This window comes from Streptosporangium sp. NPDC000396 (assembly GCF_042898655.1).
GTDB lineage: Bacteria > Actinomycetota > Actinomycetes > Streptosporangiales > Streptosporangiaceae > Streptosporangium.
Window position 1 is genome coordinate 129,925 of sequence record NZ_JBIAZA010000005.1, and the last position, 114,299, is coordinate 244,223.

Sequence of the window (114,299 nt, forward strand, 5' to 3'; positions counted from 1 at the left end):
ACCGGCGCGCCGAAGCTCGCCGCCGTCCAGTTCCTCGAGCGGGAGGAACGGACGGCACGACGCTGGTACGGCGGCGCCACGGGTCGGATCGGCCTCGACGGGACCCTCGACACGACGCTCACCCTGCGAACGATCCAGATCAGGGATGGCGTGGCTGTCGTGCGGGCGGGCGCCACCCTTCTGCATGAGTCCGACCCCTCCCTCGAAGAAGCCGAGACCGAGTTGAAGGCGATGGCCCTGTTGCGCGCGCTCGAGGAGCAGCGCCGAGAAAAGACGGGTGAGCCCGAGCGCAAGACGCGGGAGGACGAGCCCGTGCGGGTGCTGATGGTGGATCACGAGGACTCCTTCGTCCACTGCCTGGCCGACTACTTCCGGCAGGTCGGAGCCGTGGTCACGACATTCAGGGCACCGGCTCATCTGGCCGTGATCGAAACCGAACGGCCCGATCTCCTGGTGCTCTCTCCCGGCCCGGGCCGTCCCTCCGACTTCGGCCTCGGCGACACCCTGCGTCTGGCGGAAGGGCTAGGGATCCCGGTCTTCGGCGTCTGCCTCGGTCTGCAGGGCATGGTCGAGCACTTCGGCGGGCGGCTCGGCGTGCTGGACCGGCCCGTTCACGGCCGGTCTTCGCGGATCAGCGTGGTGAACCCGGACAGCGCACTGCTCGCTGGCCTGCCCGGCTCCTTTGACGTGGGCCGTTACCACTCGCTCTACGCCGAAGCACGGCACGTGCCCGACGTCTTGACGGTCAGCGCGACCACCGACGACGGCATCGCGATGGTGGTGGAGCACATCTCGCTGCCGTTCGCCGCCGTGCAGTTCCACCCTGAGTCCCTCATGACGGCTGGCGGCTCGCTGGGCAGACGGCTCATCGAGAACGTGATCGGCACCTTTGTCCGCCGCCCCGCCATGCTCGGCCCCGGGGGGACGCGGTGACAGCGCTTCCAGCGGGCAGATTGATAACCGATAGCCAGCAATTGCTAAGCTATGACCATGATTCCACCGTCGTTCGGCCGGCAGGAACGGATCAGCGCGGCGCTTCGCCAGATCAGCAAGGGGCTTGCGGAGCTCGCCGACGCGATCTCCGCCGATCCCGAGGAGATTCCCGAGAGCGAGCGTTACCGGGCACTCATCGCCGAATGGCACGACCGCGGCCTGGACCGGAACGAAGCGAGCGTGCTTTTCCGTAAGCACGGATTCGCACCTCAGGCGGCAGGCGGCTGGGTGCGCGGCGACTGGCTCGAGATCCGCGAGGACGGCCGCCGGTATCTCACCCCCCGATCACTCCAATGGCTCGGCGAACAGGAGGCAGGAGATGAGCAAGTCAATCGGAACTGAACCGTTCACCGTCAGACTTGAGGTACGCAGCTACGAACTCGACCCGCAGCTCCATGTGAACGGAGCGGTGTACCAGCAGTACGCGGACCATTCCAGATTCGCCTGCGTTCAGGCGGCCGGGGTGTCGGTCGAGCAGCTCATCGGCAGCGGGCTGGGGCCGGTCAACCTGGAGACCATTATCAAGTACCACCACGAACTCAGAGGCGGCGACCTTGTGGACGTCTCATGTACATGGGTATGGGGGGAAGGCAAGACCTACCGGGTAGAGCACGTACTCAGCCTTCCCGACGGGACGGTGGCAGCCGAAGTGAGCCATGTGAGCGGGCTTCTCGACCTCAACGCCAGGCGGCTGGTCGCCGACCCCGCGGCGCAGTGGCGCAAGAGGGCAGAGAAGCCCGAGCTTCTCTGCCTCAGCTGATTCTCACGACGTCCTGGCCATCAGGGTCAGGACGTCGTACCGTACCACCGCGACGCCGTCCTGGTTCTTGACCTCAACGTCCCAGCGAACCTCACCAGAGGCCGTCTTTGGCCGCGGCGTGATCTCCTTGACGGTCATCTCCACCGTCAGCTCGTCTCCCGGCCGGACCGGTGCGAGGAAGCGAAGATTCTCCAGTCCGTAGTTCGCCAGGACCGGGCCCGGCTCCGGCGTGACGAACAGGCCGGCCGCCAGCGAGACCACCAGGTAACCATGCGCGATGATCCCGCGGAACATCGGGTTCTCCCGGGCCGCCTCCTCATCGGTGTGCAGGTAGTAGTGGTCACCGGTCAGCTCCGCGAAACCGGCGATGTCCTCCCGGGTGACCCTTCGGGGGCCGGCGGTCAGCGAGTCGCCCGGACGCAGCTCGTCCAGGCCCCGGCGGAGGGGATGGGTGCCCGTCACGACCCGGTCCGCACCGCGGATCCAGATTCCCGTCGCCCGCGCGACGGTCTGCGGGCGGGCCCGGACGGTGGTGGTCCTGAGATGCCGCCTGATGTTCTTCAGGTAATCGGAGTCGTCCTGCTCCTGGAGTGATCCCGACGCTTGAGGGAAGACCACGGCTTCGGCGAAGGGCGCAGCCACCCGCGTGAGGTCACGGGCCGAACCCTCGTCCTCCGTGAAGATCTCGCACCGGAACCAGGGCGGGCCAGTCTCCAGAGCGCGGATCAGCTCGTCCCGCGAACGGTACGAGACGACGGCGGTCACCGGCCCGACGACCGCAGGCCGGCCACGACTTGCCGCAAGGACGAGCACGGGCGACATGAACGCCCCCTTCTCGGCCGCTTCGAGCGATCCGAGAACGAGACGGCCCTGCCGGAGGAACTCGCGGGCCCCGCACAGCGCCCGATCGCGCCGTTCCACATCCATGAGGGGTCCCATCCGCACGTCTGGGTCGCGCGGATCGCCGACGACGACCTCGCCCAGTTCCGCGGCGATCTCTTCCGCCAAGGCCTCCACGAGACTCAGCGGAACGAGCACTCGGCCCACCGCCGATGGAGCCTGCCCTGCCCGCGCCGTCATGGCGGCGACCAGGTGACCGATCAACCACTGAAAGCGGTCGGTGCCCGGCTCCAGATCAGCGCCGAGCACCGCGGAGGAGCTCACGGCCGGGCCGGCCGAACTGACCACGTCGTGGGCTCCGAGGCCTCCAGTCAGGACGGACGTCCCGCAGTAGATCTGCAACGAGCCTTCGGGAAGGCCGAACCGGAGTGCCTTTTCGACGACGGCCTCCATGAGCAGCGCCGTATGGGCCGCGGGCTGGAGCAGCGTCGGCATCCCCGCCAGAAAGGCAGCGCCGAACCCGTCAAGGAACGACCGCAGCGGCGAACGCCAGTCTCCGAACTGCACCGCCACGCCCGTACCGGTCACCGCCAGTCGCATGGCCGCCGCAGACCCGTCCCTGGCCAGGTACTCCGCGGTGCCCTCAAGGCATTCGTTCGCCGCGGGGAAATCACGAACGCCCAGGTCAGCATATCTGCGCAGGGCTCCGAGTCCGGCTCGCAGCTCAAGGTCCGTCTCCCGCGGTGTCACACCGTTGATCGCCGCAAGCGAGGCCAGCTCCTCGCCATGGCCCCGCAGGTCCCGGGCAAGCTCCTTGAGGAGCGCCGCCCTGCTGTGAAAATCCAGGTCCCGAAGGGACGAGACACCGACTCGCCTTCCGTATGCCAGAGCAGCATCCGAGTCGAGTCCTCCCCCTGGAACCTGGAACGCCGGTTCTCCGGTCGAGGCATCGCGCACGATCACACCCAGTTCGGAAGGGGTGTGCCAGCTACCGCTGAGATGGCTCCTGACGGTCCTCAACGACTTCATTGACGGCGGAACTCCGCGTAGAGCGCCGGCACCGTCGCCTCATCCCTGGTGCCGGGGAGCCAGACGCTCATCGTCGACTCCTCGAACGCCAGCGTTTCCCAGCCTTCCGCGAAGGCCGAGCGCAGGTGTTCCGGCGTCAGGCGGGGAAGATCTTCCAGCGCCCGGCCGGGGATGCCGAGTTCGACGAACCGGCTCGTCATGAAGCGCGTCGCCTCGGCACTCAGCTCCAGCATGAAGACCGTCGCGCCGGGACGGCACGCGCGATGCAGCGCCCGGGCGTACTCCTGCTGCCGGGACACGGGGCAGACGTCGAACAGGCCGCAGTCGACCACGGAATCGTAGCGATCATCATGGCCGACCAGGGCCAGCGCGTCTCCCAACTCGAACCGCGGGGACAACCCTGCGGCTGCGGCCTTCCTGCCGGCGGCCTCGATCGCGACCGCCGAGATGTCCACCCCGGTCACCGCATGCCCGTGCTGTGCCAGGAAGATCGAGTGCTCGCCCGTGCCGCAACCGGCGTCGAGGACATCCCCCTTGAACCGGCCGGATCGTTCGAGTGCGACGAAGACCGGCTGCGGGCGCTCGATATCCCAAGGAGCATGTTCGCCGAGGGGGGTCTTTCCCGCGTAGATAGCATCGTAGAAGACCATGTTCAGACTCCATCCATTATTCGCTTCTCGCCATGCACGTTTCTGAAGGAGGAAGGTGTCGTGCCGAAGACCTTCTTGAACGTCCGCTGAAAATGGCCGACGTCCTGGTAGCCGACCCGCGTGCCGACGTCCGCCACGGGCAGGTCCGTCTCCGCGAGCAGCGCGCGAGCCTTCTCCAATCGCAGGTCGGTGACGAAGTCGATGTAGGTCGACCCGGTGTGTTTCTTGAAGGTCCTGGAGAAATGGAATCGACTCATGTGCGCCGCCCTGGCGGCCTCGTCCAGCGACAGAGCACAATCGGTGTAGTTCTCCCTTATGTAGGTCGTGGCGGCATCGATTCCCGCGGACGCCGGGTCTTCGACATCCTCACCGCAGGCCGCTCCGGCCTCTCCCCCGCCCGCATCGAGCTTCGCGGCGAACCATGACAGATCACTCGTGAAGCGCTGCATCCGCTTCTGCACCGCTCCGGAGAGCAGTTCCTCCTCGGCGACGACCAGGGCCTGCGGAATGACCAGGGCCTCGAGCCCCGCCATCACGAGCCGAAGCTGGTCCACCGCGCGCGTCCCTCGGGTCTCGTCGATTGCGATGATCCCGACTGGCGTTCTGGAAAGGCATCCGGCCCCGAGCCGCTCAAGTGCCAAATGGATGGCGGCCGACCAGGTGTTGTTCCGCACGGACGCGATCAACACGACCGAACTCGCGGAGCGCGCCTGACTCTGCAACTCCACCTGCCCGGATCCACCCCGCTGCTCCAGCGAATGCCATTGCCGGTCCTTTAGCCCGGCCGCTGCGGCCGCACGCTTCAACGAAGGCAATACCTGAGCCACCCGCGGGCACTTCGCCGGATCGTCACTGATCGTGAGGACGCTGAGATCCGCACCCCTGACTGCAGTCTCAGCCACGTCCACCCCTTCTCTCTGAAACCCTTCACGACGAATCACACCCGAGCCCCGATGCAGGGACGCTGCGGGCCGATTGCAAGCCCGCTGCGAGGGCATATCCGATTCCATAGCCGTCGCGGCGTGGAACAGTGAGCTTCCCCTCGTAACGTAGGGACATCGCCTTAAGGGGGCGGTGGCCGAGGACGAGCGGGCCAAACTGGCCCGGCTGCGTAAGGAGAACGCTGAACTGCAGATGCGGTGTGATGTGCTCAAGCGCGGTCTGGCCCTCTGGGTGCAGGACTCCACACCAGAGGTCTGGGCGCACCTGGCCGTTCACCGCTGCTTGACCGACGACGGAGGCCTCGACCCGGACCGGATCTCCTTTGCGGCTTTCCTGATGATCCTTCACGCGTCCAGAGCTGACGCGAGTCATCACTTCCGTCGACAACGGTGACCACCGCCCCGGGCGGAGCGCCGCGGTGTGTGGCTTCGTCCCAATGCAGGGGCCGACTGCGCGTTCCAGCCGGGAATCTCCGTTCCGGCATCAGCAGGTATTCGCAGCGGTCAGGGGGGCGGCCGGAGACTGGAAACGGCCGCGCAGAAGATCCTAGGGGCGGACATCCGGGGAGTTGTTCGCAAGAGGTGACGGGCTCTGCCTTGGTTCGGGCTCGCGTGTCAGTCGATCAGGGATCGCCATTCGCGGACCCGGCGGGCCTCGACCGGGCCGGACCATGACGCCCGCACCGCGCTGCCCACGTGGAAGGCCCGCACGCCGTACTCCAGCAGCGCTGGGACGTGGCGGGGCTTGAGCCCGCCGCCTGCCATGATCAGCGGGCCGTCGCCGGCTTCGCACCGCGTCTTGAGCACCTGCAGGCCGTCCGCCACGCCACCGGGCGCACCCGAGGTGAGCACGGTGGCGAGGTTGGGAAGCAGCCGGATGGCTCGCCAGCCGGCCTGGGGGTCGGCCGCGTGGTCGACCGCCCGGTGGAAGGTCCAGGGCAGCGGGGCGACGGCGTGGATGAGTGCCTCGGTGGCGGCGAGGTCGACGACCCCGGCGGAGTCGAGGAAGCCGAACACGAACCCGGCCGCGCCCGCCTCGGAGAGAGCCTTGGCGTCACGCCGGAGTCTCTCCAGCGATTCGGGCGTGGCCAGGAACGAGGCCTCACCGCGCAACATCACCATCTGCGGCAGCGCGCACTCCTTGGAGATCGCCGCGACCGTCTCCACTGCCGGGGTGAGCCCGTCTGACGCCATGTCGACGACGATCTCCAGGCGGTCGGCGCCGCCTTCCTCCGCCGCGACGGCGTCGCGCACATCGAGAGCTATCACCTCAAGCAAGGATCCGGTCATGGAGTGAGGCTATCGGATGACTTTGTCCTGGGATCGCCGTGGTTCAGACATGCTCCGCCACGAAGGATTCGCGGCGGTCCGTCCGTGGTTCGCGGCGGTCCGCGAACGGCAGCGGGGTGCCGAAGGCACCGCCGCGCAGACCTCCGGCTCGTTGGAACAGCGCCCCCGAGGCGCGGTGCGGCAGGTCGACCGTGCGGAGGTGGGCGAAGCGCTGGCCCCGATAGTAGTCCTGCAGCCTTGCGTTGTCCTTGGAGCAGTCGAGCCGGAGCCATCGCCTGCCCGTCGCCAGAACGCGCAGGCCCGCCCAGTCGAGCAGCGCCTCTCCCAGGCCGCGACCGGAGTGGCTGCGGGCCACGGACAGCTTGTGGACGTAGAGCGCCGATCCCGGGTCGTCCTCGGAGGACCAGAACTCGGGGTCGGCGTGGCCGTCCAGGGCGACGGTGGCCACCGGCTCCTCCCCGTCGTCCAGCAAATACATGGCGCCCTCCTCGATCAGCGGGACGATGCGCTCGGCCGGGAAACCTCCGGCAGGCCATTGGCGCACGCCTCTGGCGTTCAGCCAGTCGGCGGTCCTGGCGAGGAGCGCGAGCACGCCCGGGAGGTCCTCGACGGTGGCCCTCCGCAGGGCGAGCAGGTGTGTGGAGGTGGGGTCGATGGTGTTGGAGTGCATGGTTCATCCCTTCGTTGCACCGGGTACATGAGTTGACACGCAGAGTGGTCGCTCGATGGCGCACGGCATCCATGCCCGGCTAGGCGGATCACCTAGGGGTCTGAGGCGTGCTTTGAGAAAGGGCCGTGCCTACCCGCCCGGCGGACGCGGCCCGATGCTCGCCCGCGGCGCGGACGGAACTGGAGCCACCCCGCCAGGGTGGTCACGGAGACGTCAACGGCCTTCCAGCTCGTATCTGATCAGGTGCTTGTCGGCGGGGAGCACCGACACCGCGACGCGTACCGGAGTGTCGTCCTCGTCGTATCCGACCCGGACGTAGACGATGACCGGCGTGCCCAGCTGGAGCTGGAGCCGGTCGACCTCCGAGCTGGTGGGCATCCGAGCCCAGATGTCGTCCACCATCCGGACCTGGGCATGGCCGAGTTCCTCCAGCACCTTGTTGGCACCCCGCGTGATGTCGCCGGGGCGGGCTATCTCGGAGCCGGAGACCAGCGCCAGCGGGAAGTAGGAGTCATTGGTGTTGTACGGCTGGCCGTCCACGAACCGCAGCCGGCGACGGACCACGGCGAGCTCGTCGTCGGCCAGTTCCAGCCTGCTGGCGATCTCCTCGGCCGGTTGCACGATCGAGACCTCGATGTTCTGGCTGGGCTGGCGTCCCTCCCGGGAGACCGCCCAGGCGAAGGCCTCTCTGGCCTCACCGGGCGAGGGCTGGGGCTGGAACTCCCGCTGGGGGTGGATGAGCAGCGGACGGCGCTCCCTGACCACCGTGCCCCTGCGCGGGGTGCGGGTGATCAGGCCCTCGTTGACCAGCTCACCGAGGGCGAGCCGTACGGTGTTGCGGCTCACCTGGTGCGCCAGCATGAGCTCCGCTTCGGTCGGCAGCTGATCCCCCGGTGCGAGCGCACCGGAGTAGATGGTCCTCCGAAGCTCGGAGGCCACCAACTGATACAGCGTTGACCGTGCCATTTAGTCCCCTTTGTGCCAACAAAACTAGACGATCTGGTTCTAGCGGGGAACAGCCCCTTGACCCAACCTCCCTTGACCCGCATTATCCAATCGTTGGTACAAATCCACCGAAAGGTCGGTAGGGGGAGGTGAAGACCGGTGCCGTCGGTCCGCACGGGCACGCCGTACCCGCCCTGGCGCGATCCCCGCGAGACAACACGTTTACTGCGCTACGCGTTGCATCGTCAGGGATTCACCCACACCTACCAGAGCAATGGGGATGAGATGTCCGCGACTTCGGTACTGACCGATTTGACCGTGTGGTGCGAAAACGGCCTCTTCGTCTGGAATGAGGAGGACCGCGAAGCCTCCCACCCGGCCGGCGATCCGGCCGGAGCGGCACGTCTCATCTCGCGGCATTACCGAAAGACCGATGTCCGGTGACGATCCCCATGGGGGGAGGACGGGGCCCCAGACCCACACCTCTCCCGCCACCGACTCCGCGCGCGATCAGACGGTGACGAGGACCTCAACCCTCGCCGGGGTCCTCGCCCGCCGCGCCGGGGCGGAACGCGTCCTGGCGGGTCCCCCACGCCCGCCAGGACGCGTTCCCGTCATTCCGCGCCACATCCCGGCATACGCCGTCGCCTTCACCCCGGCAGGCGGCTGATCGGCGGCCCGCCACCCCGCCCGCCGCCGGGCGGCGCCACCACCTCGCACGACAGGCTCCGCGGTTACAATCCGCAATCGTCGGACCATACGCCTGGAGTCTTCGCTGACTCTCCGTAATCATTGGCGCATGGTCGCCATCCCTTCGGAAACGGTGAGGTCCGATCCCTCCCGAGCCGCTCGCGCCACGGAGAGCGCGGAGAGGCCGCGGACCGAACTCACCGCCCCCGGCGTTCGCACCGATGTTCACGCGGGGTACGGCGCTGCCCCGGGGCCGGTCCTGGAGTAGGCGCCGTGACCAGGCTGGACGAGCAGTGCGTGAGCCCGCACGTGGGAATGGCACAGCATGGTCACCTGCGGCTTGACTGGCGAAAGCCGTACCGGACGCCGGAGCGGGTGCGGCCGGTGGCGTGGACGTGTGCCTGCCGGGCCACGGTGTACGAACTGTGCCAGGGCGGCGGCCGGGCGTTCCTGCGACGGACCGTTCAACTCGACGGCGGCCACCTGGTGAACGAGACGCCACGGTGGCCGATCAACGAGGCCCGGGTGATCTGGATGGCCCTGCTGGCCGGAAGGGCCCGCTAGAGAGGGCCCGGCGTCATTCCCGTGGCCGCCAGTTGATCAGGGAGAGGTCCTCGTCCACGGTGGAGAAGACGGCCTCGACGGGCTGTCCGGCGACCGGCGGATCCTCCGCGCACCAGTTGCCGTACATCACGCAGCCGGGGGCGTCCGCCAGCCGTACCATCACCACGACGTACGGCTCGCTCGTCCCGGCGAGGAAGGGCTGGTGGCTGACGATCCAGCTCTCGACGTGGCCGGTGGGGCTGACCGGCTCCCAGTGCCACCGATCGGTTCTGCAGCGGTGGCAGTAGACCCGGGCCGGGAATCGCAGCGTGCCGCAGGAGTCGCACCGCTGGACCACGAACTCGTGCCCGGCGACCCGCTTCCACCACTCGGCCGAGTCGCGATCGACGACGGGGCGCATGCTCATCCCTTCCGGAGGACGAGGGCGGAGGTGGCGGGCAGGACGTATCCGGGCTGGGCGGTGGACAGGGCCACCTCCGCGCCGTCCACCTGCCTGTCGCCGGCATCGCCCCGCAGCTGCGAGACGGCCTCGGCGATGTGGTTGATGCCGTGCACGTATCCCTCCGAAAGGAACCCCCCGTGCGTGTTGACCGGCAGCTCACCGCCGGGCGCGGTGGCACCGGAGGCGACGTACGGCCCGCCCTCGCCCTTGGCGCAGAACCCGTAGTCCTCCAGTTGCACGATCACCGAGTACGTGAAGCAGTCGTAGATCTCCGCCACGTCTATCTCGGCGGGGCCGACGCCCGCCTGGCGGTACAGGCGCGGGGCCAGCTCGGCCGCGCTGGTCACCGTGGTGTCCGGCCGTCCGCCGGACAGGAAGGAGTCGCCACCGCCCCAGGCCGCCGCGGAGATCAACACCGGCGGCCGCCGCAGGTCCCTGGCCCTGTCCGCGGTGGTGACGACGAGCGCGCAGGCGCCGTCGGTCTCCAGGCAGCAGTCGAGCAGCCGGAACGGCTCGGCGATCCATCTGCTGCCCAGATAGTCGTCGAGGGTGATCGGCGTGCGCATGAGCGCGCGGGGGTTCTTCACCGCGCTGGCCCGCTGAGTGACGGCGAGCTGCCCGAAGTGCTCGGGCCGCGTGCCGTACTTCGCCATGTGGGCGCGGGCGAACATCGCATACTGCTGCGGGGGCGCGAAGTATCCGTACGGCGCCTGGTACTGCACCTCCGGGCTGACCGGCAGCCCCCGGCCCGTCCCGCCCATCCGGAACTCCGAGCGCGCGTTGATCGCCCGGTAGCAGACGACCGTCTCGGCCACCCCGGCCGCGACCGCGAGCGCGGCCTGCCCGACCACCGCGTGGGAGACGCTGCCGCCGCCGAACTGGTCCAGGTGCCAGGTCGGCTGGTGGATGCCGAGCGCGGGGCCGACCACCGAGGGAGCGGCGGAGTCGCCGACCCGGTGGGTGGCGATGCCGTCCACGTCGTCGGCCGTCAGACCGGCGTCCTCCAGCGCGGCCAGAATGGCCTCGCAGGCCAGTGTCAGCGTGCTGACCCCGGAGTTCTTGGAGAACCGCGTGTATCCGACCCCCGCGACAGCCGTACGGTCCCGGAAACCGCCCACGCGCACCCTCCCGGATCCAAGCAAGCGCTTGGCCAGAGGCTAGGCTGGGGACGCTCCGGATGTCAACGCGTGGGTGGATTCGGCACTTTTTCCGGCGCCCCTCTGTTATCCAAGCAAGCGCTTGGTAACATTGACGCAGACGGTGGAGAACACCGTCCGCCGCCGACTTCCCTCGGGGGCCGATCGGGCGCGAGTGAGGAGGCGAGTGCGACCATGAGCACCCATGCGGCCCGGCTGCTGAAGCCGGGCGGTCACCCACCCGTCACCCCTGACGGGCACGGGATCACCTTCGACGGAGTCGCCATGCACAGCGGCCTTCCCCAGGGCCTGTCCGACGGATCCGGCAACCAGCTCCAGGCCATAGACAGCCGGCGGTTCCGATCCGTGCTCGGCCACTTCGCCACCGGCGTCGTCGCCATCACCGCCATCGACCCCGACAAGGGCGGCCCGTGCGGCCTGGCGGCCAACTCCTTCACCTCGGTCTCGCTGGACCCGCCCCTGGTGGCCTTCTGCGTGGCCCACACCAGCACGAGCTGGCCACGCCTGCGCGCCGCCAAGACCCTGACGGTCAACGTGCTCGCCGAGCACCAGCAGCCGATCTGCGCCGCGCTCGCGAGCAAGGGCGGCGACAAGTTCGCCGGCCTGGACTGGAGCCACTCCCCCGGCGGCAATCCCGTGATCGACGGCGCACTGGCCTGGATCGACTGCTCGGTCGAGGCGGAGCATCCCGCGGGCGACCACGTCATCGTCGTCGCCCGGGTCCACGATCTCGGCGTCCACGGCGACGGCGGCCCGCTGCTGTTCTTCCGGGGCGGCTACGGCCGGTTCCACGCATGACGCCGGTCACGACGCTGTCCGCGTTCCGGGAAGAGGCCCGCTCCTGGCTGGAGGAGCACCTGAGCGGCCCGTTCGCGCACGCCCGCGGCCTGGGCGGGCCAGGCCGCGAGCACGAGGGGCACGAGGTCCGCCTCGCCTGGGAGCGACTGCTCGGCGCGGCCGGATGGACCTGCCTGGGCTGGCCCAGGGAGTACGGCGGGCGGGACGCGACCCTGGAGGAACAGGTCGTCTTCCACGAGGAGTACGTCCGGGCGGCGGCCCCGGCCAGGGTCGGGCACATCGGCGAGGGCCTGATCGGGCCGACCATCCTCGACCACGGCACCGAGGAGCAGAAACGGCGCTTCCTGCCCCCCATCCAGCGAGGCGAGGAGCTCTGGTGCCAGGGCTACTCCGAGCCCGGCGCGGGCTCGGACCTGGCCGGGGTGCAGACCAAGGCCGTCCTCTCCGGCGACGAATGGGTGATAACCGGCCAGAAGGTGTGGACCTCGCTGGCCCACCTGGCCGACTGGTGCTTCGTGATCGCCCGGACCGAACCGGGCTCGCAACGGCACAGGGGCCTGTCCTACCTCCTGGTCCCGATGGACCAGGAGGGCGTCGAGATCCGGCCCATCACCCAGATGACCGGGACCAGCGAGTTCAACGAGGTCTTCTTCGACGGTGCCCGTACGGCCGCCGCCAACATCCTGGGCGCCCCCGGCGAAGGCTGGCGGGTCGCGATGGCCACCCTCGGCTACGAGCGCGGCGCCTCCACCCTCGGCCAGCAGATCGGCTTCCAGCGGGAGTTCGCGAAGGTCGTGGCGACCGCGAAGCGGACCGGGACCGCCGACGACCCGGTGCTGCGCGACCGACTGGTCCAGTCGTGGCTGGAGTTGCAGATCATGCGGCTGAACGCGCTGCGCACGATGACCTCGCTGTCCGCCGGGGAGCCCGGCCCGGAGGTTTCGATCGGCAAGCTCTACTGGTCGGAATGGCACCGGCGGCTGGGCGAGCTGGCCCAGGCCGTCCAGGGCAGGCAGGGGCTGGTCGCCGACGGCCCGCCGTACGAGCTGAACGACCTGCAGCGGCTCTACCTGTTCAGCCGTGCCGACACCATCTATGCCGGATCCAGCGAGATCCAGCGCAACATCATCGCCGAACGCACCCTCGGCCTGCCCAAGGGGTGAGATGATCACGACCGCCTGTCCCACCGTCGCGAGAACGGAGCCCACGTGGCGACACCTCCCCCCTACCCCCGCGCTCACGGCCTGCTCGACGGGAAGATCACGCTGATCACGGCCGCGGCCGGCGCGGGCATCGGGTACGCCACCGCGCGGCGCTGCGCCGAGGAGGGCGCGACCGTGGTCATCTCCGACCGGCACGAGCGGCGGCTGGGCGAGGCGGCCGAGGCGCTGGCCGAGCTGACCGGGGTCAAACCGCTCGCGGTGCCGTGCGACGTCACCTCCGAGACCGAGGTTCAGGCCCTGTTCGACGCGGTGGACCAGACGCACGGACGACTGGACGTGGTGGTCAACAACGCCGGTCTGGGCGGTACGGCCAAGCTCGTCGACATGACCGACGAGCAGTGGGACGTGGTCCTCGACGTGACCCTCACCGGCACGATGCGCTGCACCCGGGCCGCCCTGCGGCGGATGGTCGCGCAGGGCTCGGGGGTGATCGTCAACAACTCCTCCGTGATCGGCTGGCGGGCGCAGGAGGGCCAGGCGCACTACGCCGCGGCCAAGGCCGGGGTGATGGCCCTGACCCGGTGCGCCGCCGTCGAGGCCGCCCCGCACGGCGTCCGGGTCAACGCGGTCGCCCCGTCCCTGGCCGTCCATCCCTTTCTCGCCAAGGTCACCAGCGACGAACTGCTCACCGAGCTCACCGCCCGCGAGGCCTTCGGCCGCTCGGCCGAGCCGTGGGAGGTGGCCAACGTGATCGTCTTCCTGGCGAGCGGTTACTCCAGCTACATGACCGGCGAGGTCGTCTCGGTCTCCAGCCAGCACCCTTAGCCCGCGCGACCCGCCGTACCGTCTCGCCCTGGGCCGTCACCCACGGGACCGGGAAACAGCGAGGCCCCGCCGATGACGGGGCCTCGCGCGTGTCGTGTCAGGAGGGTCGTGTCAGGAGTCGAACTCGCCGAGCTTCACACCGCCGACGAAGGCGTCCCACTCGCTCCGGGTGAAGGCGAGCACCGGTCCGCCGCGATCCTTGGAGTCACGGACGAGGAACAGCTCGTCCTGGTCGGCCTTGTGCGAGGCCACCGCCGTATCGCCTGCGGCCCGCGACACCTCGACACAGTTCGAGCCGTCCGTACTCAGGCTGCTCTTGCGCCACACGCCGATCTCCACGCAGTCTCCGCCGTTGTTACTGAGACTGCTCTTGCGCCAGTTGACATGGGACAGATCGGGTAGCTGATTGGACATGCCGCACGTTCCCTTCCGCTCCACTCACAGGTTCTCGGCCACTCTGGCGATCATCGCCATCGACTCATCAGGGCCAAGAGCCATGGCACGTAACTGGTCGAACGCCATGTTGTAGCGGAAAACCTCCGCCTCGGTCTCGATGTAGAGGCTACTCGTCATCGTCTCGACATACACGACGTCAAGATCGTACATTCCGGGAAATTCCAGGATCGCGAAGGTGCCCGCGCTTGCTGTATGCGCTCCGAGCGCCGACGGCAGCACCTGAATCACGACGTTAGGAAGCTCGGCGAGTTCTTTCAGCTTGGTGAGCTGCTCCCGCATGACGTCCGGCCCGCCGATCATCCGATGGAGGACCGCCTCGTCAATGACGGTCCAGAACCGGAGAGGCGCATCCTGAGTGAGCAGCGCCTGCCGGGTCATCCTGACCTCAATGCGCCGCTCGATCTCTCCCGGTGGCACCAAGGACATCAATCCCACGCGCAGGACAGCGCGAGCGTAGGCCTCCGTCTGAAGCAGTCCATGAACGAGGTGCCCGTCGTAGGACTTGATCGCGGCGGCCTCGGCTTCCAGGCCGATGTAGTTGGCGTATTCGCCGGGCAACGAGTCGGAGTAGGCATCCCACCAGCCACGCTGACCGGCTCCCCTCGCCAGAGCAAGCAGGGCCTCCCGCTTGCCCTCGGGCACGGCATAGAGATCGAGCAGGCTGGTCAGATCCTTGACCTTGATCCCGATGCGACTCGTCTCGATGCGGCTGATCTTGGATGACGACCACCCCAGCCGCTCGGCGGCCTCCTCACCGCTGAGTACAGCCCGTTCTCTGAGACGCCGGAGCTCGGTGGCCAACCTGCGACGCCGGACGGATGGGCTTCGTTCCACCATGCTTCGTCACTCTCCCCACATGTTCGATCACAGTGTGACGCAGAAACCGAGGGAATGAGAGGCCATTCAGGCAAGCCAACATTTTTGCAATCCTGCACAAGGGGTTGCAGCACTGACTCCATTGGGTAATCATGTGACTACGCAAGCGACTCAACGGGCGGAGCGGACCCGCATGACATCCCCGAAAGGTGTCGAGATGGCGCTGACCACAGCATTGACCATGAGAGATCACGCGCTCTGCCCGTAGTTGCCCTCACCTGCAACGACAAGGTGATGGGCACAACTTCAGCACGTAAACAAGATCATCCTTTGAGACCACCCGGCTGCCACTGAGAGCGTGAGCGGCGGCGGCCGGGGGCAGACCCGGAAGCCCGGCGTGCGCAGGCACCGAGGGCGTCCGGGACGGGTGGCTCCACTTCTTCTCGGAGGGGAAGCCGTGAAGCCACCCTCATATCCGGCCGGACCATGACCCCGGCCGGAACACGGTGACCTGCCGCGCGTTCACCTGCGAAGGCGCGGCGGGCCGCCGGGGCGGCTTCCCCTCGCGCGCCCTGTGCGCTTCCGGGGAGGGGAGGCCGCCCCTCGTGACCGTCCGGCCGGGGCCTCCCCCGTGGCCCCAGCCGGACGAGGCCCCCGACGGCCCTTCCCACACCCGCCGGGGGCCTCCCCACATGCCTCAGCGCTCACATGCCCCAGCACTTGCACACCCCAGCACTCGCCTCCCGACGAGTGGAGCACGAACGCGCCCGCCCACCCCAGAACGGAGCACTCCATGTCCGTCACCGACGACGCCGAGACCGCGACCACGGCGACCGCCCACCTGACCCACCTGGCCGGGCTCCTCAACCGGCACGGCCTTCAGGCCCACGTCCAGGTCGCCTATCGCCGCCTCCCCCACCTGGTCGCGACCAACCCCGACGCCTCCGCCCTCTCGGAGAACATCTACGCGGCCCCGCAGGAGGGAACCTGGTGGTTCTGGTGGTCCTGGAACGAGAAGATCGCACCCGTCGCCGAGGCGGACGCCGTCGCGGTGAGGATCCGCCACGTCCTGACGCCGATGGGCCTGAGCCGATGACGACAGCCCCGAGTCCCGGCGACATCGCCCGTGACCTGGAGACCCGCCACCCCCACTGGGCCGTCCTCTGGCGCCACTGGGCACGCCGCTACTGGGCCTTTCCTCTCTGGATCACCACCGACCCCGAACCCATCGAGGCCAACCAGATCCAGGAACTGCTGTCCTTGATGAAAGAGGTCGAACTTCAGCACAGGCCGCCTGGCGCATACCCCTACCCGCCCATCCGGCGAGGCGACCGGCCTCCGGCAACATGAAGCGAGTCAACCCGGCTCTTCGAAGTTAAGCGGGGTTGAGATGCCCACGGCTCTTGCGAGTGGTGGCGCAGCGGGTACGTAACCGCTGGTTCCCTGGGTTGCGGAAGCCGTACGCGTCCCGGGCGACCGTCTTGATCACCCGGTTGGTGCCCTCGGAACCCGCGCTGGAGATCCCGGTCCGCAGGAACGCGAGGATCTCGGACCACCAGGTCTCGACCGTGGAGGCGAGACGTTCGAGTTCGGGCAGGCCCGAGGCGGCGCACCGGTCGTAGAAGCGGAACAACCGCTCCGCGATGACGTGCCGGTCCGGATGGGTGCGGGCCAAGGCCAGCAGATCCAGGAGGTCTTCCTTGGCGTTCCACGCGTCCAGGATCGGCTGCCCGACCTTCTTCGTCAGTGTGTGCAGGTCATCGATCATGGGGTCGAGCTGGAAGCCGTGCATCCGGGCCGCCGAGCGCGTCAGCCAGTTGCGCAGCTCCCACTCACGGTTGCCCTTGCGCCCACGGCGGCCCCGGGCCTGGACAGTGACGCGGCGACGGACCTCGGTGACGACGGTGTTGGCCAGCTGAACCACATGGAAATGGTCGACGACCAGCATGGCGTGCGGCAGCGCTGCCCGGACGGCCGCCTTGAAGATCGTGCACATGTCGATGGCCACGTGGGACACCTGATCCTTCCACGTAATCAGTCCGCTGTCCGCCTCGTCCGCGACGCCCCGCCGCTCGCCTTCCCTGACGTCATCGCCTGCGCCGGAGCCAACCGGACCGCTGCGTTCCCACACATGAACGGCGAGGAGACCGTCCCGCTCCGCGTCGACGTCGGCCTCTCTCGGAACCTTCATCGGATGATCCGGGAAGGTACACCCTCCCCGGATCATCCACAGGTTTCGATCATTGCTCCTAAGAGCTTCCTATTTGTAGATCATATCCAGTGACATGGCGTCAGCCTGCGACCTGCAATATCAGGAAATGAGCTCACTGTTCGGTGCTGTTCGGTGCTGTTCGGCATTGTTCGGCACAGTCGAACTCCTTGGAAGCTCGCACCCCGATCCCCTTGGATTAGGAAGCACATGGGGGAAGGCCTTCCAGGATGAAAAAGGCTCAGGAGAGGCTGTACTAGCCAACTACCCAGGCAACCCTGCACGACTACGGACTGTGCTCATACGAGATGACTAAAGATCATTTATTGACATTTGGGGATCTCGTTGTGGCACGGGTCAAAGGTTACGGTCAGGGCCGATTCAGTAGCACGCTCTGAGCCGCACGGCAGGGAGCGACGTCCGGCAGTCACAGGGCTGCCCCTCGTTGTAATTCGGAGTGTGATGACGCATGCGTCGCATGGGTTCGCCATGGCCTTTTGCCGAGGGCTGGCGCGCGAGAGCGGTCTCTGGCGCTGTCGTGGTGGCGAGTCTTCCTGGATTGATCACGTTATCGACACTGCCGGCGTGGGCAGAGGCGTCGGCTGGCCGGAGCATGTGGACGAGCACGGTCGCGCCGGGTGAGGTGTCGGCGCCTGTGCAGGCCTCCGGGTCTGCCGCCGGGTTCCCGGCATTGGTGCCGACGAGCTCGACCTCGGTGATCCCGGCCATGGCCGATCCGGGTGCGTGGGTGCCCAAGCCGAAGGTGCCCAAGAAGGCGGTACCGGTCGAGGACCGCACCCCGGCGGCCGTGGAAACGAACGCTAAAGGGCCTGTCTCCGGCGTGGCCAGGGCCAAAGCCGCCTCTGCGCTTCTCGCGTCGCCCTCACTGGTGGATGTGTATCCGAAGCCCGGCTATCTGATGGATTCGCTGACGCCGACGCTGCGGGCGTGGGGCAAGAGCAGCAACGGCAACTACTCGGTCTCCTACTCGTTCACGATCTGCGACAAAGAAACTAGGACCGGCGCCGTCTGCACGAGTTCCGGCTATGTGGCGGACAACGCCAACAAGTGGACCATTCCGGCCGAGAAGCTGGCGTGGGGCACGCAGTACTGGTGGGAAGTCACCGTCAAGGACTCCTACGACAGCTCCACCCTCACCACCACCGGTCTGACTTTCGTCACTGGCGTGCGTCAGCCGACCGTGACCTCTCAGTTGGCCAGCTCTGGCATGGGCGGCCGGGAGTTTGATCAGCAGTCGGGTAACTACACCACCACCGCCACCGACCTGGCGGTGGCCACCGCCGGTCCGCCGCTGGCGGTCGTGCGTACCTATAACAGCATGGACCCGCGCACGGACGGGATCTTCGGGGCGGCCTGGTCAACCCGCTGGGACATGAGGGTGCTGCGCGAGGTGCGGGGGAGCAGCGTCTCGGCGTTGGTGACCTACCCCGACGGGCACCAGGTGCGATTCCGCGCCAACGGCAACGGCACCTTCCAGCCGCCACCGGGCATGCACGCCACCCTGGCTGAAGAAAGCGGCGGGACGTGGCGGTTGATGGACAAAAGCGCCACCGTCTACCTGTTCGACAACGCCGGCCGGTTGACCAAGGTGACCGACCAGCGGGGCCGCAGCCAGGACCTCACTTACGGCGGCGACGGCAAGCTGGCCAAGGCGACCGGTACCGGCGGCAGGTCGATCACCTTCGGCTGGACCGGCAACCACGTCACCAGCGTCTCGAGCGACCCGGTCGATGGCACGGCACTGACCTGGACCTACACCTACGACGGTGACCGGCTCACCCAGGTGTGCGCGCCGGTGGCCGCCCCGAACTGCACCAACTACGGCTACGGCAGCGGCTCACAGTACCGCAGCAGCGTGCTCAACTCCGATCCGTTCGGCTACTGGCGGCTCGGGGAGGCGACCGGCACCACGGCCGCCGACCTGGGCACCGGCGCAGGAGATGCCACCTACCAGGCGGTGACGCTCGGCGAACCGGGCGCGCTGACCGGCACCTCGGACACCTCGACCGGCTTCAGGGGCCGGGGATCCGCTGCGAAGCTTCCCCCCAACACCATCCCGCACGTGGCCGACCAAATGTCGGTGGAGGCATGGTTCAAGACCAGCGGCTCCGGCGTGATCCTCGCCGCGGGAACACAAGATCCCACCGGGGTAGCGGTCGGGCCGATGCTGTACGTCGGCACCGACGGCAAGCTACGCGGCTCGCTCGGCACCGTCACCAGCCCGATCACCAGCACGGCCGCGGTGAACGACGGTGCCTGGCACCACGTGGCGCTGACCGTGGCGGGGCAGAACCAGACCCTGTTCCTGGACGGCCAGCAGGCCGGCACCATGACCGGGCAGGTCACCGCATGGCGGCAGTACGCCACCATTGGTAATGGCGTCGCCAACGCGGCCACCTCGCCGGCCGTCCCCGCCGGCACGCAAACGTTCCCGCTGCAGGGCCAGGTCGACGAGTTCGCCATCTACGGCAAGCCGCTGACCGCCGCCGAGGTCGCCGGCCACTACGCCGCCCGCAACGCGGTCCCGCACAAGCTCGCCACGGTGACGTTGCCGTCCGGGCGGGTGTGGGCGGCCAACACCTACGACTCGAGCACCGACCGGCTGGCCACCCACACCGACAACAACGGCGGCCTGTGGAAGATCGGAGACATCTCGACCGAGCAGCAGTCGGGCGAGGCGCTCGTGGTGGTGACCGACCCGAGCAACGAGAAGCTCGAATACCTCTACGACGCCTGGCGCGGGTATCGCATCCGCGGCGAGACCGACCAGCTGAACTTCACCACCTGGTACGAATATGATCAGGCCGGCTACCTGACCAAGGTCATCGACCGCAACAACATCGCCAACGACATCTTCCAGGACAAGCGCGGCAACACCATCGCCCGCAAGTCCTGTCGCGCCCGCGATGAGTGCGCGATCGAATTCTGGTCCTACTACCTGAACGCCAACGATCAGTTCGACCCGCGCAACGACCGACTGCTGGCCCACCGCGACGGCCGCTCCAGCAACGAGACCGACAACACCTACGCCACCACGTCGGAGTACAACAGCTACGGCGAGCAGACCAAGGAGACCACCCCGGCCACCGCGGACTTCCCCTCCGGGCGCTCCACCACCTTCACCTACACCGACGGCGACGAACCGGCGATCGGCGGCGGCACCATGCCGGCCGGCCTGCTGAAGACTAAGACCACCCCGAACTCGGCCACCTGGAGCTACGCCTACACCAAGGCAGGCGACCTCGCGGAGCAGACCGATCCAGGGGGCCTGATCACCCGGTTCGAGCACGACGCGCTCGGCCGTATCGCCAGCAAGACCGAGATCTCCGACTCCCAACCGAACGGGGTGAAGACCACCTTCGCCTACGACGGTCGCGCCCGGATCACCACCGAAACCGCACCCGGAGTGAAGAACGAGATCACCGGGGTCACGCACACCGCGCAGACCCGGCACACCTACGACCCGGACGGCCACCCGCTCACCGTCACGCTGGCGGATCTGACCGGCGGCGACCCCGGCCGGGTCACCACCTACACCTACGACGGCTTCGGCCGCACCGCCACCGTCACCGATCCCGAAGGCGGCGTCACCAAGCAGGACTACAACACGCGCGGCTGGCCCACCCGCCGGACCGACCCGCGGGGCACCGTCATTGAGCAGGGCTACAGCAAGCGTGGCGAACCCACCATCCGCACGCTGAAGGGGTGGACCGGCAGCCCGGTCAACCCGCAGTCGGCTACCGACGTGGCGCTCGAATCCCGCGGTTACGACCCGGGCGGCCGCCTGGCCTCCACCGTGGACGCGATGGGCCGCAAGACCGCCTACGTGTACTGGATGGACAACCGGCTCCGGCAGAAGACCGCCGATGACGCCAAGCTGAACGGCTCAACCACCCCGGCGGATGTGGTGGTTGATTCGGCCGAGTTCGACCCGGCCGGCAACATGACGCAGCAGATCAACGGCGGCGGCCTGGCCACCACCGACTTCGTCTACGACGCAGCCAGCCGCCTTACCTCGCAAACGTTCGACCCAGCCAAGCTTGCCCGCACGACGAGCTTCGTCTACGACGCGGTCGGCAACGTCACCAAGAAGACGCTGAACGCGGCGGGGACCAGCCGTACCGAGGCGAGCGAGTACGTCTACAACAAGATCGGTCAGGTCACCCGGGAGACGATCGAGAACGGCAGCCAGGACCTGGTCTCCACACTCGCCTACGACGACCGCGGCCTGGTCACCGCGATCACGGACCCGCGCGGTACCGTCTCTGGCGCCAATCCGGTCGACTACACCATCAACCTCCGCTACGACGCTTTTGGCCGCCTCGTCGAGGCTGTGGCCCCGCAGGTACAGGTGGACAAGGCGGGGAGTGCTACCACGGCACGTCCAATCAGTCGATTGGGCTACAACGTCGCCGGCGACGAGACCCACATGGTTGATCCGGAAGGCCGGACTATCAGTATCGCGGTCGACAAGGCTGGAAGGCCGCTTACGTCCGCTGCGCCCGCCTACACACCGCCTGGCGGCGCACCCACTACTCCGACCATCAGCAACGCCTACAACACAGCCGGGCAACTGATCCGTTCGACGGACGCGCGCGGAAATGCCACCGGATTCGAGTATGACCAGCTGGGTCGGCAGGTCCGCATCACCGAACCGGCGCCCGAGGGGCAGAGTCCAGGCCAGTGGGTCACCGACTACGACTTGCTCGGGGAACAACTCGCCGTCGTTGATCCAAGCGGCGCCCGGGTGGAAAGTACCTATGACGATCTCGGACGGCAGATCACCTCAACGCAGATTGAGCGCAAGCCCTCCAGCGCCATCTACACCGCCCGGATGGAGTACAACACCGCCGGGCATCTGACCAAGAAGACTTTGCCCGGCGATAAGTCCACCACCTACACGGTCAACGCAGCCGGTGAAACCACTGAGCAGGTCGACCCGCTCACCCACAAGACGACGCTGGCCTACGACCTGGCGGGACGTATCGCCAAGATCACCGATGCGCTGGGGAACGCTACCCAGACCGACTATGACCTGGCCGGCCGCAAGACCACTGTGAAGGATCTCAACTCCTCCGGCACAGTGCTGCGCACCACCGGCTACGGTTACGACGCCGCCAGTAACCCCACCAGCAGCACCACACCGGAGGGGCGTACCACCCGGCAGACGTTCGACGCGCTCAGCCGGGTCACCTCGCTGGTCGAACCCGTATCGGCCACCGAGACGATCACTACCAGGTTCGGCTATGACGCCGCAGGCTCCCGGACCCGCCTCACAGACGGCCGCGGCAACGCCACCTGGACCAGCTACAACAGCCTCGGCCTACCGGAAGCGGTGACCGAGCCGTCCACCACGGCGCACCCGAACCCGGCCGATCGAACGTGGACGAGCGCTTACGACGCGATGGGCAATGAGACGGCGACCACCCAGCCTGGCGGGGTGCGCATCGACCGTGTCTTTGACCACCTCAACCGGCTCACCAAGGAGAGCGGTAGCGGCGCTGAAACCGCTACCTCTGACCGGACCTTCGGCTACGACCTGGCGGGCCGTCAGACCAGCATCGGTGACCTCACCGTCGATTACAACGATCGGGGCCTGCCCCTAGCCATCAACCGAGGTACAGCGCTACAGACCGGCTACAGCTACGACCCGCTCGGCAACCCCACCCAGCGCATCGACGCTGCCGGCACGTCCACCGTCACCTGGGATGACGCCAATCGTGTCGCCACAACCACCGATCCTGTTACCGGTCGCACCCTGACCTACGACTACGACATCGCTGACCGACTTCTCTCCATTACTCCCACCAGCGGCCAGGCCGGCACCCAGACCTACACCTATGACAACCTCGACCGCCTCAAGACCCACACCCTGAAGAACGGCACCGGCACCCAACTCGTAAAGATCACCTACGGGTGGGACAACGATGACAACCTCACTACCAAGACCACTGCTGGCACGGCTGGGGCAGGTACTAACACCTACGGATATGATCACGCCGGACGTCTGACGTCCTGGGTTGCCCCAGGCGGCACGACTATCACCTACGGGTGGGACGCCTCCGGGAACCGCACAAAGTCTGGCGACAAGAACTACGCCTATGACGAACGCAACCGCCTCATCTCAGGCGATGGCGTCGACTACACCTACAGCGCCCGAGGCACCCTGGCCACCGAGACCAAGGACGGCACGACTCGTAACCTGACGTTCAACGCCTTCGACGAACTCGTCAACGACGGTGACCTCGCCTACACCTATGACGCGCTCGGTCGGCTCACTACCCGCGCCAAAGCAGGGGCCAGCCAGCACTTTGCCTACTCTGGGCTTGCCAACGACATCGCCGCGATCACCGACAATGCAGGCGGGGTACAGGCTAAGTACGGCCGCGACCTCACCGGCGGCGTCCTCGGTCTCCAAGAAGGGGGCGGGGCAGCGGTCAGCGTTCTGGCCGACATGCACGGCGATCTCGTGGCGAGCTTCAACGCCACTACTCTGGTTGACTCCACCGCCTATGACCCCTTCGGCCGGATCACCGCCCAGACCGGAACCAAACGTAGCCTGGGCTACCAGGGCGAGTACACCGACCCGGACAGCGGCAAGGTGAACATGCACGCTCGCTGGTATCAGGCGAATACCGCAGGGTTCGCCAGCAGAGACTCCATGACACTCAATCCCAAGCCGTCGGTGCAGGCCAACCGATACGCCTATGCCAACGCTGGTCCGCTGGTCGCGACTGACCCCACCGGCCATAGCGCTTTGACTGACGCCTATTCAAATGGAATGTCTGGAACTTCATCCAGCTTTGGTGGGTCTATGGACCACATGTGTCAGGTCTATATGTGCCTCGCCGATAACAGTTCCGGTACTGACGTCTATGGGCCTGGTGGCGTCGGGCAACTGGGATATCGCGACGGCGAGAGAGTCTGCAGCATATACGGAGACTGCAGTCAAAAACCTGAGAAGAAGCTAAATCTCTGGGGACTCCTAGGCGATTCTCCAACCAATGGCCAAGGACTTCGGGATGTCGATGGGGCGGGCTGGCGGTCCCCCGACACACACTGCACGATGGATCAAAAAGGCGGATGCTACGCAGGCCTCCACTACGATGGTCCCACAATTGAATTGGGCATTGAGGAGGGCATGCGAATCGGGTATACGGAAAACGGAAGGCCGGCACCGAAGGACTATTGGAATACGTCAAAAGAGGGCCGTAACGCCTATAAGAGCTTCTATGACGCGGGTGCGAGTGACGAGGATCTTGCAAGGATCTGGAAGATGATCAAAGAAGCTGACAGCGAGCGGGATTCGAATGGATCTAGAAAGAACGTCAAACTTCCGCCTTACCGTACGATTAAAGTAATGGCTAACGGAGACACGTTCTGGGTCCAGTTCTCCCCCAAGGAGGTGCGCGCAATCGCACAGGCTGGCGTATGGGGAGGAGCTGCCGCAACAGCAGAAACGGCATGTAAGGCATTCAAGGGCAAGACAAAGCTCGCGTGCCTCGGTGCGGTCGGAGCAGTCGCGGGGTACGTCTCCTCCATCATCTCCGATGAGTTTCAACCCGATGCGGTGCTTATTTTTAAAGTCACCGGAAAACTCACCCGGGTGACTCCTATGGGCGGAAATTTTGGCCCACCCGTCTCATGGGTTATGACATTTTCCGTCACTCATTACTGGCGTAAAGAAAAGTCCAAATCTCAGAATGTCAATTGGTAGGCATTTCGATATCTCCAGAACGCCTACTAGATGATCTATTCCAAGGGATAGTGGCACAGAGACGTAGCTGCGGAGACAGGACGAGGGTGTCCACGCTCAGTTTGTGACGACCGAGATGGACACCCTCGCAACCGCACGCTACGTGCGTGTGGACGATCTGCTGAAGGCTTCACCGGATCTGGGCTCGTGGCGGCCGAAAGTCGGCCTGGCGCCGAAGCTGAGCGATGCCGAGCTGGTCATCCTGGCGGTGATGCAGGCCCTGCTCGGCTTCGCCTGCGAAGCCCGCTGGTTGCACCACGTGCACACCCACCTGCGCCCGTTGTTCCCCTACCTGCCCCAGCAGCCCGGCTACAACAAGCGGCTGCGCCGCACGGCCCCGCTCATCGGCCGTCTTATCCGCCTGCCGGCCGCCGACACCGCGTTCTGGTCCGATGACGTTTGGGCCGCCGACTCCACACCGGTGGAATGCGTCCGCTCGCGACAGACCGCCAAGCGCTCCGAGTCGGCCGGCTGGGCCGAGTACGGCTACTGCGCCAGCCACTCGCGTTACTTTTGGGGCCTGCGGCTGCATCTGGTGTGCACCCTGCACGGTCTGCCGGTCGCCTTCGCCCTGACCGGCGCCAAAGCCGCCGAACGCGATGTCGTGCTCGACCTGCTGGCCGCCGATCCGGCCTTGATCGGCGACCGGCCGGGGCAGACCCTCATCGCCGACAGAAATTACTACGGCCGCGCCTTTGAGCAGCAGGTGGCTCAGCTGGGTGTGCGCCTGTTACAGCCGGCTCGCAAGGATGAACCCGCGCGGGCCGGGGCACGGTTGTTCAAGCCGCTGCGTCAGGTGGTCGAATCGGTCAACCAGACACTAGAAGGCCAGCTCGACCTGGAACGGCACGGTGGCCGCACCCCCGCGGGAGTGATCGTCCGCGTCCTGCAACGCCTTCTCGCGCTGACCACGGCGATCTGGCACGACCACACCACCGGTCAGGCCGTACCGCGTTCACTGACCGCCTACGATCACTGATTCCCCTTGGGATAGACCATCTTTGGCCGGAGATCTGCGCGTTCATCCGCACCGGGATCACCAACGCGGGCTCCAAGGGCGCCAACTGGGTGATCAAGACGGTCGGGCGGGACGCGTACGGCTTCCGCAACCCCGAGAACCAGCGGTTACGCGCCCTCTGCGCCACCACTCGGAAGAGCCGTGGATGCCTCAACCCTGCTTAACTTCGAAGAGCCGTCAACCCAACCCCGGCAGGGCGATCATCGCGGGCTGTCCAAAAGGAGCCGGGGAGCGAGCCGCTCAACTCCACCTGACGGTGTCACGCGCTTTCACCAGGCCATCCGATGTGATTACAGGACCTCCTTCCCGAGGCCGATGCCGGCGCCGTGGTCATCGTGTTGGAAAGCATCCACTCAACGGCGACACCTGAAGTCATTCCGTTTAATGGACGCCCGACTGAAAAGCAAATTTCGGTCCTCCGGTCCCAATGATCGGAATCTGCCTACGCTCCAAACCCACTCGGACTATTCTCCTTCAAGCCCATCGAGTCCAAGACCGGCGGACGCACCGGGGCGGTGTCTACGGAGGAGTTTTTGGAGATCTGGGAGCGTTCGTCGATTCGGTTCATGCTCAACGCGAAGCTCGACGAGCTTCACGGTGAGGGGTTCGAGGATTTCTTCCACGACGTCATGTGCGTTCTGAACCCCGGCTTCCTCAACGTCCGGACCGCCGGGCGTCTTGGTGACCAAGGCGCAGACGGTCTCCTTCTGTGCGGCAAGAAGCTATATGCCTGCTATGCGCCTCAGACCGTCGTTCCCTCCAGCATCGCGGGCAAGTTCAAGACAGACCTCGCCAAAGCCATCGAGAAGCGCGGAAACGAGTTCAAAACTTTCGTTTTCGTGCACAACGACCGCAGGGGGATCCACCCCGAGGTAGCGTCACTGCTCGCGACCGCACGCGACGATCATCCCGAACTTTCTTTCGAGAACTTTGGTCGACGGCACTTCTACGCCGAATTCTGCCGGATGGAGAAGTGGCAGTCGAGGACTTCCTTGGCCCGTTCCCCGCAGAACCGGTGGTCGTCAGCATCGTACTGGAAGAACTGGTCCCGCTCCTGGATCACCTCGCCGAATACCGGCGCCCCCTTGAGGACCTGCCGACCATCCCCAGACCTCCGCTCAAGAAGATGGAATATAACGGGTTTTCCTGGGATGTCCGCCATCGCATGAAACTTGCCTTGCCGTACGTCCACCATGTGGAGGACTACTACCGAAACCGGCTCGATCCCAACGAGCGGGACGAGGTGGCGTCGGGCTTTCGCGCGCACTACGAGATGATCGCCCAGACATGCGACGACTCCGACGTTGTCCTCTGGCAGCTTGAGCGGCACATTCTCGGCAACGCCTCGCAACAATCCCCTATGGAGCTGAACGCGCTCGTTGTCCTGATGTACTTCTTCGGCGAATGTGAGATCTTCAAAGTGCCGCCCACCAACTGGGTTCCCGAGACCGAGATGGGAGTGACCACGTGATCGTGCCGACCAAGGGGGTTGCTCCTCAGCGCGCCTTGCTGGCTGTGGGGGCCCAGATCGTGATGGCCACGGAGCGGCAGCCGGTGACCGTCACCCAAGCTTGGCGCCGTCTGTTGACATGGCGTGAGGACAACAACCATCGTGCGCCCCTGACGTTCTGGTGGTTCGCCCTCGCGCTCGACCTGCTCTACGCCCTGGGTCTGGTCGAGCTCGAGCAGGATGTGCTGATCTTCCGGGCTCGTGACGATGCTGCGTAGCCTCACCTCTGACGACGACAGGTTCCGGGCAGTTCGCTTCGGCCCGGGATTGAACATTTTGGTTGCCGAACGCACCGACACTTCCACCGATACCGACAGCCGTAACGGCGCCGGCAAGTCGAGCATGATCGAGCTGCTCCATTTTCTTTTGGGCGCCCGCAATGAAACCAGGGCCCTATGGGCGAACGAGAAGCTCCGCGAGCATACGTTCGAGCTGGAGCTGGACTGGCCGGGGCAGCCGGAGCCACTGGTGGTGATGCGCTCTCCGACGCGGCCGAACAGAGTGGTGCTCGATCCGGACATCACGCGGACCAAGCCCGGAGGCTTGTTCGAGCAAGCCGCTGAAGTAGCGGCGAAAGACTGGCAGTGGGCGATCGAGCGAGACCTCTACAAGGCTCCCCGCGACGGGGCAGAAGTCAGCGGCCGGACGCTGTTGTCCTTCGCGATCCGCCGCGTCGACCGCGGCGGCTTCCTTGAGCCCACCAAGACATTCGCCCAGCAATCGCCGCACGATGCGATGGTCAACCTGTGCCATCTCTTCGGTTTGGACGTCGACCTGGCTGCTCGATATCGCCTTCTGTCCAATCAGGAGGCCACAAGAAAGAAGCTCGTCGAAGCCGCCAAGGATCCCGTTTGGGGAAAAATTGTCGGCCGTTCCGCCGAACTTCGAGGAGAAATCGGCGCCATAGAGCAGCGAGTGAGCGAGCTCGAACGCCAGATCACAAACTTTCAAGTCGTTCCCGAATACGAAAACATCCGCAGGGAGGCCGACGATCTCGATCAGCAGATCCGAATACTCCGAGCGACCGAAGCAGTCGACCGGCGCAACCTCCAGGACATGGAACAGGCCGTCGACGAGGTGGCCGAGCCAGACGACCGATATCTAGAATCCGCCTACAAGCAGTTGAATCTGATCCTCGGCCAGGAGGTGCGCCGCCGATTCGACGATGTGCGTGCCTTCCACGAGACGGTGGTCCGGAACCGCGAGAAGCAACTACAGGAGGAGATGTCTCGCCTTCGGCAACTCCTTGAGGAACGCGCCCGGACACGCGCGCTACTCGGCGAGCGCCAGGCTTCCCTGTTACGCACGCTGAACTCGGGTGGTGCGCTTGACGCGCTTAACTCCTTGCAGTATGCCCTGGCTCGCGAACAGGCTCATCTTGAGTCTCTCCGCCATCGATTCCAAGCTGCGCAGGCACTCGAGGCCAGCCGACGGGAGATCGAGTCGAAACGTCTTGAACTTGAGCAAGAAATGGTGGCCGACATTGAGGATCGGGACACCTTCACCAGCGAGGCCAACAGCCTTTTCAATAAGTACGCTAGATATCTTTATGGGGACGGGAAAAACCCTTATCTAACCTTCAGCCCAGGCAAGCAACGAATGCAGATCGACCCCAAGATCGAGGATGACGGAAGCCGGGGAATTCACAACATGGTGATCTTCTGCTTTGACTTGACCACCGCCGTCATCGCTCACCGCGCCGGCCGGGGCCCGGACTTCCTTGTTCATGACAGTCATTTGTACGACGGCGTGGACGAGCGCCAGGTGGCACGCGCTCTTCAACTGGTGGCCGAGGTTACCGAGGCCGAGCGGATGCAGTACATCGCCACCATGAATTCCGACGATCTGAACAAGGCGGTTTCGATGGGATTCAACCCGGATCCCTACATCATTGAGCCTCATCTGACCGACCAACCGGATGGCGGGCTGTTCGGATTCAGGTTTTAGCGCTTACACCGGTTCGTCTGGTTGACCTCCAGGTGATGGCGGCGTGGTCGCGGTGGACGACATCGAGGCGCAGGTCGTGGCGGCCCTCCAGGTCATCCCTGGAGGATGTCGGTGATACGGGGATGGCGGGGGACAATTGCCCCCATGCGATTCGGGATTCTGGGCACCACTCGGGCGTGGCGTGACGACGGGAGCGAGGTGCGGCTCGGCGGGCCGACCCGGCGCGCGCTGCTGACTCTGTTGCTCGCCCGCCCCGGCGAGGTGGTGACGGCCGATCGCCTGGTCGACGACCTCTACGGAGCGCAGCCACCGAACGGGGCGGCGCACGCCCTGCAGTCACAGGTGTCCCGGCTCCGCCAGGCCCTGGGGCCGGAGGTCACGATCGAGCTCGGGCCCGCGGGCTACCGGCTCGCGGCCGATCTCGACGGCGTCGACGCCCATCGCTTCGAGGGCCTGGCCGACGAGGGACGGCAGGCTTTGGGAAACGGAGACCCCGGGCGGGCGGCCTCGCTCCTGCGCGCGGCCCTCGACCTGTGGCGAGGACCCGCGTTCGCCGACATCGCCGACGTCGAGTCCGTTCAGGCCCATGTTCTGCGGCTGGAGGAGCGCAGGCTCGGCGCCCTGGAGGATCGGATCGAAGCCGACCTCCAGCGGGGCGAGCATCGAGCCGTCGTGCCGGAGCTCCAGGAGCTGGCCGGGCGGCACCCCCTGCGGGAAAGACTCCACGGCCTGCTCATGCGGGCCCTGCAGGCGGACGGCAGGCAGGCCGAGGCCCTCGCGGCCTTCGAGGAGGTCCGGCGGCTCCTGGCCGAAGAACTCGGCGCGGATCCCTCGGCCGAGCTCGCCGCGATCCACCAGGCCCTGCTGCGGGGTGAGCGACCGTCCGAGCGGCCGTCCGAGCCGCCCGCGCTGCCGGCGCAACTGACGAGCTTCGTCGGCCGCACGGAAGACCTGGCCAAGGTCGCCGAGCTGCTCGGCACCGCGCGCCTCGTCACCCTGCTCGGCCCCGGCGGCGCGGGCAAGACCCGGTTGTCGATCGAGGTCGCGAGCCATCAGCCCGATGTCTGCTTCCTTGAGCTCGCGCCGCTGCGTGACGAGCCGGAGCTGGCGCAGGCTCTGCTCGGCGCGCTCGGCCTGCGGGAAAGCGGGCTGTTCGCCACGCCGGCCGGGATGACGCCCCTCTCCCGGCTGGCCGAGGCGCTGGCCGACCGATCGCTGCTGCTCGTCCTCGACAACTGCGAGCATGTCGTCTCGGCGGCCGCGGCACTGGCCGAACGGCTGCTCTCCGCCTGCCCGAAGCTGCGCATCCTGGCGACCAGCCGCGAGCCGCTCGGCATCACCGGTGAGAACCTGTGGCCGGTCCGGTCGCTCCCCCTGCCCTCCGCGGTGCGGCTCTTCGCCGACCGGGCCGCGGCCGTACGGCCGGGCTTCGTCCTGGACGACGCCAATGCCGAGGCCGTACGGCAGATCTGCCAGTCGCTCGACGGCCTCCCGCTGGCCATCGAGCTCGCGGCGGCGAGGGCGCGCACGCACGACGTCCCGGAGCTCGCCGCCCGCCTGGACGACCGGTTCCGCCTGCTGTCGCGGGGCAGCCGTACGGCGCAGGCCCGGCACCAGACGCTGCGCGCGGTCGTGGCGTGGAGCTGGGATCTGCTGTCCGAGACCGAACAGGTGATGGCCAGGCGCTTCACGGTCTTCTCCGGCGGCTCGACCGCCGAGGCCGCGGCGCGCGTCTGCGAGGTTCCCGACGCGGAGGACGTGCTGGACTCGCTCGTCGACAAATCCCTGGTCGAGGTCCACCGCGGGCGCTATCGCATGCTTGAGACGATTCACGCGTACTGCGCCGAGCAGTTGCACGCCGCCGGGGAGGCCGAGGATCTGCCGCGCGCGCATGCGGAGTTCTTTCTGGAGCTGGCCCAGACCGCGGATCCTCACCTGCTGCGTTCCGAGCAGCTCCGGTGGCTGGAGATCCTCGTCGCGGAGCACGAGAACCTCCACGCCGCGCTGCGCTGGGCCGTCGGGGCCGGGCGGGTCGAGCTCGCGCTCAGGCTGATCGCGTCGACGACGGTCTACCTCTGGATGCGCGGCATGCGCACCTCTGCGACGGCGCAGGCGGCCACGCTCCTGGACATGATCGGCACCGACCCGGATCCGGGCTTCGGGGACGACTACGTGCTCTGCGCGCTGACCGCGGCGGCCGACGGCACCGGCAGGCAGGCATGGGACCGCCACCGGAAGGCCGCTGAGTCGATCATCGTCGTCCCGGACCGGGCGCACCCCCACCCGGTCGCCACGTTCCTCTGGCTCATGGTCAATGCCGATGGGAGGGACCCGCAGGTCGCGCTGTCGGTGATCACAAATGGACGGACCGCCGGCGACCCGTGGGAGAAAGGCGTCACCCATCTGATATGGGGATATCCCGCATTTACCGCCGGGGAGTTCGCGGAGGCCGAACGGGAGTTCGCCGAGGCCGCCGGAATCTTCCGGTCGCTCGGTGACCGGTGGGGAACGGCGATGGCCCTGGACGCGCTGGCCTGGCTGGCCAACGCGTGCGACGACCCCGGAAAGGCGATCATCCTGACCGACGAGGCTCTCGCCCTGACCGAGCAGCTCGGAGCGCTTGAGGACATCTCCGACCTGCTCTGCAACCGGGGTGACTTCCGCGCCCGTGTGCTCGCCCGCGCTCACGACCCGGCTCAGGACTCGGTCCGCGACCCGGTTCGGGGTACGGTTCACGACCCGGTTCGGGGTTCGGTTCATGATCCGGCTCGGGGTTCGGTTCACGACCGCGCCCCCGGTGAACCGGCCCACGCCGTCCCGGTGAGTGGGGACCTCGCGGAAGTGCGCGCCGACTACGAGAAGGCCGCGGAGATCGCGCGGCACGTGGGCAGTCCCACCTACCTGGCCTCGGCGCTGCGCGGCCTCGGTGACATCGCCCGGCTGGAGGGTGACCTGGCCGAAGCACGCCGGCTGTACGAGCAGGCACTGGAACGGTTCGACGCGCACTGGGTCAAGAGTCTGGGACACCTGGCGGGCGCGCTCATCGGGCTCGGCAAGGTCGCCGAGGCCTCCGGTGATCTCGCCGGGGCGCGGGAACGATATGGGCAGGCCGTCGAACTGGCGGCGACCGCGGGGCCGCTTCCCGAGGGCGCCCACGCGGTCGAGGCCCTCGCGGGAATCGCGCTGCTGGAAGGCGACGTCACCACGGCGGCCACGCTGCTCGGCGCGGCCACGGCCCTGCGCAGGATGAACGTCTGGCAGGACCCCGAGGTCGCCAGAATCGCCTCCGCCGCGCGGGCGGCCCTGGGCGAGCAGGCCTACGAGGCCGCCTATGACGAAGGCGTACGGCTGAGCCACGAGGACGCGCTCCGCCTGGTGGGAGTGCCCGAGCCCATCATCCAGACCTCACCGACCGTCACCATGGCCGACTATGCCTAAGGGCTCTATAAGGGTTCTAACAGAATGACCGCCGCACTGCCTTTTGGGGATTTCTTTCATGGGAGCGGCAATGCTCGCGCCGGCGCCGCCGGACATCGGCCGAGAGCCGGAGGTCACCCGTTACACACGCCGGGAAGGTCGCAGATCTTCTTGGCCATCTTTTTCGCTCTGCCGATGAGTATCCTGCTCGTGTCTTCGCCAGCCCAGTTCGAGTCTGCGGTGTAGAGGATCAGGGCGCTCCCGCGACGGGCGACGACATACCGCTCCCCGCTGGGGCTGTACAGCTCGCCTTTGAGCGGCTCCTCCTGGCCCCTTTCGTAGGAGTTTCCCTCGGCCAACAGGGCCTCGTCTCCAATACGCGCCTTCTTGCCGATGTAGCGGTGAAAATCTCCAGCCACTGTCGCCGCCTGCGGAGCCTTCGCCTTGGCACACCTTTTTACGTCGGCGCGGAGCTTGCGGAACACGGCCCCGGCGTTCTTCACGCTGGGATACAGCACGACCTGCTCACTGACGTACGAGGGGCCGGTGGTCTTCCCGATGATGGTCCGCATCGCGATGCGGCCATCGTGGGGCTTCTTCTTGGAGCCGCAGGGATTGAGCTCAAGCGGCCTGGCGAGCTTGTCGCTGACCGTCCACCACTCCTCGGCCGCCTGATCATCAGTGAGCGGCTTGGTCGCCTCGGCCTCGGTCAGCAGGAACCCTTTGGGAATCTTGACGGTCTCCGCCTGGGCCGTACCGGCGGCGCCGACCGCCGAGGTCACTATGGCCGCTGTCGCGACCACTGACATCATCACTCGCTTACCTGACATTCCGATCATGAACCGTTAGATGTGTGACCCTGCTGAGAAGTTCTCCGGCATCGGGACAGGCTGGAGCACAGCGAAAGCCGTTCCGTCAGGGGCCGTGACCCGTATGGGCCGAGCCGCCGGGAACACGGTGAAGTACGTGCGTGCCGAGCTGCCGGGAAACAACGCCCCCGGCTCACGGTGAGCTTCGGTGAGCCGCGGTGGGCTTCGGTGAGCGGACGGTGAGCCGGTGGTGAGCGCCCTCGGACAAGCTCTCAGCCATGAACACCACACCGCGGCTCAAGAACAAGAACATCCTGATCTCCGGGGCGAGCGTCGCCGGTCCGGCATTGGCCTACTGGCTGCGCCGCCACGGCTTCACTCCCACGGTGGTGGAGCGGGCGCCCGCCCTGCGCGACGGCGGCTACGCGGTCGACTTCCGTGGCCAGGCTCACCTGACCGTGCTCGACCGGATGGGCATCATGGCCGACGTCAAGCGCGCCCAGACCAACATGGGCGCGATGTGGTACGTCAACGAGGCCGGGAAGAAGCTGGCCAGCCTGCCCGCCGACCTCTTCAGCGGTGACGTCGAGATCCTGCGCGGCGATCTGGCCCGCATCCTCTACGACGCGACCAAGGATCACACCGAGTACATCTTCGGCGACTCCATCACCTCCATCTCCGAAGACGACGACGGCGTCCGGGTCACCTTCGAGCGGGGCGCACCGCGCAGGTTCGACCTGGTGGTGGGTGCCGACGGGCTCCACTCCAACGTGCGCGCGCTCGCGTTCGGCCCGGAGTCTCGGTTCGTGAACGAGCTGGGCCTGTACTGCGCGATCTTCACCACGGCCAACCACCTCGGGCTCGACCACACCGGACACGCCTACGGCACCCCCGGAAAGCTCGCCGCCATGTACAGCGCCCGGCAGAACACCGAGGCGAAGGCCATGTTCTACTTCGGCTCGCCCCCGCTGAGCTACGACCGCCGCGACATCGGGCAGCAGAAGAAGATCCTTGCCGAGACGTTCGCCGGGGTGGGCTGGGAGACCCCACGGCTGCTCAGGGCGATGTGGGACGCGCCCGACTTCTACTTCGACTCGGTCAGCCAGGTCCACGTGGACGGCTGGTCGCGGGGCCGGGCCGTACTGCTCGGCGACGCCGCCGCCTGCGCCTCACCGCTGTCGGGCATGGGCACCGGCCTGGCCATGGTCGGCGCCTACGTTCTCGCCGGGGAACTGGCGGCCGCCGGTGGCGATCACCGCACGGGGTTCGCCCGCTACGAGGAGGCGATGCGCGACTACACCAGGGGGTGCCAGAAGCAGGGCGAGGGAGTGAGCAAGTGGATGGTCCCCGAGAGCCGGTTCATCGCCTGGTTCATGAACCAGAACTACAAGCTCCTGCCGTACGTGCCGTGGAAGGGCCTGATCGCCAAGGGCGTCCGGAAGACGGCCGAGGCCATCACCCTGAAGACCTACGGACTCTGAGCCCACGGGGAGCAGGGTCGCTCTTTTAAGGCTGTTGCATAGCCCCCAACACATTAAACAGGGTGATTTGCCGACGCTTCTTTGCGTAGCACGGCACGAGCGTCAGATATGCAGCCGGATCCCCGATTAAGTGAACACGTAGTGATACCGTGCGGATTGCCGTCGAATCTGACGTGTGCGACAGAAAAAGCACCGTAGACGGCGTCTCTTAATCCTATTCGGGGGAATCGTTATGAGGTCAGTTCACGGTTCGTTTTCGAGACAAATACGGAAAGCCTCGACCGCCACGCTGGAGGTGACGCTGGCGACACTGATGGTGGCGACAGGGGCGTCGCCCGCGTCGGCGGCGTCGGCGGCGTCGGCACAGGTCCAGACCTGGGGACTCAACAGCTCCGGCCAGCTCGGTGACGCCACGACGACCGCCCGGCGCACCCCGGTGACGGCGGCCGGGGTGATCACCGCCGGGGTCACCAGTGTCTCGGCTGGTGCCTTCCACAACCTGGCGTTGCTGAGCAACGGCACCGTCAGGGCCTGGGGGCGCAACGCCGAGGGCCAGCTCGGCGACGGCGCCACCCTCCCTGACGGGAACAACCTCACACCGGGCACCGTAGTCGACCTGCAAAACATTGTGGCCGTCGCCGCGGGCGGCAACCACAGCCTGGCGCTGCGCTCCGACGGCACCGTCTGGGCCTGGGGCGAGGACAGCGCCGGCCAGCTCGGCAACGGCGGCGCCAACGTCGACAGCTCCACCCCCGGCCAGGTCATCGGGCCGGGCGGGGTCGGCTTCCTGACCAACGTCGTGGCCATCGCCGCGGACGGCACCCACAGCCTGGCACTACGGAACGACGGCACCGTCTGGGCCTGGGGCGACGACAGCAGCGGCCAGCTCGGCGACGGCGGCGGCACCACCGGCGGCTCCGCCCCCGTCCAGGTCGTCGGCACCGGCGGAACCGGCGTCCTGAGCGGCGTCCAGCGCATCGCCGCAGGCGGCGCCCACAGCCTGGCCCTGCTGAACGACGGCACCGTCAGATCATGGGGCTACGACGGCAACGGCCAGCTCGGCGACGGCGGCCCCAACGTCAACAGCACCTTCCCCGTCACCGTCCTGGGCACCGGCGGAACCGGCGTCCTGAGCGGCGTCCAGCGCATCGCCGCAGGCAGCGTCCACAGCCTGGCCCTGCTGAACGACGGCACCGTCAGATCATGGGGCAGCGACGGCAGCGGCCAGCTCGGCAACGGCGGCCCCAACACCGACAGCCCCGTCCCCGTCCAGGTCGTCGGCACCGGCGGAACCGGCGTCCTGAGCGGCGTCTTCACCATCGCCGCAGGCGGCTCCCACAGCCTGGCGCTGGCCTCCGGCCAGCCCGTCCAGGCCTGGGGTGACAACAGCAGCGGTCAGCTCGGCAATGGCTCCACCACCAACAGCCCCTTCCCCGTCGGCATCCGGACGGGTGTCAGCGGACTCACCTCCATCTCCGCAGGCTTCTCCCACAGCGTCGCGACCTGACCCTCTCGCTCCGAGACCAACCCCCCACCCGCTCCATGCAGGCGGGGCTCTCTCCGCGCACCACAACAGGCCCCGCCGACTCCCTCCACCTCAACACCGCCCGGCCTGCCACCACTGCCACCGTGAGTCCCACACCGGCCGCCGCCCCCACCCCGCGAAGATCGTCGCCGAAGCATCCGCGGGACCGGCACCCCGGCCTTCCAAATCGAGCAGCCAACCGCCGACCTATCGCCCCCGGTGCCACCACATCCTCCACCACCCATTCGGGTAGCTATTTCCACTTCAGGTTCATTCCATAGGCTATGTAGTGCGACACGCGAGGTGATTTTCTGGCATTTCGCCAAGTCATACGGCACGAGTATCGGGCGAGCGATGGATCCCTGACCCGGTGAACATCTAGTGATACCGTGCGGATCGTCGCCGAATCCGGCGCGTGCGACAGAAAAGGCACCGCAGGCGACATTCCACATATCCTATTCGGGGGAAATCACTATGAAGTCAGTTCCCGGCTCACTTTCGGGACAAATACGGAAAGCCACGGCCGCCGCACTGGGGGTGACGCTGGCGACGCTGATGGCCACGGCGGGGGTATCGCCCGCATCGGCGGCGTCGGCCACGATGCGGGCCAAAACCTGGGGACTCAACGTCTACGGCCAGCTCGGCGACGGCACGACGACCGAGCGGCACACCCCGGTGACGGCGGCCGGGGTGACCACCGCCGGGGTAACCAGTGTTGCCGCAGGCGCCTTCCACAGCCTGGCGCTGCTGAGCAACGGCACCGTCGAGGCCTGGGGACGCAACGTCGAGGGCCAGCTCGGTGACGGTGCCATCCTTCCTGGCGGGATCAACCTCACGCCAGGCACCGTGGTCGGCCTGTCCGGCATCGTGGCCGTCGCCGCGGGCGGCAACCACAGCCTGGCGCTGCGCTCCGACGGCACCGTCTGGTCCTGGGGCAGCGACGGCAGCGGCCAGCTCGGCAACGGCGGCGCCAACGTCGACAGCTCCACCCCCGGCCAGGTCGTCGGCCCGGGCGGGGTCGGCTTCCTGACCAACGTCGTGGCCATCGCCGCCGACGGCAACCACAGCATGGCGCTGCTGAACGACGGCACCGTCCGGACCTGGGGCAGCGACAGCGACGGCCAGCTCGGCAACGGCGGCACCAACACCGACAGTCCCACCCCTGTCCAGGTCGTCGGCACCGGCGGCACCGGCGTCCTGGGCAGTGTCCGGCGCATCGCCGCAGGCGACAGCCACAGCTTGGCCCTGCTGGCCGACGGCACCGTCAGAACCTGGGGCGACGACAGTAACGGCCAGCTCGGCAACGGCCTTCCCTTCGCCGACAGTCCCACCCCTGTCCAGGTCGTCGGCACCGGCGGAACCGGCGTCCTGAGCGGTGTCCGGCACATCGCCGGAGGCGGCTTCCACAGCCTGGCGCTGCTGAACAACGGCACCGTCAGGACCTGGGGCCGCGACGACGAGGGTCAGCTCGGCAACGGCCTTCCCTTCGCCGACAGCCCCTTCCCAGTCACCGTCCTGGGCACCGGCGGAACCGGCGTCCTGAGCGGCGTCTTCGCCATCGCCGGAGGCATTTACCACAGCCTGGCGCTGGCCGGAGGCCAGCCCGTCCAGGCCTGGGGCGACAACAACAACGGCCAGCTCGGCAACGGCTCCACCACCGACAGCCCCTTCCCCATCGGCATCCGGACCGGGGTCAGCGGACTCACCTCCATCTCCGCAGGCAGCTTCCACAGCATCGCGGCCTGACCCTCCCACCCCGAGACCAACCCCCCACCTCCTTATCCACGCGGCCCCGCCCAAGCTGGGTTCTCCCAGCTCGCCGCAACATGCTCTCGCCGACTTTCCCCACCTTGATGCCGACCAGCTCACCACCACAGCCACAGCGGACTCCCCACCGGCCATGCCGTCCACGACACCCCTCCGAAACCAGTTCAGCGGATCAAAGGGCCAGCCGGGGCAGAGAAACGAAACTCGATCCGCTGCTTCCATTTCAGGCTGATTTCATGGATTTCACAGCGTGACGCACGGAGCGATTTTCCGGCGCCTCCTTGGGCCATACGGCACGAGCATCAATCGGTGATCGGTTCCCCGAGCTGGTGAACGCATAGTGATACCGTGCGGATCGTCGTCGAATCCGGTGTGCAGCAGAAAAAGGCACCGCAGGCGACATTCCGCATATTCTATTCGGGGGAAATCACTATGAAGTCAGTTCCCGGCTCACTTTCGGGACAAATACGGAAAGCCACGACCGCCACCCTGGGGGTGACGCTGGCGACGCTGATGATGGCGACAGGGACATCACCCGCGGCAGCGGCGGCGTCGACACGGGTCAAAACCTGGGGTCAAAACAGCGAGGGCCAGCTCGGCAACGGCCTGATAGTTGACGACCGGCGCACCCCGGTGACGGCGGCCGGATTGACCACGGCCGGAGTCGTCTCTGTTGCCGCAGGCGACGACTTCAATCTGGCGTTGCTGAGCAACGGCACCGTCGAGGCCTGGGGGGACGATTTCCGCGGTCAGCTCGGCGACGGCAACAGCGGCGTCGGCGTCGACAGGCTCACGCCGGGCACCGTGGCCGGCCTGTTCAACATCACGGCCGTCGCCGCGGGCGCCGACCACAGCCTGGCGTTGCGCTCCGACGGCACCGTCTGGGCCTGGGGTGACGACACGTCCGGACAGCTCGGCGACGGCACCATCGGCCCCGCCGACAACCCCCGCCCCATCCAGGTGCCCGGTCTGACCGGCATCGTGGCCATCGCCGCGGGCGGCGACCACAGCCTGGCGTTGCGCTCTGACGGCGTCCTCTTCGCCTGGGGCGACGACTCAGCCGGTCAGCTCGGTGACGGCACCGTCGGCGGCGCCAACGCCACCCCCGGCCCTGTCGTCGGCCTGGACGGCCCCGTCCGGCGCATCGCCGCGGGCAGCCTTCACAGTCTGGCGTTGCTGGCCGACGGCAGCATCGACGCCTGGGGCGACGACACGTTCGGTCAGCTCGGTGACGGCACCGCCAACGTCGGCGGCGACGCCAGCCCCGACCTCGTCGTCGGTCTGGACGGTGCCGCGACGCGCATCGCCGCGGGCGCCAGGCACAGCCTGGCGCTGCTGGCCGACGGCACCGTCGACGCCTGGGGCGACGACTCCGACGGTCAGCTCGGTGACGGCACCGCCAACGTCGGCGGCGACGCCAGCCCCGACCTCGTCGTCGGCCCGGGTGGCACCGGCGTCTTGAGCGGTGTCTTCGCCATCGCCGCGGGCGGCTCCCACAGCCTGGCCCTGGCCTCCAACCAGCCCGTCCATTCCTGGGGGTCGAACAGCAACGGTCAGCTCGGCAACGGTTCCACCGCCGACAGCCCCTTCCCCGTCGGCATCCGGACCGGGGTCAGCGGACTCGTGTCCGTCTCCGCGGGCAGTCAGCACAGCGTCGTGGCCTGACCCTCCTACCCCGAGACCAACCCCCCATCCCCTTCACACACGGCCCGCCCCGTCCGGGTTCCCCAGCGCTTCACAGCGGAATCTCGTCGCCTTTCTCCGCCTCGACACCGGCCCGCTCGTCACCATTACCGCAGCGAGCCCCACACCGGCCACCGCCCACACCAATCCCCGAAACCGGCCCAGTGGATCAACGGCCTGATTGAAGTGGAGAAGACGCGCCGTCTTCGCCTGTTGCCTGCGGCAAAACCACCCAATCACATCTAAAGTCGGCCCACCGCTTCCGCTTCATATTTATTTTGCGAGCTCCATGACATGACATATGAAGTGACTTTTCGACGTTTCCTTGATTCGTATGGCACGGACATCAAGCGAGTAGCCGGTTCCCCGATCCGGTGAACATCCAGTGGTACCGTGCGGATCGTCGTCGAATCCGGCGTGTGCGACAGAAAAGGCACTGCGGACGACATCTCACATATCCTATTCGAGGGAAATCACTATGAAGTCAGCTCCCGGCTCACTTTCGGGACAAATACGGAAAGCCACGACCGCCACCCTGGGGGTCACGCTGGCGACGCTGATGGCGGCGACGGGGGCGTCGCCCGCGTCGGCGGCGTCGACGCGGGTCAAAACCTGGGGTCAAAACAGCGAGGGCCAGCTCGGCGACGGCACGACGACCGCCCGGCGCACCCCGGTGACGGCGGCCGGGGTGACCACCGCCGGAGTCGTCAGTGTCACCGCAGGCGCTTCCCACAGTCTGGCGCTGCTGAGCAACGGCACCGTCGAGGCCTGGGGGCGCAACCTCGAGGGCCAGCTCGGCGACGGTGCCGCCCTTCCTGGCGGGAACAACCTCACGCCGGGCACCGTGGCCGGCCTGTCCAATGTCGTGGCCATCGCCGCGGGCCTCTATCGCAGCCTGGCGTTGCGTTCCGACGGCACCGTCTGGGCCTGGGGCAGCGACGGCAACAGCCAGCTCGGCAACGGCGGCGCCAACACCGACAGCCCCGTCCCTGTCCAGGTCGTCGGCACCGGCGGCACCGGCGTTCTGACCAACGTCACGGCCATCGCCGGAGGTGCTTTCCACAGCCTGGCGCTGGCTTCCGGCCAGCCCGTCCAGGCATGGGGTGACAACAGCACCGGCCAACTCGGCGACGGCAACGCCCCCAACGACAGCCCCTTCCCCGTCGGCATCAGGACCGGGGTCAGCGGACTCACCTCCATCGCCGGAGGCGGCTTCCACAGCATCGTGGCCTGACCCTCCCCCCCGAGACCAACCCCCACAACCCCTTCATGCCCCACCCCGTCCGGGCCAGGCTTTCTCAGCACACCGCATTAGGCCCCCGCCGACTCCCTCCGCGATGGAGGGCAAAGTGACCGATCTTTGGGAGTACCGGGCCGTCATGGCCGTTCACTGTCGAGCAGGCGCGCCAGGCGCGCCGCGTGCGGTCGCCAGTCCAGCCCTGCGGCCTCGGCCCAGACGTCGTCGTGGCAGGTCCGCAGGTGGCGCTCGCTCACATCACCGATCACGGTGATCACATCGCCGCGCTCGCCTCGGGCGTGCATGCGGATGATGAGTTCCAGCGCGCCCCACAGGTTCGTTCCGCTGGCAGGGCCGACCGCCAGCCCGGTCACCTCGCGAACCCGGCGGGCGGCCGCCACGCTCGCGGCGTCGGGAACGGGAACGACCAGATCGACGAGAGAGGAAGCGAAGGCGGGTTCCATGCGCGGTCGGCCGATCCCTTCGATCCGTGACAGCATGCCGGTGGTGTAGTCGGCGGCACCGGTGGTCCAGCCGGGGAAGTAGGCGGAGTTCTCCGGGTCGACCACGGCCAGCCTCCCGGGTAGCCGCCGTTCGCGCAGGTGATGGCCGATAGCGGCGGAGGTGGCGCCTGTGCCCGCGCCGACCACGATCCACGCCGGGCACTGGTCCACCTGGTCGAGGAGCTCCTCAGCGAGGCTTTCCCCGTGCCAGTCGACGGTCGCGGCTGAGCTGTAATAGTCCATGTAGTGGCCGCCCATCTCCTCGGCCAGCTTCGCGGCCTCGCCGTAGACGGCCAGCGGAGGATGGACATACCGACAGGTCCCGCCCAACCGTTCAACGCCTTCCCCGGAGGACTTGCGCGGCATGACGGCGGTGTACGGCAGGCCGAGCATTCTGGCGAAGTAGGCCTGGGCGGCGGCCATCATGCCGCCGGCGGCATCCACCACCGCGGTGCCCTGCGTGATGTGGCCGGCGGTGATGGCGGTCCTGAACAGGGCGCGGGCCAGGCGGTGCTTCAAGCTGCCTGTCGGATGCACGGACTCATCCTTCAGCCAGAGCCGTACCCCCCAGTCGGCGGGCAACGGGAACGACCGCAACGGTGTGAGGCCGGTCCGTGCCATGTCCTCGTCCAGTCGTGCGATCGCTTCTGCCGCCCATGTATCGATCATGAACGGGAATCTACTCCGCGGCGGGCGACGACCGGCGTGATGCCGCATTTGCGCAGGTGGCCGCGGTGGCTCGGGTAGTCGGCTCGGGTAGTCGTAGCCGCGGTCGGCGTACAGGCGCCGGAGCTTGCGCCGAGGCCTGCCACGCACTCCGCGGATGGGCGGGATCGCATCCAGCAGGGACAGTGGTTGCACCCCGCTCATTTTGAAACCATCAGTAAATCCACCATTTCCACTTCAGGCCGATTTAACGGGTTTCGTAGCGTGTCGCGCCAGATGGGGCGCCAACGTTCCTTTGAGCCGTGCAACACAAATGCCAGGCGAGTGATTGGTTCCCCGATCTGATGAACACAGAGTGGTACGGTGCAGATTGTCTTCGAATGCGGCGCGTGTGGCAGGAAATACGCCGCATACGGCACTCATATATCCTATTCGGGGGAAATTATTATGAGGTCAGTTCCCGTTTCTTTTTCGGGACAGATGCGAGGCGCGGCGACCGCCGCGCTGGGGCTGACGCTGGCGACGCTGATGGTGGCGACGGGGGCATCGCCCGCGTCGGCGTCAGCCGCGACGCGAATCAAAACCTGGGGGTTCAACTCCGAGGGCCAGCTCGGCGACGGCACGACAATCGATCGGCACACCCCGGTGACGGCGGCCGGGGCAACCACGGCCGGAGTCGTCAGCGTCTCCGCAGGCGCCAACTACAGCCTGGCGCTGCTGTCCAACGGCACCGTCGAGTCCTGGGGACGCAACGATGAAGGCCAGCTCGGCGATGGCACCTTCGCCGACAACCACACACCAGGCACCGTGGTCGGCCTGTCCGGCATCGTGGCCATCGCCGCGGGCAGTGCTCACGGCCTGGCGCTGCGGAACGACGGCACGGTCTGGGCCTGGGGCCTCGACAATAACGGCCAGCTCGGCAACGGCGGCGCCAACACCAACAGCCCCGTCCCCGTCCAGGTCGTCGGCACCGGCGGGACCGGCGTCCTGACCAACGTCGTGGCCATCGCCGCCGACGGCAACCACAGCCTGGCCCTGCTGAACAACGGCACCGTCCGATCCTGGGGCAACGACAGCGACGGCCAGCTCGGCGACGGCGGCGCCAACACCGACAGCCCCTTCCCCGTCCAGGTCGTCGGCACCGGCGGCCCCGGCGTCCTGACCAACGTCCGGCGCATCGCCGCAGGCAGCGCCCACAGCCTGGCGCTACTGGCCGACGGCACCGTCAGGACCTGGGGCGACGACAGCAGCGGCCAGCTCGGCAACGGCGCCCCGAACGCCGACAGTCCCTTCCCCGTCCAGGTCGTCGGCACCGGCGGCCCCGGCGTCCTGAGCGGCGTCCAGCGCATCGCCGGAGGCGGCTTCCACAGCCTGGCCCTGCTGAACAACGGTACCGTCCGATCCTGGGGCAGCGACAGCGACGGCCAGCTCGGCGACGGCGGCGCCAACGCCAACAGCCCCTTCCCGGTCACTGTCGTGGGCACCGGCGGCGTCGGCGTCCTGAGCGGCGTCTTCGCCATCGCCGCGGGCAGCGCCCACAGCCTGGCGCTGGCCTCCAACCAGCCCGTCCAGGCCTGGGGCGAAAACAGCGTGGGGCAGCTCGGCAACGGCAACGCTCCCAATGACAGCCCCTTCCCCGTCGGCATCCGGACGGGCGTCAGCGGACTCAAGTCCGTCTCCGCAGGTGCTGGGCACAGCCTCGTGGCCTGACCCTCCCGCCCGAGATCAACCCCCCACTTCACACACGCAGTCCCATTCCTATTAGGTTCACCCGGCATCTCACAGCGGAATCTCGCCGGCTTCTCCGCCTCGACACCGACCCGCTCGCCATCACTTCCACAGCGAGCTCCACGCAGGCCGCCGTTCACGACCAACTCCGGAACCGGTCCGGTGGATCAACGGCTGGTCGAGGCGGAGAAAGACGAGCCGTCTCGACGAGTTCGTACGGCACTGCACACCGCCGCGCCGAAAACAACCGAGCCGTCCGCCGGAACCGGCGTCTTCCAGCCGAGCAAAATGACCAGCTTCATCAGCTGATCACCGATCTGCCACTCATCTTTACATCCCGCCCTTCGCCATCCATTAAATGCCTCATTTCCGTTTAGGATTGACTTAAGGGTTTCTATAGCCCATTGCATGGGATGATTTGCCGACGTTTCTTTGAGTCGTACGGCACAAGCATCAGGGGGCGATCGGCTCCCCGAATCAATGAACATCCAGTGCTACGGTGCGGATTGCCGTCGAATCCGACGTGTGCGGTGAAAAATCGCCGCAGGCGGCATCTCGTATATCCTATTCGGGGGAAATCATTATGAAGTCGGTTCCGAGCTCATTTTCGGGACAAATGCGGAAAGCGGCGACCGCCACGCTAGGGGTGACGCTGGCGACGCTGATGGTGGCGACGACGGGGACATCGCCCGCGTCGGCGGCGTCGACGCGGGTCAAGACCTGGGGGTACAACGGCGACGGCCAGCTCGGCGACGGCACGACGACCGAGAGGCACACCCCGGTGACGGCGGCCGGGGTGACCACCGCCGGGGTTGTCTCCGTCGCCGGCGGCGGCCTCCACAGCCTGGCGTTGCTGAGCAACGGCACCATCGAGGCCTGGGGACGCAACGACGAGGGCCAGCTCGGTGACGGCGCCACCCTTCCCGACGGGAACAACCTCACACCGGGCACCGTGGTCAATCTGTCTGACATCACAGCCGTCGCCGCGGGCATCGCCCACAGTCTGGCGCTGCGGAACGATGGCACCGTCTGGGCCTGGGGCCGCGACGACAGCGGCCAGCTCGGCAACGGCGGCCCCAACGTCGACAGCTCCACCCCCGTCCAGGTCCTCGGGACCGGCGGGACCGGCGTCCTGACCAACGTCGTGGCCATCGCCGCCGACGGCGACCACAGCATGGCGCTGCTGGCCGACGGGACCGTCAGAACCTGGGGCAGCGACGGCGACGGCCAGCTCGGCAACGGCTTCCCCCTCGTCAACAGCCCCGTCCCCGTCCAGGTCCTGGGCGCCGGTGGGACCGGCACCTTGGGCAACGTCCGGCGCATCGCCGCGGGCGACAGCCACAGCATGGCGCTGCTGGCCGACGGCACCGTCAGAACCTGGGGCGACAACGGCGACGGCCAGCTCGGCGACAACAACACCCCCATCGACAGCTCCGTCCCCGTCCAGGTCGTGGGCACCGGCGGGACCGGCGTCCTGAGCGGCGTCCAGCGCATCGCCGGAGGCAACAACCACAGCCTGGCACTGCTGAACAACGGCACCGTCAGGTCCTGGGGCGATGACAGCAGCGGCCAGCTCGGCAACGGCCTCCCCCTCGCCGACAGTCCCTTCCCCGTCACCGTCCTGGGCACCGGCGGCCCCGGCATCCTGAGCGGCGTCTTCGCCATCGCCGCAGGTCGCGACCACAACCTGGCGCTGGCCTCCAACCAATCTGTCCAGACCTGGGGCGAAAACAGCAACGGCCAGCTCGGCAACGGGTCCACCACAGACAGCCCCTTCCCCATCGGCATCCGGACGGGGGTCAGCGGGCTCACGTCCGTCTCCGCAGGTATAGCGCACAGCCTCGTGGTCTGATCCTCCCGCCCGAGATCATCCCCCCGCCCCCATCACATGCGGTCCCGCCGGACTGGGTTCTCCCAGCGCAGCGCAGCAGAGAGGCCAACCGCTTCCACCTGTCGCCCGCGGCGAGGCCGCCCAACCCCACCGGGCATCTCCCCCGTTTCCGCGGCGAGCCGGAACCCGAAAACGGCGGCGCCTCCCGGCGCACCACGGCTGAGCCACTGAACATCGCGACGGCCACCACCGGGAAAGGAGCACCCGACCGGCCGTTCCCGACCCGCCTGGCCGGGCCGAGCGACCGCCTTGGTCAGCTAATCGCCGATCTGTCGCCCATCTCGGCATCGCATCCACTTCCACCCGTTAAAGCCACCATTTCCACTTCAGGCCGATTTTACGGATTTCGCAGCGGACCATATTGGACGGGTCGCCAACACTTCTTTGAGTCGTGCGGCACAAATGCCAGGCGAGCGATTGGTTCCCCGATCTGACGAACACAGAGTGGTACGGTGCGGATTGTCTTTGAATCCGGCGTGTGCGGCGGGAAAGGCGCCGCAGGCGGCATCTCATATATCCTATTCGGGGGAAATCATTATGAAGTCGGTTCCCGTTTCTTTTTCGGGACAGATGCGAGGCGCGGCGACCGCCGCGCTGGGGCTGACATTGGCGACGCTGATGGTGGCGACGGGGGCGTCACCCGCATCGGCGGCGTCGACGCGGGTCAAGACCTGGGGACTCAACGGCTCCGGCCAGCTCGGCGATGCCACGACAACCCAGCGGAACACCCCGGTGACGGCGGCCGGGTTGACCACCGCCGGAGTCGTCAGCGTTGTCGGAGGCGGCTCCCACAGCCTGGCGCTGCTGGGCAACGGCACCATCGAGGCCTGGGGACGCAACGTCGAGGGCCAGCTCGGCGACGGTGCCGCCCTTCCTGACGGGAACAACCTCACGCCGGGCACCGTGGCCGGCCTGAGCGACATCACGGCCGTCGCCGCGGGCAACAACCACAGCCTGGCGCTGCGGAACGATGGCACCGTCTGGTCCTGGGGCAGCGACAACGAAGGCCAGCTCGGCAACGGCGGCGCCAACGCGGACAGTTCCACCCCCGGCCAGGTCCTCGGCACGGGCGGCGTCGGCGTCCTGACCAACGTCGTGGCCATCGCCGCCGACGGCAACCACAGCCTGGCCCTGCTGGCCGACGGCACCGTCCGAGCCTGGGGCAGCGACGACGAGGGCCAGCTCGGCGACGGCGCCGCTCTCGCCGACAGCCCCTTCCCCGTCCAGGTCCTGGGCACCGGCGGCGTCGGCGTCCTGAGCAACGTCCGGCGCATCGCCGCGGGTGGTGTCCACAGCCTGGCGCTGCTGGCCGACGGCACCGTCAGGACCTGGGGCCGCGACGACGAGGGGCAGCTCGGCAACGGCGGCCCGAACGCCGACAGTCCCTTCCCCGTCCAGGTCGTCGGCACCGGCGGCCCCGGCGTCCTGAGCGGCGTCCAGCGCATCGCCGGAGGCGGCAACCACAGCCTGGCCCTGCTGAACAACGGTACCGTCCGATCCTGGGGCAGCGACAGCGACGGCCAGCTCGGCGACGGCGGCGCCAACGCCAACAGCCCCTTCCCGGTCACCGTCCTGGGCACCGGCGGCGTCGGCGTCCTGAGCGGCGTCTTCGCCATCGCCGCGGGCGGCTCTCACAGCCTGGCGCTGGCCTCCAACCAGCCCGTCCAGGCCTGGGGCAACAACCTCAACGGCCAGCTCGGCAACGGCAACGCTCCCAATGACAGTCCCTTCCCCGTCGGCATCCGGACGGGCGTCAGCGGGCTCACCTCCGTCTCCGCAGGTGGTTCGCACAGCCTCGTGGTCTGATCCTCCCAGCTGAGATCAGTCCTCTGAGGTCAGTCAGCCCCTTCGCACGTGCGGCCCCGCCCATCCGGCGGGGCCGTTCGTGTGCCTCCACCCACCACACCGGCCGAAGGCCGCCCGGCCGAGCGGGTCACTTCAGGGCGGCGTCCAGGGCGGTGGTCAGGGTGCCGGGGTCACCGGACATCTCCCAGATCATCGCGCCCAGCAGACCCTTTCCACGCAACCATGCGGCCTTCCTGCCGATCGACCATGTGTCGTCGAAGGTCCACCACTGGCCTCCGTCGCCGGTGAAGCAGGAGGTCGCCACCGCCTGCTCGTCGTGCCGTACGGCGCATCCCGGTACGGAAGCCACCAGGTTGCCGTAGCCGCGGGTGCCCGCCTCCTCCTGGAACTGCCCCGGAGCCGCGCCGGTGGCCGACTGCCACTCGCCGGATCTCCCGCCGTCGGCGACGCCCTGCCAGCCACGCCCGTAGTAGGCCAACCCGATGGTGAGCTTGCGCGGGTTCACCCCGGCCTGGAGATAGGCGTTGACCGCGTTCTCGACGCTGAAGTGGAAGGAGTAGGGGTCGTCGGTGTCGGCGTACAGGTTGCCCTGGTGTCCGGTCCGGTTGGGCTCCCATGAGTTGTCGCTGCCCGCGCCGTGGAAGTCGTAGCCCTGGATGTTGAAGACGTCCAGGGACTTGGCGACCTCCGGCAGGTCCCAGCCCGCGGCGATCTTCGCCGGGTCGGCCGGGGTGAACGCGGTGAGCTGGTAACGCTTTCCGGTCTCCCGGGTCAGCGCGTCGAGCTGCTTGCGGAACTCGGCGATCAGCAACGTGTTGTTCGCCCTGTCGTTGGGCCCGACGTGGTTTCCCGCGTGGCCCTCGGCGCCCGGCCACTCCCAGTCCAGGTCGATGCCGTCGAAGATCCCGGCGGCGCTGCCCGGGCCGCCCGCGCCGTTGTACACCGGCAGGTTCCCCTTGATGTAAGTGTCGATGCAGGAACTCACGAACTTGCGCCGGGCCGTGTCGGTGGCCGCCACGTCGGAGAAGTACTTCGAGTAGGTCCAGCCGCCGAGCGAGATCAGCACCTTCAGGTGCGGGTGCTTCGCCTTGAGCTTGCGGAGCTGGTTGTAGTTGCCGCGTAGCTTCTCCCACCCGGTGTCGGCGACGCCGTCCACCGACTGCGCCGCGCTCATCGGCCTGCCGTAGTCGGCGTCCGCGTCACCCGCGCCGTCACCCTGGTTCGGGTCCTGGGGGTTCGGCGTGGTGCCCTTGGTGACGCCCTGCAGGCAGGTCAGGTTCACCGGGTCGATGTTGCCGAAGGCGTAGTTGATGTGGGTCAGTTTCGCCGCGGCGCCGGTGGTGTCGAGGTTGCGCACGAAGTACTGGCGGCCGTAGATGCCCCACTGCACGAAGTAGCCGATCCTGGCGTACCCGCCGCCGATGATGTCGTCGGTGCTCACCTTCAACGTGTTGCTCGCCGCCGACGTGTTGTCGTACACGTCGCGGGCCCGCACGGTGAAGGTGTACTCGGTGGACGGCGACAGCCCGCCGACCGTCGCCGAGGTTCCGGTCACCGTGGTCGCCACGGTGGTGCCGACGTAGACGTCATAACCGGCGATGCCCTTGTTGTCGGTCGAGGCGTCCCACGCCAGCGAGACGCTGGAGGAGTTTTTGCCGGTGCCGCGCAGGTTCGCGGGCGCGGTCGGCGGCTGGGTGTCGTCGCCGGCGTTGTTGGTTTTCACCCTGAGGACCGCGCTGGCCGGGGACAGGGTTCCCTTGCGGTCTCTGGCCTTCACGGTGAACGCGTATTCGGTGTTCGGGGTCAGGCCGGTGAGGGTCGCGGCCGTCCCGGTGACCGTCGTGGCGAGGTCGGCGCCGTTGTAGACCTGGTAGCCGACGACCGGGAGGCTTCCCGGAGCCGAGGTGTCCCACGCCAGCGACACGGTCGTGGTGGTGTTGACCGGTGAGCGCAAGTTGCCCGGCGCGGCGGGTGGTGAGTCAGCCGAACCGTCGCACCTCACGTCGTTGATCCGGCAGTTGGCCGGCTCGGCGGATGCGCTGCTCAGCGTGAACGTGGGACTGTACGGTTCGGTGGTTCCGTGTGCCGCCACCGTGGTGTTGTAGTGGGCCGGGCTCAGCGTGACCTGGCGGCCGTTCTGGCTCAATGATCCGTGCTGGGCTCCGCTCGCGGTGACCCCCGCGGGCAGGTCGAAGGTGATCGACCAGCCGTTGAGCGCGGTGTCGGTGTTGTTGCCGACCACGAACTTCCCCTGTGTCCCACTGGCCGAGTAGGTCGCGGTGACGGGCGCGTCCGGTGGGGCCGGGTCGCCGCTGCCGTCGCAGTTGGCGTTGTTGATGGTGCAGTTCGTCGGCTGGGCCGCCGAGCTGAGGGTGAACGTGGGGCTGTACGGCTCGGTGTTCCCGTTCGCCCTCACGGTGTTGATGTAGAAGGCCGGAGTCAGCCTGACTCGCGTCCCGCTCTGCGCGGTGGTGGCGTGCTGGGCGTCGCCGACGGTGACTCCGGCCGGCAGGTCGAACTGGATCGACCAGCCGGTGACCGGCGCACTGTTGGGATTGCTCACCACGAACGTGCCCCGGTTGCCGCTGAGGGTGAAGGCCGCGGTCAGGCGGGCGGCGGCACCGGCGGGGGCGGAAACGGTGGCGAGAGCGGTCGCCAGAGCGAGAACCAGCAGCATGGAAGCGAGTCTGCGCATGTGGGCACACTTTCTTACAAGAAAGTTTCCTAACAGTTGCGCGGATCGTAACCCCGGCCCCCTGCTCCGACAAGGCCCAAAACCGCGCCACCGGCGCGAGGGAACCGCTCGCCGCGATACCGGACGACCGACCCACCTCCCGGCAGGCCGTACGGCATGCACGCCCGGACGGCCCGGCGTCTCGACACTCCTTGGGAACATATCGGACAATAGTGGATATAACGGAATGGCTGCCGACCGGATGATTCTGTTCCCGGATGGTCAGGGGACGGGAGGGCTATGGAGAGCGGCGACCGGGCCCCTCTGTGGGTCACTCTTCTGGGCGGCTTCCGGCTGACGGCCGGGGACGACCGGGTGGCGGTCTCGGGCGGGGCCGAGCGCCTTCTGGCGTTCGTCGCACTCTGCAGTCATGCCGTTTCCCGGAACCTGCTGGCGGGAACCCTCTGGCCCGACGCGCCGGAGCGGCGCGCGTGCGCCAGCCTGCGATCGGCATTGGCGCGCATGAATGGTGTCAAGCAGCGGATACTCCATGTCGGCACGACAGAGATAGGACTGTCCCCCGGAGTCGGCGTGGACTTCCACGACGCCCGAGCGCTGGCCCGGCGCATCCTCGATCCCGCCCTGCCCGCCGGAGAGGGAGACCTCAGCGCGAAGACCGTCTCCCTCCTGTCGAACCGCCTGTTGCCCGGCTGGTACGACGACTGGGTCCTCGTCGAGGCGGAGGAGTGGCATCAACTCCGCCTGCACGCCCTGGAAACGCTGACCTCCGGCTTCATCGCGGCGGGCCGGTTCGCCGACGCGGTCGCCGCCGCCAGCGTGGCCGCGCGCGCGGAACCGCTGCGCGAAAGCGCCTGTGCCGCGCTCATCCGGGCTCACCTCGCGGAGGGGAACCAGGTCGAGGCGTTACGGCATTTCGAACGCTACGAGCGTCACCTCCATACCGAGCTGGGCCTGCACCCGACGCCGCGCCTGTGCGAACTCGTCTCCGGGTTGCGCCCGGCCGCTCGCCGGTGACGCCGCCGTCACGCGTGCGTCACACCGGCGTCGCGGCGGGGTGACACGGCGCTGTTCACGATGGGACGTGGAGGCCAAGGCCGGAAACGCGGCCATCGAGCGATCACCGCGAGCGGCCTTGACGCCGACACCTTGATAATGGCGCTCATCGCCGTGTCCTTCCCTTTTCTCCCTTCACCCGGTTCTTCCCTCACCCGTTCTTCCCTCGCCCGTTCTTCCCTCGCCCGGATCGGCCCGCCGAACCGGGCGTCACCAGGGCAAACGCCTCCCACCAAATACGACAATTGGCACGTTCCATATTCGTGACGGCTTGCACCTAGCGGAGTTTCGGTTTCTCCCCTTACCGTGCGAATCATGACCATCGATGGGCGCTCGGCCCACATTCTCGACACCCTCATCACCGAGTTCGGTGACTCCATCAGCCGTGACCCCGCCGCCTTCCGGCGCAAGTTCCGGAAGATGGCCGCCTCCCCCTTCGCGTTCTACCGAGGCAGCGCCTGCCTGTTCTACGCGGACATGACCGGGGCGTTCGCCGACGACGCCTTTCTCGACGGCCAGACGAGCCGGGTGTGGATCCACGGCGACCTGCACGCCGAGAACTTCGGAACCTACATGAACGCCTCGGGCGTCCTGGTCTTCAACGTCAACGACTTCGACGAGGCCTACGTCGGCCCCTACGTCTGGGACCTCAAGCGCTTCGTGGCCAGCGTCGCGCTCATCGGATACGCCAAGGCGCTGTCGGACGATGTGATCACCGAACTGGTGACCGAGTTCGCCCACTCCTACCTCGCCGAACTGACCGGCATCTCCGAGGGCGGGGACGACGCGATCGGCGCGCTGACCCTGGAGACCACCACCGGCGTGCTCCACCGGGTGTTGCAGGTGGCCCGGCTCAACACCCGGGTGGCGCTGCTGGACGCGGAGACCACGATCGACAACTTCGACCGCAGGTTCGCCGCGCTAGAGGGCCGCCACCCCGTCGACGACGACACCAGGCGTGCGGTGGAAGCGGCCTTCCAGGACTACCTGACCACGCTCCCCGCGGTCTCCGAAGTCGAACACAAGATCAAGGACTTCGCGCTCCGCACAGGTGTCGGCATCGGCTCTGCCGGGCTGCCCTCCTACAACATGCTGCTGGAGGGCCACACCCAGGCCCTGGAGAACGACGTCATCCTCTACATGAAGCAGGCCCAGGTTCCGGCCGTGGCCCGGCACATCACCGACGAGAAGGTGCACGGCTACTTCAAGCACCAGGGGCACCGCACGGCCGAGTCGCAGCGGGCCCTGCAGGCCTACGCCGATCCCTGGCTCGGCTACACCACGCTGAACGGCGTCGGCCAGCTCGTCGCCGAGGTCTCCCCCTACTCCGCCGACCTCGACTGGGGCGATGTCAACGAGCCGGAGGAGCTCGCCTCGGTGATCCGCGACCTCGGCCGGGCCGTGGCCCGCATGCACTCGGTGGCCGACGACGAGTCCAGCCACGACCTGGTCGACTTCTCCACCGAGGACGCGATCGTGGCCGTGATCGGCGGCGACACCGACGGCTTCACCGGCATGCTCGTCGACTTCGCCCACGCCTACGGCGCGCAGGTCAGGACCGACCACGGGCTCTTCGTCGACCTGTTCCGCAACGGCCGCCTTCCCGGTCTCTGACGGCTTCCCGACCCCTGACGGGACGGTCAGGTCTGTCCCCGGCGCACGGCGGCGTAGTGGCAGGCGGCCTGGGAGCCGGTCGAGGAGGAGATCACGGCCAGGGGCTGCGTCCTGCACCGCCCGTCGACCCCGGCCTCGGCCGCCGTGCCCGAGGCGAGGACCTGACAGCGGGGGTGGAAGCGGCAGCCGCCGGGGATCCGGGTCGGGTCCGGCGGCTCTCCGCGCAGCACCACGGGCGACGGCGACTCCGGCAGCACCGACAGCAGAGCCTGCGTGTAGGGGTGGGACGGCGAGGTCAGGACCTGCTCGACGGGTCCCGACTCGACGATCCTGCCGAGATACATCACGGCCACGCGATCGGCGATGTTCCAGGCCAGCCCCAGGTCGTGGGTGACCACCAGGGCGGACAACCCCAGATCGTCCCGCAGGCGCAGCAGCAGGGCGAGGATCTCGCCGCGGACCGAGGCGTCCAGCGAGGCCACCGGCTCGTCCGCGACCAGGACCCGCGGGTCCAGTGCCAGAGCCCCGGCGATGACGACACGCTGCCGCTGGCCGCCCGACAGCTCGTGCGGGTAGGAGTGGACGAACCGCTCCGGCGGGCGCAGCCCGGCCCGCGACAGTGCCGAGATGACCCGTTCCCCCTCGTCGGGCATGTCGTGGATGCGTGGTCCCTCGGCCACTGCCTCGTAGACGGTGTGCCGGGGGTTGAGCGACCCCGTCGGGTCCTGCAACACCAGCTGCACTTCGCGGCGGTAGGCCTTCAGCGCGCGTGAGGAGTAGGTCAGGGGCGCTCCGCCGTACAGGACCGATCCCGAGGTGGGCCGTTCCAGGCCGAGCAGGGTGCGCGCCAGCGTCGTCTTGCCGCAGCCGGACTCGCCGACCAGCGCGACGATCTCTCCCTCGCCCACCCCGAGGTTCACCCCGTCCACGGCGCGGGCGCGCCGCCCCCGCGCGGGGAACTCCACGCGCAGATCCCGGGCTTCGAGCAGGGTGCCGCGCTCGGTCACCTGACCTCCTCCGCCGGTCGCAGGGCCGGGACGTGGTGCTTGCCGGTGCCCTCGCTCACCTGACCTCCTCCGCCGGTTGGACGGCCGGGCCGTCGTGGTCGCCGCCGCCCTCGGCCGGTTGGACCCCCTCCGGCCGGACGTGCACACACGCGGCCGTATGCGCGTTCGGGGAGTCCGCCTCGCCGCGGCTTTCGTCCACCGGCCACAGCTCGACGTCCCGCGACGCGCACGAGGGCAGGGACACCGGGCACCGGGGATGGAAGGAGCAGCCGGCAGGCAGATGCGCGGGATCGGGCGGGTCGCCGCCGAGGCCCTTGGGCGCCATCCGGGAGGCGGGATCCCCGACCGTGGGGAAGGCCTCCGACAGCGCCCGGCTGTAGGGGTGGCGCGCGCTCTGGAACACCTCACGCGAGGGACCCGACTCGACCACGCGGCCCGCGTACATCACTGCCAGCCGGTCGCACATGGAGGCCAGGACCGACAGGTCATGAGAAATCATGATCAGGCCGATGTCGTGCTCGGCGATGAGCGAGCGGATCAGCGCGAGCACCTGCGCCTGGATCATCACGTCCAGAGCGGTCGTCGGCTCGTCGGCGACGATCAGACGCGGCGAGCAGGCCAGCGCCATGGCGATCATCACGCGCTGGCGCTGCCCGCCGGACAGCTCGTGCGGGTAGCCACGGGCCCGCCAGGCGGGCAGGCCGACGTGCTCCAGCAGCTCTCCCGCCTTCCGGCGCGCCTCGGCCGCCGTCGCCATGCCGTGGACCAGCAGCGGTTCGGCGATCTGCTCCCCGATCCGCCGCACGGGGTTCAGGGCGTGCTGCGCCCCCTGGAAGACCACCGAGGCCGACGCCCACCGCACCGCGCGCAGCCGCCCCCACTTCATTCCGAGCACGTCCTCGCCGTCCAGCAGGATCTCCCCGGTCACCCGCGCGTCGCGGGGAAGCAGCCGCAGCAGGGCCATGGCCAGCGTCGACTTGCCCGACCCCGACTCCCCCGCCACGCCGAGGGCCTGGCCCGCGGGCAGGGCCAGCGACACCCCCCGCACGGCGGGCACCTCGCCGGACGCGGCCCGATAGGTCACCGCGACGTCGCGCAGCTGAAGCAGGCTCATCGGGCGGCTCCCCGCAGTCGTGGGTTGAGTACGGCCTCCAGCGCCCGGCCGCACAGCGTGAACGCCATGACGACCGCGACGATGCACAGGCCGGGCGCGAGGATGTACCACCACGCACCGGAGGTGGCGGCACCCCAGTCGTAGGAACCGCGCAACATGCCGCCCCAGGACACCTTGCCCGAGTCCGCGCCGAGGAAGGCCAGCGTCGACTCGGCGACGATGGCACTGGCCACCTGCAGGGTCGTGTTGGCCAGCACCAGCGGGGCGACGTTCGGCAGCACGTGCCTGGTCATGATGTGCCAGTGTCCCGCGCCGAGGGCCCTGGAGCGCTCGATGTACGGCCTGGCCTCCACCGACAGGGTCTGCGCCCTGATCAGCCTGGCCGTGGAGGCCCAGGAGGTCACGCCGATCGCCAGGATGATCGTGGACGTGCCGCCTCCGAGGATCGCCGCGAGCACCAGGGCCAGCACGAGTGACGGCAGGACCAGGAACCAGTCGGTGATCCGCATCAGCACGGCCGACGACCAGCCGCGGAAGTGGCCCGCCGCGATGCCCACGACCGTGCCGATGGTCATGCTGAGCAGGGCCGACATGAAGCCGATGAGCAGCGAGACGCGCGAGCCCCACAGGATCATCAGCAGGACGGACCGGCCCGACTCGTCGGTGCCCAGGGGGAAGTCCGGGCTGGGGGCGGCCATCTTGGCGCCCGTCGCCCTGGTGACGTCCATACCGGCCGGATCGGTGACCAGCGGGGTGAGGAGGGCCAGGACGACGGCCAGGGCCAGGATCGCCGCGCCGTACAGTCCGGCCCGCTGCCGGCGGTACTCCCGCCAGAAACGCGACAGCGCCGTCGCGCGCCGGGTCCAGGTGACGTTCACGCCGACCTCACCCTCGGGTCCAGGACGTGGTAGACCACGTCGGCCAGCGTGTTCATGACGATCACCGCGGTGCACACCACCATGAACGTCCCCTGCATGACCGCGAAGTCGGGGCCCTGGATCGCCTCGTAGAACAGCAGGCCGAGGCCCGGCCAGGAGTAGACGGTCTCCACCGACACCGCTCCCCCGACCACGAACCCGATGTGGATGAACACCAGCGTCACGGTCGGCAGAAGGGCGTTGGGTACGGCGTGGCGCCGTCGTACCTCGTCGTCGCGCAGCCCTTTGGCCCTGGCGGTGGTCACGTAGTCCTGGCCGATCTCGTCCAGCAGGCTGGAACGCATGACCAGCAGGTACTGCGCGTAGACCACGGCGACCAGGGTGAGGCACGGCAGCACCAGGTGCTGCGCGACGTGGAGGAGGTAGGCGAACCCGCCGGGCGCGTCGACGTCCTCCATGCCCCGGGTGGGGAAGATGCCCGGTATCGGCCCCACCCCGGCCGCGAAGACCATCAGGAGCAGCAGCCCCAGCCAGAACGTCGGCACCGACCACAGGACCAGCGAGACGCCGGTGGACAGGCGGTCGAACCGGCCGCCGTGGTTCCACGCCGCCCTGGTGCCCTGCCACAGGCCCAGGCTGACCGCGATGACCAGGCCGGTGCCCACCAGCAGGAGCGTCGGTCCCACCCGCTCCCCGATGAGCTCGGCGACCGGGCGCTTGTACTCGTAGGACGTGCCGAGGTCCAGGCGGAGGGTCCGCAGCACGAAGTCGAGGAACTGCTGTGCCAGGGGCCTGTCGAGTCCCATCTGGTGGCGCAGCAGGTCGAGCTGTTCCGGGCTGAGCGGCACGTCGCGCGTGTAGGCGATCGCGGGGTCGCCGGGGATCAGCCGGAACAGGAAGAACGCTGCCACGATGACCATGCCGACGCTGAGCGCCGCCCCGCCGATCTTCGCCAGCGCGTAGCGCAGCACCCCCCGGCGGGCGCCGCGGCCCTTCCCCGGGCCCGCCGTCTCGGCGGCGGGCCCGGGGCCGGGTCCGGCGTCAGATCCGGTGGCGGGCCCTGTGGTGGATCCGGCGGTGAACTCGGTGTTGAAAGGGACCGTCATCGAGGGATCACTCGCGCTCGTCCGCCGTGGACCGGCGTCGCCTGGCGAGGAGGAGTCCTCCCGCGCCCAGGATCACGACGGCCGCGATGCCGCCCACGACGAGACCGGTGCCGGAGCCGCCGCCGGCCTGGCCGGTGGGGGTGACGACCGCGTCCAGGGAGTAGACGGGCCAGTAGCCGCTCCCGCCGTACAGGATGCCCCTGTTCTCGGGGACCGGGGTGATGTGGGTGATCCGGTCCTTGCGGTAGCCCTCAAGGTTGTTCGGGTAGTAGAGGGCGATGACCGGGGCGTCGGCGTAGAGGCGCCGCTGCATCCGCTTGATGATCTCGACGCGCCTGGTCCGGTCGAGTTCGGTCAGCTGCTGCCGGTAGAGCTTCTCGTACTCCGGGTCGCAGTAGAACGACTCGGTGCCGCCCCCTTCGCCGCTCGCCGTGGGCCTGCGGCTGCACAGGTGGGTGGTCAGGACCTCTTCGGGGTCGGGGCCGACCGACCAGCCGCTGATCGCGATGTCGAACAGTCCGGTGAACCCGGTCTCCTCGGTGAACTTGTTGGCGTCGAGCTTCCTCGTCGAGAGCGCGATGCCGATGTCCTTGAGCCAGCCGGTCAGGAACTGCGCGAGCTTGTCCTCGACGGGCGTGTCGGTGTGGATGCTGAAGCGCATCTCAAGCTTGCGCCTGCCGTCGGGCATCGTCCGGATCCCGTCGGGGCCCCTCTTGTAGCCGGCGTCGTCGAGGATCTTGTTGGCCTTCGCGGCGTCGTGGGTGACGAGGTCGTCGCCCTCGGCCTTCCAGAAGAACTCCTGGTACATCGGCGGGATGATGGATCCGTCGGCCGGTACGGCGAGGCCGTTCTGCACCTGGTCGGCCAGGGCCTTCTTGTCGATCGCGTAGTGGATGGCCTGCCGTACCCTCGGGTCCTTCAGGGCGGGGTGCCCGTCGCCGACCGGTTTGTTGTCGATCGTCTGCGCGCCGGGGTTCAGCTGCAGGTAGGCGGATCTGCGGCCCTGGGTGTTCCACTGGATGATGTTCGGATCGCCGGCCAGGGCCTCGAACTGGGGAGCGGCCAGACGGCCGATCCAGTCGATGTCGCCCTTCTTCAGGCCCGCGTTGGCGGCCTCGGGGTTCTCGTAGAAGATGACGTGCAGCTCGTCGATCTTGGGGGCGCCGCGCCAGTAGCCGGGGTTGGCCTTCAGCCTGACGTAGCCGTTCTTCTTGTGCTCGACCACGAGATACGGGCCGTTGCCGATGATCGGATACGTCTCGTTCTCGAACGTGCCGATGTCGCCCACCTTCTCCCAGACATGCCTGGGCATGATCGGGATCGGGATCTCCAGCATCGTGGCCTGCGGCTTCTTGGTCTTGATGACCAAGGTCCGGTCGTCGCTCGCCGTGACGCTCTCGAAGTTCTCGACCGCCGGGCCGTTGGCCTGCTTGGCCGCGTCGACGGTCATGATCGTGTTGAGGGTCCACGCCGCGTCCCCCGCGGTGACCGGCGTGCCGTCCGACCATTTGACGCCCGCGCGCATCGTGAAGGTCCAGGTCAGCTTGTCCGCCGACGCCTTCCACGACTCGGCCAGGTCGGGACTCGGTTTCAGGGTCCCGGGGTCGGGGACGGTGAGATATCCGTACGTCCAGCGGTGGATCGACGTCGAGATCAGCCTGACCGCCAGGAACGGGTTCATCGAGTCCATGGCCTGCGTCACGCCGAGCCGGACGATCTTCTTTCCCGGCTCGGGCGCCTGCGCGGCACGGGCCCGCGAGCCCTGCGCCTGCGCCGCGGGGAAGGTCGCCAGTAACAGTGCCAGGCCCAGCGCCGCCAGGCGCGCGCCCACTCTCGCCATCGTGTGCCTCACCTTCGGACCGGTGACTCGTTGTAAAAGAACGCACACCAAGGAAGACCACGTGTCAACGAGCGATGGAAGATTGTTTCATTCTCGTTTCATAGAACGATATTATTTTTCACCACCTGTCCGACCTGGCGACAGCCATCTCAGAAGCCGGAACCGACCGGTCGGTATGGACGGGACGGCCGGAGTACGGCATGCTGCGGAACATGACTCTGTTCTCGGTGGAAGGCAAGACGGTCGTGGTCACCGGCGGCTCCCGCGGGATCGGCCGGATGATCGCGGCCGGGTTCGTGACGGCCGGGGCGACGGTCTACATCTCCTCGCGCAAGGCCGCCGAGGTGAACAAGACCGCGGCCGAGCTGGGATGCGTCGCCGTACCGGCCGACCTGTCCACCGAAGACGGCGCCCGCACGCTCGTGGAGGCCGTCTCGGCGCGGGAGTCCCGCCTGGACGTGCTGGTCAACAATGCCGGAGCGACCTGGGGCGCGCCGCTTGAGGAGTATCCCGGGCACGCCTTCGACAAGCTCTGGGGGATCAACGTCAAGGGCGTGTTCCACCTGACCCAGCGGTTCCTGCCGCTGCTGCGCACCGCCGCGAGCCCCGGCGACCCGGCCAGGGTGATCAACATCGGGTCGATCGACGGGATCCGGGTGCCCTCCATGGAGAACTACGCCTACTCGGCGGCCAAGGCCGCGGTGCACATGCTCACCCGGCACCTGTCCCAGCGGCTCGCCAGAGAGTCGATCACGGTCAACGCCATCGCACCGGGCCCGTTCGAGTCGAAGATGATGGCCTTCGCGCTCGACGACCCGGCCACTCGCTCGGCGATCGAGTCTCATGTGCCGCTCGGCCGGATCGGCAGCCCGGAGGACATGGCCGGAACCGCCATCTTCCTGGCGTCGCGGGCGGGGGCCTATCTGACCGGGACCGTGATCCCGGTGGACGGCGGGATCTCCGCCCGCGGGTAGCACCCCTGTCTCATCCGTAACTTGAGCGTAAAAATTCACATCTTGTTGCGATTCATCCCAGATGACACCGTGATCACATGGTGAATCGCTTCAAGGTGATCGCACCGGCCGTCCTGGCCGTCGCCATCGCCCTCCCCACCGGGGCCGCCGCCCAGGCGGAGCCCACCCCGGCCACAACCCCCACCTCCTGCGACGCCACCCAGACTCCCCCCTCCTACCACGGCAAAGTGCCCACGCCCAAGAGCGTGCTCGGCTTCGACCTCGGCGAGCGCGAGGTCACCACCGCCGAGTCCGACACGCTGCTTTCCGCGATCGACCGGGCCAGCGACCGGGTCGTCTCCGGCACGCTGGCCACCAGCGCCGAGGGACGGGCGCTGAAGTACGCGATCGTCGGCACCCCGCACAACATCCGGAACCTGCGCGCCATCGAGACCTCGATCAAGCTGCTGCGCGACCCGCTCACCCCGGCCCCGGCGGCCAGGATCCTCGCCAGGACCACACCCGCGATCCTCTGGGTCGCAGGAAACGTGCACGGCGGGGAGGAGAGCGGCACCGACGCCGCCCTGAAGACCCTCTACGACCTGGCCGGACGAGACGACTGCGCGGCCAGGCGGATCCTGGACAACGCCGTCGTGGTGATCCTGCCGACGCAGAACCCCGACGGCCGCGAGGCCGACACCCGGCGCAACGCCTACGCCTTCGACATGAACCGGGACTGGTTCGCCCGCACCCAGCCGGAGACCGACGGCAAGATCGAGCTGATGCGCAGATATCCGCCGCAGCTCTTCATCGACGCCCACGAGATGGGCGGCACCGAATACTTCTTCCCGCCGAACGCCGACCCCGTCTACCACGACATCGCCGAACCGACGATCGACTGGATCAACAACACCTACGGCGCCGCGATGATCGGCGAGTTCACCCGGCGCGGGATCCCGTTCTTCAACCGCGACGTCTACGACATGTTCTACATGGGCTACGGCGACACGGTCCCGACGACCGGGTTCAACGCGGCGGGCATGACCTTCGAGAAGGGCAACGCCTCGCCGATCGCCGCTCGGGCCTTCGAACAGTGGCTCACCCAGTGGGTCTCCCTCTCGGCCGCGGCGGCCAGGAAGACCGAGATCCTCACCACCTGGCACCAGATGTACGCCGAGGCCATGAAACAGGGCCTCGAAGGCCGGCTGGAGCCGAACAAGGTCTACAACCCGGGCAACGAGATCATCACGCAGGTGCCCGACCGCAGGGTCCGCCACTACTTCCTGCGCGCCGACGACCCGGCCAAGAAGGCCGAGACCGACCTCCTCGTGCGCCGGTTGCAACGGATGGACGTCCAGGTGTTCAGGCTGACCAGGCCGTTGACACTCAAGGACTTCAAGCCGTACGGCAGGCCCGAGACCGCGACCACCCTGCCCAAGGGCACCTACTGGATCCCGCTGGCCCAGGGCCAGAAACACTGGATCCAGGGCATGCTGAACGAGGACACCTACACGCCGTTCCCCTACTTCTACGACGTGACCGCCTGGAGCCTGCCGCTGCTGGGCAACGTCTCCGGCGGCTCCTCCGGCCAGGTGCTGCTGCCCGCCGCGACCCCGGTCCGGCCGGTGGAGGCTCCTTCGGCCCGGGTCACCAGCCCGCACCGGGTCGGGGTGCTGCAGATGGCGGGCCCGGAGCGGAACGCCGGCGAGTCCAGCGGCTGGCTCCGCCACCGCCTGGACCGGGACTGGAAGCTGCCCTACAAGGTGCTCGTCCCTGCCGACGTCGCCGCGGGCAGGCTCGGCGACGTGGACGTGCTGCTGGTGCCGGACGGCCCGGCCGGCGCGGCGAACACCGCACTCGGCGAGACGGGCCGTACCGCGCTGAAGGACTGGGTCAGCCGGGGCGGACGCTACGTCGGCTGGGCGGGCGGCACCCGGCTGGCCGCCCTCGCGGGCATCTCCGGCGTGATACTGGCCGAGCCGACGTCGGACGTGCCCGGCTCGCTCCTGCGGACCAACGTGGCCGAGGGGCCGCTGGGCGAGGGCGTCGGGCCGGACGTCATGCAGTTCTACGCCTACGATCTGGTGATGCGGGCCTCCGACCCCTCACACGTGGTGGCGTCCTATCCCTCGGCCGACTCGCCCGACTGGTTCCTGTCCGGGTTCGCGCGCGGCGCCGAGGAACTCGGCGGAACGGCGGCGGTGGTGGACGAGCCGGTGGGCGGCGGCCACGCGGTGCTGTTCGCCGCGGAGCCGAACTTCCGCGCCTTCACCGACGGCACAGCGAAGATCCTCGTCAACGCGATCACCGCCGACCTGCCCGCCGCCACCTCCCGGGCACGGACGCTCGCCCCCGCACCCGACTCCTCACGGGCCGCGGCGGCCATCCCCGACCGGGGGTCGCCGATCCGCCTCACGGTCCCCGCCCCCGACCGGGACAAGGCCCGCGCCGTGCTGACCGGTTTCGGCGCCACCTGGACCGAACAGGCCGCCACCGGCGGCGCGGTCCGGTTCACGGTCGCCAACCCCGGCGATCTGGGCCTGGACGAACACCCCTGGGCGGCGAAGCTCCCGGCCGCGCTGCGCACCGCCGGGGTGTCCCCGCTCGCGGTCGTCCTTCCCCGATGACCGTGTACGGCCTGCGGTGACAAACGCGTACGGCCCGCCGTGACCTGCGGCGGGCCGTACGGCGCAGCCACAACCGTGCGGCGTGCGCCCCGTTCCCGGGGCGCACGCCGCCATCCCACACATCAAAGAAGATCGCGCAGTTGCCGCACCGTGATACCGGCCTGCCGGATGATGGACCCGAGCGTGCCCACAGCCAGCTCATCGTGAAGCGGCACGATCACCGTGCGCGCCTCGACCTCAGCTTCTTGACGGAGCTTGCAGTGACTCCCCTTGGTGCTGACGACCTCGAAGCCGTACTTTTCCAGCGCTCGCACCACCTGAGCACCCGAACACACCGGAAACTGGCGAGGGCTCACGCGGAAAGCCGGATGTCGACCGGAGCCACGATCGGCTGTGGAGGAACCTCCGGAACCGGCCTGTCTTCGTAGTAGAGCTCCAGTGCTTCCCGCAGATTGGCCAGCGCCTCGTCAACGGTCCGCCCTTGGCTGGCCACCTCGACTTGCAGGCACCGCGCGACGTACCAGCCCTCGTCATCCGGGGTGACGGTCGCCGTGAACCTGACGGTCTCGCTCATGCCGCCAGCGTACGCCAAGGCATTGCGGATCTCACCGAACACCGCAGGATGCGGCTTCTGCGAAGCGTGTATGTGATCACGGCTTTCGTGTCCCGGGTACGGCCCGGCGGGCCGTGCTTGACGATCAGATCGCCTTGGCCAGCGCGCAGGCGAGATTGGCCGCGCCGTCGGGGGCGTAGCGCAGGAACAGGTAGGGCTCGGTGAGCTCCAGTTCGATGAGGACCGGGCTGCCGTCGGGCAGGCGGACCAGGTCCACCCGGGCGTAGAGCAGGTCAGGACACCGGGCGAGGACCCGCTCGGCCAGGGCGAGCTGATCGGGGTCGGGGTCGCGCAGCTCAGGCTCGCGGTTCTCCTGCCCCGGCATGGCGGTGTTCCCGGCGAGCTCCGGGTTGCGCCGGATGGCGTGGCTGAACCGGCCGCCGAAATACAGCAGCGAGGTCTCCCCCTCCGCCTCCACCATCTCCAAATACGGCTGGATCATCACGGTCTGCCCATCGGCGACCAGCTGCGCGGCGTGTGCCAGAGCCTTCTCCCGGTCGCCGGTCCTGATCGCATCACGCGCCCCGGACGACACCGTGGGCTTGACCACGTACTCGTCGAGGATCGGGAAGTCCACCGCCTCACCCGGCGCCACCCAATACGTCGGAACGATCGGCACACCCAGATCCCGCAGATACACCTTGTCGGTGTTGCGCTCCAGCACCGCGGCCGGATTCAGCAACCGCGTCACCGACTCCACCCGGCGCGCCCAATCCAGAAACTCCCCCCGCCGGATCACGTAATCCCACGGAGAACGAACCACCACCACATCGAACCCCGCCCAATCGACCCCCGGATCATCCCAGCGCACAACATGCCCCGCGATCCCCACCTCGGCCCAAGCCGCCAGCGCGGGCTCCTTCTCGTCGTCGAACCCGTCCGGGTCGGCGAACGTCACGTATGCCGCGGAAACGCTCACGGACATCCCCTCATGTCAGCAGTGTTACCCCCTCAACTCAGCGCTGACCGGATATCAGAGACGTCTCGCGAGGGCGCACGCCCCATCCGCCCGGCCGTGGCGTCCGCGCCGGCGGAGCCGTACGGCTTCCGCCTCATCCGGCCGGGGCCGTACGACAGGAGTCTCAGCCGGAGCGGTGCCCGTTCCCACCGGTCGGGCCGGGATCCCGGGCGATCAGCGAAACGTCGCCCTTCGCGTGCTGTCCCACGTGATAGAGCCGGTCCATCATGACCTCGAACTCGGCCTCCATGCCGTAGTGGTCGAACTCGTTGCGCAGCAGGTGCAGGCGTTCCGTGAGGAGCTCGACGTCCTGCCTGGTGAGGGGGTTGTCGATCCAGCCGAACTGGCCGTCCGGCCTGCGGCCGAGGAAGTTGTCGCCGAGCAGCAGGCCTTCGTGCAGGCCGATTTCGCTCCGCCCGTTGCGAGTGTCGAACATCCGCCCGTGGTCGATGGCGACGAGGCCGTCGTCGGTGAGCATCAGGTTTCCCGGCCTGTCGTGATGGACGGTCAGCACGTCGAGCAGATCGATCAGGACCGCTCCCGGCTTGGACCCGGCATTCGGCTCCGGAGTCATCTGTCCGTTCGCCCCGAACCTGTACTCCACCATGCGTCCGTCCACGTACTCCATCAGAACGACATCGTGTCTGCCCGGGTACCGCTGGACATCGGCGACGTTCGCCTCGATCTGCCTCCCGACCAGTGCTCCGAGCAACTCGGAGCAGGTCAGCTTGGAGTCTCCCCAGATGGTCTTCCTCGCCACGATCCTGCCGTCGTCCACTGTGAGCACTTCCACCAGCCCGTCCGCGCCCTCGCCCAGCCCGCGCCATTGGCTGTCGTGGGCGGCCACGGCGGCCTGGACCAGGTCGGGACTGAGCCCGCCTTCCAGCTTGGGCCAGGCGACGCCGACCTGGACGGGGTGCTCGGGCTGCGCGACGGGTGATTCCGGCACGGCCCAGTGCCAGCCGACGTCGTCTCTGTCGGAGAAGATGGGACGGCCGTCCGGGGTGTGTCCCTGGACGTCCGCGGCGTGCGGCTGCCGGTCGGCGCCGATGTAGACGACATGGTCGCTGGCGAGCACCTGACGGCCGGTCACGTCGGCCAGCTCTTGCAGGAGCAGGGGGTTCTTCGCGGTCTCGCCGCCCAGCACGCGCAGGACGGCGTCCGGGTTGGAGATCAGCCGGGGATCGTGGACGAGCATGGTGCCCAGGTCTCTGGCGGTCAGCCGGTGCTCACCGATCAGGAAGTGGGTGCCGTCTCCGGCGATGGCGACGTCGATGCCGTCCGCTGTGCCGAACAGCAATCGCGGGTCCGCCGTGGGCATGACGTGTGCGGCCGGGTCCCGGTACCAGATTCCTGCCATCACCTCGTGCCTGAACTGGCTGATCAGCTCCCGGTGCCTGGGGGTGAGCTCGGGCGCGGGCCGTACTCCGCCTTCCGCGGGGGGTGCCGCGGGGCTTTCCGCGTGCGGTGCCGCCGGCTCGTGGGAGGCGGCGGGCGGGCGTTCGCCGTGAGAGCCTGTTTCCGCGCCGTCCCGCCCGAAGTGGTGCAGCGGAGGGTCGGCGATCGGTCTGGGTCCGTGGGCCGCGTGCTCGGCGGCGCCTTCCTGATCGTGCCGCGGCTGCCCGGTCTGGGTCTCCTGAGCGGTGTCCGGGGCGATGTCCGGGGCGATGCCCCTGTCGGTGTCCGGGGCGGTGTCCGCCTTGTGCGGCCGTGTCGTGGAGGCGTCTCCGCCCTCGTCCCCGTTCCGCCTCCGGTTGATCGCCTGGTGGGAGTTCGTGGTCGCCGTCGCGGACTGCTCGGATGGCCGGGACCCGGTGGCGCCGGTGGCCGGATGAGGGAAGGCCGACTTCCGGTACGCACGACCGGCGACCTCACCGCCCACACCGATCAGAGCCATGCCGAAACCCGTCTCGGCGGCGTGCTTCCAGTCCCAGCCGTCCCCAGCCATCCACCCGGCCGTCGCCATCGCCGTGGTACCCACGCCCCCGCCGACCACGAACCGGCTACCGTACCCCCGCGCGCCCGGCGACTCCATCCACTGGATCAACCTGGTCATCGCCGGAGACCAGCCCCTCAACACCAGCAGACCCGCATGCGCGCCCCCCATCAACCCGCCCGCCAGCGCACCGTGCCCCAGCGCCTTCAACAGCTCACCCAGCTTCAACCCCTCACCGTGCACCAGCTGGCCGATCACGGTCAGCCCGCCGGAGAACACCGCCCCCAGCAAAGCCTCACGGATCACCCGCAGCACGATCCGCAGCGCCGCCCCCTCCAACCTGATCAACGGCACCACCAGCGCCTCGGCCCATACGCCCAGCACCGCCCCGAACCTCAGCAGCACCAGCACGAACACCGCCGACAGCACACACTGCCGCTGAGAGGCCCCGATGGCATCAATGGACTGGTCGCAATAGCGCGCCAGCCCCTCACACCGGGCCATCAGATCCGCCAGCAGACCGCCCTCGCCGTGCACCACCCGCGCCGCGGACCCGAACGCCTCCGTCGCCTGCCCGTACCCGCTCCCGGTCACCGCCCCCGCATGCCCGACGACCTCCTCAAGCACCTCCGCGACGACCCGACCCATCGCCACCGCGGCATCCCGCAGCGCCCGCACCCCACCGACGTCGCCGTCCGGCCAGGCGCATCCCGCCCCCACCGCCTCCAGCACCCACAGCGCCTGCACCCACACCGCCGGCGGCGGCGCCGTCATGGCCAGCCCTCCCGGAACCGGCGGCAGCACGTACTCGCGGAGATCCTGCACCCCGGGCCGTGGCACCGGCTCCACCGTCCGCTGACCACCCAGCCCGTCGACGATCGTCCCGTCCGCCTCGATGTACCGGCCCCCCGCGACGACCAGACCGGCCCCCATCCCCCGCAACAGGTTGACCGCCGCCACCAGATCCTTCAGCAGGCCGTCCCGCAACCCTTTGAACCCCGGCGCCCCCGCCGCGGGATCCCCCAGAAAGGCCATCCGCCCCAGATCATCGTTCCCGAACGGCTGCCCGCCCCCCAACGCCCGGCAGAACGCGTCCACCCCGGCCGCCAGAACATCCGACGCCTCGGTGACCCCCTTCCCCGCACCGGTCCACACCCTGGGCGCGACCTGGAAACCCCCCGTCATCCCGGCATCGGCCCGCCGTGCGCGGCAACGGCCTCATCGCGTCGCGGCCCGGGATCGTGGCTCCCCGTCCCGACCCCCACATAACCGATCTTGATGCCCACGGCCGGGAGCGTACCGAAAGCCACGCTCCCGTTGGGTCCCTCTGCGTTGACTTTTCCGTTTCGTATCCGGGCCAGGTGTCAGATCGCCTCGACCAGCGCGCGAGCCAGGTTGGCCGGGCCGTCGGGGGCGTAGCGCAGGAACAGGTAGGGCTCGGTGAGCTCCAGTTCGATGAGGACCGGGCTGCCGTCGGGCAGGCGGACCAGGTCCACCCGGGCGTAGAGGACATCGGGGAACTCGGCGAGGACCCGCTCGGCCAGGGCGAGCTGGTCGGGGTCGGGGTCGCGAAGCTCACCCCGGCCGTTCCCCTCGTTCAGCACGAGGGAGCTCTCGGCGAGCATGGGGTTGCGCCGGATGGCGTGACTGAACCGGCCGCCGAAATACAGCAGCGAGGTCTCCCCCTCGGTCTCCACCATGTCCAAATACGGCTGGATCATCGCGGTCCGACCGTCGGCGACCAGCTGCGCGGCGTGTGCCAGAGCCTTGTCCCGGTCGCCGGTCCTGATCGTGTCACGCGCCCCGGACGACACCGTGGGCTTGACCACATACTCATCCAGAACCGGGAAGTCCACGGCCTCACCCGGCGCGACCCAGTACGTGGGAACGATCGGCACACCCAGGTCCCGCAGATACACCTTGTCGGTATTGCGCTCCAGCACCGCCGCCGGATTCAGCAACCGGGTGACGGACTCGACCCGGTGAGCCCAGTCGAGAAACTCCGCCCGCCGGATCACGTAATCCCAAGGAGAACGCACCACGACCACATCGAACGCCGCCCAGTCGACCCCGGGATCATCCCAGCGCACCACATGACCGGCGATCCCGACCTCCGCCCAGGCCGCCAGCGCGGGCTCCTTCTCGTCGTCGAACCCGTCCGGGTCGGCCCAAGTCACATACGCCGCGGAAACGCCCATGGAATGCCCTCTTCTGTCAGCACCGAACAAACAGAAGGGACATTACACATAGGCGTATGCGCGGCTGCGAGCCGCATCCCGCGAACCCTCGGCGGTGCACACGCCACGGCTTCGCCGCCCCGAACCGGGGGCCGGCCGGGGTTTCGCGCGCCCGGACGTCATCGCGGCGCGGGATGCCAGGTCATGGCGATGAGGCTCCGTAGACGGGCTCCGGCTCGGCCGCTTCGGCGAGCAGTCCGGCGACCGCGTCGCCGACCTCCGCGGGCTCCCAGCGGGCACCCTTGTCAATGCGGGGACCGTGCCGCCAGCCGTCGGCGAGCGAGATGACGCCGCCCTCGACCTCGAACACCCGCCCCGTGACGTGCGCGGACTCGGCCGAGCCCAGCCATGCGACCAGCGGCGCCACGTTGGCCGGGTCCATGGCGTCGAATCCGCTGCCCGGCTTGGCCATCGTGGCGGCGAAGACCTCCTCGGTCATCCGGGTTCGCGCGGCCGGGGCGATCGCGTTCACCGTGACGCCGTAGCGGCCGAGCTCGGCGGCGGCCACCTGGGTGAGCGCCACGATGCCCGCCTTGGCCGCGGCGTAGTTGCCCTGGCCCACACTGCCGAGGAGCCCGGCCCCGGAGGAGGTGTTGATCACGCGGGCGTTCACGGGTTCGCCCGCCTTCGACCGCTCCCGCCAGTGCGCCGCGGCGTGCCGCAGCGGCAGGAAGTGCCCCTTGAGGTGAACCCGGATCACCTCGTCCCATTCCTGCTCGGTCATCGAGACCAGCATCCGGTCGCGGACGAATCCGGCGTTGTTCACCAGCACGTCCAGCCGCCCATAGGCGCTCAGCGCCATCTTCACCAGTCGTGCCGCCCCGTCCCAGTCGGCGACGTCGTCGTTGTTGGCCACCGCCTGGCCGCCCAGGGCGCGGATCTCCTCGACCGCCTCCAGCGCGGGACCGCCGGACCGGCCGGCCCCCTCGCGACCGGCACCGAGGTCGTTGACCACGACCTGCGCCCCCTGCCTGGCGAACTCCAGGGCGTGTTCCCGGCCGATGCCGCGCCCGGCCCCGGTCACGATCACCACACGCCCGTCGCAGATACCGCCCATGCAAGGCCCCTTTCGTCGTGATCATGCAGAGTTTCCGGGACTTCACCCGTCGTGTCCAGATGCGATCTCGCGCCAGGCGGGAATCTCGCCGCCGCCGTGCAGGAGGATCTCGGCCCCGGTCACGTAGCCGGGCGCGGCCAGCCACAGGCACGCCTCGGCCACGTCGGCGGGCAGCGCCATCCGGCCCGCGGGGACGGTGGCACCCATCCGGCGGACCCCCTCGGGCCCGCCGTAATGCTCGGCCGCGCCCTCTGTCTCGGCGAGGCCGACGACCACCGTGTTGACCCGGACCCGCGGCGCCCACTCGGCGGCGAGGCAGGCGGCCAGGTGGTGCAGGCCCGCCTTGGCCGCGCCGTAGGCCGAGGTGCCGGGCGAGGGCCGGACGCCGCTCGAACTGCCGATCATGATGATCGAGCCGCCGTCGGCGGCGAGGAGCGGGTGGGCGCGCTGGGCGACCAGCAGCGGGGCGGTCAGGTTGAGCTCGACGATCCGCGCGTGCAGCCGCGGCGAAGTCCCGGCCAGCGGCGCGTACGGCGAGCCGCCAGCGTTGTTGACCACCGTGTCGAGCCGCCCGTGCCGCTCCTCGATCTCCCCGATCAGCCGATCCACGTCCGCCGGATCCCGCACGTCGGCCGCGGCGAACCCGATGCCCCGGGGCAGGGTGTCCGGCTCCTTGCGCGCGCACACGACCACCTCGGCCCCGGCCGCCAGGAACGCCTCGGCGATCCCGGCGCCGATCCCCTTGGTCCCGCCGGTCACCAGAACGACCGATCCGCCGTAGTCGTAGGAGACCCGCATGACGCCCTCACCATCTTCCGCCCGGCCCGTCGCGTGCTACCGTACCAAGCAAGCGTTAGGTGCCAACAGTGAGGCGCGATGGGAATCACTCTGCACGGCGGCGGACCGATCGCCGAGGTGGTCGTGGACGTGCCCCCGGTCAACGCGTTGACCGTCTCGGGCTGGTTCGAGCTGGCACAGGCCGTACAGGAGGCGGGGCACGACCCCGGCACCCGCGTCGTGGTGCTGCGCGCGGAGGGCCGGGGGTTCAACGCCGGAGTCGACGTCAAGGAGATGCAGGCCACCTCCGGACACGGTGCGCTGGTCGGGGCCAACCGGGGATGCTTCGCGGCGTTCGCGGCGGTGTACGAGTGCGAGGTCCCGGTGATCGCCGCCGTGCACGGATTCTGCCTGGGCGGCGGTGTCGGCCTGGCGGGCAACGCCGACATCGTGGTGGCCAGCGAGGACGCCTATTTCGGCCTGCCGGAGGTGGATCGGGGCGCCCTCGGCGCCGCCACCCACCTGGCCCGGCTGGTCCCCCAGCACCTGATGCGGGCCATGGTCTACACATGCCGCAACGTCACCGCCGCCGAGCTGCACGCCTTCGGCTCCGTGCTGGAGGTCGTCCCCCGCGACAAGCTGCGCGACGCCGCCCTCGAGGTCGCGTCCCTGATCGCCGGCAAGGACCCCTACGTCATCCGCCGGGCCAAGGAGTCGCTGAACGGCATCGACCCGATCGACGTCAAGCGCAGCTACCGGTTCGAGCAGGGCTTCACCTTCGAGCTCAACCTGATGGGCTCCGGCGACAGACACCGCGACGCGTTCCTCTCCAGGGGGGACGGGGCGCCGGGCGAGGAGGCGGGATGACCGGAAAGCTGATGTCCATCGAGGAGGTCGTCGGGTCGCTGCGCAGCGGCATGACGATCGGGATCGGCGGCTGGGGCTCGCGGCGCAAGCCGATGGCCCTGGTCCGGGCGATCTGCCGTTCCTCGCTCGAAAACCTGACGATCGTCTCGTACGGCGGCGCGGACGTCGGCCTGCTGTGCGCGCACGGCAAGGTCGCCAAGGTGATCGCGCCGTTCGTCACGCTCGACTCGATCCCCCTCGAACCGCACTTCCGCCTCGCCCGGCAGAGCGCGGCCGTGGACTTCGTCGAATACGACGAGGGGATGTTCATGTTCGGCCTGCTCGCGGCCGCGCACCGGCTGCCGTTCCTGCCGACCCGGGCCGGGCTCGGCTCGGACGTGACGCGGGTCAATCCCGGGCTGCGGACCGTCCGCTCGCCGTACTCCGACGGCGAGGAGCTGATCGCCGTTCCCGCGCTGACCATGGACGTCGCGCTCGTCCACCTGAACCGGGCCGACCACCGCGGCAACGCCCAGTACCTCGGCCCCGACCCCTACTTCGACGACCTCTACGCCAAGGCGGCCGAGCGCTGCTACGTCTCCTGCGAGCGCGTGGTGGAGACCGCCGACCTGCTCAAGGAGGGGCCCGTCCAGTCCCTGCTGATCAGCCGGTCCATGGTGACCGGTGTGGTCGAGACGCCGGGCGGCGCCCACTTCTCCACCTGCGAGCCCGACTACGGCCGCGACGAGGCGTTCCAGAAGGCCTACGTGACCGCGGCCGCGGACCCGGAGGCGTGGAAGGCGTTCCGGGAACGCTACCTGTCCGGTGACGAGGCCGCCTACCAGCGAGCCGTACGGCAGGCGCGGGAGAGCTCGTGAGTGCCCGCACCCGGCCGCCCCGGCACCACCGCATCGGACATCCCATGACACCGGACTTCGGGAGGAACCCGTGACGACGATGACCGCCACGCGCGCCGAGGTGTGCGTCGTCGCATGCGCGGAGGCCTTCCGGGGGGACGGGGAGATCCTGGCGGCGGGCATCGGTGGCGCGATCACCGTACTCGCCGCCCGGCTGGCCCGGCTCACCTTCGAGCCCGACCTGATCACGCATGACGGGACGTGCCTGCTGACCGGGGACGTGCCACCGCTGGGCGGGACCCCGGAGGTGATCGAGGGCTGGCTGCCGTTCCGCGACCACCTGTGGCTGGTCCTCAACGGCAGGCGGCACGTCATGCTGGGCGCCAGCCAGATCGACCGGTTCGGCAACACCAACATCTCCTGCATCGGCGACTGGGCCAGACCCCGCTCCCAGCTCCTGGGCGTGCGCGGAGCACCGGGCAACACCGTGTGCGCCCCGACCAGCTACTGGATCCCCAAGCACTCCCCCCGGGTGTTCGTACCGAAGGTGGACATGGTCAGCGGCGTCGGCCACGACCGCGTGGCCGAGGCCGGGCCGAGCGCCTACCGTCATCACGACCTGCGCCGGGTGGTCACCGATCTGGCCGTGCTGGACTTCGAGACCCCCGGGCACTCGATGCGCCTGGCCTCGGTTCACCCGGGCGTCACCGTGGACGAGGTCGTGCGCATGACCGGCTTCCCGCTCACCGTGCCGGACAGCGTCCCCGAGACCCGCCTGCCCACCGGCGAGGAGCTCCGCCTCCTGCGCGAGGTCCTCGATCCCGGCTCCCTCCGCGAGCGAGAGGTCCCCGACCCCGGCCCGCGCGAGGTCTCCGCATGACCTCCGTTCCCGGGCCGGCCGTACCCGGCGGCACCCCAGACCCCCTCTCGGACCCCGTCTCGGGGCCCGTTCCGGCGCCCACCTTGACCACCCGGCTCACCGAACTGGTCGGCTGCCGGTATCCCATCGTGCAGACCGGCATGGGCTACGTGGCCGGGGCCCGGCTGGCCGCCGCCGCCTCCGGCGCGGGCGGCCTCGGGATCATCGCGGCGGCCACGCTGACGATCGAGCAGATGACCGCCGCGATCCGGTCGGTCAAGGAGCGGACGGACGCGCCTTTCGGGGTGAACATCCGCTCCGACGCCGACGACGCCCGCGAACGCATCGACGTCATGATCCGCGAGGGTGTCCGGGTCGCGTCGTTCGCGCTGGCTCCCAAGCAAGAACTCATCGCCCGGCTGAAAGACGCCGGCGTGGTGACGATCCCCTCGGTCGGCGCGCGCAGGCACGCCGAGAAGGTCGCCGCCTGGGGCGTGGACGCGGTGATCGTGCAGGGCGGCGAGGGCGGCGGGCACACCGGGGCGATTCCGACGACGGTGCTGCTCCCCCAGGTGGTGGACGCGGTGGACATCCCGGTGATCGCGGCGGGCGGGTTCTTCGACGGGCGCGGGCTGGTCGCCGCCCTGTCGTACGGCGCGTGCGGGATCGCGATGGGCACCCGCTTCCTGCTGACCTCGGACTCCACGGTCGGCGACGAGGTGAAGAAGGTCTACCTCGGCATGTCCGACACCGTGGTCACCACCCGGGTGGACGGCGTCCCGCACCGCGTCCTGCGCACCCCGTTCGTCGACTCCCTCGAACGCTCCCGCCTGCGCCTGCTCCGCGCCGTCGCCAACGGCGCACGGTTCAAGCGGGTGTCGGGCGCCTCCTGGGTCGGGATGCTGCGCGAGGGCCGCCGGATGAGGCACGGCCGCGATCTGACCTGGGCCCAGGTCCTGCAGGCGGCCAACACCCCGATGCTGCTGCGGGCCGCCATGGTGGACGGACGCGCGGATCTCGGCGTCATGGCCTCGGGGCAGGTCGTGGGGGTGATCGACGACCTGCCGAGCTGCGCGGAGCTGATCGGCCGGATCATGACGGAGGCGCATGCCGTACTGGACCGTCTTCCGCGTCCGTGACCGGGACATGCCTTTACAAAGTATGTCTATTTTTCAAGATATATGGGCATATATTCGATGCCTGGACACGCCCCTACGGGATGGTCAGCGGACACCGCGGATGAACCAGATGAGAAGGCCGCCGACCGCCGACATCACCGCGGAACAGAGGAAGAGTCCCGTGTAGCCGCCGGCGCTCGTGATGACGGCCGAGGCGATCGGCGGGATGAGCACGTACGGCAGCCCTCCCATGAGGTTGGCCAGCGCCATGTCCTTGCCCCGGTCCGCCGAGGCCGGCAGCACCTGGGTGACCAGGGCGGCGTCGACGCTGAGGTAGATCCCGTACCCGAGGCCGAGGATGACGGCCGCCACCAGGGTCATGGCCCAGGTCGGCGCGAGGGCGAGCGGCAGCGCGGCGACCGCCATGGTCAGCCCGCCCGCGCAGACCAGCCCGCGGCGGCGTCCCATCCGGTCCGACAACCAGCCGCCCAGCACCACCAGCACCACCGTCGAGACACTGTGCACCCCGATGACGATCAGCAGGCCGTCGTTGACGCTCTGCCCCGGGAACAGCTGCTCGTAGTGCAGCACGTCGGACAGGAAGTACGGCAGATAGAGCGTCCCGAGCCCGTACCCGAAGCCCATGATGAACCGGGTGATCAGCGCCCACATGAAGTCCGGGCTGGTCCGGGGGCTGATCCGGTAACCGGCCAGGAAGGCTCGCAGTGAGAACGGCTCCCGGTACCGCGCGGGCAGTGGGGCGTCCTTGGTGATCGCGGCGAACATCAGCACCAGGGCGAGGAACGCCGCCATCACCAGGTAACCGGCCCAGATCCCGCTCACCATCCCGACCAGCACCCCGCCGATGATGAGGGCGCCCGCCTGCGGCACCGCCGCCCAGCCCAGCACCACCCCGCGCTGGCCGGCCGGCACCCGGTCGGGGACGACCGGGTTGAGCCCGGCGCCCAGGACCGTGAACCCGACCGACATCAGCAGCGCGCCGGCCGCCACCCCGAACACCGTTTGCTGAAGCCCGGTGAACAAAAGGGCCGCGATGCATATCAGCGCGCCGGCGACCATCCACGGACGGCGGCGGCCGAAGCGCCCGGTCGTCCGGTCGCACAGCGCGCCGGCCAGCGGAGCGACGACGATCCCGGAGACCGCCCCCATCACGCTCACCCAGGCGTAGCCGCCGACCTTGCCCAGGGGGTCGATGGCGGCGATCTGCTCCGGCATCAGGAATGTGCTGGGGACCTGCAGCGGGATCTGCAGGCCCGCGTTGGCCAGCAGGAACGCGACGACCCAGCCCGCTCCGACCCGCCGTGTCGGCTCGGCCAGCGCCTCGGGTACGGTCTCGGCCTCGACCTTGGTCTCCGGCGTGTCGGGGGTCATATCAGGCCTCCAAAAGGGGGGAGCCCTCGCCGTCAGGCGAGGCGGCGGAGGTGGACGAGTTCGCTGGTCGTGTCGAAGGTGAGCAGCGGCGGCAGCCCGTGGGAGAGCAGGACCGCGCCATGGTGGATCGCGCCGGTGGCCTCATCGCGGTAGCGGGCGGCCGGGTCCAGCGCGGTGAGCCGGATCGGCGCCTTGCCGCGGGGAAGCGAGCTGGGCTGGAAGAGGAAGACCACGGTCTCGCTCGCGTCGGCGGAGACGTACTGCACGGCGGTGGTCCCGGCTTCGGGCGGGCTCAGCCGGTACTGCGCCCCGCCGTGCACGATCGGGCGGATCCGCTTGTACTGCTCGACCAGGCCCTTGGCCCAGACCATCTCGTCCTCGGTCCACCGGCGCAGATCTCCGCCGATGCCGAGGGCCCCGGACATCGCGACGTGGAAGCGGTAGCGCAACGGGGTGCACCGGGCCGTGACCGTGTTCGGCGAGTCGGTCACCCAGGCGCCCATCGCCCGTGCCGGGTAGATCTGGCCGAAGCCGTACTGGATGGCCACCCGCTCGGCGGCGTCGGTGTTGTCCGAGGTCCACAGCTGCTCGACGTGGCGCAGCATGCCGAGGTCGGCGCGGCCCCCGCCGCCCGCACAGCCCTCGATGAGCAGGTCCGGGTGGTCGGCCCGCAGCCGGTCGAGGATGGCGTGGACGTTGCGGACATAGTCGATCCAGAGCCGCTCGGGGTCCGGATGACCGGGCCATCCCGCTTCGCTGAAGGGCCGGTTCATGTCCCACTTGAGGAAGGCGATGTCGTGCTCGGCCAGCAGCCGGTCCAGCCAGGCGTGCGTCCACTCGGCGACGTCGGGCCGGGCCATGTTGAGCACCAGCTGGTTGCGGCTGGTGGTGCGGGACCGGCCCGGCTGGTGCAGGACCCAGTCCGGATGGGCCCGGTACAGGTCGCTGTCAGGGTTGACCGCCTCGGGCTCCACCCACAGGCCGAACTTCATGCCCAGCCCCCGCACCTTCGTGATCAGCGGACCGAGCCCCTCCGGGAACCGGTCCGGGTTGGGCCACCAGTCGCCCAGCCCGGCGGCGTCGCTGGTGCGGGCGCCGAACCAGGCGTCGTCCATGACGAACAGCTCCGTGCCCAGCCGGGCGGCCAGCTCGGCCAGTTCCATCTGCTGGTCCTGGGAGATGTCGAACTCGGTGGCCTCCCAGGAGTTGAAGATCACCGGCCTGACCGCGTCCGGGGCGGGCAGGACATGCGAGGCGATGTAGGAGTGCCAGGCACGGCTGGTCCCGCCGAACCCGTCGCTCGCGTACAGCCCGGCGAACACGGGGGTGGCCAGTTCCTCATCCGGCCCGAGCCGCCAGGTGAGCCCCTCGTGCCCGAACCCGCCGGTCCAGCTCGCCCGGCCCAATGGATCGCGGCGCAGGGTGATCCGCCAGCTTCCGCTCCAGGCCAGGGCCGCGCTCCAGACATCGCCGTGCTCCTCCGTCGCCTGCCCGGCGTCCACCATCAGCCACGGGTTGGCGTGGTGGCCGGTGATCCCGAGGCGGCTGGTGAAGACCGTCTCGCCGACCGGGACATCGATGCGGCGGAGCTGGAACTCCCTGCCCCATTCGCCGGTCACATGGCTCACCCGGTAGTCCCGAAGATGCGGGAGCGTCCACGCCGCGGAGTCGAACCGCAGGATCTCCACCGGCTCCCCGGCCCGTACGGTGGCCCGGCGCTCGATCACGTCGCAGTCGCCGAACACCCGGTAGTGCAGCGTGATCCGCAGTTCGCGGCTTCGGTCGGCGAGATCGATCCTCAGCTCCTCGCCGTCGATGGTGTGGCCGAGGTAGCGCCACTCCACGCCGCGGGTGCCGTCGCCGTACCGCACGGTCAGCGACGGGGCCGCGAAGCGCAGACCGCCCTCGACGGCGAGCTCCTCACCACCGGGGTCGTGGTCGCCGTGATACTCCTCGGAGATCCCGAGAGCCTGCTCCAGGGTGAGCCGCGCGCCCCAGTGGACGTGTCTGGGTGCGTCGTTCTCGTCGAGGCGGAGCGCGTACGACGAGGACGGGGTGGTCAGCAGCCAGAGCCGGGCCGCTGAGTCGAAAACGATCATTTAACGCTCCATCCAGACGGCGGCGTCGGCGGGCAGCAGCCCGCCGTCCAACGGTGTGCTGCCCAGCAGCACCTTGCCGGGCGGAAGCTCGACCGGCTCGGTTCCGGTGTTGAGCACGAACAGGAATCCGGGCTCCCGGGTGAACATCACGGTCTGTTCCCCGGCGTCCACCCAGGTCAGGGCGCCCGAGCCGAGCGCGGGGTGGTCGCGGCGCAGCCGGAGCGCGGTCCGGTACAGGCTGAGCGTCGACGCGGGGTCGGCGGACTGGGCCGCGACGGTGTCGGCGGCCCAGCCCGCGGGCTGCGGCAGCCACGGCTCGCCGGTGCCGAAACCGTACGGCGCGGCTTCACCGCTCCACGGGAGTGGGACCCGGCAGCCGTCCCGGCCGAAGATCATTCCGCCGCTTCTGGCGTAGATCGGGTCGTCACGCCGGTCGGCCGGGATGTCCAGAACCTCGAAGAGCCCGAGCTCCTGCCCCTGGTAGAGGTAGGCCGAGCCGGGCAGCGCGAGCAGCAGCAGCGCGGCGGCCCGTGCCCGCCGCCGGCCGAGCTCGTGGTCGACGTCGACCTCGCCGCGCAACGCCTCTTCGGTGGGGTTGCGGATCAGCCCCTGGTCCACGCCGAGCCGGGTGGCCAGCCTCGGCGCGTCGTGGTTCTCCAGCACCCAGGGGGCCCGGACGTGCGAACCGGCCGTCAGGGACAGGGAGAGCTCGACGGAGGCGCGCAGGTCGGCGGCCCGCCACGGGGTGCTCATCAGCGTGAAGTTGAACAGCTGGTGCAGCTGGCCGTCGGCCAGGAACGGCCGCAGGTGTTCGCGGTCCTCGGACCACATCTCCAGCACCGCGACCCGGTCGCCGGGATAGGAGTCCAGGATCCTGCGCCAGTCCCGGTAGACCTGGAACACCTCGGGTTGCCCGCTGTACGGAGCGGAAGGGTCATCGGGGAACATCCCTGGCGGCAGATCGGGCAGGTCAGCCGCCTTGAACAACGCGTTGGCCACATCGATCCGGATCCCGCCGGCGCCCCTGTCCAGCCAGAACCGCAACGTGTCCGCGAAGAGCGCGGGCACCTCGGGGTTGCGCCAGTCGAAGTCGGGCTGGGCGGTGTCGAACAGGTGCAGATACCACTGGCCGTCGGGGACCCGTGTCCAGGCGGGGCCGCCGAAGAACGACTGCCAGTTGTTCGGCGGGGCGTCCCCGGCTCCGTCCCTGAAGATGAACCGGCCGCGCTCGAGGCTGCCCGGAGGGGCCGCCAGCGCCGCCTGAAACCACGGGTGGGCGGTCGAGCAGTGGTTGGGCACGATGTCGACGAGGACGCGAATGCCGTGCGAGGCCGCGTCGGAGACCAGGTCGTCGAAGTCGGGGAGCGTGCCGAAGCGCGGGTTCACCCCGCGGTGGTCGCTGACGTCGTAGCCGCCGTCGGCCATCGGCGACGGGTAGAAGGGGTTCAGCCAGATCGCGTCCACCCCGAGCTCGGCAAGGTAGGGAAGCCGTGACCTGAGGCCAGGGAAGTCTCCCTCTCCGTCTCCGTTGCCGTCGGCGAAACTGCGCGGATACACCTGGTAGACGACGGCCCCGTCCCACCACGGCTCTGACATGCGATCAGTCCCTAATATGAGCCATAATCATGTTTATGTGAGCGTTCATAGTAGGGAGGACGGACGCTCTTGCCAATCCCCTGAGATGAGCTGATCGGGCGGGAATTCACACACGGGAAACCCGGCTGCGGTCCAGTTGGAACCAGAGACGGCGAGGCGGGCGGTGCCCGGCTCCGGTGACGTCCGGTTGGGCCTGTCGCCGGACCGTTCCACGCGACAGCATGTGAGGCGAGAGCTCACGGGCGGTCTCACATAGGGGCGGTGAAGATGGAACTGCGCCACGTGGTTTCAGTACTGCTCCGGGACGAGGTCACCGGAAGCGATTCCTCGACGAGAAGGTGCATGCGAGGGAAGACACCTATCCCCAGGGTCATCAGCCCAGCGAGATTTGATCTACCCGCACCGCACGATCACCGGGGATGACGATCGGGTCCGCCACCTCGACCACACGCCCCTTGGCATACATCTGCCGAGTAATGGAGAACACCGGCACGCCCGCGCCGATCCCGAGAAGCTCAACCTCGTCCGGGGTCGGCATGCGGGTCGTGGTCTCCTCGACGATGTTGTCGACCTCGATGCCGAGGGTCCGCAACTGGCCGATGTTGCCGCCCGGCCACGGTTCATTGCGTGGATCAGCGACTGGGGTGCCCTCAACGTCGGCCGCCAGCAGGCAGGAGCGAGACATCTGCGAAGGCGTGCCGGAGGCATAGAACACGAATCGGCGTTCCAGCACCCTGGCGCCGGCTTCGACCTCGAACAGGCCTGCCAGGCGCTCGTCTGCCTCGATCCACGCGAACGCCTTGTCCAGTCGGTACTGCGACCAGACGATCCCGGCGTCACGCGTGAATGACGTCTGCGGCATTTCCTGCGGACCGGCGTCGGCCTGTTAGCGGTTCATGGAGATGCGCCGCGCCGGTGGGCGGGCCCGCACACGGGTGCCCGAGCCTTGACGGGATTCGACCAGGCCTTCATTGCGAAGGATGTCGAGGGCTCGCCGGATGATGATGTCCGACACCCCGAAGCGCTCGGTCAGTTCCCGCTGCGGCGGGAGCTTGTCGCCCGGGGCGAGGCGCCCCTCGTTGATGTCTTGACGCAGGTGATCGGCCACACGGAGGTAGGCGTGTGTCCACCCGGTCACGCTCCGCCTCCACCAGCAGATTCCCGCCGAGGAAGGATGACCATGAGGTACATCGAGGTCGAGCAGAAGTTCCGGCTGGATGATCTCGCCGCTCTCAAAACCGCCCTGGAGACCCTGGATGCCAAGCCCGGTCCAGTAACCCGACAGGTTGACACCTATTACAACGCGCCCCACCGCGACTTCCTCGAACCCGATGTCGTCTCCGAATGGCTGCGCGTCCGCGAAGCCGACAACGGTGCCTCGATCAACTTCAAAATGTGGCATCCTCTCGACGCGGCGATCAAGACCCACGCCGACGAGTACGAGACGCCGGTCGACGACCCCGAGGCCGTCCACCGCATTCTGGCCGCACTGGACTTCAAACGTATGATCACGGTGGACAAGCTGCGGGAGGAGTGGACACTCCCCGGCCAGGTCGACATCGCTTTCGACACCGTCGCCGCCGCCGGTACTTTCGTCGAGTTCGAGTTCAAGGGTGAAGCCGACGCCCCCGAGGACGCCATCGCTCAGCTCAACACGTTCATCGCCGAACTGAACATCGACCTCGGCGAACGTATCAATCGCGGCTACCCCCACATGCTGCTCGGTCGTGATCGCTGAACCCAGGACAAGCCACACACTTGACCGGGGGCATGCCGCTGTGTTCAGCCGTGCTCGGGCTCCACCGGGAGCCACAGTTCAGCGTCGGCCTCGGTCTTCTCCGGCGACAGGTGGGTGCGCAGGATCTCAGGGCCGGTGCGGGTGCGGTACGGGTTCGACGGGAACCACTCGGTGAACACGTCCCGCCATAGCTCCTGGATGGCCTGCGGTGCCGGCCCGGATGTGGTGAAGACCGCCCAGGTGCCGGCCGGGACGGCCAATGTGGTCGTGCCCTCCAGAGCGGCCGCGGAGGTGAGCACGCCGTGGTGGTAGTCGAGTTCAGTGCCCTCGGCGCGGCTGGGGTCCATGCCGTCGCAGACCGCGACGATGCCGTGCGGCTCCTGGTCCGACAGCTTCTCCAGGCGCTCCAGAGTCTGCGGGTCGATCCCACGGACAAAGTCCATGATCGCCTGGTTCGGGCCCGCATGCACCAGTGATACCTGGGTCTTGAGCCCGACCACGGTGAAGTCCGCCTTGTCCACGACGCGGTATCGCATACTGCTGCTCCCTTCGATGGTGAGGCGGAAGGCCATCCGGGACTGGGAGTTGAGTGCGGCGCCGGTACGCCGGGCCTCGCCTGGTCCGATGCCGTGCATGGCACGGAACGCCCGCGCGAACGCCTCGCCGGAGCTGTAGCCATAGCGCACCGCGATCTCCAGCAGCGTCTCACGCCCCGCGAGTACTTCGGCGCCCGCGAGGGTGAGCCGGCGGCGCCGGACGTACTCCGACAGCGGCATGCCAGCGAGCGCGGAGAACATCCGGCGCAGGTGGTGCTCCGAGGTGGCCGCGATGCGTGCCAGTTCCTCCACGTCGACGGCCTCGTCGAGATGGCACTCGATGTGCTCCATGGCCTGGTTCAGCCGCTCCAGCATGCCCGGCCTCCTTCCTCTTCCCTCTTCACGACCACCTTGCCAGCGATGGTCGTGAAGTACGTCTACCCGGCGCTGTGGTCGTTGCCGTCCCCGTCCGGACCGAGGGTGTCCTGTCCCAGGCCCCGGCGGATCGCAATTTCCACGGGTGAGTACGCGCCGTCGGCCCGTTCCAGTTCGTACGGCGCGGCCGGCATCAGGGGCGGCTGGGCCATAAAGCGCGGCCGCACCCCATGGTGCGGTTGCGCCGCGTGCACCAGGAACGGATGGCACAGGAAGACGTCGCCCGGGGACCCGGTGGCGAGGGCGAGTGGCCGGTGGTCGGACGCCGCCACCAGATCGGGCGCGAGGGTCAGCCCGCTCGCCCCGTCCTCCCCGTACTGCTCCAGCACCTTCGGCACGTCGAGGTGTGAGCCGACCCGGATCCGGGTCGGGGCGTCCTCCTCACCGACCTCGCTGAACAGGAACAGCATCAGCAGCGCCCGGCCCTGAGAGCGCAGATTCGTGAAGTACCAGCTCTCGCCCTCCGGCAGATAGCTTCCCTCGATGTGCCAGCCCGCGTCGTCCGGCTCCTCCTCGTGCGGGAAGCGCAGCGGGAACGTGCCCAGCGAGTAGCGCGGCTCCCAGCGTCCCACGCCGACGAGCAGGTCGTACGCGCGCTGCAGGGACGGGGAGTTGGGCGCGGCGGCGAACGGTCCCTGCGCCATGCCGCCCACCCAGTGCACGGGCTGCGTCCACGTCGACGGGTCGTCCGGGTCGCAGCCCGTCTCTCGCCATAGCAGCCGCGCGCAGTCCGCGGCCACGCGCGGCGCGACGGCGCCCTCCAACTTCACGAAGCCGTCGCGGAGGAAACGGGATACCAAGGTCGTGTCATCCATGCCCCCATCGTGCGGCGACACCGGCCCCGATCACCCGACATTCTCCGCACCGCCTTTGTCGGGTATGAGGATGGGCGTGGGGTCCCCGGTCACGCCGCCCGCTTGAGCTTGTGCCCGGAAGGGGTGGTGTGTCGGCCGTCAGCCTTCGTCGTCTTCGACGGCGTCCGGGTCCCGGAAGGGGCGAAGGCCATGACCGGGGCAGCCGGCCTTGATGTTGAAGAGGTAGCGGCCCAGGAAGTTAATGTGCCGCTCCTTGAGCGGGGAGAGCCGGGCGACGTCGTCGTCCTTATTGATCAGAACCTTAAATGGGCGGCCATCAGGCGGCGTACCTGACTTCAGGTTTCCCGAAGTCGGACGCAGCCCGAGCGTGAGCCGCGCGCAGCGCGAAGACTGAGCGAGGCCCATGCGCGCGGGCCGCGATCAACGCTCAGCGAGCTACAGAGCAGGACCTAAACCTCGACGGGCGCGCATACAGCGCCGAGTGTGCGGACCGGCACCGCGATCCCATATACCAGGCCCTTGAGACGGGCTGGGGATCACGGCAAGCGACATGACGGGGAAATCTAGCCCAAGAAGGCGCTTGCCTGGGCGACCAGGTGCGCTCACCCTGACCGCTCAGAGGCGTTCGATGATCGTGACGTTGGCCTGGCCGCCGCCCTCGCACATCGTCTGCAGGCCGTACCTGCCGCCGGTCCGCTCCAGCTCGTGCAGGAGCGAGGTCATCAGCCGGGCACCGGTCGCGCCGAGCGGATGGCCGAGGGCGATGGCGCCGCCGTTGGGGTTGACCCTGGCCGGGTCGGCGCCGGTCTCCTTCAGCCAGGCCAGCACGACGGAGGCGAACGCCTCGTTGATCTCGACGATGTCGATGTCACCGATCGACATGCCCGCCTTGCGGAGGGCGTGCGCGGTGGCGGGGATCGGCGCGGAGAGCATCATGATCGGGTCGTCTCCGCGGACCGACATGTGGTGAATGCGGGCGCGCGGCACCAGGCCGTGGGTCCGGATCGCCTCCGCCGAGGCGATGAGCAGGGCGGCTGCGCCGTCGGAGATCTGGGAGGAGAGCGCCGCGGTGAGCCGCCCGCCGTCGACCAGGGTCTTCAGTCCGGCCATCTTCTCAAGGCTCGTGTCACGACGAGGGCCCTCGTCGGTGGTGACGCCCTCGTAGGGGGCGATCTCGGCGGTGAAACGGCCCTCGTCGATGGCGTGGAGCGCCCGGCGGTGGGACTCCAGGGCGAACTCCTCCATATCAAGCCGTGATATGTCCCACTTGGCGGCGATCATCTCCGCGCCGCGGAACTGCGACACCTCCTGCGCGCCGTACCGGGCCTGCCAGCCCTTCGAGCCCGCGAACGGGCCGTCGAAGCCGAGCGCCTGCCCGGCGACCATGGCGTAGGCGATCGGGACGAGGCTCATGTTCTGCACGCCGCCAGCCACGACCAGGTCGGACGTGCCCGACAGGATGGCCTGGGCCGCGAAGTGGACCGCCTGCTGGGAGGAGCCGCACTGGCGGTCGACCGTGACACCCGGCACCTCCTCCGGCAGCCCGGCGGCCAGCCAGCAGGTGCGGGCGATGTCACCGGCCTGCGGGCCGACGGTGTCCACGCAGCCGAAGACGACGTCGTCAACGGCGGAGGGGTCCACGCCGGTGCGCTGGACGAGCTGCGCGATCGCGTGAGCTCCGAGGTCGGCCGGGTGGGCTTCGGCGAGGCCGCCGTTCTTGCGGCCCACGGGGGTCCGAACAGCGCCGACGATGTATGCCTCAGCCATTGCGTGTCCCTTCGGTCTGCCTTGACAACAAGGGTAGCAAGCGCTTGGTTTTAGACAAAGATGGGGGTGAGCTGGCGCATTTGAGTGAACAAGCGATTGCGCAAGGGCTCATAATGGAGGAGTGAACATGCGAAAGAACTCCGGCGGCCCGACCACTACCCCAGTCAAACGCCAGGGCACGACGAAGCGCGCGGCCTCATCAGGCTCCGCCTCCGAGCGCCGCGACCATCTCGTCAAGCTCGCCGCCGAGCTCTTCGCCCGTAAGGGCTTCCAGGCGACCACCGTCCGCGAGATCGCCGAAGAGGCGGGCATCCTGTCCGGGAGCCTCTACCACCACTTCGACTCCAAGGAGACGATCGTCGACGAGGTGCTCTCCACCTTCCTCGATGACCTCGTCGGCCGTTACCGCTCCGCACTGGAGCAGGGGGGCGAGCCCCGCGCCATCCTGTCAGAAATGGTCCGTATCGGATTCAGCACCCTCGAACCGCACCGCGCGGCGATCACCGTCATGCAGAACGACTGGAACTATCTCCGCTCCCTGCCCGGTGACCGCTTCGACTACCTGGTCAAGGCGGAGGACGAGGTCGAGCGCATGTGGGTCGAGCAGATCAAGCGCGGCCAGTCCGTCGGCCAGTTCCGTTCCGACGTGGACCCCAAGCTCACCTACCGCATGATCCGCGACACCATCTGGGTGGCGGTCCGCTGGTTCCGCCCGGGCGGCCGCCTCAACACCGCCGGCCTCGCCGAGCACTACATCACGGTCCTGTTCGACGGCCTGGCGACCGGCGAGCGCAGCAGCCAGAAGGCGTGACGCGAGCCGCCCGCGAGATGGACGAGGAACGGTGAGTCAGCATCAACCCGCTACACAAAGCCGTGCGACTCGCGCTTACCGAGGTCGCGGACCCCGGCAAGGCGCCGGCCATGCAGGCTTACATGAAATCGGACATGCCCTTCCTCGGGGTCCAGGCCGTGGCTCGCCGTACGGCGCTGAGAAGGACTTTTGCCGAGCATCCGCTCGGCAGCGCGGCCGAGTGGCGCGAGACGGTGCTGGACCTGTGGCGGGAAGCCGAATACCGCGAGGAGCGCTACGCGGCGATCGAGCTGACCGGGCATCGCCTCTATCGAGGCTTCCAGACCGTCTCCACACTTCCCATGTATGAGGAGATGATCGTCACCGGAGCCTGGTGGGACTACGTCGACGATCTCGCCATCCATCGCGTCGGCGGCCTCCTTTCGGCCTTCCCCGACACCATGCGCCCGCTCATGCTGGAATGGGCCCACGACGGCGACCTGTGGAAGCGCCGTACGGCCATCCTCTGCCAGAACGGCTTCAAGGCCGCCACCGACACCGGCCTGCTCCACGCCTGCATCGAGCCGAGCCTGTCCGACACCGGCTTCTTCGCCCGCAAGGCGATCGGCTGGGCCTTGCGCGAATACGCCAAGACCAACCCCCGCGAGGTCGTCCGCTACGTCGACCACATGGGCATCAGCGGCCTGAGCCGCCGCGAGGCGCTGAAGAACATCCCGCCGGTCGATCTTTCCCGGTACGACTCCCGCCCCTCGGCGAGTCCGTGACCGGGTGACCGGAACGACTGAAACGACCGGAACGACGATCGCCGAGACGCGAGGATCCCCGGCGGCCGGGTCACCCGGCCGCCGGGGACCGGCGGGACCTTCCTACCTGATCGTGTAGGGGTCGCCGTAGACCTTCCAGGACAGCGGGGTGTTCAGGTCGAGGTTGCCGTTCTTGAGGAAGACCCGCTGCATGGTGTCGACCCGGCTGGTGTCCTCGTGCGCCTCCTCGGCCTTCATGGCGACCTTGCGCGCGTCGAGGAACGCGTTCAGATATTTGACCTCGTCGCCGCCCTGCGCCGGCGGCTTGGCCTTCTTCAGGGCGTTCTTGCGGATGGAGCCGAAGCTCTCGGAGTCGTCCCCGTTACCGTGCATGACGATGGCGTCGTAGTAGATGAACTGGCCCAAGGCGCGCAGGCCGTCCTGCTTGGCCTGCTGGACCGCCGGGTTGAAGTAGACCCGATCGCGCTCGTCGTTCTGCGCCTGCTGGAAGGCCTTGTCCTTGGCCGCGGTGGCCCAGTCCTTCGGGTAGTTCGGGTCGAGGCCCTTGTGGGAGTCGCTGCCGTTGACCTTGCGCAGGGCGGGCAGGTATTTGGCGAGGATGTTCCCGGGCTTGCGCTGGGCGTAGAGCTCGACGAGGTCGAGCATGTCACCGGTGCCGGAGCAGAAACCGATGATCCCGGCCGTGTAGCCGCGCTCGTCGTCGATGTCCTCGATGTACTTGTACTGGGCCTTCCAGTCGAGGGAGGAGTTCTCGGCGCTGGAGACCAGCTGCATCGCGATCTCCTTCTTGCGCGGGTCGTTGAGGTCGACCGCGGCGGCGGTGTCGTTCGCCGGCGGGGGCGAAGCCGACAGCGCCGCGGACGGCGAGGGGGCCTCGGTCGGCGACACCGCCCCGGCCGCGTGTCCGGCGCTCGCGAAGACGACCAGGGCGGGGGCGGTGGCCAGGACCGGAGCGATGAGGAGTCGCAGGGCTCGGCGGTTGGCACGCGGGTCTGAAGAGATGGGCACGTGTCTCTCCCGGGGGAATGGTTGAGGCTCGACCGCAAGCGGAGCTTCGCCCGCTCGTTAGGAAACTTTCCTAACGAACCTAACCGCGACTATGCCCTATCGGTCAACCCATTCTCCCTTAAACACCAATAATGATCTCCTTAAGGGGGGCTTAAGAGATCGAGACTACTTCAGCGCCCCGGCGGTCAGGCCCTTCTGGATCTGGCTCTGGAAGAGCGTGTAGACGACCAGCATCGGAAGGATCGCCATGCTGAGCGCGGCGAACAGGGCCGACCAGTCGGCGTCGTAGCCCGCGGCGGTGGAGATGTCGGCGATGCCCTGCGTGAGCACCCACTTGTCCCTGTTGGAGGTGAGCAGGACCAGCGGAAGCTGGTACTGGTTCCACTGGCCGAGCACGTTGAAGATGGTCACGCTGATGATGCCCGGCTTGGCCATCGGAAGCATGATCTGGAAGAACACCCGCGTGTGCGAGGCGCCGTCGACGAAGGCCGCCTCGGCCACCGCCCCGGGCAGCGTCCGGAAGAACGCCGCCAGGAAGAACACGGTGAACGGCAGTGAGTAGGCGATGTAGACCAGGATCAGCCCGCCGCGCGTGTTCAGGCCGATGAACTGGCCGATCACCGGGATCGTGCCCATGTTCTGCACGACGAAGAACAGCGGGGTCAGTGCCAGGTAGACCGGGAAGGCCAGGCCCGAGACGAACAGCAGATAGATCGCCCGGTTGCCGCGGAACCTGTAACGGGCGAGCACGTAGGCGGCCATCGAGCCGAACAGCATCGTGCCGAACGTGCTGAACGCCACGACGACGACGCTGTTGATCATGTATTGGCCGATGTGCGCCTGCTCCCAGGCCCGTGCCCAGTTGTCGAAGCGCAGGGAGGCCGGCAGCGACCAGGCGTCGCCGAAGATCTCGTCCTCGCTCTTCACCGACGCCAGGAACGTCCACACGATCGGGACCACGACCAGGATCGTCCACACCAGCAGCGCGATGTGCGTCAGGCCCGACAGGGGACCCAGCCGCCTCTTGCGCTCCTCACGAGCGTAGGCCCGGCTCTGGGGAATCACCGTGTCCGCCACTAGAACTCGATTCGCTCACGCCGCGACAGGCGCAGAGCCAGCGCCGCGAACCCGATGGTGAAGAAGAACAGGACCACGCCCATCGCGGAGGCGTAGCCGAACTTGAAGTACTGGAAGGCGTTGCGGTAGATCTCCGCCGCCATCACGGTCGTGGAGTAGTCGGGGCCGCCGTGTTCGGCCGTCATCACCCACACGATGGCGAAGACGTCCAGCGCGGCGATGCCGAGATAGACCCAGCCGACCTGGATGGTGTCCCAGAGCAGGGGCAGCGTGACCCTGAAGAACAACTGCACCTTCCCCGCGCCGTCGATCGCCGCCGCCTCGAACATGTCACGCGGGATGGAGGAGATCCCCGCGGAGAAGAGCACCACGTAGAAGCCGACCGCCTGCCAGACCAGCACACCGAGGATCGCCCAGAGCGCGACACTCGTGCTGGACAGGAATCCGATCGGCTCGATCCCGAGGGCGATCAGCGGTGCGTTGATCATGCCGCTCTTGTCGGGCCGGAAGACCTGCTGGAACAGGACCGCGACCACGGCGACGGCCAGCACCTGGGGGAAGAAGAACACCACGCGGTAGAACTTCGACCCCCAGATGCCTTCGGTGCCGCCCTTCCCGCCCGAGTTGAGCAGGAAGGCGAAGAAGAGCGCGATCCCGATGGTGAGCACCGGCATCAAGATCAGCAGGAGGAGGTTGTGACTGACAGCCTTCCAGAAGACGTTGTCACCGAGAAGCCTCTGGAAGTTCTCCAGGCCGACGAACTGCGGGTTCGCGTTCACCCCGCGCCAGTTGGTGAACGCGATGTAGAAGGCCTGCGCATAGGGGGAGATCACGTAGACCACGTAGAGTGCCACCGGGACCACGAGGAACCCGGTGACGAACCGCGTCCTGCCGTGATCCATGGGCCGCTTGGCCTTCCCCGTTCGCTTCGCGGGCCGCTCATGCTCGCGGACCACTCCGCTCACCGTGTCAGGCTCACTCCCGCTGTCCGTGGGTCGCTTGGCCTTCATCGTCAGCTTCGCGGGCCGCTCGTGCTCGCGGGCCACTCCGCTCACCGCGTCAGGCTCACTCCCGTGATCCATGGGTCGCTCACCCCTCCTCGTTCATGGCGTCTACCTCTTGAACTTCTTCACCGAGGAGTCGTTCTTGATGGCGTCGGCCTTCTTCTGGGCGCGGTCCATCCACTGGTCAACGGTCAGCTTGCCGTTCATGAGCTGCCCGGACGCGGCGGCCACCTCGTCGTGCATCTCGGCGTACCACTTGCGGAACAGGAACCAGACGGTGTTGTCGCCCGCCGCGGTCAGGGCGGCCGAGGCGCTCTTCAGGCCCGGCTTGAGCGTACGGCCCTCGCCCGCGCCCTTGACGACGGTGAGCGTGGAGACCAGCTCCATGAACTTGCCCGCGCCGTCCTTGGAGAGCATCGCCCGCATGTACTCCATGCCCGCCCGGGGGTTGGCCGACTTGGCCGACACGATGTACTCCTCGCCCGGCTGGGCGTGCAGCGTGCCGTACGGCAGGGCGTCGGAGGAGCCGAAGTCCGGCAGCGGGAACATCGCGTAGCCGAAGTCGGCCGGGGTGGAGTCCTTCTGCTCGTTCTCCACCCAGGAGCCGCAGGGCAGCATGGCGACCTGGCCCTTGTTGTGCGCGGTCTGGGTCTGGACGTGGTCCAGGCCGGCGGTGCCCTGAAGCAGATACTTGGACCCGAGCTCGGCGAAGGCGGTCGCGGCCTGCTTGACCGGCTCGGCCTTCCAGGCGCCGTCCTCCAGGTTGTCGATGTTCTTCAGCACGTCCTTGCCGCCGATCTTCGCGGCGAGCGTGAGGATGGCCTCGTAGATGTAGTACGGGTGCTTGCCCGCGTAGGTGAACGGCGCGGTCTTGCCCGACTTCTTGATGGTCTCGCAGAGCTTCAGGAACTCCGCCCAGGTCTTGGGCGGCTGCCAGCCGTTGTCGTCGAAGAGCTTCTGCGAGTACCAGATGCCCCAGATGGTGTTGGCGTAGTTCAGGACGTACGGCTTGCCGTCGTAGCTGCCCAGCTCGATCGCGACCGGGTCGATCGTGTCGCGCACCTTGACGTTGGGGTCGTCCCAGCTCGGCGCGTCGTACAGGGGCGTGAGGTCGGCGAGCTGGCCGTCCTGGACCAGGGCGCCGAAGTCCATCTGGTTGGCGCCCGAGTTGTTGATGAACTCCGGCGGGTTGCCTCCGGCGAAGCGCGGCTGGAGGGTCTTGGCGATCTCTTTGGTCGCGTTGTGCTTGATCTCCAGCTTGGGGTGCTTGGCCTTGATCAGCTGCTCGTGGATGTCCTTGGCGTAGGCGTCGCCCAAACCGCCGTCGAAGATCCAGATCTCCAGGGGCTTGTCCTCGACGAAACCGAGCGGGTTGGCCGCGCTGGTGGCTCCGACGGCCGGCGCCGCCGCCGGGGACGCGCCGCCGGAGCCCGCGGGAGTGGCGCACGCGGACAACGCCGGCAGGGCGATCCCGGCCAGGACCGCGCTGCGCAGAAGCTCGCGCCGAGAAAGGTGGGTCATGCTTCCTCCTGCAGGGGGGTGGTTAGGCACCTCGCCGGATCCTTCCGGCGTAGCGGTTCTCAAGAGCCCGGTTGTGCTCGTCTCCGCCGATCACGTTGGCGGACCGATAGACCGGCGGGGTCAGGCCCGCCCCGGTCAGGCCGCGCACCACCTCGGCCACGATCATCTGGGCGAGCAGCGCCGAGGTGATCGTGGAGACCGCGCCGAACGCGCCGCCGTCCGCGAGCGGGAGGACCGCGTCACCGTACGGGGCGCCGTTGTCGAGCACCACGTCGGCGAAGTCGAGCAGCTTGCGGCCCGAGGGGTGCCGGGAGGTCATCTGGGTACTGTGCTGGACGGAGGTCAGGGCGATCAGGCTGTGCCCCTTCTCCTTGACGATCGAGGCCAGCTCCACCACCGAGCCGTTCACCCCCGAGCTGGAGATCAGCACGAACACGTCCTGAGGCCGGACGGGGGCCAGCTCGTAGACGCGCCGGGCGACCGTGGGGTCGCGCTCCAGCTCGCCGGGGGCGCCCAGGAGGACGTCCACCGGGGCCTCGCCGTACAGGACGATGTCGCGCAGCGCGAGCCGGTTGGTGGGGACCAGGCCGCCCGCACGACCGGCGATCTCCATCGCGATCGCCTCGGAGTGACCGGAGCCGAAGGCCTGGATCACCCCGTCGTTCAGCAGCGATTCGATCATCAGCGCGGCCGCGTCCTTGACCGCGGATCCCTGTGTCTGGACGATGCCGTCCATCAGGGCCTTCACTTCATGGACGTAGTCGGCGGCGCCGATATCCACGATCAACTCCTTTCCACACGGTGGCTCTCCAGCGCTCGGATGGTGAGCTCGAATGCCTCGTTCGTCTGCTCGTAGGTGCGCTGCGCGACCGCGACGTAGACGGCGTCGAGGACGAAGAGCTGCGAGTGGACGGCGGCCAGGCCGCCCAGCCTGAACGTCGTCTCCCGGCTGGCGGTGGTCAGCACCAGGTCGGCCAGGTCGGCCAGCGGGGACCTGGCGAAGGAGGTGACCGCGACGGCCAGCGCGCCCCGGTCCCCGGCCTCGCCGAGCGACTCCAGCACCTCCCGGGTGCGTCCCTGGTGGGAGATCCCGATCGCGACGTCGCCTTTGGCCAGCAGGGCCGCGTCGGCGAGCGCCTCGTGGGCGTCGGCGTGGCTCCAGCAGGGAACCCGGATCCGGCGCAGCCGGCCACCCATCATGGTGGCCACCGCTCCGCTCGTGGAGACCCCGAAGATCAGGACCCGCCGGGCCTTGGTGATCGCGTCGGCGACCTGGGCGACGGTGTCGGCATTCAGTTGGGCGGCGGTCTCCTGGATGAGCCGGGAGTCGGCGGCGGCCATCACGCCGATCGCCGCGTCGAGCGGGTCGGTGGGGCCGATCTCGTGGCCGACCCCGGCGTCCCAGTGGGCCTGCGCCGCGCGCCCGATCTCGGTGGCCAACGCGACCCGCAGCCCAGCGTATCCCTCGAAGCCGAACACCCGGCAAAACCGCGTGACGGTCGCGGGCGAGCTGCCGCTGCGCTCGGCGAGCGTGATGATCGTGGACCGCGCGGCCTCGGCGGGATCGGCCAGGATCGCCTCCCCCACCCGGCGGAGCGCCTCGGGCAGCGCGGGCGTCTCGGTCTGGATTCGTCCGAGCGCACCTGCAGGCACAGGCATTCCTTTCACCCAATCAATGGTTGAGTGAAAATTATTCTTACCTTCGCCTCGCGTCAACCCTCCGTAGTCGGTTCGCCCCGGAATCTAAGTCAAAGTAGGAAATTTTCCTTTAATGGATTGGTAATGTCAATTATCGACATTTGTCATGTTTTGACTCTACGGTGCAGCCATCACCGGCATCCCGATCGCCGGGATGCCAAGGTCCTGAGGAGGACCCATGGAAGCTGCCCGGGCACGCCGACCGTACCGATTAGCCGTAATCCTGTCGGCGAGCCTCACCCTCCTGCTGGGAACGTTCGGCCGGCCCGCGAGCGCCGCTCCGGCCGAACCCCTGACCGACGCCTTCGCCCGCGCGGCGGCCACCTACGAGGTGCCCCGTGACCTGCTCGTCGCCCTCGCCTACGCCGAGACCCACCTCGACGGACACGACGGCCAGCCCAGCGCGAGCGGCGGATACGGCGTCATGCACCTCGTCAGCAACCCCACCGACCACACCCTGGAGCAGGCCGCCAAGCTGACCACCCAGCCGGTGGAGACGCTGAAGACCGACAGCGCGGCCAACATCGCGGGTGGCGCCGCGGTGCTGCGCGCCTACGCCGACGAACTCGGACTCGACGCCACCACCCGCAAGGACGCCGGCCGGTGGTATTCGACCGTGGCCAAGTACTCGGGCGCCAAGACCGCCGAGGTCGCCCGGCTGTACGCCGACACCGTCTACGACCTGCTCGGCACGGGCATCCGGGCCGCCGCCCCGGGCGGCGAGGTCGTCACCGTCCAGCCTCAGGCGATCCAGGCGGAGCGCGGCGCCTACGCCCAGACCCGCGACCTGAACGCCCAGGTCGCCAGCGCGGACTACCCGGACGCCGCCTGGGTGCCCGCCTACTCCGGCAACTACACCGCATCCAGCCGCCCGTCCAGCTACGCGATCGACCGGGTGGTCATCCACGTGGCCCAGGGGTCGTACGCAGGCACGATCTCCTGGTTCCAGAACCCCAGCGCCAACGTCTCGGCGCACTACGTCGTGCGCTCCTCGGACGGCGCCGTCACGCAGACGGTGCGGGACAAGGACGTCGCCTGGCACGCCGGCAACTGGACCTACAACACCAGGTCCATCGGCATCGAACACGAGGGCTACATCAACAACGCGTCGTGGTTCACCGACGCCATGTACCGCGGGTCGGCGGCGCTGACCCGCTACATCTGCGACAAGTACGGCATCCCCAAGGACCGCTCCCACATCATCGGGCACGTCGAGGTTCCGGGAGCCGACCACACCGACCCCGGCCCGTACTGGGACTGGACCAAGTACATGCAGTACGTCACCGGGAGCAGTTCCTGGTCCACCATCGTCGACAACACCACGGCCGGCAGGTTCACGGCCAGCGCGAACTGGGGCACCTCGACCTACTCCAGCCAGCGCTACGGCGCCGACTACCGCTACGCCGACCCGGTGGCCGCCAGCGACCCCGCCTGGTACCGGGCCGCCATCCCCGCCACGGGCACCTACCGCGTCGAGGTCTGGTACCCGTCCACCTCCGGTTACAACAGCGCCGCGCCGTACATCGTCTCCACCTCCAGCGGCAACCAGACGGTGTACGTCGACCAGCGCGCCGGAGGCGGCAGCTGGCACAGCATCGGCACCTTCACCCTGAACGCCGGGGACTACAACGCCGTCGGCGTGAGCCGGTGGACCTCCGGCACCGGACTCGTCATCGCCGACGCCGTCCGCATCACCCGCGTCTGACCCACCCCGCTCCGAATCACACGGCTCCGAATCGTCCGGCTCTGATCGGCACGCGGCTCGCGCCCCCGAAACCGGGGGCGCGAGCCTGGATCGTCAGGGGTTGGGGATGGTGTCGGTGAAGGTGGTGGACGCCGCGCGGTAGCCGGCCACCCGGCTGCCGACCTGCGCGGGGCTGACCACCTCGTTCTTGGCGTGGTAGACCCAGTCGACCTGCTGGACGTAGGTCCGGGTGGAGCCGGTCTGGCCGCCCTTGATGAACCAGTGGTTGAAGTTGATCGACATCGGGGTCTCGGGGTAGTACTTGCCGCCGTGCTCGGCGGCGAGGGCGCCGTCGACGTAGTACTTCACGACGCCGCCGGAGACCTGCACGACCAGCGTGTGCCAGCCCGCGTGGCTGGAGTTGCGGAACGTGGAGGTGCTGTCGGCCAACCACGGGTCGGGCCGGTAGGTCTCCCACGTCGTCATGTACAGCAGCGGCCCCTGAAGGTCCCAGCCGCCGTTGGGCAGGTACTCGAAGTCGATCTCACCATAGTCGGGGTCCATGTCCGCTTCGAGCGGAGTGATCGTGAAGAAGGTCTGCACGACCTCATCTCCGTCCGGGCCGGAAACCGGGGCGTCGGTGAACTTCACCCGCGCCGCATAGGTGCCCTCGAAGAACTTGCGCTGGTGCAGCATCTCCGACTGCGAGGTGCCCGCACCGGTTCCGTCGGTCACCGCCTTGAGCTGCATCACCTTGTTACCGCCGACGGTCGGGAAGGTGACGTTGGCCTTCCGCCACGACGCACCGGGAATGCCGGGACCACCGGAGTTGGTGCGCACGCTCCATTTGCGAGATTCGATCCGCGGGTCGCTGGAGTTGGTATATGAGAAGTCGTCGAAGAACACTCCGCCCTTGGGCGGGTTGACCGTGGGTGTCGGAGTGGGCGTCGGGGTGGGCGTGGGGTCGACGCCACCGGGCGGGGTGCCCCAGATCCGGTTGCCGTTGCGGTAGACGGTGACGCGGGTCCAGTCGGCGTAGGAGCTCTGGTCCGGGCCGAAGGAGGGGTCGTCGGCCTGGTTGAGGTTCTGCCAGTCACTGCGGTTGAAGCGCAGTTCCAGGTCGGAGGTCCGGGCGCCGGGCGCCAGGCTGCCGGAGGTGAAGCCCACCTCCAGGTAGCGGTCCAGCGCCGTCTGCCGGACGAACCTGCCGGTGACGCTGGAGCAGCCGATCCTCGCCCAGGAACAGGCGAAGTCGTACTCGGACGCGGCGGAGTCGGCCTTGAAGTAGTAGCGGATCTTGACTTCGCTGAGCGGGAGGGGGCTGGAGCCCTCGTTGACCAGGTCGAACAACGGCTCGGCCTGGAAGTGCCTGGCCTGAGGCGCGGTCGTACGGTACTTCAGCCGTACGGCCTGCGCCGGCTCGGCCGAAGCCGTCGTAACGCCGGCCAGGGCCGCGAGCAGGGGCGCGGCGAACGCCGCCACCCATAACCGTCTGATCATGTTCGATCTCTTTCTCTAGTGGGTTCCCCGACGAAGGTCAGCGCACGGCACCGGCGGTGAGACCGGCTGTGATCCGGCGCTGGAAGATCACATAGGCCGCGAGGACGGGCAGCATCGAGATGGTCAGCCCGGCGAACAGGCCGCTCCAGTCGCTGGCGTAGCCCTGCCGTACGGCGAGCGCGGCCAGCCCCTGAGCCAGCACGTAGTCCTCTTCCGACGGGTTGAGCACGAGCGGGAGCAGATACTGGTTCCACAGGCCCAGGAAGTTGAAGATGGCCACGCTGACCATCCCCGGCCTGGCCATCGGCAGCATGACCCGGAAGAACACGCCGCTGTGCGAGCAGCCGTCCAGGAACGCCGCCTCGGCGACCGACGAGGGCAGCGTGCGGAAGAACGCGGTGAGGAAGAAGACCGTGAACGGCAACGCGTAGGCGGTGTAGACGAGGATCAGGCCGAGGTGGGTGCCGAGCAGGCCGAGCTGCCGGACCACGAAGAACAGCGGCACCAGTGCCAGGAAGATCGGAAAGGCCATGCCCGCGACGAACAGGTAGTAGATCAGCCGGTTGCCCCGGAACTCGTACCTGGCCAGCACGTAGGCGACCATCGCGCCGAGCATCATGGTGAGCGCGACGGCCCCGCCGACCACAACTACCGAGTTCAGGAAATATCGGCCTATTGAGGCTTCGGTCCAGGCTCGGGCCCAGTTCTCCGGGTGAGGCCGATCGGGCAGGGCCCACGGACCGGTGAGGATCTCCTTGTCGGTCTTGAACGAACCGGCCACGGCCCACAGCAGCGGCAGCGTGACCGCCGCCGCCCAACCGGCGAGCAGCACGTGGACCAGCCCGCCCCATCGCCTCCCATCGGCCTCGGGGTGCCGGTGCGGCGCGCGGGTCACCGGAACGGGCCTCGCCTCGGTAAGGGTCATCAGGCCATCTCCAGCCGGTCGCGACGGGAACCGCGCAGAACGAGGACCGCGAGGGTCAGGGTGAGAAAGAACAGCACCACCCCCAGGGCCGAGGCATAGCCGAACTTCCCGTAGGTGAAGGCGTTGCGGTACAGGCCAAGGCCCAGAACCTCGGTCGCGCCGTCCGGGCCGCCGGGGCCGACGGTCATGATCTGCACGATCGCGAACCCGTCGAGCGCGGCGATGCCGAGATAGATGAAGGCGACCTGGATGTTGTCCCGCACCAGCGGCAGCACGATCCTGCGGAAGGTGGTGAGCCGGTCGGCGCCGTCCACCAGCGCCGCCTCCAGGATTTCGCGGGGGATCGACTGCATCGCGGCGTTGAACAGCACCACGTAGAACCCGACCGAGCTCCACACGATGACCGCCATCACCGCCCACAGCGCCGTTCCCGGATCCGCGAGCCAGGACCGCCCCTCGATGCCCACCGCTTCGAGAATCCCGTTGAGCAGCCCGGAGTTGGGCGTGTAGACGAACTGCCACAGAACGCCGAGGACCGCGACCGACAGCAGTTGCGGAAAGAAGTAGACGACCTTGTAGATCTCTGCCCCGCGCACCCCCCGTGTGCCTCTGCCCAGGTTGAGCATGGTGGCGAAGAACAGCGCCAGCAGGATCGTCGCGGCCGGCACGACCAGCAGCATGATCCCGTTGTTCCTGAGCCCCGCCCACATCTGCGGGTCCTCCAGCAGCCGGGCGAAGTTGTCGAGCCCGACGAACTCCGCCCGCGCCGACACCCCGCGCCAGTCGGTCAGCGACAGGTAGAACGACTGCGCGTACGGCGAGAGCACCAGGACGGTGTAGAGCACCAACGGGATCGCCAGGAACGCGGCGACGAACCGCCGCCGTCCGTGTCTCATGATCGCCGGTACTTCTTGATCGTGGAGTCCTTGGCCACCGCGTCGGCGGCTTTCTGGACCCGGTCGGTCCACTGCCCGGGGTCGATACGGCGGGTGAGGAGCTCGCCGGTGGCGTCGTCGACGGCCTTGGCCAGCGGGGCGTACCAGGTGCGGAAGCGGTAGGCGAAGGCGTCCTGCCCGGCCGCGCCGACCAGCTTGCCCACCGAGGCCAGGCCGCTGGACAGGGTGAGGCCTTCGAGCGCTCCCTTGACCACGGGCATGGCACTGGTGAGCTCGGCGAACTTGCGTACCGACTGCCTGGACAGCAGCAGCCGCAGATACTCCTGGCCTCCGGCGGGGTTCTTGGCCTGGGCCGGGACCACGAACGACTCGCTCGCCGCGGCCTGGATCGCGCCGGCGGGGAGTTTGTCGGACTCCGACAGGCGCGGGGTCGCGCCCACGACCATGTCGAACCCGGCCGGGGTGACCTTGGCCTGCTCGCTCTCCAGCCACGACCCGCACGGGATGAAGGCCGCCTTCCCCTGACACCAGGCGGTCTGCGCCTCGGTGTGGGACAGGGCCTCCGAGCCCTTCAGGATGTGCCCGCGGCCGGCCAGCTCGGCGAACGCCTCCAGCGCGGCCTTGACTCCCTCGTGCCGCCAGGCGCCGGGCTGGAGGTTGTCGATGGCCGCGACCATTTCCATGCCCCCGGCCTTGGCGGCCATGGTGAGCAGCGGGTCGTTCATGTATTCGGGGAACTTCCCCTGATAGGTCCAGGGAGCGATGCCCTCCTTCTTGATCTCGTCGCCAAGAGTGAGCATCTCCGCCCAGGTCCGCGGATACGTCCAGCCGTGCTTGGCGAACAGCGAGGAGCTGTACCACAGGCCCCAGACCGTGTAGACGAAGTCCAGCACGTACGGCGTGCCGTCGTACGACCCACCGGCGACCACGCCCGGCAGCAGCGTGTCGCGCACCTTCACGGCCGGGTCGTCCGGCGAGGGCGCGTCGAGCAGCGGCGTCAGGTCCCGCAGCTGCTTGTCGGCGACCAGGGTGGCCAGGTCGAGGCGGCCCGCGCCGGTGTTGTCGATGACGTCCGGCGGGTCCCCGGCGACCAGGCGGGGCTGCATGACCTGGCCGACGTTCTGCATGCCCGCGTGGGTGATCCGCGCCCCGGCGTGGCGCTCGGTGTAGAGCCGGCCGGCGAACTTGGCGTAGTCGTCGCCGTAACCGCCCTTGAAGATGACGACTTCCAGCGGGTCCTTGGCGACCACGCCGAGCGGGTTGTCCTTGGTGACCGGCCCGGCGGAGGCCGTGGCGCCCCCGGAGGGGGAACCGCCGGCGGTGGCGCAGCCCGCGAGCGGGCCGAGGGCGATGAGAGCGGCGGCTCCGCGGAGGAGCTCACGGCGGGAGGGAGTGGTGTACGGCCTGGCGGACGGCGGGGCGTTCTGCGGCAGGGGGAACACATTTTGCGGCATGGCGAACACAGCCTTTGAGCTTTGAGCAGGTCAGGGGGTGAACGATCAGGCGTCCGGACGACGCGGGAGCCTGAGGTCAGCGGGTCGATGTCGGCCTCGTGATGCGGGGTCGGCCTCGTGATGCGGGGTCAGTCCCGGGATGCGGGGTCAGTCCCGGGATACGAGTCAGCCCTGGGACGCGGGTCAGCCCCGTGGGTCAGGGGCAGCCCGGCGACTTAAGGTCGGCCCCGTGATTCGGGGTCATCCCCCGCGGCGGATGCGACCGGCGTAGCGGGCTTCGAGGGCGAGGTTGTGGGCGTCCCCCTCGGGGACGTTGGCCGACAGGTAGAGCGGCGGGGTCTGGCCGGCTTCCAGGGCGTGGCGCACGACCTCGGCGACCACGAGCTGGGCGAGCAACGCGGAGGTGATGGTGGAGACGGCGCCCACCGCACCGCCGCCGGGCAGCGGGATCACCGAGTCACCGTAGGGGGCCTCGTTGTCGAGGACGACGTCGGCGAGCTCGTAGAGCTTGCGTCCCGAGGGGTGACGGGACGGCACGGCGCGGCTGTGCGCGAGGGAGGTGATGGCGATCAGGTCGTGACCGCGTTCCTTGACGATCGTGGCCAGCTCCACGACGACGCCGTTGACGCCGGAGCTGGAGATGACGACGAACAGGTCCTGGGGGGAGATCGGGGCCAGCTCGTAGATCCGGTGGGCGACCGTGGGGTCACGCTCCAGGTCATAGCGGTCGAGCTCGGATGCCGGTGCTCCGCCGTACAGGACGATGTCGCGCAGGGTGAGACGGTTGGTCGGCACCAGCCCGCCCGCCCGGCCGGCGATCTCCATGGCTACGGCCTCGGAGTGGCCGGAGCCGAAGGCCTGGATGACACCGCCGCGTTCCAGCGCGGCGGTGAACATTCCGGAGGCGCGGCGTACGGCCTCGGCCTGGGTCACCGGGACCCTGCGGACCAGGTCGCCCACCACCCCGGCGTAGACCTCGGCGCCGACGGTCTTCGGTCGTGCCGTACCGTCTCCGCACGACGGCGCCATGAGGTCGGCGGTGCTGTCGCTCACTGGTCGGTTCTCCTTCGTCTGGGGGGAGCCTCTTCGGGCATGCGGTGGCTCTCGACGGCTCTGACGGTCAGGTCGAACGCCTCCTTCGTGCGCTCGTGGGTGCGCTGGGCGACGGCGACGTAGACCACGTCGAGGACGAGAAGCTGGGAGTGGATCGCGGCGAAGCCCTCGGCCCGGAAGGTGGTCTCCCGGCTCGCGGTGGTGATCACCAGCTCGGCCACCTCGGCGAGTGGTGACCTGGGGTGCGAGGTGACGGCGACGGTGGTCGCCCCGTGGCTGGCCGCCTCGGCGAGGACCTCGATCACCTCGCGGGTCCGGCCGCTGTGCGAGATGCCGATCGCTACGTCGCCCTCGCGCAGCAGCGCCGCGTCGGTCAGCGCGCTGTGCGCGTCCGATCGGCCCCAGCAGGGGACGCGGATGCGCTGCAGCCGGTATTCCATCTCGCTGGCCACGGCCGCGCTGCTCGACACCCCGAACAGCACGACCCGTCCGGCTCGGACGATCGCCTGAGCGACCTTCTCCACGACGTCCAGATCGAGCTGGCTCGCGGTCTCCTGGATGAGCCGGGTGTCGTTGTTGGCGACCACGTTGAGCACCCGGCCGAGCCCGTCGTCGGGCAGGATCTCCCCGCCGATGTCGGTCTCCCAGTGGGCCTGCGCCGCCCGGCCGGTCTCGGTGGCGAGCGCCACGCGCAGCTCGGCGTATCCGCCGAACCCGAAGGCCCGGCAGAACCGGGTGATCGTCGCGGTGCTCGTGCCGCTGCGCTCCGCCAGATCGACGATCGTCGACCGCGCGGCCTCGGCCGGATCACTGATGATCAATTCCGCGACCCGCCGCAGCGCCTCTGGCATCTCATCCAGCCCGGCGCGTACCCGGCTCAGCAGTTCCACTGCCACCCCTCTCATTTCTGCGGTGAAAATTATGCTCACCCTCTAGCCTAGTCAAGGGTTAACGACAATAATTTTCGCCATGAGTCTGGTTCTCGGCGTCGACGCCGGAGGCACATCGTCCCGTGTCGTGATCGCCTCCCCCACTGGCTCCCGGGTCGCGCACGGCCGCGCGGGCGGTGGAAACCCGGCGGCGCAAGGAGTGCGCGAAGCCTGCGCGAACATCGGGGGCGCCGTGCGGTCCGCCCTGGCCGGGGTGGACCCGTCGCAGGTCAGGGCGGCGGTGGTGGGCATGGCCGGATGCGGGGTGCTCAGAGATCCCGCCGCCCGCGCGATCTTCGACGCGGCCTGGTCCGAAACCGGGCTGGTCGTCGAACCCCAGGTGATCGGCGACGTCGCGGTGGCCTTCGCCGCCGGTACGGCGGAACCCCACGGCACCGTGCTGATCGCCGGAACGGGCGCCATAGCGGCAAAAATTATCGCCAACCGGCAGGCCGACCTGGCCGACGGCTACGGCTGGCAGCTCGGCGACGAGGGCTCGGCCTTCTGGATCGGCCGCGCCGCCGCCAAGCTCACCATCCGAACCCTCGCGACCACCGGCACACCACACGACCCCCACACGGCAACCACCCCCGCCACCGCACCACCCCACGAAGTCACCGCCCCCACCCCCGCCCCCGCGTCACCCCACCGGATGATCACCCCCACCGGCACACCACCCCACCGCACCACCGCGCCCGCCCCCACCGGCTTCGCCCCGGCGGCGTGCGGGGCCTCTGAGGCGGATGCCGAAGACGCGCGGCACGGCGGCGCCGCGGGTCTGCTCGTCCGGTCGGTGGTGGAGCATCTGCTCGGCCTACCCGGCGTCCCGGTTCCCGGGCGGGAGCCGGTCGACCTCCTGGCGACGGCCGTCCAGGCACGGCCTCCCCTGGCCCTCGCCGAGCTGGCGCCCCTGGTCAGCCGGGCCGCCGAACGCGGCGATCCGGCGGCCCTGAGCATCGTCGCCGAGGCGGCCAGGAGGCTCGCGGCCACCGCGGCCGAAGTCCGCGTCCCCGGCGACCACTCCCCCATCGTGCTCGCCGGAAGCGTCCTGACGAGCGAAGGTCCCGTACGGCATGCCGTACGGGACCTTCTGGAACAGCGGTGGGGCGTGCCCGTCGTCGTCGCGGGCGACGGGGCGGGAGCCGCGGCGTGGCTCGCCGCGAGCCAGATCGTCACGCCGGGCGAGGCGGGGGTCAGTCATGCGGCCTTCACCGCGCTCCGGCACCGCCCGTAGATCGGCCACCGGAAACAGCCGCGACCCTCACCGGACGTGCCGGACCGGCTCCGGCCCGGACGCGACCTCTCAGGACTCCGGCGGGGAGTCCGGAGCGTAGAGCGGGTTGTGGTCCAGGTGCTCGCGAGTGACCATCAGCCGTACCGTCCCGGCCTTGACCGGGACGGCGTCCCAGACGGTCCAGTCGTCGCCGGCCTGCTCGGCTGTCAGGGGCTCCTCTCCGTGCCCCTCATTGTCTTGCGGCACCACGAGGGTGAACTCGGCCGTCAGGCCGCGCTTGCGCACCTCGGCCATGACCTTCCCAACCGAGCGGCCGCGCACCTTGACCCCGGCCAGCTCCTCGCCTTCGGCGGTGGCGTCACCGGCGTTCTGGTAAGCCTCACCAGGCTCGGCCTGACGTCCCAGCTTGAACCAAGCCTCCTTCATGTCGGCCGGAATGCGGAGCAGCAGGAAGCACCCCTCCTCCCCCGCCTTGCACTCTTTCCCTTCCGCGTCCTCCGTCCCCGCGGTCCAACTGCCCGTTCCGGACCCGTTGTCCGCGCTTCCCGAGACCACTTGACCGACGGCTCTCGGCGAGACGGGGGCCACGCTCACCTCGACGTCCAGGCCGACCGCCTTGAACGCCTTGCTGTATTTCTCGTGGTCGGCGTAGGGGTCCTTGATCCGGGCGACGTACTCGTCACCCTCCAGCCGGATGTCGATCTCCGTGCTGGCGTAGGAGGTCGCCACGCCCCGGCCGTCCTCCAGCAGGCTTGGGCCGACGACGACGCCCGTGGCGAGCGCGGCCGCGGCGGCCAGCCCCAGGACGAGCCTCCGCGGGCCGTACACACGCGCCCGGCGCGGCCTCTCCACGGCCATGTCCGGTTCCTCGGCCGTGATCGAGGCCAGCAGCGCCCGCGCCCCCGCGCCGGACGAGCGGCCTCCCGGCTTCCCGGGTTCGACCCTTGCCAGCGGTCTCACCAGGTCGTCGATGTTCCTCACAGTGACCTCCCCGCCGGAACCATCCGGCTCTCTGTCTCGAACAGGACGCCGGCCTGGGCGAGCGCGCGTGAGAAGCGCTTGCGGGCGCGGTGAAGCCTGATGCGTACGGCGTTGCGTGACACTCCCAGCACCTTCGCGATCTCCTCGCGTTCCAGGCCTTCCCAGGCGACCAGCGACAGCAGTTCGCGGTCGTCGCCGGAGAGGCTCCGGAACACCTGGCCGATCGTGCTCAGCTCGACACCGCTGTCGGGCGAGCGGCCGTAGAGGTCGGCCATCTCCAGGTCGAGCTCGGCGCTGCGCGCCTGGCGGCGGATCTCGCCACGGCGGTGGTTGGCCAGCACGTTGCGTGCCACGCCGTACAGCCACAACCTGGCCTCGTCCCCCTGCGGCAGTTCCTCCACCCGGCGCCAGGCGACGGCGAAGGTCTCGGCCACGACGTCCGCCGCGTCCTGCGGCGAGTCGCAGCGGCGCGCGGCATAGGCGGTTATCTGGTCGTACGTCTCCGCGTAAGCGGTCTCGAATCTGGCCAGCCGGTCGTTACCCACGGGCGGTCCCCATGGCTGGTCTCCCTTGTCGGTTCGGTGTGCGGACACCCCTTCCATGTCTGTGGGAATGCCATCATTTCGCGCGAACCCCAAGAATTCCGGCGACCTCTCGGCCCCGGCGCCGCCCGCGCCGCCGCCCCTAGGACAGGACTCAGCGCTCCGGTCGCGGCGCCGCTCGATGAACCTCCGCGAACAGGCGGACGTACGCCGTCACGAGAGGCGAGGCGTCGCTCCTGCGCCATGTGAGGACCATCCGGCTCGGCGGGGCGTCCACGATGGGGCGGAACACCACGCCCTCCGTGGGGGGATGCCGGGTGACCCGGGAGGGGACCATTGCCACGGCTCCGTCCCACAGCACGGCGTGCAGGCATTCGTCGACGGAACGGACCTCGGAGCCAGTGCCGTCACCGACCGGCTGCCAGAACGCCCGCCACCGCGTGTCCGCCTCCGCCGGGAGCCGCACCCACGAGCACGAGGCGAGGTCCGCGAGCCGTACGGCCTCGGCCTCGGACAGGGGGTGGCCGACGGGCAGCACGGCGACGCACGGCTCCTCGGCCACCTCCTGCACGACCAGGCCCGTGGTGTCGAACGGAGCCCAGCTGACCGCGAGATCGACGACACCCGCGGCGAGTCCCATCGTCGGGTCGGAGAACCCGCCCTGGTGGAGCTCGACCCGTGCCTCGGGATGGGCACGCCGGAAGTTCAGGGCGACCCGCGCCGACAGCGCCTGCTCGCCGGGCCCGAGCACACCGACCACGAGACGCTGCGCGCCCGCTGCGGCACGCACCTTCTCGCGCGCGGTGTCGACTCTGGACAGCAGCTCCCGAGCCTCGCCGAGCAGGACCTCACCTGGCCGGGTCAGGCGCATCCCGGTTGGCGTCCGCTGGAACAGGGCGCAGCCCAGCTCGGATTCGAGTTCGCGGATGCGCTGGCTCAGGGGCGGCTGCGACATGTGCAGCCGGCGAGCCGCCCGCCCCACGTTGCCCTCCTCGGCGACGGCCACGAAATACGCCAGTCGCCGGAGGTCCATGCAGGGACGATATCAACAGCTTTCCCACCCGGTCGGAGACGGACTTGGACGTGCCCCGCACGCACGGGATTTGATCAGGACATGTGCTACAAACACCCTTCCGACATGAACATGATCCCCCGTCTCCGGGAGCTGGCTCCCGTCGAGTCGTCGGCGTTCCTTGAGCTCCACCACGCCGCCGGCCGGTCCGACGGGGTCGTGCCGCTCCGCTACCGCGAGATGATCGCCCTCGGGGTCGCGCTGACCACACAGTGCGACTACTGCATCGACACCCACACCCGCCAGGCGCGCGACGCCGGTGTCACCGCCGAGGAACTCGCGGAGACCGCCTTCGTGGCCGCCGCCGTACGGGCGGGCGGAACCGTGGCGCACGCGCTCCTCATGCTGCGCCTGCACGACGAGGCGGTGACCGATCCTATGTGAGCTGCATAATGCTGCGCTATCTGGCCAACCCGGCGCTGCGGGCGCGCGTGACCGCAGCGACCGACAAGGTCGAGTCCTACAACGGCTTCGCTAAATGGCTGAGGTTCGGCGGGGTGCTGGCCGACAACGACCCCGAAGAGCAGGAGAAACTGATCAAGTTCAACACCCTGCTGGCCAACCTGGTCGTCTTCCACAACGCCCTGGACATCTCCGACATCGTGCGGCAGTTGGTCACCGAAGGCTGGCAGATCACCGCTGACCAGCTCGGCCAGATCGCGCCCTACCTGCGCGCCCACATCAGCCACTTCGGTGCCTACGCCACCGACGACCTGCACCGCCGGCCCGACCCGTTCGACCCGCTGCTGAAGGAGATCGACTTCACTGACATCGAGCTGGCCGCCTGAGTGCGGCGAGCCAGCGGACGCGGTCGCATTCGAGGCGAGCCGGCCCTGCTCACCGCGCTCGCCACTCCCACAGGTGGACGGCCTCGCCCGCTCTTGAGGGCTCCCCTACCAGACTCTCATGGGCTGGTGTAGCGGGCGGCGAGGGTGGTCTCCGCGGCGAGCAGCGCTTCGATGCGGGCGGCAGGGTGCCGCCCTTGCGCAGTCGCCCCCTGAGTTACGGATGGTTCGGATGAGATGCACGCGCGAACTGCACGGTGATGGACAAGCCGCCTTCGGGGCGTGCGCTGGTGGTGAGGGTGGCGCGGTGAGCTTGAGTGACGGCGTTGACGATGGCGAGGCCGAGGCCGTAGCCGTCGCGACGGCCGTGACGATCGGACGCCAGTTTCTGGAAGGGTTGAAAGAGGCGCTGGATCTGGTTGTCGGGGATGACCGGCCCGCTATTGGTGACCGTAAGGGCCACCTGCGTGCCGGAGGTCTGCGTGGTGATCTTTACGTGCCCGTCTGGGTGGTTGTGGCGGATGGCGTTGTCGATGAGGTTGGCGACGAGGCTTTCGATCAGTCTCGGGTCCCCGACCGTCACTGCGGGCGTTAGGTGTTCGGCGAGGCCAACGCCTTTCTGTGTTGCTTGGTCGCGGCGGGAGGCGAGCACTCCTTCGACGATGCGGGCGAGGTCGAGGGTGTCCCAGCGGGTGACGCCGCGCTCGCTGGTGGCCAGGGCGAGCAGTGCTTGGACGAGCCGCTCCTGGTGTCCGCCGAGAGCGAGGGCCTCCTGGCAGGCCGAGCGCAGGGTGTCGGTGTCGGCATCGGGGTCGGCGAGGGCGACTTCAAGGAGGGTGCGCAGGCCGGCGAGAGGGGTGCGCAGCTCGTGGGAGGCATTGGCAACGAAGTGGCGTTGGGCGTCGAAAGAGGCTTGAAGGCGGGCGAACAGGTCATCGAGGGTGTGGCCGAGTTCGGTCAGCTCGTCCATGGGCTCGCCGAGGTCAAGGCGCCGGTGGAGGTTTCCGGCGGAGATGATTTTGGCGGTGGCGGTGATGGCGCGCAGCGGGCGCAGGAACCGGCCGGAGACGAACCAGCCGAGGGCCAGCGCGACGGGAATCAGAAGGATCAGGGCGACGGCGGATCCCGTGAGGAGTTGGGGCAGGCTGATCCCGGGCCCGGTTTCGATGATCGCACTCGATGAGGGGTGGCCTATGGGTGTGGCCGCATTGATGCTGGCGAGCGGGACGGCGACGAATAGGAGCACGAGGACTCCGGCGGCATAGATGCCCGCCGCATAGGCGAGCGCGAGCCGCGTCTGCAGGGACTTTCTGGCGAGCTGCTGGGAGGTCATGACGATCCGATGCGGTAGCCGCCTTCGCGGATGGTCTCGATCACGGGCGGGTCGCCGAGTTTGGCCCGTAACCGGTGCATGGTGTGCTTGACGGCGCTGCTGAAGGGGTCGGCGGCCTCGTCCCAGACGCGCTCGAGCAGTTCCTCGGCGGAGATGACCAGGCCGGGTACGGCGAGCAGGCATTCGAGCAGGGCGAACTCCCTGGGGCTCAGCTCAAGGCGCCGGCCGGCCCGGAACGCGATACGGCGGGCTGGATCGAGGGTGATGTCCCCGCATGCCAGGGTCGGCGGTAGCGGCGGGGCGGCGCGGCGGGCCAGGGCACGGACGCGGGCGACCAGTTCGGCGAACGCGAAAGGCTTGGGCAGGTAGTCGTCGGCGCCGAGGCTGAGCCCGTCGACGCGGTCCTCGATCGTGCCGGAGGCGGTGAGCATCAGCACGCGGGTCTCACAGCGGCCGTGGGCCAGTCGCCGGCAGATCTCGTCCCCGTGGACGCCGGGCAGGTCGCGGTCGAGGATCACCACGTCGTAGCGGGTGGCGGCCAGGCGGTCGAGGGCGGCGGTTCCGTCCAGGACGACGTCGACGGCCATGCCCTCGCGGCGCAGCCCGGTTCCGATGGAGCGGGCGAGGACCTCGAAGTCCTCGACGACGAGGACCCTCACCGCCACTCACCGCCGGTCGTCGTGCGGGCGGGGCGGTCGAACCGGCCGCCGGGTCGAGGTGCCATGGGTCAACGATGCCAGGTCCCCGGTCGCAGCCGGGTCGCAGCGGCTGCGACCCGGCTGGAACCGGGTGCCGCGTACAACCGTCGGCATGAGTTCATTCACGCCTCACCAATCCAGCCGGCGGGCCGGGCGGGACGGCTTCGCTCAGATGCTGCGCGCGGAGTGGACCAAGTTCCGCTCCGCGCGGGGCTGGGTGCTCGCCATGGCGGCCTCCGTGCTGGTCACCGTGTCGCTCGGACTGCTGATCGCCGGGGGCGCCCACAGCGCCTGCGTGACTGGGAAGGGGGAGGGCCCCTGCCCCGCGCCTTTGGTGGGTCCCGACGGCACGGCGGTGATGGACAAGTACTACTTCGTGCACCAGCCGCTCAAGGGGAACGGCAGCATCACCGCCCGCGTGTCGGAGATGACCGGGCAGATCCGGCTGCCGGACGCCGTACCCGGGGTGCGCAACATCAAGGAGGGGATGGTGCCGTGGGCGAAGGCCGGCCTCCTGGTCAGGCAGAGCCTCAAGCAGGGCACACCGTATGCCGCCGTCATGCTCACCGGAGATCACGGCGTGCGGATGCAGTACAACTACATCCACGACGTGCCCGGCGGTCCTCACAATGGCCCGCAGTGGCTGCGGCTGACCAGGTCGGGCGACACCATCACCGGCTACGAGTCAGACGACGGCAAAACGTGGACCGAGGTCGGCACGGTCAAGTTGACCGGGCTGCCGGAGACGGTCGAGATCGGGCTGTTCGCCACCTCGCCAGGCGCTTTGTGGGACATGGCGCAAGCCTTCGCCCAGGCCACCGCCACCTTCGACCAGATCACGCTGCAGGACGCAAACGGTTCGTGGCGCCGCGACGACGTCGGCGTCGTCATGGAGTCCGACGGCAAGACCCCGCATCACCCGGGCGGGGTCGTCGAGTCCGGCGACAAGCTCATCGTGACCGGGAGCGGTGACATCGGGCCCGCCACGGTAGAGGGCGGTCTACGCGCCGACCTCATGCTGATCGGCGGGGCCGTGGGACTGATCCCGATGCTCGTGGCGGCGGTCACGTTCTTCACAACGGAACATCGGCGCGGACTGATCAGGACCAGCCCGCCGGCCGAGCCGCATCCAGCGCGGCTGCTGGCGGCCAAGGCCGCGGTGGTCGGCGTGGTCGCGTTCGTGGCGGGGCTGGTGACCTCGGGGGCCGTGGTCCCTGCTGGCCTGGCGATGTTGCGTGCCAATCAGAACCCGATCCAGCCGATCACCCTGGGTACCGAACTGCGGGTGATCGTCGGCTACGCGGCGCTGACCGCGGCCGCCGCCGTGCTGGCTCTGGGCCTGGCCGCGCTGGTCAAGCGGGCCGTCGTCGCCATCGGGCTGGCCATCGCGCTGGTCGTCGTGCCCTACCTGCTGGCGACCGCGGGTCTGGCGCCATGGCTGCTGATGATCACCCCCGCCGCCGGGTTCGCGATCACGCAGAGCGTCCCCACGTTCGCGCATGTGGACGTGGACCCGTCACTGCTGGGGGGCTATTACCCGCTCCCGCCATGGGCAGGTTTGAGCGTGACCTGCGGATATGCCGTCTTCGCCCTTGAGGTGGCGATTGCCGCATACCGCAGGAAAGTGCCACGTTAGGTTCCGCTCGCCAGAACGTGCAGAACCCGCTCGGCGCGTTCGGCGGCAGCACCCCGGGATACGGCTCCGACGATGCCGGAAATATGCCTGAAATGCCCGAATCCGGATCCCGCTGATGACGCCGCGTGGGGCACCGGGGTCCAGGAGCCCGGAGCGTACGACGTGTCGAACGATGAGGAGCATGGTGCCGCCCAGGAACGCCATGGCCGCCGAGTAGACGACCACTCCTGCCCCGTTGGGCACCTCGCCGAGCGTCTTGCTCGCCCAGGGGATCAGCACGTAGCCGAACAGGGCCATGAGGTTCAGCGTGATGAGGGGCGGGTTGGTGCGGCTGACGTGAACGAAGAGCATGTGGTGCGCGGTCCACGTGGCGGCGATCACGAAGAACGAGATCAGGAACGCGATGTACTGCGAGCCGTGTGCCGCGAGGCCCTCCCACAGCTACATGGGTCATGGACCTCCGGTATGGGCAACTCGATGGCCGGCAGCGTGAGCATGATCGCGATGACGGCATCGGAAAAGAAGATCACGCGTTCCAGGCTGTGGCTCTTTCCGGTCAACTCGGCCGGCTCCAACATGCTCGCGGCCGTACTGCTGGTTGGCGGTGACGTGCGCGGCCGGCAGGCCGAAGCGGTACCGGCGACCGAAGCGCCCGGAGTCGGCACGTTCGCCTTCTCCAGCTTCGACCGAATCTGTCACCTCAACAATAACAATCTCGGTAATACACCGTTTAGCGATAGATTCACAATCCAGGAGGGACGATGGAGCTGCGGGACATCGAGATCTTTTTGACCCTGGCCGAAGAGCTGCACTTCGGCCGGACCGCCGAGCGGCTCCACATCACCCCCGCTCGGGTCAGCCAGGCGATCAAAAAGCAGGAACGCCGCATCGGCGCGCCCCTGTTCGACCGCAGTACCCGCACCGTGCGACTCACTCCGCTCGGCCGGCAGCTCCAGCGCGACCTCGGTGCCGGATACCGGCAGATCACAGCCGGGGTTGAGGCCGCGGTCCAGATCGTCCACGGCACTTCGGGGACGCTGACGCTGGGCACGATGGGCCCGCACTCCCAGGTCATGGGCGGTGCCCTCGAGCTGTTCCAGACCCTCCATCCGGGTGCCCGCCTCCGGCATCGCGAGATCCAGCCGCCGTCTCCGCTGGACCTGCTGCGATCAGGAGAGGTCGATGTGGCGTTACTGTGGCTACCGGTCCGTGAGCCCGACCTGGCCGTCGGCCCGGTGACGCACACCTCGCCGGTGATGTTGATGGTCGCCCCCTCCCATCCCTACGCCGAGCGCGATTCGATCTGCCTGGAAGATCTCGCTGACTGCCCCATGGTGACGGGCAGGTCGATCCCGGCCTACATGGAGGCGACCCTCGCCCCCTACCACACCCCCTCGGGCCGGCCCATTCCCCGGGGGCAGCAGGTCTCCACCTTGCAGGAGGTGCTGAGCGTGGTCGCCTCCGGCCAGAGCGTCGCCGGTGTCGCGGGCGAGGCGGCCGACTTCTATCCCTGGCCCAGCCTGGTCTTCGTGCCCATCCGTGACGCCCCATCCTGCGAGTGGGCCCTCGTCTGGCGTACCACCTCGGAAACCCCGCTGATCCGCGCCTTCGTCCAGACCGTCGCGGACTACGGGCCCGTGCTCTGAGCGGAACCGGGTGAGGGGCGCGCCGCATCAGGGTCATCCAATGCAGCCCGGCCGATCCAGAGGCCAGGGCCTGGTCGAGCGGGCCAATGGCTATCTGGAAACCTCGTTTCTGCCTGGCCGGTCGTTCACCTGCCCGGCTGACTTCACCACCCAGCTGGGCGACTGGCTGGCGCGAGCCACATATTGCCGACGAATTTCAGGCGCATGACACTAACGGGTCAGCAGCGCGGCGCTGCCGTAGCTGCCGCCGAACCCGGTCACCAGCGCCGTCCGCCGTCCCGCCCTGAGCTCCCGTACGGCCTGCGCCACGTTGTTCAGCCCGTGCACGTACCCCTCCGACAGCAGTCCGCCGTGCGGGTTGACCGTGGCGTGGCGGCGCTTGAGCAGGAACTCGCCGAGGTCCGCCCGGGCGACCAGGCCGAAGTCCTCCAGCTGCCGGGGCACCAGCCAGGAGTAGGCGTCGTAGAGCAGCGCGACGTCCACGTCTTCCGGGCCCATGCCCGAGGCCTCCCACAGCATCGGGGCGACGTACCCGGAGAAGATCGCGCTCACATCGGGTGAGCGGTCCATGGACGAGCAGCCGGGGCCGCCTCCCCTGACCACGCTGTGGATCCGGGGGGCGTCGGGTGCGAGCCGCGCGTCACGGATCACCAGCGCGCAGGCGCCATCGGTCTCCTGGCAGCAGTCCACGGTCCGCAGCGGCGAGCAGACGTACGGCCTGGCGAGATAGTCCCGCAGGGACAGCGGGTCGCGGCGCAGGGCGCGGGGGTTGGCCGCGGCGTTGTCGCGGGACTGGGCGACGACCGCGTGCAGGTGTTCCTCGGTGAGGGCGGTCTCGTGCAGGTAGCGCTGGGCGGCCAGGGCGAACATCGGGATCGGCCCGGCCATGCCGTAGGGGACGGTGAAGCGTTCCTGCGGGCCGGTGGAGACGGTGTTCATGCGCCTGCCGGAGCGGCCGTTCAGCGCCCGGTAGACCAGCACGTTGCGCGCGAGACCGGCGGAGATCAGCATCGCCGCGTCACCCAGGATGGACGCCGCCTGGGTGCCGCCGCCGGTGATGTCGTTGTGCCAGCCCAGCTTCTCGATCCGCAGCGCCCTGGAGACCTGGACCACCGGGGCGGAGTCGTTCATGTGGTAGCTCAGGACCGCGTCGATCGCCTCCGCCTCCAGGCGGGCGTCGGCCAGCGCGAGCCGGGACGCCTCGACCGCGAGCTCCAGCTCGGTCCTGCCCGACTCGCGTGTCAGGGTCGTCATCCCGATCCCGGCGATGGCCGCCTTGTCCCGCATGCGACTCCTGACAGCGGTTGGTGTCGCCCGCCGAAGCAGGGCGCGATCTACTCCGGCGAGCGACGCTCGTGGGCCGCCGGTCGCCGTGGGGCGGGCGGCGTTCCGTGTGAGGACCTCATCGCCCGGCGTCCTCGGCGACGCCCTGCGGAAGCCCGGTCACGCGGGTGCGGCGGCCGGGATGTTCCTCGCCATCCGATCGCCTTCCGGATCACGGCCGTCGCCCGTCACGCTAACGCGCCCATGCTTCTTAGGCAAGCGCTTGCTCGGTATGTTCGGCGATAGTCTTAGTGAAGATCACTTGCAGTCACGCGTTAGGCGATCATGTTCGATCAACGACTCCAGCCCGTCGCGCCCTATAGCGCCCTCGTCTTCGACTGCGACGGCACCCTCGTCGACACCGCCTCCGCCAACGAGACCGCGTGGCGGACGGCCCTGGCGGACTGGCAGGTGGAACTCGACCCGGCGTGGTACCGGGCGCGCACCGGACTGTCCGGCGACCGGCTACTGACCGAGCTGGAGATCGAGACCGGCGCCGAGCTGGACCACTCCGCGATCCGGGCGGCGGCACTGGACACCTATCAATGGCTGATCCACACCGTCACCCCCCACCCGCAGGTGACCGCCGTCGCCGAGGCGCACCGGGGCCGGGTGCCGATGGCCGTCGCCTCCGGAGGGAGGCGCGAGGCGGTGGAGGGGACCCTGCGCGCCACCGGCCTGCGCCCGCTCTTCGACGCCGTGGTCACCAGGGACGACGTCCGGTACGGCAAGCCCGCCCCCGATGTCTATCTGCTCGCGGCACGGCTCCTGGGCGTCGCCCCCCATACCTGCGTCGCCTACGAGGACACCGACGAGGGAGTGACCGCCGCGCTCGCCGCGGGAATGACGGTCATCGACGTCCGTCCCTCGCTCCGAGGAAGCACATGAGCGGCCGGGCTCACAGCGGGACGGCGCCCGTGATCGTGGTTCCGCCTCCCTGAACGCTGTTGATCGTGAGCGTGCCGCCCACCTCGGCGAAACAGGCCCGCATGCCGGTCAGCCCCCTCCCCTCGGAGCGGCCCGGCCGATCCTCGGCGAACCCGGTGCCGTCGTCGCTGACGGTCATCCGCAGGCCACCGGCGCCCAGCGTGACCGCGACGGAGACATGTTCGGCGCCGCTGTGCCGTTCGACGTTGGCCAGGGCCTCCACGACCGTCGCGTACACCGCCCGAGCGAGATCACGGGGCACGGCCGTGGCGGGCAGGGCCCACGTCTCGACCACGATGCCGGACCGCTCGGCCCAGCGGGACAGGTAATCCTCCAGGGCCTGGGTGAGGTTCTCTCCCGTGAAGTCACTCGTATCGGAGAATCTGAGCACCGAAACTTCCCCCCGTGTTGGCTCCTACGACCAAAGACTCTAAGAGACCAGTCGTTCATGGATCATCCTCCACCAGGAGGATCGCGTCTCACTCACTCGGGTGACCCTCCCCGGTTAGTTAGCTGTACTATCCAACAATGCGGATATCCCAGCTCAGCGCCGCGTCGGGCGTCCCCATTCCGACGATCAAGTACTACCTGCGCGAAGGCCTGCTTCCCGCCGGGGAGCAGACCGCGGCCACCAGGGCGGAGTATGGCGAGAGCCATGTGCGCCGGTTGCGGCTGATTCGCGCGCTGCTGGAGGTGGGACGGCTGTCCATCGCGTCCATCCGCAAGGTGCTCGCCGCCGTGGACGACGAGAACCTCAGCATGCACCACGTGCTCGGCACCGCCCACTACGCCATCGCCCCCGAGATCGACTCCCACCCCGGCGACGAGGACTGGCAGCGCGCCCGTGCCGAGGCCGACCGCCTCATCGACGACCTCGGCTGGCAGGTCGACCCCGAGGCGCCCACCCGCGACGAGCTCGCCCAGACCATCCTCACCCTCGACCGGCTCGGCCTGCCCGCCACCGGCGACGCCCTGCGCCCCTACGCCGAGGCCGCCGTCAATCTCGTCGCCGAACACGAGATCAACACCATCCCCCTCGACGGCCCCCGCGAGGCGGCGGTCGAAGCCCTGGTCGTCGGCACCATCGTGCACGGCCGGATCCTCGACATCATGCGCCGCCTCGCCCACGAATCCGTCTCCGCCCGCCTCTTCGGAATCGACCCAGCCGAGAACGCCGGGCCGGAGTCATAGAAGGAAGCCGCGACCCCACCCGCGCGGCCTCTTTGGGATCAAGTTGGCCCATGGACCAAGTTGGAGAGCCTCCAGTCCCGT

At 68.6% G+C, this 114,299-nt stretch carries 103 protein-coding genes and 2 pseudogenes (1 of these 105 running past the window's edge); 49 read left to right on the top strand and 56 right to left on the bottom strand.

Features of this window, described 5'->3' with window-relative positions:
- The 3 genes in view from ACFY2X_RS09990 to ACFY2X_RS10000 are tightly spaced (at most 57 nt apart) and all read left to right on the top strand, a layout consistent with a single transcriptional unit that may run on beyond the window.
- Positions 1-933, top strand: the 3' portion of a protein-coding gene (locus tag ACFY2X_RS09990; protein WP_389935160.1) for an anthranilate synthase component I. 1,233 nt of this gene lie to the left of the window's left edge; the window shows 933 of its 2,166 coding nt (coding positions 1,234-2,166); the start codon falls outside the window, past its left edge; its stop codon occupies positions 931-933.
- A 57-nt stretch (positions 934-990) separates the two neighbouring features.
- Positions 991-1,335, top strand: a complete 345-nt coding sequence (locus ACFY2X_RS09995) for a hypothetical protein (protein WP_389935163.1) — start codon at positions 991-993, stop codon at positions 1,333-1,335.
- Complete coding sequence (locus tag ACFY2X_RS10000; protein ID WP_389935165.1) at positions 1,313-1,753, top strand: acyl-CoA thioesterase; 441 nt, start codon at positions 1,313-1,315, stop codon at positions 1,751-1,753. Before ACFY2X_RS09995 ends, ACFY2X_RS10000 begins: the two co-directional genes overlap by 23 nt.
- Positions 1,754-1,756: 3 nt before the next feature.
- On the opposite strand, the gene ACFY2X_RS10005 is transcribed toward ACFY2X_RS10000, so the two are convergent.
- The 3 genes from ACFY2X_RS10005 to ACFY2X_RS10015 form a co-directional block, all read right to left on the bottom strand.
- On the bottom strand, positions 1,757-3,550 hold the full coding sequence (locus tag ACFY2X_RS10005) for an aldehyde dehydrogenase family protein (RefSeq protein WP_389935168.1): 1,794 nt from the start codon (positions 3,548-3,550) through the stop codon (positions 1,757-1,759).
- A gap of 68 nt (positions 3,551-3,618) precedes the next feature.
- Positions 3,619-4,272, bottom strand: a complete 654-nt coding sequence (locus ACFY2X_RS10010) for a class I SAM-dependent methyltransferase (RefSeq protein ID WP_389935171.1) — start codon at positions 4,270-4,272, stop codon at positions 3,619-3,621.
- 2 nt (positions 4,273-4,274) lie between these two features.
- The gene (locus ACFY2X_RS10015; protein ID WP_389935174.1) at positions 4,275-5,282 is read right to left on the bottom strand and encodes a helix-turn-helix domain-containing protein; all 1,008 of its coding nucleotides are present in this window, start codon (positions 5,280-5,282) and stop codon (positions 4,275-4,277) included.
- Between the two features lie 64 nt (positions 5,283-5,346).
- On the opposite strand from ACFY2X_RS10015, the gene ACFY2X_RS10020 reads away from it, so the two are divergent.
- Positions 5,347-5,607 carry a hypothetical protein gene (locus tag ACFY2X_RS10020; protein WP_389935176.1) on the top strand — a complete coding sequence of 87 codons (261 nt, stop codon included), beginning with the start codon at positions 5,347-5,349 and terminating at the stop codon, positions 5,605-5,607.
- A gap of 221 nt (positions 5,608-5,828) precedes the next feature.
- Here the strand turns inward: ACFY2X_RS10020 and ACFY2X_RS10025 are convergent, their stop codons facing one another.
- From ACFY2X_RS10025 to ACFY2X_RS10035, 3 genes are all read right to left on the bottom strand, one after another.
- Positions 5,829-6,503: a copper homeostasis protein CutC gene (locus ACFY2X_RS10025; RefSeq protein ID WP_389935179.1), complete on the bottom strand. Its 675-nt coding sequence runs from the start codon at positions 6,501-6,503 to the stop codon at positions 5,829-5,831.
- A gap of 43 nt (positions 6,504-6,546) precedes the next feature.
- Positions 6,547-7,173 (bottom strand): GNAT family N-acetyltransferase, encoded by a 627-nt coding sequence (locus ACFY2X_RS10030; RefSeq protein ID WP_389935182.1) that lies wholly within the window; start codon positions 7,171-7,173, stop codon positions 6,547-6,549.
- Positions 7,174-7,386: 213 nt separating this feature from the next.
- A complete protein-coding gene (locus ACFY2X_RS10035; protein ID WP_389935185.1) occupies positions 7,387-8,139 on the bottom strand; it encodes a GntR family transcriptional regulator in 753 nt (250 codons plus the stop codon).
- 138 nt (positions 8,140-8,277) lie between these two features.
- Here ACFY2X_RS10035 and ACFY2X_RS10040 point away from each other — a divergent pair, with 138 nt between their 5' ends.
- The 3 genes from ACFY2X_RS10040 (at position 8,278) to ACFY2X_RS10050 (ending at position 9,372) form a co-directional block, all read left to right on the top strand.
- Complete coding sequence (locus tag ACFY2X_RS10040) at positions 8,278-8,562, top strand: hypothetical protein (protein ID WP_389935188.1); 285 nt, start codon at positions 8,278-8,280, stop codon at positions 8,560-8,562.
- A 73-nt stretch (positions 8,563-8,635) separates the two neighbouring features.
- The gene (locus ACFY2X_RS10045; protein WP_389935191.1) at positions 8,636-8,788 is read left to right on the top strand and encodes a hypothetical protein; all 153 of its coding nucleotides are present in this window, start codon (positions 8,636-8,638) and stop codon (positions 8,786-8,788) included.
- A gap of 293 nt (positions 8,789-9,081) precedes the next feature.
- A complete protein-coding gene (locus ACFY2X_RS10050) occupies positions 9,082-9,372 on the top strand; it encodes a hypothetical protein (protein WP_389935193.1) in 291 nt (96 codons plus the stop codon).
- Between the two features lie 13 nt (positions 9,373-9,385).
- On the opposite strand, the gene ACFY2X_RS10055 is transcribed toward ACFY2X_RS10050, so the two are convergent.
- Complete coding sequence (locus ACFY2X_RS10055) at positions 9,386-9,772, bottom strand: Zn-ribbon domain-containing OB-fold protein (protein WP_389935196.1); 387 nt, start codon at positions 9,770-9,772, stop codon at positions 9,386-9,388.
- Positions 9,773-9,774: 2 nt separating this feature from the next.
- On the bottom strand, positions 9,775-10,932 hold the full coding sequence (locus ACFY2X_RS10060; protein ID WP_389935199.1) for an acetyl-CoA acetyltransferase: 1,158 nt from the start codon (positions 10,930-10,932) through the stop codon (positions 9,775-9,777).
- Between the two features lie 213 nt (positions 10,933-11,145).
- On the opposite strand from ACFY2X_RS10060, the gene ACFY2X_RS10065 reads away from it, so the two are divergent.
- Genes ACFY2X_RS10065 through ACFY2X_RS10075 form a run of 3 tightly spaced genes read left to right on the top strand, consistent with a single transcriptional unit; the run spans position 11,146 to position 13,757 of the window.
- Positions 11,146-11,769 carry a flavin reductase family protein gene (locus tag ACFY2X_RS10065; RefSeq protein WP_389935202.1) on the top strand — a complete coding sequence of 208 codons (624 nt, stop codon included), beginning with the start codon at positions 11,146-11,148 and terminating at the stop codon, positions 11,767-11,769.
- A complete protein-coding gene (locus ACFY2X_RS10070; protein ID WP_389935205.1) occupies positions 11,766-12,932 on the top strand; it encodes an acyl-CoA dehydrogenase family protein in 1,167 nt (388 codons plus the stop codon). The genes ACFY2X_RS10065 and ACFY2X_RS10070 overlap by 4 nt, the downstream gene beginning before the upstream one ends.
- Positions 12,933-12,977: 45 nt before the next feature.
- Entirely contained in the window at positions 12,978-13,757 is a 780-nt protein-coding gene (locus ACFY2X_RS10075) for an SDR family oxidoreductase (protein WP_389935208.1), read from the top strand.
- 111 nt (positions 13,758-13,868) lie between these two features.
- Here ACFY2X_RS10075 and ACFY2X_RS10080 read toward each other — a convergent pair whose 3' ends face one another.
- Complete coding sequence (locus tag ACFY2X_RS10080) at positions 13,869-14,171, bottom strand: DUF397 domain-containing protein (protein WP_389935211.1); 303 nt, start codon at positions 14,169-14,171, stop codon at positions 13,869-13,871.
- 24 nt (positions 14,172-14,195) lie between these two features.
- Positions 14,196-15,014, bottom strand: coding sequence for a helix-turn-helix domain-containing protein (locus tag ACFY2X_RS10085; RefSeq protein ID WP_389935213.1), 819 nt, complete (start codon positions 15,012-15,014; stop codon positions 14,196-14,198).
- An 808-nt stretch (positions 15,015-15,822) separates the two neighbouring features.
- On the opposite strand from ACFY2X_RS10085, the gene ACFY2X_RS10090 reads away from it, so the two are divergent.
- Complete coding sequence (locus tag ACFY2X_RS10090) at positions 15,823-16,125, top strand: hypothetical protein (protein WP_389935216.1); 303 nt, start codon at positions 15,823-15,825, stop codon at positions 16,123-16,125.
- Positions 16,122-16,379: a hypothetical protein gene (locus ACFY2X_RS10095; RefSeq protein ID WP_389935219.1), complete on the top strand. Its 258-nt coding sequence runs from the start codon at positions 16,122-16,124 to the stop codon at positions 16,377-16,379. The genes ACFY2X_RS10090 and ACFY2X_RS10095 overlap by 4 nt, the downstream gene beginning before the upstream one ends.
- A gap of 25 nt (positions 16,380-16,404) precedes the next feature.
- Here the strand turns inward: ACFY2X_RS10095 and ACFY2X_RS10100 are convergent, their stop codons facing one another.
- Positions 16,405-17,220 (bottom strand): transposase, encoded by an 816-nt coding sequence (locus ACFY2X_RS10100; protein WP_389935221.1) that lies wholly within the window; start codon positions 17,218-17,220, stop codon positions 16,405-16,407.
- A 631-nt stretch (positions 17,221-17,851) separates the two neighbouring features.
- Between ACFY2X_RS10100 and ACFY2X_RS10105 the strand changes: the two genes are divergently transcribed.
- The 8 genes from ACFY2X_RS10105 to ACFY2X_RS10140 all read left to right on the top strand — a co-directional run bounded on the left by ACFY2X_RS10105 (position 17,852) and on the right by ACFY2X_RS10140 (position 32,928).
- Positions 17,852-24,976: a LamG-like jellyroll fold domain-containing protein gene (locus ACFY2X_RS10105; protein ID WP_389935224.1), complete on the top strand. Its 7,125-nt coding sequence runs from the start codon at positions 17,852-17,854 to the stop codon at positions 24,974-24,976.
- A 103-nt stretch (positions 24,977-25,079) separates the two neighbouring features.
- Positions 25,080-25,994, top strand: a complete 915-nt coding sequence (locus tag ACFY2X_RS10110) for an IS982 family transposase (RefSeq protein ID WP_389935227.1) — start codon at positions 25,080-25,082, stop codon at positions 25,992-25,994.
- An 11-nt stretch (positions 25,995-26,005) separates the two neighbouring features.
- Complete coding sequence (locus ACFY2X_RS10115) at positions 26,006-26,197, top strand: transposase (protein WP_389935791.1); 192 nt, start codon at positions 26,006-26,008, stop codon at positions 26,195-26,197.
- 369 nt (positions 26,198-26,566) lie between these two features.
- Positions 26,567-27,202: a hypothetical protein gene (locus ACFY2X_RS10120; protein WP_389935810.1), complete on the top strand. Its 636-nt coding sequence runs from the start codon at positions 26,567-26,569 to the stop codon at positions 27,200-27,202.
- A complete protein-coding gene (locus ACFY2X_RS10125) occupies positions 27,127-27,504 on the top strand; it encodes an ABC-three component system protein (protein ID WP_389935794.1) in 378 nt (125 codons plus the stop codon). Before ACFY2X_RS10120 ends, ACFY2X_RS10125 begins: the two co-directional genes overlap by 76 nt.
- Entirely contained in the window at positions 27,501-27,761 is a 261-nt protein-coding gene (locus ACFY2X_RS10130) for an ABC-three component system middle component 6 (protein ID WP_389935230.1), read from the top strand. The genes ACFY2X_RS10125 and ACFY2X_RS10130 overlap by 4 nt, the downstream gene beginning before the upstream one ends.
- On the top strand, positions 27,751-29,490 hold the full coding sequence (locus ACFY2X_RS10135) for an ABC-three component system protein (RefSeq protein WP_389935796.1): 1,740 nt from the start codon (positions 27,751-27,753) through the stop codon (positions 29,488-29,490). The genes ACFY2X_RS10130 and ACFY2X_RS10135 overlap by 11 nt, the downstream gene beginning before the upstream one ends.
- A gap of 144 nt (positions 29,491-29,634) precedes the next feature.
- Positions 29,635-32,928 carry a BTAD domain-containing putative transcriptional regulator gene (locus tag ACFY2X_RS10140; RefSeq protein ID WP_389935233.1) on the top strand — a complete coding sequence of 1,098 codons (3,294 nt, stop codon included), beginning with the start codon at positions 29,635-29,637 and terminating at the stop codon, positions 32,926-32,928.
- A 113-nt stretch (positions 32,929-33,041) separates the two neighbouring features.
- On the opposite strand, the gene ACFY2X_RS10145 is transcribed toward ACFY2X_RS10140, so the two are convergent.
- Entirely contained in the window at positions 33,042-33,716 is a 675-nt protein-coding gene (locus ACFY2X_RS10145; protein ID WP_389935235.1) for a hypothetical protein, read from the bottom strand.
- A 278-nt stretch (positions 33,717-33,994) separates the two neighbouring features.
- On the opposite strand from ACFY2X_RS10145, the gene ACFY2X_RS10150 reads away from it, so the two are divergent.
- From ACFY2X_RS10150 to ACFY2X_RS10170, 5 genes are all read left to right on the top strand, one after another.
- Positions 33,995-35,197, top strand: a complete 1,203-nt coding sequence (locus tag ACFY2X_RS10150; RefSeq protein ID WP_389935238.1) for an FAD-dependent monooxygenase — start codon at positions 33,995-33,997, stop codon at positions 35,195-35,197.
- A gap of 295 nt (positions 35,198-35,492) precedes the next feature.
- A complete protein-coding gene (locus ACFY2X_RS10155) occupies positions 35,493-36,704 on the top strand; it encodes an RCC1 domain-containing protein (RefSeq protein WP_389935242.1) in 1,212 nt (403 codons plus the stop codon).
- Between the two features lie 492 nt (positions 36,705-37,196).
- Positions 37,197-38,468, top strand: a complete 1,272-nt coding sequence (locus tag ACFY2X_RS10160) for an RCC1 domain-containing protein (RefSeq protein WP_389935245.1) — start codon at positions 37,197-37,199, stop codon at positions 38,466-38,468.
- Positions 38,469-38,921: 453 nt separating this feature from the next.
- Positions 38,922-40,154: an RCC1 domain-containing protein gene (locus ACFY2X_RS10165; protein WP_389935248.1), complete on the top strand. Its 1,233-nt coding sequence runs from the start codon at positions 38,922-38,924 to the stop codon at positions 40,152-40,154.
- A gap of 496 nt (positions 40,155-40,650) precedes the next feature.
- Complete coding sequence (locus ACFY2X_RS10170; protein ID WP_389935251.1) at positions 40,651-41,406, top strand: RCC1 domain-containing protein; 756 nt, start codon at positions 40,651-40,653, stop codon at positions 41,404-41,406.
- A 143-nt stretch (positions 41,407-41,549) separates the two neighbouring features.
- Here the strand turns inward: ACFY2X_RS10170 and ACFY2X_RS10175 are convergent, their stop codons facing one another.
- On the bottom strand, positions 41,550-42,581 hold the full coding sequence (locus tag ACFY2X_RS10175) for a PLP-dependent cysteine synthase family protein (protein WP_389935253.1): 1,032 nt from the start codon (positions 42,579-42,581) through the stop codon (positions 41,550-41,552).
- Positions 42,581-42,770 (bottom strand): annotated as a pseudogene (locus ACFY2X_RS10180) (IS5/IS1182 family transposase); the annotation flags it as partial. The gene ACFY2X_RS10175 and the pseudogene ACFY2X_RS10180, both read right to left, overlap by 1 nt.
- 288 nt (positions 42,771-43,058) lie before the next feature.
- Between ACFY2X_RS10180 and ACFY2X_RS10185 the strand changes: the two are divergent.
- From ACFY2X_RS10185 to ACFY2X_RS10195, 3 genes are all read left to right on the top strand, one after another.
- Positions 43,059-44,288, top strand: coding sequence for an RCC1 domain-containing protein (locus tag ACFY2X_RS10185; protein ID WP_389935256.1), 1,230 nt, complete (start codon positions 43,059-43,061; stop codon positions 44,286-44,288).
- Between the two features lie 634 nt (positions 44,289-44,922).
- Complete coding sequence (locus ACFY2X_RS10190) at positions 44,923-46,158, top strand: RCC1 domain-containing protein (RefSeq protein ID WP_389935259.1); 1,236 nt, start codon at positions 44,923-44,925, stop codon at positions 46,156-46,158.
- Between the two features lie 609 nt (positions 46,159-46,767).
- Complete coding sequence (locus tag ACFY2X_RS10195) at positions 46,768-48,003, top strand: RCC1 domain-containing protein (RefSeq protein WP_389935262.1); 1,236 nt, start codon at positions 46,768-46,770, stop codon at positions 48,001-48,003.
- Positions 48,004-48,130: 127 nt separating this feature from the next.
- Here the strand turns inward: ACFY2X_RS10195 and ACFY2X_RS10200 are convergent, their stop codons facing one another.
- Complete coding sequence (locus tag ACFY2X_RS10200; RefSeq protein WP_389935264.1) at positions 48,131-50,680, bottom strand: glycosyl hydrolase family 18 protein; 2,550 nt, start codon at positions 50,678-50,680, stop codon at positions 48,131-48,133.
- A 297-nt stretch (positions 50,681-50,977) separates the two neighbouring features.
- On the opposite strand from ACFY2X_RS10200, the gene ACFY2X_RS10205 reads away from it, so the two are divergent.
- Together ACFY2X_RS10205 and ACFY2X_RS10210 are read left to right on the top strand one after the other, a co-directional pair.
- Complete coding sequence (locus ACFY2X_RS10205) at positions 50,978-51,712, top strand: BTAD domain-containing putative transcriptional regulator (protein ID WP_389935267.1); 735 nt, start codon at positions 50,978-50,980, stop codon at positions 51,710-51,712.
- A gap of 354 nt (positions 51,713-52,066) precedes the next feature.
- Positions 52,067-53,365 carry a DUF2252 domain-containing protein gene (locus tag ACFY2X_RS10210; protein WP_389935270.1) on the top strand — a complete coding sequence of 433 codons (1,299 nt, stop codon included), beginning with the start codon at positions 52,067-52,069 and terminating at the stop codon, positions 53,363-53,365.
- A gap of 26 nt (positions 53,366-53,391) precedes the next feature.
- Here the strand turns inward: ACFY2X_RS10210 and ACFY2X_RS10215 are convergent, their stop codons facing one another.
- Genes ACFY2X_RS10215 through ACFY2X_RS10235 form a run of 5 tightly spaced genes read right to left on the bottom strand, consistent with a single transcriptional unit; the run spans position 53,392 to position 59,310 of the window.
- Positions 53,392-54,372, bottom strand: a complete 981-nt coding sequence (locus ACFY2X_RS10215; RefSeq protein WP_389935273.1) for an ABC transporter ATP-binding protein — start codon at positions 54,370-54,372, stop codon at positions 53,392-53,394.
- A 55-nt stretch (positions 54,373-54,427) separates the two neighbouring features.
- Positions 54,428-55,486 carry an ABC transporter ATP-binding protein gene (locus tag ACFY2X_RS10220; protein ID WP_389935276.1) on the bottom strand — a complete coding sequence of 353 codons (1,059 nt, stop codon included), beginning with the start codon at positions 55,484-55,486 and terminating at the stop codon, positions 54,428-54,430.
- On the bottom strand, positions 55,483-56,364 hold the full coding sequence (locus tag ACFY2X_RS10225) for an ABC transporter permease (protein WP_389935279.1): 882 nt from the start codon (positions 56,362-56,364) through the stop codon (positions 55,483-55,485). The genes ACFY2X_RS10220 and ACFY2X_RS10225 overlap by 4 nt, the downstream gene beginning before the upstream one ends.
- Positions 56,361-57,470, bottom strand: coding sequence for an ABC transporter permease (locus tag ACFY2X_RS10230; protein ID WP_389935281.1), 1,110 nt, complete (start codon positions 57,468-57,470; stop codon positions 56,361-56,363). Before ACFY2X_RS10230 ends, ACFY2X_RS10225 begins: the two co-directional genes overlap by 4 nt.
- Before the next feature lie 7 nt (positions 57,471-57,477).
- Positions 57,478-59,310, bottom strand: coding sequence for an ABC transporter substrate-binding protein (locus tag ACFY2X_RS10235; RefSeq protein WP_389935283.1), 1,833 nt, complete (start codon positions 59,308-59,310; stop codon positions 57,478-57,480).
- A gap of 212 nt (positions 59,311-59,522) precedes the next feature.
- On the opposite strand from ACFY2X_RS10235, the gene ACFY2X_RS10240 reads away from it, so the two are divergent.
- Positions 59,523-60,284, top strand: a complete 762-nt coding sequence (locus ACFY2X_RS10240; protein WP_389935286.1) for an SDR family oxidoreductase — start codon at positions 59,523-59,525, stop codon at positions 60,282-60,284.
- A 77-nt stretch (positions 60,285-60,361) separates the two neighbouring features.
- Positions 60,362-62,890, top strand: a complete 2,529-nt coding sequence (locus tag ACFY2X_RS10245) for a M14 family zinc carboxypeptidase (protein WP_389935289.1) — start codon at positions 60,362-60,364, stop codon at positions 62,888-62,890.
- A gap of 122 nt (positions 62,891-63,012) precedes the next feature.
- Here the strand turns inward: ACFY2X_RS10245 and ACFY2X_RS10250 are convergent, their stop codons facing one another.
- The 7 genes from ACFY2X_RS10250 to ACFY2X_RS10280 all read right to left on the bottom strand — a co-directional run bounded on the left by ACFY2X_RS10250 (position 63,013) and on the right by ACFY2X_RS10280 (position 70,489).
- Entirely contained in the window at positions 63,013-63,207 is a 195-nt protein-coding gene (locus tag ACFY2X_RS10250; RefSeq protein WP_389935292.1) for a type II toxin-antitoxin system HicA family toxin, read from the bottom strand.
- A gap of 35 nt (positions 63,208-63,242) precedes the next feature.
- Positions 63,243-63,464 carry a type II toxin-antitoxin system HicB family antitoxin gene (locus tag ACFY2X_RS10255; RefSeq protein ID WP_389935296.1) on the bottom strand — a complete coding sequence of 74 codons (222 nt, stop codon included), beginning with the start codon at positions 63,462-63,464 and terminating at the stop codon, positions 63,243-63,245.
- Between the two features lie 124 nt (positions 63,465-63,588).
- On the bottom strand, positions 63,589-64,422 hold the full coding sequence (locus ACFY2X_RS10260; protein WP_389935298.1) for a RimK family alpha-L-glutamate ligase: 834 nt from the start codon (positions 64,420-64,422) through the stop codon (positions 63,589-63,591).
- Positions 64,423-64,585: 163 nt separating this feature from the next.
- Positions 64,586-67,582: a hypothetical protein gene (locus tag ACFY2X_RS10265; protein ID WP_389935301.1), complete on the bottom strand. Its 2,997-nt coding sequence runs from the start codon at positions 67,580-67,582 to the stop codon at positions 64,586-64,588.
- Positions 67,583-67,761: 179 nt separating this feature from the next.
- On the bottom strand, positions 67,762-68,595 hold the full coding sequence (locus ACFY2X_RS10270) for a RimK family alpha-L-glutamate ligase (protein WP_389935304.1): 834 nt from the start codon (positions 68,593-68,595) through the stop codon (positions 67,762-67,764).
- A gap of 181 nt (positions 68,596-68,776) precedes the next feature.
- Positions 68,777-69,691, bottom strand: coding sequence for an SDR family oxidoreductase (locus ACFY2X_RS10275; RefSeq protein ID WP_389935307.1), 915 nt, complete (start codon positions 69,689-69,691; stop codon positions 68,777-68,779).
- Between the two features lie 42 nt (positions 69,692-69,733).
- Complete coding sequence (locus ACFY2X_RS10280; RefSeq protein ID WP_389935310.1) at positions 69,734-70,489, bottom strand: SDR family oxidoreductase; 756 nt, start codon at positions 70,487-70,489, stop codon at positions 69,734-69,736.
- Positions 70,490-70,567: 78 nt separating this feature from the next.
- On the opposite strand from ACFY2X_RS10280, the gene ACFY2X_RS10285 reads away from it, so the two are divergent.
- The 4 genes from ACFY2X_RS10285 to ACFY2X_RS10300 all read left to right on the top strand — a co-directional run bounded on the left by ACFY2X_RS10285 (position 70,568) and on the right by ACFY2X_RS10300 (position 74,169).
- Entirely contained in the window at positions 70,568-71,335 is a 768-nt protein-coding gene (locus tag ACFY2X_RS10285) for an enoyl-CoA hydratase family protein (protein WP_389935313.1), read from the top strand.
- Entirely contained in the window at positions 71,332-72,192 is an 861-nt protein-coding gene (locus tag ACFY2X_RS10290; RefSeq protein ID WP_389935316.1) for a CoA transferase subunit A, read from the top strand. The genes ACFY2X_RS10285 and ACFY2X_RS10290 overlap by 4 nt, the downstream gene beginning before the upstream one ends.
- 79 nt (positions 72,193-72,271) lie before the next feature.
- Positions 72,272-73,051 (top strand): CoA-transferase subunit beta, encoded by a 780-nt coding sequence (locus ACFY2X_RS10295; RefSeq protein ID WP_389935798.1) that lies wholly within the window; start codon positions 72,272-72,274, stop codon positions 73,049-73,051.
- The gene (locus ACFY2X_RS10300; protein ID WP_389935319.1) at positions 73,048-74,169 is read left to right on the top strand and encodes an NAD(P)H-dependent flavin oxidoreductase; all 1,122 of its coding nucleotides are present in this window, start codon (positions 73,048-73,050) and stop codon (positions 74,167-74,169) included. The genes ACFY2X_RS10295 and ACFY2X_RS10300 overlap by 4 nt, the downstream gene beginning before the upstream one ends.
- Before the next feature lie 84 nt (positions 74,170-74,253).
- On the opposite strand, the gene ACFY2X_RS10305 is transcribed toward ACFY2X_RS10300, so the two are convergent.
- The 5 genes from ACFY2X_RS10305 to ACFY2X_RS10325 all read right to left on the bottom strand — a co-directional run bounded on the left by ACFY2X_RS10305 (position 74,254) and on the right by ACFY2X_RS10325 (position 80,373).
- Complete coding sequence (locus ACFY2X_RS10305; RefSeq protein WP_389935322.1) at positions 74,254-75,540, bottom strand: MFS transporter; 1,287 nt, start codon at positions 75,538-75,540, stop codon at positions 74,254-74,256.
- A gap of 32 nt (positions 75,541-75,572) precedes the next feature.
- Positions 75,573-77,639 carry an alpha-galactosidase gene (locus ACFY2X_RS10310; protein ID WP_389935325.1) on the bottom strand — a complete coding sequence of 689 codons (2,067 nt, stop codon included), beginning with the start codon at positions 77,637-77,639 and terminating at the stop codon, positions 75,573-75,575.
- Positions 77,640-79,235 (bottom strand): glycoside hydrolase family 13 protein, encoded by a 1,596-nt coding sequence (locus ACFY2X_RS10315; RefSeq protein WP_389935328.1) that lies wholly within the window; start codon positions 79,233-79,235, stop codon positions 77,640-77,642. It abuts the gene before it with no gap.
- 373 nt (positions 79,236-79,608) lie between these two features.
- Complete coding sequence (locus tag ACFY2X_RS10320) at positions 79,609-80,097, bottom strand: UTRA domain-containing protein (RefSeq protein ID WP_389935330.1); 489 nt, start codon at positions 80,095-80,097, stop codon at positions 79,609-79,611.
- A 24-nt stretch (positions 80,098-80,121) separates the two neighbouring features.
- Entirely contained in the window at positions 80,122-80,373 is a 252-nt protein-coding gene (locus ACFY2X_RS10325) for a winged helix-turn-helix domain-containing protein (RefSeq protein ID WP_389935333.1), read from the bottom strand.
- Positions 80,374-80,415: 42 nt separating this feature from the next.
- Here ACFY2X_RS10325 and cyaB point away from each other — a divergent pair, with 42 nt between their 5' ends.
- Positions 80,416-80,973, top strand: coding sequence for a class IV adenylate cyclase (gene cyaB / locus ACFY2X_RS10330; RefSeq protein ID WP_389935336.1), 558 nt, complete (start codon positions 80,416-80,418; stop codon positions 80,971-80,973).
- Positions 80,974-81,017: 44 nt separating this feature from the next.
- Here the strand turns inward: cyaB and ACFY2X_RS10335 are convergent, their stop codons facing one another.
- The 4 genes from ACFY2X_RS10335 to ACFY2X_RS10350 all read right to left on the bottom strand — a co-directional run bounded on the left by ACFY2X_RS10335 (position 81,018) and on the right by ACFY2X_RS10350 (position 84,526).
- On the bottom strand, positions 81,018-81,884 hold the full coding sequence (locus tag ACFY2X_RS10335; RefSeq protein ID WP_389935339.1) for a GyrI-like domain-containing protein: 867 nt from the start codon (positions 81,882-81,884) through the stop codon (positions 81,018-81,020).
- A gap of 62 nt (positions 81,885-81,946) precedes the next feature.
- On the bottom strand, positions 81,947-82,759 hold the full coding sequence (locus tag ACFY2X_RS10340) for a phytanoyl-CoA dioxygenase family protein (RefSeq protein ID WP_389935341.1): 813 nt from the start codon (positions 82,757-82,759) through the stop codon (positions 81,947-81,949).
- Positions 82,760-82,897: 138 nt separating this feature from the next.
- Positions 82,898-83,164: a hypothetical protein gene (locus ACFY2X_RS10345; protein WP_389935344.1), complete on the bottom strand. Its 267-nt coding sequence runs from the start codon at positions 83,162-83,164 to the stop codon at positions 82,898-82,900.
- A gap of 210 nt (positions 83,165-83,374) precedes the next feature.
- Positions 83,375-84,526 carry an acetyl-CoA C-acetyltransferase gene (locus ACFY2X_RS10350; protein WP_389935347.1) on the bottom strand — a complete coding sequence of 384 codons (1,152 nt, stop codon included), beginning with the start codon at positions 84,524-84,526 and terminating at the stop codon, positions 83,375-83,377.
- Between the two features lie 121 nt (positions 84,527-84,647).
- On the opposite strand from ACFY2X_RS10350, the gene ACFY2X_RS10355 reads away from it, so the two are divergent.
- Positions 84,648-85,337, top strand: coding sequence for a TetR/AcrR family transcriptional regulator (locus ACFY2X_RS10355; RefSeq protein WP_389935350.1), 690 nt, complete (start codon positions 84,648-84,650; stop codon positions 85,335-85,337).
- A gap of 62 nt (positions 85,338-85,399) precedes the next feature.
- The gene (locus tag ACFY2X_RS10360; RefSeq protein ID WP_389935352.1) at positions 85,400-86,101 is read left to right on the top strand and encodes a DNA alkylation repair protein; all 702 of its coding nucleotides are present in this window, start codon (positions 85,400-85,402) and stop codon (positions 86,099-86,101) included.
- 102 nt (positions 86,102-86,203) lie between these two features.
- On the opposite strand, the gene ACFY2X_RS10365 is transcribed toward ACFY2X_RS10360, so the two are convergent.
- The 6 genes from ACFY2X_RS10365 to ACFY2X_RS10390 form a co-directional block, all read right to left on the bottom strand.
- Positions 86,204-87,109, bottom strand: coding sequence for a chitosanase (locus ACFY2X_RS10365; RefSeq protein WP_389935355.1), 906 nt, complete (start codon positions 87,107-87,109; stop codon positions 86,204-86,206).
- Positions 87,110-87,274: 165 nt separating this feature from the next.
- Complete coding sequence (locus ACFY2X_RS10370; protein ID WP_389935358.1) at positions 87,275-88,186, bottom strand: carbohydrate ABC transporter permease; 912 nt, start codon at positions 88,184-88,186, stop codon at positions 87,275-87,277.
- Positions 88,186-89,268, bottom strand: coding sequence for a carbohydrate ABC transporter permease (locus ACFY2X_RS10375; RefSeq protein WP_389935361.1), 1,083 nt, complete (start codon positions 89,266-89,268; stop codon positions 88,186-88,188). The genes ACFY2X_RS10370 and ACFY2X_RS10375 overlap by 1 nt, the downstream gene beginning before the upstream one ends.
- A gap of 30 nt (positions 89,269-89,298) precedes the next feature.
- Positions 89,299-90,711 (bottom strand): N-acetylglucosamine/diacetylchitobiose ABC transporter substrate-binding protein, encoded by a 1,413-nt coding sequence (gene ngcE / locus ACFY2X_RS10380; RefSeq protein WP_389935364.1) that lies wholly within the window; start codon positions 90,709-90,711, stop codon positions 89,299-89,301.
- A 22-nt stretch (positions 90,712-90,733) separates the two neighbouring features.
- Positions 90,734-91,492: a sugar isomerase domain-containing protein gene (locus tag ACFY2X_RS10385; protein WP_389935368.1), complete on the bottom strand. Its 759-nt coding sequence runs from the start codon at positions 91,490-91,492 to the stop codon at positions 90,734-90,736.
- Between the two features lie 2 nt (positions 91,493-91,494).
- A complete protein-coding gene (locus ACFY2X_RS10390; RefSeq protein ID WP_389935371.1) occupies positions 91,495-92,370 on the bottom strand; it encodes a MurR/RpiR family transcriptional regulator in 876 nt (291 codons plus the stop codon).
- A 217-nt stretch (positions 92,371-92,587) separates the two neighbouring features.
- On the opposite strand from ACFY2X_RS10390, the gene ACFY2X_RS10395 reads away from it, so the two are divergent.
- Positions 92,588-94,114 carry an N-acetylmuramoyl-L-alanine amidase gene (locus ACFY2X_RS10395; protein WP_389935374.1) on the top strand — a complete coding sequence of 509 codons (1,527 nt, stop codon included), beginning with the start codon at positions 92,588-92,590 and terminating at the stop codon, positions 94,112-94,114.
- A 93-nt stretch (positions 94,115-94,207) separates the two neighbouring features.
- On the opposite strand, the gene ACFY2X_RS10400 is transcribed toward ACFY2X_RS10395, so the two are convergent.
- From ACFY2X_RS10400 to ACFY2X_RS10425, 6 genes are all read right to left on the bottom strand, one after another.
- Entirely contained in the window at positions 94,208-95,593 is a 1,386-nt protein-coding gene (locus ACFY2X_RS10400) for a cellulose binding domain-containing protein (protein ID WP_389935376.1), read from the bottom strand.
- Between the two features lie 37 nt (positions 95,594-95,630).
- The gene (locus ACFY2X_RS10405; protein WP_389935378.1) at positions 95,631-96,518 is read right to left on the bottom strand and encodes a carbohydrate ABC transporter permease; all 888 of its coding nucleotides are present in this window, start codon (positions 96,516-96,518) and stop codon (positions 95,631-95,633) included.
- Positions 96,518-97,414: a carbohydrate ABC transporter permease gene (locus tag ACFY2X_RS10410; protein ID WP_389935382.1), complete on the bottom strand. Its 897-nt coding sequence runs from the start codon at positions 97,412-97,414 to the stop codon at positions 96,518-96,520. The genes ACFY2X_RS10405 and ACFY2X_RS10410 overlap by 1 nt, the downstream gene beginning before the upstream one ends.
- The gene (gene ngcE / locus ACFY2X_RS10415) at positions 97,411-98,868 is read right to left on the bottom strand and encodes an N-acetylglucosamine/diacetylchitobiose ABC transporter substrate-binding protein (RefSeq protein WP_389935385.1); all 1,458 of its coding nucleotides are present in this window, start codon (positions 98,866-98,868) and stop codon (positions 97,411-97,413) included. The genes ACFY2X_RS10410 and ngcE (ACFY2X_RS10415) overlap by 4 nt, the downstream gene beginning before the upstream one ends.
- A gap of 240 nt (positions 98,869-99,108) precedes the next feature.
- Entirely contained in the window at positions 99,109-99,921 is an 813-nt protein-coding gene (locus ACFY2X_RS10420) for a sugar isomerase domain-containing protein (protein WP_389935389.1), read from the bottom strand.
- Entirely contained in the window at positions 99,918-100,826 is a 909-nt protein-coding gene (locus ACFY2X_RS10425; protein ID WP_389935392.1) for a MurR/RpiR family transcriptional regulator, read from the bottom strand. The genes ACFY2X_RS10420 and ACFY2X_RS10425 overlap by 4 nt, the downstream gene beginning before the upstream one ends.
- Before the next feature lie 64 nt (positions 100,827-100,890).
- Between ACFY2X_RS10425 and ACFY2X_RS10430 the strand changes: the two genes are divergently transcribed.
- Complete coding sequence (locus tag ACFY2X_RS10430) at positions 100,891-102,084, top strand: N-acetylglucosamine kinase (RefSeq protein ID WP_389935395.1); 1,194 nt, start codon at positions 100,891-100,893, stop codon at positions 102,082-102,084.
- 69 nt (positions 102,085-102,153) lie between these two features.
- Here the strand turns inward: ACFY2X_RS10430 and ACFY2X_RS10435 are convergent, their stop codons facing one another.
- The 3 genes from ACFY2X_RS10435 to ACFY2X_RS10445 form a co-directional block, all read right to left on the bottom strand.
- Positions 102,154-103,065 (bottom strand): hypothetical protein, encoded by a 912-nt coding sequence (locus ACFY2X_RS10435; RefSeq protein WP_389935398.1) that lies wholly within the window; start codon positions 103,063-103,065, stop codon positions 102,154-102,156.
- On the bottom strand, positions 103,062-103,610 hold the full coding sequence (locus ACFY2X_RS10440) for an RNA polymerase sigma factor (RefSeq protein ID WP_389935401.1): 549 nt from the start codon (positions 103,608-103,610) through the stop codon (positions 103,062-103,064). Before ACFY2X_RS10440 ends, ACFY2X_RS10435 begins: the two co-directional genes overlap by 4 nt.
- A 151-nt stretch (positions 103,611-103,761) precedes the next feature.
- The gene (locus ACFY2X_RS10445; protein ID WP_389935404.1) at positions 103,762-104,640 is read right to left on the bottom strand and encodes a LysR family transcriptional regulator; all 879 of its coding nucleotides are present in this window, start codon (positions 104,638-104,640) and stop codon (positions 103,762-103,764) included.
- A 105-nt stretch (positions 104,641-104,745) separates the two neighbouring features.
- Here ACFY2X_RS10445 and ACFY2X_RS10450 point away from each other — a divergent pair, with 105 nt between their 5' ends.
- Both ACFY2X_RS10450 and ACFY2X_RS10455 read left to right on the top strand, forming a co-directional pair.
- Positions 104,746-105,063 (top strand): carboxymuconolactone decarboxylase family protein, encoded by a 318-nt coding sequence (locus ACFY2X_RS10450; RefSeq protein ID WP_389935407.1) that lies wholly within the window; start codon positions 104,746-104,748, stop codon positions 105,061-105,063.
- The gene (locus ACFY2X_RS10455) at positions 105,060-105,467 is read left to right on the top strand and encodes a Tn3 family transposase (protein WP_389935410.1); all 408 of its coding nucleotides are present in this window, start codon (positions 105,060-105,062) and stop codon (positions 105,465-105,467) included. The genes ACFY2X_RS10450 and ACFY2X_RS10455 overlap by 4 nt, the downstream gene beginning before the upstream one ends.
- A gap of 214 nt (positions 105,468-105,681) precedes the next feature.
- On the opposite strand, the gene ACFY2X_RS10460 is transcribed toward ACFY2X_RS10455, so the two are convergent.
- Together ACFY2X_RS10460 and ACFY2X_RS10465 are read right to left on the bottom strand one after the other, a co-directional pair.
- Positions 105,682-106,797, bottom strand: a complete 1,116-nt coding sequence (locus ACFY2X_RS10460; RefSeq protein ID WP_389935413.1) for a sensor histidine kinase — start codon at positions 106,795-106,797, stop codon at positions 105,682-105,684.
- Positions 106,794-107,456, bottom strand: coding sequence for a response regulator transcription factor (locus ACFY2X_RS10465; protein ID WP_389935416.1), 663 nt, complete (start codon positions 107,454-107,456; stop codon positions 106,794-106,796). The genes ACFY2X_RS10460 and ACFY2X_RS10465 overlap by 4 nt, the downstream gene beginning before the upstream one ends.
- A 151-nt stretch (positions 107,457-107,607) precedes the next feature.
- On the opposite strand from ACFY2X_RS10465, the gene ACFY2X_RS10470 reads away from it, so the two are divergent.
- Positions 107,608-109,131, top strand: a complete 1,524-nt coding sequence (locus ACFY2X_RS10470; protein WP_389935419.1) for a hypothetical protein — start codon at positions 107,608-107,610, stop codon at positions 109,129-109,131.
- On the opposite strand, the gene ACFY2X_RS10475 is transcribed toward ACFY2X_RS10470, so the two are convergent.
- Positions 109,012-109,512, bottom strand: coding sequence for a hypothetical protein (locus tag ACFY2X_RS10475; protein WP_389935422.1), 501 nt, complete (start codon positions 109,510-109,512; stop codon positions 109,012-109,014). The genes ACFY2X_RS10470 and ACFY2X_RS10475 overlap by 120 nt on opposite strands.
- A gap of 84 nt (positions 109,513-109,596) precedes the next feature.
- Between ACFY2X_RS10475 and ACFY2X_RS10480 the strand changes: the two genes are divergently transcribed.
- The 3 genes and pseudogenes from ACFY2X_RS10480 to ACFY2X_RS10490 form a co-directional block, all read left to right on the top strand.
- Complete coding sequence (locus ACFY2X_RS10480) at positions 109,597-109,923, top strand: hypothetical protein (protein ID WP_389935425.1); 327 nt, start codon at positions 109,597-109,599, stop codon at positions 109,921-109,923.
- Entirely contained in the window at positions 109,893-110,777 is an 885-nt protein-coding gene (locus tag ACFY2X_RS10485) for a LysR family transcriptional regulator (protein ID WP_389935428.1), read from the top strand. Before ACFY2X_RS10480 ends, ACFY2X_RS10485 begins: the two co-directional genes overlap by 31 nt.
- A gap of 14 nt (positions 110,778-110,791) precedes the next feature.
- Positions 110,792-110,970: pseudogene (locus tag ACFY2X_RS10490) on the top strand (IS21 family transposase); the annotation flags it as partial.
- A 17-nt stretch (positions 110,971-110,987) separates the two neighbouring features.
- Here the strand turns inward: ACFY2X_RS10490 and ACFY2X_RS10495 are convergent.
- Complete coding sequence (locus tag ACFY2X_RS10495; RefSeq protein WP_389935431.1) at positions 110,988-112,064, bottom strand: acetyl-CoA acetyltransferase; 1,077 nt, start codon at positions 112,062-112,064, stop codon at positions 110,988-110,990.
- Positions 112,065-112,385: 321 nt separating this feature from the next.
- Between ACFY2X_RS10495 and ACFY2X_RS10500 the strand changes: the two genes are divergently transcribed.
- Positions 112,386-112,988, top strand: a complete 603-nt coding sequence (locus tag ACFY2X_RS10500) for an HAD family hydrolase (protein WP_389935434.1) — start codon at positions 112,386-112,388, stop codon at positions 112,986-112,988.
- 10 nt (positions 112,989-112,998) lie between these two features.
- On the opposite strand, the gene ACFY2X_RS10505 is transcribed toward ACFY2X_RS10500, so the two are convergent.
- Positions 112,999-113,418 (bottom strand): sensor histidine kinase, encoded by a 420-nt coding sequence (locus ACFY2X_RS10505; protein ID WP_389935438.1) that lies wholly within the window; start codon positions 113,416-113,418, stop codon positions 112,999-113,001.
- Positions 113,419-113,555: 137 nt separating this feature from the next.
- Here ACFY2X_RS10505 and ACFY2X_RS10510 point away from each other — a divergent pair, with 137 nt between their 5' ends.
- Positions 113,556-114,218 (top strand): MerR family transcriptional regulator, encoded by a 663-nt coding sequence (locus tag ACFY2X_RS10510; protein WP_389935442.1) that lies wholly within the window; start codon positions 113,556-113,558, stop codon positions 114,216-114,218.
- The last annotated feature ends 81 nt before the right edge of the window (positions 114,219-114,299 follow it).

Bases quoted from the DNA above. Each gene is read 5' to 3' on its own strand.
- ACFY2X_RS09995 (WP_389935163.1), top strand. From the start codon at position 991: ATGATTCCACCGTCGTTCGGCCGGCAGGAACGGATCAGCGCGGCGCTT.
- ACFY2X_RS10000 (WP_389935165.1), top strand. From the start codon at position 1,313: ATGAGCAAGTCAATCGGAACTGAACCGTTCACCGTCAGACTTGAGGTA.
- ACFY2X_RS10010 (WP_389935171.1), bottom strand. From the start codon at position 4,272: ATGGTCTTCTACGATGCTATCTACGCGGGAAAGACCCCCCTCGGCGAA.
- ACFY2X_RS10015 (WP_389935174.1), bottom strand. From the start codon at position 5,282: ATGGAATCGGATATGCCCTCGCAGCGGGCTTGCAATCGGCCCGCAGCG.
- ACFY2X_RS10025 (WP_389935179.1), bottom strand. From the start codon at position 6,503: ATGACCGGATCCTTGCTTGAGGTGATAGCTCTCGATGTGCGCGACGCC.
- ACFY2X_RS10030 (WP_389935182.1), bottom strand. From the start codon at position 7,173: ATGCACTCCAACACCATCGACCCCACCTCCACACACCTGCTCGCCCTG.
- ACFY2X_RS10035 (WP_389935185.1), bottom strand. From the start codon at position 8,139: ATGGCACGGTCAACGCTGTATCAGTTGGTGGCCTCCGAGCTTCGGAGG.
- ACFY2X_RS10055 (WP_389935196.1), bottom strand. From the start codon at position 9,772: ATGCGCCCCGTCGTCGATCGCGACTCGGCCGAGTGGTGGAAGCGGGTC.
- ACFY2X_RS10065 (WP_389935202.1), top strand. From the start codon at position 11,146: ATGAGCACCCATGCGGCCCGGCTGCTGAAGCCGGGCGGTCACCCACCC.
- ACFY2X_RS10070 (WP_389935205.1), top strand. From the start codon at position 11,766: ATGACGCCGGTCACGACGCTGTCCGCGTTCCGGGAAGAGGCCCGCTCC.
- ACFY2X_RS10080 (WP_389935211.1), bottom strand. From the start codon at position 14,171: ATGTCCAATCAGCTACCCGATCTGTCCCATGTCAACTGGCGCAAGAGC.
- ACFY2X_RS10090 (WP_389935216.1), top strand. From the start codon at position 15,823: ATGTCCGTCACCGACGACGCCGAGACCGCGACCACGGCGACCGCCCAC.
- ACFY2X_RS10095 (WP_389935219.1), top strand. From the start codon at position 16,122: ATGACGACAGCCCCGAGTCCCGGCGACATCGCCCGTGACCTGGAGACC.
- ACFY2X_RS10100 (WP_389935221.1), bottom strand. From the start codon at position 17,220: ATGAAGGTTCCGAGAGAGGCCGACGTCGACGCGGAGCGGGACGGTCTC.
- ACFY2X_RS10105 (WP_389935224.1), top strand. From the start codon at position 17,852: ATGTGGACGAGCACGGTCGCGCCGGGTGAGGTGTCGGCGCCTGTGCAG.
- ACFY2X_RS10135 (WP_389935796.1), top strand. From the start codon at position 27,751: ATGCTGCGTAGCCTCACCTCTGACGACGACAGGTTCCGGGCAGTTCGC.
- ACFY2X_RS10140 (WP_389935233.1), top strand. From the start codon at position 29,635: ATGCGATTCGGGATTCTGGGCACCACTCGGGCGTGGCGTGACGACGGG.
- ACFY2X_RS10145 (WP_389935235.1), bottom strand. From the start codon at position 33,716: ATGTCAGTGGTCGCGACAGCGGCCATAGTGACCTCGGCGGTCGGCGCC.
- ACFY2X_RS10150 (WP_389935238.1), top strand. From the start codon at position 33,995: ATGAACACCACACCGCGGCTCAAGAACAAGAACATCCTGATCTCCGGG.
- ACFY2X_RS10160 (WP_389935245.1), top strand. From the start codon at position 37,197: ATGAAGTCAGTTCCCGGCTCACTTTCGGGACAAATACGGAAAGCCACG.
- ACFY2X_RS10165 (WP_389935248.1), top strand. From the start codon at position 38,922: ATGAAGTCAGTTCCCGGCTCACTTTCGGGACAAATACGGAAAGCCACG.
- ACFY2X_RS10170 (WP_389935251.1), top strand. From the start codon at position 40,651: ATGAAGTCAGCTCCCGGCTCACTTTCGGGACAAATACGGAAAGCCACG.
- ACFY2X_RS10175 (WP_389935253.1), bottom strand. From the start codon at position 42,581: ATGATCGATACATGGGCGGCAGAAGCGATCGCACGACTGGACGAGGAC.
- ACFY2X_RS10185 (WP_389935256.1), top strand. From the start codon at position 43,059: ATGCGAGGCGCGGCGACCGCCGCGCTGGGGCTGACGCTGGCGACGCTG.
- ACFY2X_RS10190 (WP_389935259.1), top strand. From the start codon at position 44,923: ATGCGGAAAGCGGCGACCGCCACGCTAGGGGTGACGCTGGCGACGCTG.
- ACFY2X_RS10195 (WP_389935262.1), top strand. From the start codon at position 46,768: ATGCGAGGCGCGGCGACCGCCGCGCTGGGGCTGACATTGGCGACGCTG.
- ACFY2X_RS10200 (WP_389935264.1), bottom strand. From the start codon at position 50,680: ATGCTGCTGGTTCTCGCTCTGGCGACCGCTCTCGCCACCGTTTCCGCC.
- ACFY2X_RS10205 (WP_389935267.1), top strand. From the start codon at position 50,978: ATGGAGAGCGGCGACCGGGCCCCTCTGTGGGTCACTCTTCTGGGCGGC.
- ACFY2X_RS10210 (WP_389935270.1), top strand. From the start codon at position 52,067: ATGACCATCGATGGGCGCTCGGCCCACATTCTCGACACCCTCATCACC.
- ACFY2X_RS10220 (WP_389935276.1), bottom strand. From the start codon at position 55,486: ATGAGCCTGCTTCAGCTGCGCGACGTCGCGGTGACCTATCGGGCCGCG.
- ACFY2X_RS10230 (WP_389935281.1), bottom strand. From the start codon at position 57,470: ATGACGGTCCCTTTCAACACCGAGTTCACCGCCGGATCCACCACAGGG.
- ACFY2X_RS10235 (WP_389935283.1), bottom strand. From the start codon at position 59,310: ATGGCGAGAGTGGGCGCGCGCCTGGCGGCGCTGGGCCTGGCACTGTTA.
- ACFY2X_RS10240 (WP_389935286.1), top strand. From the start codon at position 59,523: ATGACTCTGTTCTCGGTGGAAGGCAAGACGGTCGTGGTCACCGGCGGC.
- ACFY2X_RS10245 (WP_389935289.1), top strand. From the start codon at position 60,362: ATGGTGAATCGCTTCAAGGTGATCGCACCGGCCGTCCTGGCCGTCGCC.
- ACFY2X_RS10255 (WP_389935296.1), bottom strand. From the start codon at position 63,464: ATGAGCGAGACCGTCAGGTTCACGGCGACCGTCACCCCGGATGACGAG.
- ACFY2X_RS10265 (WP_389935301.1), bottom strand. From the start codon at position 67,582: ATGACGGGGGGTTTCCAGGTCGCGCCCAGGGTGTGGACCGGTGCGGGG.
- ACFY2X_RS10270 (WP_389935304.1), bottom strand. From the start codon at position 68,595: ATGGGCGTTTCCGCGGCGTATGTGACTTGGGCCGACCCGGACGGGTTC.
- ACFY2X_RS10275 (WP_389935307.1), bottom strand. From the start codon at position 69,691: ATGGGCGGTATCTGCGACGGGCGTGTGGTGATCGTGACCGGGGCCGGG.
- ACFY2X_RS10280 (WP_389935310.1), bottom strand. From the start codon at position 70,489: ATGCGGGTCTCCTACGACTACGGCGGATCGGTCGTTCTGGTGACCGGC.
- ACFY2X_RS10285 (WP_389935313.1), top strand. From the start codon at position 70,568: ATGGGAATCACTCTGCACGGCGGCGGACCGATCGCCGAGGTGGTCGTG.
- ACFY2X_RS10290 (WP_389935316.1), top strand. From the start codon at position 71,332: ATGACCGGAAAGCTGATGTCCATCGAGGAGGTCGTCGGGTCGCTGCGC.
- ACFY2X_RS10295 (WP_389935798.1), top strand. From the start codon at position 72,272: ATGACCGCCACGCGCGCCGAGGTGTGCGTCGTCGCATGCGCGGAGGCC.
- ACFY2X_RS10300 (WP_389935319.1), top strand. From the start codon at position 73,048: ATGACCTCCGTTCCCGGGCCGGCCGTACCCGGCGGCACCCCAGACCCC.
- ACFY2X_RS10305 (WP_389935322.1), bottom strand. From the start codon at position 75,540: ATGACCCCCGACACGCCGGAGACCAAGGTCGAGGCCGAGACCGTACCC.
- ACFY2X_RS10310 (WP_389935325.1), bottom strand. From the start codon at position 77,639: ATGATCGTTTTCGACTCAGCGGCCCGGCTCTGGCTGCTGACCACCCCG.
- ACFY2X_RS10315 (WP_389935328.1), bottom strand. From the start codon at position 79,235: ATGTCAGAGCCGTGGTGGGACGGGGCCGTCGTCTACCAGGTGTATCCG.
- ACFY2X_RS10320 (WP_389935330.1), bottom strand. From the start codon at position 80,097: ATGCCGCAGACGTCATTCACGCGTGACGCCGGGATCGTCTGGTCGCAG.
- cyaB (WP_389935336.1), top strand. From the start codon at position 80,416: ATGAGGTACATCGAGGTCGAGCAGAAGTTCCGGCTGGATGATCTCGCC.
- ACFY2X_RS10335 (WP_389935339.1), bottom strand. From the start codon at position 81,884: ATGCTGGAGCGGCTGAACCAGGCCATGGAGCACATCGAGTGCCATCTC.
- ACFY2X_RS10340 (WP_389935341.1), bottom strand. From the start codon at position 82,759: ATGGATGACACGACCTTGGTATCCCGTTTCCTCCGCGACGGCTTCGTG.
- ACFY2X_RS10345 (WP_389935344.1), bottom strand. From the start codon at position 83,164: ATGGGCCTCGCTCAGTCTTCGCGCTGCGCGCGGCTCACGCTCGGGCTG.
- ACFY2X_RS10350 (WP_389935347.1), bottom strand. From the start codon at position 84,526: ATGGCTGAGGCATACATCGTCGGCGCTGTTCGGACCCCCGTGGGCCGC.
- ACFY2X_RS10375 (WP_389935361.1), bottom strand. From the start codon at position 89,268: ATGGATCACGGGAGTGAGCCTGACGCGGTGAGCGGAGTGGCCCGCGAG.
- ngcE (WP_389935364.1), bottom strand. From the start codon at position 90,711: ATGACCCACCTTTCTCGGCGCGAGCTTCTGCGCAGCGCGGTCCTGGCC.
- ACFY2X_RS10390 (WP_389935371.1), bottom strand. From the start codon at position 92,370: ATGCCTGTGCCTGCAGGTGCGCTCGGACGAATCCAGACCGAGACGCCC.
- ACFY2X_RS10395 (WP_389935374.1), top strand. From the start codon at position 92,588: ATGGAAGCTGCCCGGGCACGCCGACCGTACCGATTAGCCGTAATCCTG.
- ACFY2X_RS10400 (WP_389935376.1), bottom strand. From the start codon at position 95,593: ATGATCAGACGGTTATGGGTGGCGGCGTTCGCCGCGCCCCTGCTCGCG.
- ACFY2X_RS10405 (WP_389935378.1), bottom strand. From the start codon at position 96,518: ATGACCCTTACCGAGGCGAGGCCCGTTCCGGTGACCCGCGCGCCGCAC.
- ACFY2X_RS10410 (WP_389935382.1), bottom strand. From the start codon at position 97,414: ATGAGACACGGACGGCGGCGGTTCGTCGCCGCGTTCCTGGCGATCCCG.
- ngcE (WP_389935385.1), bottom strand. From the start codon at position 98,868: ATGCCGCAAAATGTGTTCCCCCTGCCGCAGAACGCCCCGCCGTCCGCC.
- ACFY2X_RS10425 (WP_389935392.1), bottom strand. From the start codon at position 100,826: ATGAGAGGGGTGGCAGTGGAACTGCTGAGCCGGGTACGCGCCGGGCTG.
- ACFY2X_RS10430 (WP_389935395.1), top strand. From the start codon at position 100,891: ATGAGTCTGGTTCTCGGCGTCGACGCCGGAGGCACATCGTCCCGTGTC.
- ACFY2X_RS10445 (WP_389935404.1), bottom strand. From the start codon at position 104,640: ATGGACCTCCGGCGACTGGCGTATTTCGTGGCCGTCGCCGAGGAGGGC.
- ACFY2X_RS10450 (WP_389935407.1), top strand. From the start codon at position 104,746: ATGAACATGATCCCCCGTCTCCGGGAGCTGGCTCCCGTCGAGTCGTCG.
- ACFY2X_RS10460 (WP_389935413.1), bottom strand. From the start codon at position 106,797: ATGACCTCCCAGCAGCTCGCCAGAAAGTCCCTGCAGACGCGGCTCGCG.
- ACFY2X_RS10470 (WP_389935419.1), top strand. From the start codon at position 107,608: ATGAGTTCATTCACGCCTCACCAATCCAGCCGGCGGGCCGGGCGGGAC.
- ACFY2X_RS10480 (WP_389935425.1), top strand. From the start codon at position 109,597: ATGGGCAACTCGATGGCCGGCAGCGTGAGCATGATCGCGATGACGGCA.
- ACFY2X_RS10485 (WP_389935428.1), top strand. From the start codon at position 109,893: ATGGAGCTGCGGGACATCGAGATCTTTTTGACCCTGGCCGAAGAGCTG.
- ACFY2X_RS10495 (WP_389935431.1), bottom strand. From the start codon at position 112,064: ATGCGGGACAAGGCGGCCATCGCCGGGATCGGGATGACGACCCTGACA.
- ACFY2X_RS10500 (WP_389935434.1), top strand. From the start codon at position 112,386: ATGTTCGATCAACGACTCCAGCCCGTCGCGCCCTATAGCGCCCTCGTC.
- ACFY2X_RS10510 (WP_389935442.1), top strand. From the start codon at position 113,556: ATGCGGATATCCCAGCTCAGCGCCGCGTCGGGCGTCCCCATTCCGACG.